93 protein-coding genes, 1 tRNA gene and 1 other RNA gene (2 of these 95 only partly in view) are annotated in these 115,343 nt (G+C 66.2%); 10 read left to right on the forward strand and 85 right to left on the reverse strand.

Annotation, left to right across the window (positions count from 1 at the left end; translation table 11 throughout):
- From AC6I0Y_RS09530 to AC6I0Y_RS09550, 5 genes are all read right to left on the reverse strand, one after another.
- Positions 1-769: the 5' portion of an SLC13 family permease gene (locus tag AC6I0Y_RS09530; RefSeq protein WP_160707801.1), read on the reverse strand. 626 nt of this gene lie to the left of the window's left edge; the window shows 769 of its 1,395 coding nt (coding positions 1-769); the start codon lies at positions 767-769; the stop codon falls past the left edge of the window.
- A gap of 81 nt (positions 770-850) precedes the next feature.
- A complete protein-coding gene (locus AC6I0Y_RS09535; protein ID WP_497731334.1) occupies positions 851-1,189 on the reverse strand; it encodes a 4Fe-4S dicluster domain-containing protein in 339 nt (112 codons plus the stop codon).
- A 2-nt stretch (positions 1,190-1,191) separates the two neighbouring features.
- The gene (locus AC6I0Y_RS09540; RefSeq protein ID WP_497731336.1) at positions 1,192-3,597 is read right to left on the reverse strand and encodes a molybdopterin-dependent oxidoreductase; all 2,406 of its coding nucleotides are present in this window, start codon (positions 3,595-3,597) and stop codon (positions 1,192-1,194) included.
- Positions 3,598-3,795: 198 nt separating this feature from the next.
- On the reverse strand, positions 3,796-5,265 hold the full coding sequence (locus AC6I0Y_RS09545; protein WP_160707804.1) for an MFS transporter: 1,470 nt from the start codon (positions 5,263-5,265) through the stop codon (positions 3,796-3,798).
- A gap of 205 nt (positions 5,266-5,470) precedes the next feature.
- The gene (locus AC6I0Y_RS09550) at positions 5,471-6,424 is read right to left on the reverse strand and encodes a LysR family transcriptional regulator (protein ID WP_160707806.1); all 954 of its coding nucleotides are present in this window, start codon (positions 6,422-6,424) and stop codon (positions 5,471-5,473) included.
- A 179-nt stretch (positions 6,425-6,603) separates the two neighbouring features.
- Here AC6I0Y_RS09550 and AC6I0Y_RS09555 point away from each other — a divergent pair, with 179 nt between their 5' ends.
- The 3 genes from AC6I0Y_RS09555 to AC6I0Y_RS09565 all read left to right on the forward strand — a co-directional run bounded on the left by AC6I0Y_RS09555 (position 6,604) and on the right by AC6I0Y_RS09565 (position 9,681).
- The gene (locus tag AC6I0Y_RS09555) at positions 6,604-8,931 is read left to right on the forward strand and encodes a molybdopterin-dependent oxidoreductase (protein ID WP_160707808.1); all 2,328 of its coding nucleotides are present in this window, start codon (positions 6,604-6,606) and stop codon (positions 8,929-8,931) included.
- Positions 8,932-8,959: 28 nt separating this feature from the next.
- Positions 8,960-9,301 carry a 4Fe-4S binding protein gene (locus AC6I0Y_RS09560; RefSeq protein WP_160707810.1) on the forward strand — a complete coding sequence of 114 codons (342 nt, stop codon included), beginning with the start codon at positions 8,960-8,962 and terminating at the stop codon, positions 9,299-9,301.
- 131 nt (positions 9,302-9,432) lie between these two features.
- A complete protein-coding gene (locus tag AC6I0Y_RS09565) occupies positions 9,433-9,681 on the forward strand; it encodes a zinc ribbon domain-containing protein (RefSeq protein WP_160707812.1) in 249 nt (82 codons plus the stop codon).
- Here AC6I0Y_RS09565 and AC6I0Y_RS09570 read toward each other — a convergent pair.
- The gene (locus tag AC6I0Y_RS09570; protein ID WP_160707814.1) at positions 9,672-10,565 is read right to left on the reverse strand and encodes a LysR family transcriptional regulator; all 894 of its coding nucleotides are present in this window, start codon (positions 10,563-10,565) and stop codon (positions 9,672-9,674) included. The genes AC6I0Y_RS09565 and AC6I0Y_RS09570 overlap by 10 nt on opposite strands.
- Positions 10,566-10,746: 181 nt before the next feature.
- Here AC6I0Y_RS09570 and AC6I0Y_RS09575 point away from each other — a divergent pair, with 181 nt between their 5' ends.
- Positions 10,747-12,090 (forward strand): ATP-binding protein, encoded by a 1,344-nt coding sequence (locus AC6I0Y_RS09575; RefSeq protein WP_497731341.1) that lies wholly within the window; start codon positions 10,747-10,749, stop codon positions 12,088-12,090.
- 87 nt (positions 12,091-12,177) lie between these two features.
- Here the strand turns inward: AC6I0Y_RS09575 and lysS are convergent, their stop codons facing one another.
- The 3 genes from lysS to tatA form a co-directional block, all read right to left on the reverse strand.
- Positions 12,178-14,127 carry a lysine--tRNA ligase gene (gene lysS, locus AC6I0Y_RS09580; RefSeq protein WP_497731343.1) on the reverse strand — a complete coding sequence of 650 codons (1,950 nt, stop codon included), beginning with the start codon at positions 14,125-14,127 and terminating at the stop codon, positions 12,178-12,180.
- A gap of 8 nt (positions 14,128-14,135) precedes the next feature.
- The gene (greA, locus tag AC6I0Y_RS09585) at positions 14,136-14,606 is read right to left on the reverse strand and encodes a transcription elongation factor GreA (protein WP_160707820.1); all 471 of its coding nucleotides are present in this window, start codon (positions 14,604-14,606) and stop codon (positions 14,136-14,138) included.
- Between the two features lie 168 nt (positions 14,607-14,774).
- Positions 14,775-15,032 (reverse strand): twin-arginine translocase TatA/TatE family subunit, encoded by a 258-nt coding sequence (gene tatA / locus AC6I0Y_RS09590; RefSeq protein ID WP_497731346.1) that lies wholly within the window; start codon positions 15,030-15,032, stop codon positions 14,775-14,777.
- Between the two features lie 188 nt (positions 15,033-15,220).
- Between tatA and AC6I0Y_RS09595 the strand changes: the two genes are divergently transcribed.
- Positions 15,221-16,372 carry an aldo/keto reductase gene (locus AC6I0Y_RS09595; protein WP_497731349.1) on the forward strand — a complete coding sequence of 384 codons (1,152 nt, stop codon included), beginning with the start codon at positions 15,221-15,223 and terminating at the stop codon, positions 16,370-16,372.
- Positions 16,373-16,816: 444 nt separating this feature from the next.
- On the opposite strand, the gene AC6I0Y_RS09600 is transcribed toward AC6I0Y_RS09595, so the two are convergent.
- The 9 genes from AC6I0Y_RS09600 to AC6I0Y_RS09640 form a co-directional block, all read right to left on the reverse strand.
- Complete coding sequence (locus AC6I0Y_RS09600) at positions 16,817-17,335, reverse strand: response regulator transcription factor (protein ID WP_497733669.1); 519 nt, start codon at positions 17,333-17,335, stop codon at positions 16,817-16,819.
- Between the two features lie 1,123 nt (positions 17,336-18,458).
- Complete coding sequence (locus tag AC6I0Y_RS09605) at positions 18,459-19,499, reverse strand: 4Fe-4S binding protein (RefSeq protein WP_497733671.1); 1,041 nt, start codon at positions 19,497-19,499, stop codon at positions 18,459-18,461.
- Between the two features lie 2 nt (positions 19,500-19,501).
- Complete coding sequence (locus AC6I0Y_RS09610; RefSeq protein WP_497731352.1) at positions 19,502-20,125, reverse strand: 4Fe-4S dicluster domain-containing protein; 624 nt, start codon at positions 20,123-20,125, stop codon at positions 19,502-19,504.
- 2 nt (positions 20,126-20,127) lie between these two features.
- Positions 20,128-20,886 (reverse strand): TorD/DmsD family molecular chaperone, encoded by a 759-nt coding sequence (locus tag AC6I0Y_RS09615; RefSeq protein ID WP_497731355.1) that lies wholly within the window; start codon positions 20,884-20,886, stop codon positions 20,128-20,130.
- A gap of 19 nt (positions 20,887-20,905) precedes the next feature.
- Positions 20,906-21,718, reverse strand: a complete 813-nt coding sequence (locus AC6I0Y_RS09620; RefSeq protein WP_497731357.1) for a DmsC/YnfH family molybdoenzyme membrane anchor subunit — start codon at positions 21,716-21,718, stop codon at positions 20,906-20,908.
- Positions 21,719-21,734: 16 nt separating this feature from the next.
- Positions 21,735-22,361: a 4Fe-4S dicluster domain-containing protein gene (locus AC6I0Y_RS09625; protein WP_160707832.1), complete on the reverse strand. Its 627-nt coding sequence runs from the start codon at positions 22,359-22,361 to the stop codon at positions 21,735-21,737.
- On the reverse strand, positions 22,351-25,059 hold the full coding sequence (locus AC6I0Y_RS09630; RefSeq protein WP_160707834.1) for a molybdopterin-containing oxidoreductase family protein: 2,709 nt from the start codon (positions 25,057-25,059) through the stop codon (positions 22,351-22,353). Before AC6I0Y_RS09630 ends, AC6I0Y_RS09625 begins: the two co-directional genes overlap by 11 nt.
- A gap of 52 nt (positions 25,060-25,111) precedes the next feature.
- Positions 25,112-25,882: a hypothetical protein gene (locus AC6I0Y_RS09635; RefSeq protein ID WP_497731361.1), complete on the reverse strand. Its 771-nt coding sequence runs from the start codon at positions 25,880-25,882 to the stop codon at positions 25,112-25,114.
- Between the two features lie 734 nt (positions 25,883-26,616).
- On the reverse strand, positions 26,617-27,549 hold the full coding sequence (locus AC6I0Y_RS09640) for a radical SAM protein (protein ID WP_160707838.1): 933 nt from the start codon (positions 27,547-27,549) through the stop codon (positions 26,617-26,619).
- 122 nt (positions 27,550-27,671) lie between these two features.
- On the opposite strand from AC6I0Y_RS09640, the gene AC6I0Y_RS09645 reads away from it, so the two are divergent.
- Complete coding sequence (locus AC6I0Y_RS09645) at positions 27,672-28,019, forward strand: winged helix-turn-helix transcriptional regulator (RefSeq protein WP_160707840.1); 348 nt, start codon at positions 27,672-27,674, stop codon at positions 28,017-28,019.
- Positions 28,020-28,144: 125 nt separating this feature from the next.
- Here AC6I0Y_RS09645 and AC6I0Y_RS09650 read toward each other — a convergent pair.
- A tRNA-Pro gene (locus tag AC6I0Y_RS09650) sits at positions 28,145-28,221 on the reverse strand.
- A 176-nt stretch (positions 28,222-28,397) separates the two neighbouring features.
- Between AC6I0Y_RS09650 and AC6I0Y_RS09655 the strand changes: the two genes are divergently transcribed.
- Positions 28,398-29,282, forward strand: coding sequence for a methyltransferase domain-containing protein (locus AC6I0Y_RS09655; RefSeq protein WP_497731367.1), 885 nt, complete (start codon positions 28,398-28,400; stop codon positions 29,280-29,282).
- Here the strand turns inward: AC6I0Y_RS09655 and AC6I0Y_RS09660 are convergent.
- The 11 genes from AC6I0Y_RS09660 to AC6I0Y_RS09710 form a co-directional block, all read right to left on the reverse strand.
- Complete coding sequence (locus AC6I0Y_RS09660) at positions 29,279-30,349, reverse strand: lysylphosphatidylglycerol synthase transmembrane domain-containing protein (protein ID WP_236643286.1); 1,071 nt, start codon at positions 30,347-30,349, stop codon at positions 29,279-29,281. The two genes, AC6I0Y_RS09655 and AC6I0Y_RS09660, sit on opposite strands and share 4 nt — an antisense overlap.
- Positions 30,339-31,514, reverse strand: coding sequence for an ATP-grasp domain-containing protein (locus tag AC6I0Y_RS09665; RefSeq protein ID WP_497731371.1), 1,176 nt, complete (start codon positions 31,512-31,514; stop codon positions 30,339-30,341). The genes AC6I0Y_RS09660 and AC6I0Y_RS09665 overlap by 11 nt, the downstream gene beginning before the upstream one ends.
- 477 nt (positions 31,515-31,991) lie before the next feature.
- Positions 31,992-33,557, reverse strand: coding sequence for a bifunctional phosphoribosylaminoimidazolecarboxamide formyltransferase/IMP cyclohydrolase (gene purH / locus AC6I0Y_RS09670; RefSeq protein ID WP_497731374.1), 1,566 nt, complete (start codon positions 33,555-33,557; stop codon positions 31,992-31,994).
- Between the two features lie 511 nt (positions 33,558-34,068).
- Positions 34,069-35,058, reverse strand: coding sequence for an XdhC family protein (locus AC6I0Y_RS09675; protein WP_497731376.1), 990 nt, complete (start codon positions 35,056-35,058; stop codon positions 34,069-34,071).
- Positions 35,059-35,466: 408 nt separating this feature from the next.
- A complete protein-coding gene (gene purN / locus AC6I0Y_RS09680; RefSeq protein ID WP_497731379.1) occupies positions 35,467-36,081 on the reverse strand; it encodes a phosphoribosylglycinamide formyltransferase in 615 nt (204 codons plus the stop codon).
- Positions 36,071-37,147: a phosphoribosylformylglycinamidine cyclo-ligase gene (gene purM, locus AC6I0Y_RS09685; RefSeq protein ID WP_497731382.1), complete on the reverse strand. Its 1,077-nt coding sequence runs from the start codon at positions 37,145-37,147 to the stop codon at positions 36,071-36,073. Before purM ends, purN begins: the two co-directional genes overlap by 11 nt.
- Positions 37,148-37,280: 133 nt before the next feature.
- Entirely contained in the window at positions 37,281-38,216 is a 936-nt protein-coding gene (locus AC6I0Y_RS09690) for a class B sortase (RefSeq protein ID WP_497731385.1), read from the reverse strand.
- A gap of 587 nt (positions 38,217-38,803) precedes the next feature.
- Positions 38,804-39,553, reverse strand: a complete 750-nt coding sequence (locus tag AC6I0Y_RS09695; RefSeq protein WP_497731387.1) for an ABC transporter permease — start codon at positions 39,551-39,553, stop codon at positions 38,804-38,806.
- 1 nt (position 39,554) lies between these two features.
- Positions 39,555-40,400, reverse strand: a complete 846-nt coding sequence (locus AC6I0Y_RS09700; protein ID WP_160707855.1) for an ABC transporter ATP-binding protein — start codon at positions 40,398-40,400, stop codon at positions 39,555-39,557.
- A 10-nt stretch (positions 40,401-40,410) separates the two neighbouring features.
- Positions 40,411-40,578 carry a hypothetical protein gene (locus AC6I0Y_RS09705; RefSeq protein WP_160707856.1) on the reverse strand — a complete coding sequence of 56 codons (168 nt, stop codon included), beginning with the start codon at positions 40,576-40,578 and terminating at the stop codon, positions 40,411-40,413.
- A 197-nt stretch (positions 40,579-40,775) separates the two neighbouring features.
- On the reverse strand, positions 40,776-41,807 hold the full coding sequence (locus AC6I0Y_RS09710) for a LytTR family DNA-binding domain-containing protein (protein WP_497731391.1): 1,032 nt from the start codon (positions 41,805-41,807) through the stop codon (positions 40,776-40,778).
- A 128-nt stretch (positions 41,808-41,935) separates the two neighbouring features.
- Here AC6I0Y_RS09710 and AC6I0Y_RS09715 point away from each other — a divergent pair, with 128 nt between their 5' ends.
- On the forward strand, positions 41,936-42,691 hold the full coding sequence (locus AC6I0Y_RS09715) for a hypothetical protein (RefSeq protein ID WP_160707858.1): 756 nt from the start codon (positions 41,936-41,938) through the stop codon (positions 42,689-42,691).
- Positions 42,692-42,833: 142 nt separating this feature from the next.
- Here AC6I0Y_RS09715 and AC6I0Y_RS09720 read toward each other — a convergent pair whose 3' ends face one another.
- The 16 genes from AC6I0Y_RS09720 to AC6I0Y_RS09795 form a co-directional block, all read right to left on the reverse strand.
- Positions 42,834-44,393, reverse strand: coding sequence for a molecular chaperone TorD family protein (locus AC6I0Y_RS09720; RefSeq protein ID WP_160707859.1), 1,560 nt, complete (start codon positions 44,391-44,393; stop codon positions 42,834-42,836).
- On the reverse strand, positions 44,380-46,857 hold the full coding sequence (locus tag AC6I0Y_RS09725; RefSeq protein ID WP_497731395.1) for a molybdopterin-containing oxidoreductase family protein: 2,478 nt from the start codon (positions 46,855-46,857) through the stop codon (positions 44,380-44,382). Before AC6I0Y_RS09725 ends, AC6I0Y_RS09720 begins: the two co-directional genes overlap by 14 nt.
- Positions 46,858-47,124: 267 nt before the next feature.
- A complete protein-coding gene (gene glmM, locus AC6I0Y_RS09730; protein WP_497731398.1) occupies positions 47,125-48,492 on the reverse strand; it encodes a phosphoglucosamine mutase in 1,368 nt (455 codons plus the stop codon).
- Position 48,493: 1 nt separating this feature from the next.
- A complete protein-coding gene (gene hisE / locus AC6I0Y_RS09735) occupies positions 48,494-48,970 on the reverse strand; it encodes a phosphoribosyl-ATP diphosphatase (protein ID WP_160710090.1) in 477 nt (158 codons plus the stop codon).
- A 269-nt stretch (positions 48,971-49,239) separates the two neighbouring features.
- Positions 49,240-53,646 (reverse strand): DNA-directed RNA polymerase subunit beta', encoded by a 4,407-nt coding sequence (locus tag AC6I0Y_RS09740; protein ID WP_497731401.1) that lies wholly within the window; start codon positions 53,644-53,646, stop codon positions 49,240-49,242.
- A gap of 1 nt (position 53,647) precedes the next feature.
- On the reverse strand, positions 53,648-57,178 hold the full coding sequence (gene rpoB, locus AC6I0Y_RS09745; RefSeq protein WP_160710088.1) for a DNA-directed RNA polymerase subunit beta: 3,531 nt from the start codon (positions 57,176-57,178) through the stop codon (positions 53,648-53,650).
- A gap of 174 nt (positions 57,179-57,352) precedes the next feature.
- A complete protein-coding gene (locus AC6I0Y_RS09750; protein WP_497731404.1) occupies positions 57,353-58,234 on the reverse strand; it encodes a DUF4097 family beta strand repeat-containing protein in 882 nt (293 codons plus the stop codon).
- Between the two features lie 11 nt (positions 58,235-58,245).
- Positions 58,246-59,133 carry a helix-turn-helix transcriptional regulator gene (locus tag AC6I0Y_RS09755; RefSeq protein WP_497731407.1) on the reverse strand — a complete coding sequence of 296 codons (888 nt, stop codon included), beginning with the start codon at positions 59,131-59,133 and terminating at the stop codon, positions 58,246-58,248.
- A 241-nt stretch (positions 59,134-59,374) separates the two neighbouring features.
- Positions 59,375-59,911: an NYN domain-containing protein gene (locus tag AC6I0Y_RS09760; protein ID WP_497731410.1), complete on the reverse strand. Its 537-nt coding sequence runs from the start codon at positions 59,909-59,911 to the stop codon at positions 59,375-59,377.
- Positions 59,912-59,917: 6 nt separating this feature from the next.
- Complete coding sequence (rlmB, locus tag AC6I0Y_RS09765; RefSeq protein ID WP_497731413.1) at positions 59,918-60,688, reverse strand: 23S rRNA (guanosine(2251)-2'-O)-methyltransferase RlmB; 771 nt, start codon at positions 60,686-60,688, stop codon at positions 59,918-59,920.
- Positions 60,689-60,890: 202 nt separating this feature from the next.
- On the reverse strand, positions 60,891-61,940 hold the full coding sequence (locus AC6I0Y_RS09770; RefSeq protein WP_497731416.1) for a helix-turn-helix domain-containing protein: 1,050 nt from the start codon (positions 61,938-61,940) through the stop codon (positions 60,891-60,893).
- Between the two features lie 197 nt (positions 61,941-62,137).
- Positions 62,138-62,536 carry a phasin family protein gene (locus AC6I0Y_RS09775; RefSeq protein ID WP_497731419.1) on the reverse strand — a complete coding sequence of 133 codons (399 nt, stop codon included), beginning with the start codon at positions 62,534-62,536 and terminating at the stop codon, positions 62,138-62,140.
- A gap of 185 nt (positions 62,537-62,721) precedes the next feature.
- Positions 62,722-63,414, reverse strand: a complete 693-nt coding sequence (locus AC6I0Y_RS09780) for an HAD family hydrolase (RefSeq protein ID WP_497731421.1) — start codon at positions 63,412-63,414, stop codon at positions 62,722-62,724.
- Between the two features lie 137 nt (positions 63,415-63,551).
- On the reverse strand, positions 63,552-65,306 hold the full coding sequence (locus AC6I0Y_RS09785; protein WP_497731424.1) for a proline--tRNA ligase: 1,755 nt from the start codon (positions 65,304-65,306) through the stop codon (positions 63,552-63,554).
- A complete protein-coding gene (gene ispG / locus AC6I0Y_RS09790; protein ID WP_497731427.1) occupies positions 65,303-66,370 on the reverse strand; it encodes a flavodoxin-dependent (E)-4-hydroxy-3-methylbut-2-enyl-diphosphate synthase in 1,068 nt (355 codons plus the stop codon). The genes AC6I0Y_RS09785 and ispG overlap by 4 nt, the downstream gene beginning before the upstream one ends.
- Positions 66,371-66,478: 108 nt before the next feature.
- Positions 66,479-67,612 (reverse strand): site-2 protease family protein, encoded by a 1,134-nt coding sequence (locus AC6I0Y_RS09795; RefSeq protein ID WP_497731430.1) that lies wholly within the window; start codon positions 67,610-67,612, stop codon positions 66,479-66,481.
- 367 nt (positions 67,613-67,979) lie between these two features.
- Between AC6I0Y_RS09795 and AC6I0Y_RS09800 the strand changes: the two genes are divergently transcribed.
- Complete coding sequence (locus AC6I0Y_RS09800; protein WP_497731433.1) at positions 67,980-71,903, forward strand: VaFE repeat-containing surface-anchored protein; 3,924 nt, start codon at positions 67,980-67,982, stop codon at positions 71,901-71,903.
- A 103-nt stretch (positions 71,904-72,006) separates the two neighbouring features.
- Here AC6I0Y_RS09800 and dxr read toward each other — a convergent pair whose 3' ends face one another.
- The 19 genes from dxr to AC6I0Y_RS09895 form a co-directional block, all read right to left on the reverse strand.
- Positions 72,007-73,299 carry a 1-deoxy-D-xylulose-5-phosphate reductoisomerase gene (dxr, locus tag AC6I0Y_RS09805; RefSeq protein ID WP_497731435.1) on the reverse strand — a complete coding sequence of 431 codons (1,293 nt, stop codon included), beginning with the start codon at positions 73,297-73,299 and terminating at the stop codon, positions 72,007-72,009.
- Positions 73,286-74,152: a phosphatidate cytidylyltransferase gene (locus AC6I0Y_RS09810; protein WP_160709253.1), complete on the reverse strand. Its 867-nt coding sequence runs from the start codon at positions 74,150-74,152 to the stop codon at positions 73,286-73,288. Before AC6I0Y_RS09810 ends, dxr begins: the two co-directional genes overlap by 14 nt.
- Positions 74,153-74,314: 162 nt before the next feature.
- Positions 74,315-75,094 carry an undecaprenyl pyrophosphate synthase gene (gene uppS / locus AC6I0Y_RS09815; RefSeq protein WP_497731438.1) on the reverse strand — a complete coding sequence of 260 codons (780 nt, stop codon included), beginning with the start codon at positions 75,092-75,094 and terminating at the stop codon, positions 74,315-74,317.
- Between the two features lie 45 nt (positions 75,095-75,139).
- On the reverse strand, positions 75,140-75,697 hold the full coding sequence (gene frr, locus AC6I0Y_RS09820) for a ribosome recycling factor (RefSeq protein ID WP_160709233.1): 558 nt from the start codon (positions 75,695-75,697) through the stop codon (positions 75,140-75,142).
- Positions 75,698-75,817: 120 nt separating this feature from the next.
- Positions 75,818-76,534 carry a UMP kinase gene (pyrH, locus tag AC6I0Y_RS09825; protein ID WP_497731440.1) on the reverse strand — a complete coding sequence of 239 codons (717 nt, stop codon included), beginning with the start codon at positions 76,532-76,534 and terminating at the stop codon, positions 75,818-75,820.
- Between the two features lie 1,166 nt (positions 76,535-77,700).
- Positions 77,701-79,191, reverse strand: coding sequence for a lipopolysaccharide biosynthesis protein (locus AC6I0Y_RS09830; protein ID WP_497731443.1), 1,491 nt, complete (start codon positions 79,189-79,191; stop codon positions 77,701-77,703).
- The gene (locus AC6I0Y_RS09835; protein ID WP_497731445.1) at positions 79,178-80,335 is read right to left on the reverse strand and encodes a CapA family protein; all 1,158 of its coding nucleotides are present in this window, start codon (positions 80,333-80,335) and stop codon (positions 79,178-79,180) included. Before AC6I0Y_RS09835 ends, AC6I0Y_RS09830 begins: the two co-directional genes overlap by 14 nt.
- 1 nt (position 80,336) lies before the next feature.
- On the reverse strand, positions 80,337-81,323 hold the full coding sequence (locus tag AC6I0Y_RS09840; protein ID WP_497731448.1) for an ATP-grasp fold amidoligase family protein: 987 nt from the start codon (positions 81,321-81,323) through the stop codon (positions 80,337-80,339).
- Between the two features lie 5 nt (positions 81,324-81,328).
- Positions 81,329-82,597: a UDP binding domain-containing protein gene (locus tag AC6I0Y_RS09845; RefSeq protein ID WP_497731450.1), complete on the reverse strand. Its 1,269-nt coding sequence runs from the start codon at positions 82,595-82,597 to the stop codon at positions 81,329-81,331.
- Positions 82,598-83,004: 407 nt separating this feature from the next.
- Entirely contained in the window at positions 83,005-83,658 is a 654-nt protein-coding gene (locus tag AC6I0Y_RS09850) for a serine acetyltransferase (protein ID WP_497731452.1), read from the reverse strand.
- The gene (locus AC6I0Y_RS09855; RefSeq protein WP_497731455.1) at positions 83,658-84,719 is read right to left on the reverse strand and encodes a glycosyltransferase family 2 protein; all 1,062 of its coding nucleotides are present in this window, start codon (positions 84,717-84,719) and stop codon (positions 83,658-83,660) included. Before AC6I0Y_RS09855 ends, AC6I0Y_RS09850 begins: the two co-directional genes overlap by 1 nt.
- 8 nt (positions 84,720-84,727) lie before the next feature.
- Complete coding sequence (locus AC6I0Y_RS09860; RefSeq protein ID WP_497731458.1) at positions 84,728-85,723, reverse strand: glycosyltransferase family A protein; 996 nt, start codon at positions 85,721-85,723, stop codon at positions 84,728-84,730.
- A gap of 5 nt (positions 85,724-85,728) precedes the next feature.
- Positions 85,729-86,856 (reverse strand): EpsG family protein, encoded by a 1,128-nt coding sequence (locus AC6I0Y_RS09865; RefSeq protein WP_497731461.1) that lies wholly within the window; start codon positions 86,854-86,856, stop codon positions 85,729-85,731.
- Between the two features lie 8 nt (positions 86,857-86,864).
- Positions 86,865-87,953 carry a glycosyltransferase family 2 protein gene (locus tag AC6I0Y_RS09870; protein ID WP_497731464.1) on the reverse strand — a complete coding sequence of 363 codons (1,089 nt, stop codon included), beginning with the start codon at positions 87,951-87,953 and terminating at the stop codon, positions 86,865-86,867.
- A gap of 34 nt (positions 87,954-87,987) precedes the next feature.
- Positions 87,988-89,046: a glycosyltransferase family 1 protein gene (locus AC6I0Y_RS09875; RefSeq protein WP_497733673.1), complete on the reverse strand. Its 1,059-nt coding sequence runs from the start codon at positions 89,044-89,046 to the stop codon at positions 87,988-87,990.
- Between the two features lie 120 nt (positions 89,047-89,166).
- Positions 89,167-90,180: a sugar transferase gene (locus AC6I0Y_RS09880; protein WP_497731466.1), complete on the reverse strand. Its 1,014-nt coding sequence runs from the start codon at positions 90,178-90,180 to the stop codon at positions 89,167-89,169.
- Positions 90,181-90,242: 62 nt separating this feature from the next.
- Positions 90,243-90,755 carry an antiterminator LoaP gene (loaP, locus tag AC6I0Y_RS09885; protein WP_497731469.1) on the reverse strand — a complete coding sequence of 171 codons (513 nt, stop codon included), beginning with the start codon at positions 90,753-90,755 and terminating at the stop codon, positions 90,243-90,245.
- A gap of 308 nt (positions 90,756-91,063) precedes the next feature.
- Positions 91,064-91,624, reverse strand: coding sequence for a transcription termination/antitermination NusG family protein (locus AC6I0Y_RS09890; protein ID WP_160710234.1), 561 nt, complete (start codon positions 91,622-91,624; stop codon positions 91,064-91,066).
- Between the two features lie 943 nt (positions 91,625-92,567).
- A complete protein-coding gene (locus AC6I0Y_RS09895) occupies positions 92,568-94,031 on the reverse strand; it encodes a S1C family serine protease (RefSeq protein ID WP_497731472.1) in 1,464 nt (487 codons plus the stop codon).
- 312 nt (positions 94,032-94,343) lie between these two features.
- On the opposite strand from AC6I0Y_RS09895, the gene AC6I0Y_RS09900 reads away from it, so the two are divergent.
- Positions 94,344-95,012 (forward strand): GNAT family N-acetyltransferase, encoded by a 669-nt coding sequence (locus AC6I0Y_RS09900; protein ID WP_497731475.1) that lies wholly within the window; start codon positions 94,344-94,346, stop codon positions 95,010-95,012.
- Between the two features lie 35 nt (positions 95,013-95,047).
- On the opposite strand, the gene AC6I0Y_RS09905 is transcribed toward AC6I0Y_RS09900, so the two are convergent.
- From AC6I0Y_RS09905 to AC6I0Y_RS10000, 20 genes are all read right to left on the reverse strand, one after another.
- Positions 95,048-95,743: a histidine phosphatase family protein gene (locus AC6I0Y_RS09905; protein ID WP_497731477.1), complete on the reverse strand. Its 696-nt coding sequence runs from the start codon at positions 95,741-95,743 to the stop codon at positions 95,048-95,050.
- Between the two features lie 5 nt (positions 95,744-95,748).
- On the reverse strand, positions 95,749-96,750 hold the full coding sequence (rhaD, locus tag AC6I0Y_RS09910; protein WP_497731481.1) for a rhamnulose-1-phosphate aldolase: 1,002 nt from the start codon (positions 96,748-96,750) through the stop codon (positions 95,749-95,751).
- Between the two features lie 3 nt (positions 96,751-96,753).
- Positions 96,754-97,533 carry an amino acid ABC transporter ATP-binding protein gene (locus AC6I0Y_RS09915; RefSeq protein ID WP_497731484.1) on the reverse strand — a complete coding sequence of 260 codons (780 nt, stop codon included), beginning with the start codon at positions 97,531-97,533 and terminating at the stop codon, positions 96,754-96,756.
- The gene (locus AC6I0Y_RS09920) at positions 97,526-98,179 is read right to left on the reverse strand and encodes an amino acid ABC transporter permease (protein WP_160710240.1); all 654 of its coding nucleotides are present in this window, start codon (positions 98,177-98,179) and stop codon (positions 97,526-97,528) included. Before AC6I0Y_RS09920 ends, AC6I0Y_RS09915 begins: the two co-directional genes overlap by 8 nt.
- Positions 98,180-98,342: 163 nt before the next feature.
- Positions 98,343-99,197 (reverse strand): amino acid ABC transporter substrate-binding protein, encoded by an 855-nt coding sequence (locus AC6I0Y_RS09925; RefSeq protein WP_160710241.1) that lies wholly within the window; start codon positions 99,195-99,197, stop codon positions 98,343-98,345.
- Positions 99,198-99,651: 454 nt separating this feature from the next.
- Positions 99,652-100,866, reverse strand: coding sequence for a 4Fe-4S dicluster domain-containing protein (locus AC6I0Y_RS09930; RefSeq protein ID WP_497731488.1), 1,215 nt, complete (start codon positions 100,864-100,866; stop codon positions 99,652-99,654).
- Between the two features lie 84 nt (positions 100,867-100,950).
- Positions 100,951-102,306 carry a molybdopterin-guanine dinucleotide biosynthesis protein B gene (gene mobB, locus AC6I0Y_RS09935; RefSeq protein ID WP_497731492.1) on the reverse strand — a complete coding sequence of 452 codons (1,356 nt, stop codon included), beginning with the start codon at positions 102,304-102,306 and terminating at the stop codon, positions 100,951-100,953.
- A 606-nt stretch (positions 102,307-102,912) separates the two neighbouring features.
- Entirely contained in the window at positions 102,913-103,509 is a 597-nt protein-coding gene (recR, locus tag AC6I0Y_RS09940; RefSeq protein WP_160710396.1) for a recombination mediator RecR, read from the reverse strand.
- Positions 103,510-103,639: 130 nt separating this feature from the next.
- Positions 103,640-103,948 (reverse strand): YbaB/EbfC family nucleoid-associated protein, encoded by a 309-nt coding sequence (locus tag AC6I0Y_RS09945; RefSeq protein ID WP_160710395.1) that lies wholly within the window; start codon positions 103,946-103,948, stop codon positions 103,640-103,642.
- Positions 103,949-104,114: 166 nt separating this feature from the next.
- Complete coding sequence (gene dnaX / locus AC6I0Y_RS09950) at positions 104,115-107,000, reverse strand: DNA polymerase III subunit gamma/tau (RefSeq protein ID WP_497731498.1); 2,886 nt, start codon at positions 106,998-107,000, stop codon at positions 104,115-104,117.
- Between the two features lie 3 nt (positions 107,001-107,003).
- Positions 107,004-107,984 (reverse strand): DedA family protein, encoded by a 981-nt coding sequence (locus tag AC6I0Y_RS09955; protein WP_497731502.1) that lies wholly within the window; start codon positions 107,982-107,984, stop codon positions 107,004-107,006.
- A gap of 25 nt (positions 107,985-108,009) precedes the next feature.
- Positions 108,010-108,103, reverse strand: an RNA gene (gene ffs, locus AC6I0Y_RS09960) — signal recognition particle sRNA small type.
- 412 nt (positions 108,104-108,515) lie between these two features.
- Positions 108,516-109,328: a formate dehydrogenase accessory sulfurtransferase FdhD gene (gene fdhD / locus AC6I0Y_RS09965; protein ID WP_497731505.1), complete on the reverse strand. Its 813-nt coding sequence runs from the start codon at positions 109,326-109,328 to the stop codon at positions 108,516-108,518.
- Between the two features lie 191 nt (positions 109,329-109,519).
- Entirely contained in the window at positions 109,520-110,347 is an 828-nt protein-coding gene (locus tag AC6I0Y_RS09970) for a formate/nitrite transporter family protein (protein ID WP_497731507.1), read from the reverse strand.
- 24 nt (positions 110,348-110,371) lie between these two features.
- Positions 110,372-110,914 (reverse strand): hydrogenase maturation peptidase HycI, encoded by a 543-nt coding sequence (hycI, locus tag AC6I0Y_RS09975; protein WP_370520237.1) that lies wholly within the window; start codon positions 110,912-110,914, stop codon positions 110,372-110,374.
- Positions 110,911-111,465: a formate hydrogenlyase maturation HycH family protein gene (locus AC6I0Y_RS09980; RefSeq protein WP_160707689.1), complete on the reverse strand. Its 555-nt coding sequence runs from the start codon at positions 111,463-111,465 to the stop codon at positions 110,911-110,913. Before AC6I0Y_RS09980 ends, hycI begins: the two co-directional genes overlap by 4 nt.
- Complete coding sequence (locus AC6I0Y_RS09985; protein ID WP_160707690.1) at positions 111,462-112,244, reverse strand: NADH-quinone oxidoreductase subunit B family protein; 783 nt, start codon at positions 112,242-112,244, stop codon at positions 111,462-111,464. The genes AC6I0Y_RS09980 and AC6I0Y_RS09985 overlap by 4 nt, the downstream gene beginning before the upstream one ends.
- Positions 112,241-112,783: a formate hydrogenlyase complex iron-sulfur subunit gene (locus tag AC6I0Y_RS09990; protein ID WP_160707692.1), complete on the reverse strand. Its 543-nt coding sequence runs from the start codon at positions 112,781-112,783 to the stop codon at positions 112,241-112,243. Before AC6I0Y_RS09990 ends, AC6I0Y_RS09985 begins: the two co-directional genes overlap by 4 nt.
- Before the next feature lie 3 nt (positions 112,784-112,786).
- Positions 112,787-114,523, reverse strand: coding sequence for a hydrogenase large subunit (locus AC6I0Y_RS09995; RefSeq protein ID WP_497731513.1), 1,737 nt, complete (start codon positions 114,521-114,523; stop codon positions 112,787-112,789).
- Positions 114,523-115,343 carry the 3' portion of a hydrogenase 4 subunit F gene (locus AC6I0Y_RS10000; protein WP_497731516.1) on the reverse strand. Its footprint extends 757 nt past the window's final position, so the window shows 821 of its 1,578 coding nt (coding positions 758-1,578); its start codon lies off the right edge, out of view — the gene reads right to left on this strand; its stop codon occupies positions 114,523-114,525. The genes AC6I0Y_RS09995 and AC6I0Y_RS10000 overlap by 1 nt, the downstream gene beginning before the upstream one ends.

Consider the following 115,343-nt stretch of genomic DNA (forward strand, 5'->3'; position numbering starts at 1 on the left):
GCCCCAGACTCGTCGCCTCGAGAATCTTCCGATAGGTCGTCGGATCCAGCGGCTCGGGCCGCAGGGTCAGGCAGAGGAATCCCCACAGCACGCATACGATGAACCAGGAGAGGGGGATCATGATGAGCACCCACTGCAGAAACGTGATGTCCACGCCTGCCGTGGCGCGGAGCAGCTCGATGGCCACCACGTTGCTCGGAGCGCCCACCGGCGTTATGCAGCCGCCGGCATAGGCCGCGAGCGGAATGCCGATCATCATGGCCGCGCGCAAATTCCGGTTCTCCCCCGTCACCACCCGTCGCTCGATGCCAAACAGCGAAACCACGAACGTGTACACGATGGTCGCTGCCGTCATGTCATCGCAAAACGAGGAGATGAGCGCGCAGGTGGCAAGGATAACCAGGAGAAAGGCCCGGCCGCTGTCCTTGGTGAACCGCACGAGGAACCCCACCAGACGCAGCGGGATGCTCGTCTGCGAGAGCATGCCCGCCAGGAAGAACGAGCCGAGCACCATGATGCTTGCGCTCGTCATGAACGACTTGAGCGCCTCGGACATGGAGTCGTAGCAGCCAACCGCCACGCAGGCCGCGCACACGTAGAGCGTGACGATCATCTTGGGGAAGATGTCGAACAGCCACATGATCACCGATGAGAACAGCACGCCGAACACATGCCACGCCGCGACAGCCAGGCCCTCCGGCGGCGGCGTGAGCGCGAAAAAGAGCAGGAACGCCAGTGCGATTGCGATGCCGACGATACGCTTTGCCATCTCTCCCCCCTTCGCTTCATCCCCTGCATGGCCCGGCGCCGCAGCACGCCGCCGCAACGCCGGACCCGTTGGGCCATCAGACTACCGCGGGCACCAGAGCACCTGGTTCGGTTTCCGCTCAAGCTCCAGGGCCAGCTCGGACACCGGGCCGAACTTCATCACCTGCGCCAGGCAATGGTGCACGCAGGTGGGCTCGCGCCCGGCAGCCACGCGGTCGGCGCACAGGTCGCAGAGCTTGGTGGGAACGGGAATCTTGTGCCAGTTCCAATCATGGGGCTCTTCGACCAGCCAGGGGCCGTCGTCGAACACACGGATGCCCCATGTGCCTACTGGATAGCCGTGCTCCTCCTTGCAGGCCACCTCACACGATTGGCATCCGGAGCAGAACTCGTAGTCGATAAGCAGGCCGTAGCGTCCCATGCCTACTCCTCCTTTCCCGCCGCGGGCGAGTCGCTTCGGTAGCTTTCATCCTCATCCAAGCGGTAGAAGTTGTCATCATACTTGTGCTTGGGCATTCCCGGCTGATCGATGCCCTCGACGTCGACGCGCTCGAAGTCCTCTGGCACCGCCTTGCGGAAGTCGCAGAGCAGGCACTTGTAGGGAGCGCCGAAGCCCAGCTTTCCGTTGCGGGAGTGGGGCACGAGGCTGTTGATGTTCGCCTTCCACACGCCGTAGAAGTGCGGCGCCTCGCCATCCTCCTCAGGGAACCACCAGCCGTGCTGAGCATGCACGAGACCCGGCTTGACGGCGTTGGTGACCTTAGCGACGAACAGGCAGAAGCCGAACTGGTTCTCCACGCGCACCCAATCGCCGTCCTTAACGCCCTTGGCCGCAGCGTCCACGGCACTAACCTCGAAGACCGGGTCGGGCACCAGCTCGCGCAGGTAGGGGATCTGGCGCCCCTCCGAGTGGAAGTAGGCGTACTCGCGAGCGCCCGTGGTGAGAATGAAGGGATACTTCTCAGCCACCTCCGGAGTGGACACCGGGCTGAACGGGGGCTCCACATAGTAGGGCAGCGGGTCCTCTCCAAACGACTGGAACGCGTAGGAGTAGAGCTCGAGGCGCCCCGTCATCGTGTTGAAGCCCGGGTTGCCATCAGGGCGCAGGTGCCCGGTCTCGTACTTGCGGTAGCCCACGACGCGCTGGTGCGTGACCTCCTCGCGTAGCTTGGCGTGGTTCATGCCCGTGCCGCCGACGAAGTAGTCGTCGATGAACTCCATGGGGGTGCAGGCGTTCTCGCCCGTCCAGGCAGAGGGGTTCACGATGAGGCCCATGTCATGATAGTTGTAGAACTCTCCCTTGCACTCCCCCACCTCGATGCACTTGTTCAGCGCGCTGTAGTAGTTCGGGGTGCCACCATAGTGGGTGGGGACGATGGAGTCCTGCTCGATGCAGGAGGAGACAGGCAGGAACACGTCGCACAGGGCCATGGCCGTCGGGGTCATGAAGATGTCGTTAACCCAGTTGAAGTCAAGGTCCTTGGCGGCGTTGTACCAGCGCTTCGGCTGCGCGGAGCAGGTGGGCGCGAGCAGGTTGGTGGAGCCGAACCAGATGCCGTGGATCTGGTAGGGCACGGCGGTCTCCAGGGCGTCGAGCGCGCGATCCGCGTGGGCGCGCAGCATCATGTTGACGTAGGCGGGATACTCCTCCAGGCCGATGACCTTCTCCTTCAGCTCGTCGGGGAGGAGCCTCCAGCCCAAGCCCGCGACCACCTTGTCGCCGGAGCCGTCGAAGATGTCTTGGAGGATGTTGCCGCCGGGAACGTCGAAGTTGCCCGTGATGGCGATGAGGCTCAGGATGCACTGGCCCGCCTGGGCGCCGTTGACCGTCTGGTCGATGGCCAGGCCCCATGCGATGGACGCCGGCTTGGCGCCCGCATAGGCGCGGGCGGCCTCCCTGATCTCCTCCGCCGGGATCTCGCAGATCTCCGCCGCGCGCTCGGCCGGCATGGTGGCCACGCGCTCGGCCAGCTGCTCGAAGCCGTAGCACCACTTGTCGACGAAGTCGTGGTCGTAGAGGTCCTCGCTGATGATGGTGTCGAGCATGGCCATGCCAAGCGCCGCATCGGTACCGGGGCGCAGCTGCAGGTGGTAGTCGGCCAAGGCGCATGTCCATGTCAGGCGCGGATCGACGCACATGAGCTTGGCACCGCGCTTCACCAGGTCGAGGACGGCGTGGCCGAACAGGCCGTCGCCGTTGGAGACGAGGGGCTCCTTGCCCCACTGGACGATCATCTCCGGTACCTGGTACTGCGGGTCATCGTAGCCGCCCGGCAAGCCGCCGGCAAAGTCGATCTCCGGATAGGGCGCGCCCAGCAGGTACTGGGTGATGGAGACGCGCGGCCCGTAGCAGGCGAAGCCTGATTGAGCGTAGCAGCCGTTCGGCGTGCCGAGCGCGCGGTGGGCACCTACCCCAGCCATCTGGGTCATGCGGCCGGTGCCGGTCATGGCCAGCATGGTCTCAGCGCCATACTCCTCCTTGATGCGGCCGACGTTCTCCGCAATGATCTCGTAGGCCTCCTCCCAAGTGCAGCGTTCCCACTTGTCCTTGCCGCGATCCTCCCGGGCGCGCTTCATCGGGTAGATGACGCGGTCGGGATGGTAGGTGAAGTCCTTCAGCGTGAGACAGCGGACGCACAGGCGTCCCTTCGTGACGGGGTGGTTCTCGTCGCCCTCGATGCGGACGAGCTTGCCGTCCTTCACGTAGGTCTTGATACCGCAGCCCGTCGGATGGCAGCCCGGTGCCGACCAGGCCGCTCCGCGCGTGACCACCGTGCCGTCCTCCTCAACCCAGCGCCACGGCTTGCCGATGTCATTGTCGAATTCCATTGGTTCTCCTCTCGTGGTATCTCATCGCAACACCGGGCGTGAGGTCCTCCAAAGCTGCTCCGCAGCTCTCGCAGGCCCCTCGCCCCGGATCGTTCAAGGTGCCGCAGACTGCGCAGGGAGCCTTGGGCTCAATACCCGCTCGAACCCCCTTGCAGGCCCCGCATTGCATACAGGCGTAGCCGCACATCCGCGTCGTCGCTACGCGGCCTTGGTGGCCTCGGACTCGGCGAGCTCGCGGGCAACCTGGTCGGACAGCTTCTTGTTCATGGGGTTGAACAGGGTGAGCACGACACACGCGATGCCGAAGGCAGCCGGCAGGCCGCTGAACAGGAACTTGAGCCCGCTGGCAGCCTCGGCCGTCACCGCCGTGGCATCGAAGCCGATGGCCACCAGGCCAAAGCCAAGCACCGTGGAGCCGATGGTGATGGCCAGCTTGGGAATGAGCGAGAACAGCATCATCATGAAGGGCTTGAGGTCGCGTCCAGCGCGCAGGGACGAGTAGTCGACGACGGAGCTGTAGTAGGCGATCTCGCAGGAATGCGCAAAGGCCCAGCCGACGTAGCCGACGCACATGAGCGCGGTCAGCACCACCGGGTTGGAGCCCAGCAGGAAGGCACACAGCAGGCAGGAGGTGAAGATGCCGACGCCAAGGGCGTAGAGGTTTCTCGAGCCCTTGATGTACTTGGCGACGAACGGGGCGATAAAGGAGCCGAGGATCATGAGGCCCGTCGAGCTGGACAAGTACACCGTCAGCATGGAAGCATCGCCCGCCACGTAAGTGTAGTAGAAGGCCGACAGCCCGTTCACGATCATGTACATGGCGGTGCGGCACATGCCGGCGCAGATGAACAGCACGAACGGCTTGCACAGGGTGTAGCGGATCATCTGCCACAGCGACGCATCGTACTGGTCGGTCTTCTTCTCCTGGCCCTGCTTGTCGGCTTCCTCCGCCTCGTTGATCGCATCAGCCTTCTTGCATGCGGCAGCCAGCTGCGTGTAGGCGATGACGTAGAGCGCCGCGATGGAAACGGCGAACAGCGAGTAGCCCATCACGTCGTTGCCTTGGCCGAACAGGGCCACGGCGCTCACCGCGACGAGCGAGAAGACGAACTGGCCGGCCGAGTTCAGCAGGTTGCGCGTCGCGGAGTAGGCGATGCGGTTGTCCGGGTTAGGCGCCAGCAGGGGCAGCACGCCGTTGTAGGCGGTGTAGGCCAGGTTGAAGCAGAGGTTGTAGCCGAAGCACGCCACGCCAAACCAGACCGCCTGCCCCAGGCCCGTCATCCCCAGGTCAGTGAAGCGCATCCAGAAGAACAGGCCGCAGAGAACGGCGCCCATGACAAGCCACGGGCGAAACATGCCGTACTTGCCGTGAAACAGGCGGATCTTCTGCATGATCGCGCCCAAGAAGGGCAGCGACACGGTGTCCACGAGGGCGGTTATGGACAGCACGCTTGCCATAAGCACGGTGTCAAGGCCTGCCGTGCCCGTCAGGTACACCGCCCAGAAGGTACTGATCATAGCCGTCATCATGGTGGAGAACATGATGCCCAGGCCATAGCGGAATGCCATGACGCTGTAGCCCACGCCCTTTCCCTGACCCGTCTGAGGCTCAGGGGCCTCCCCCTCAACGCCCGGGGCGCTTAGCGTCTTTTCCTCAAAGTTTCCCATCTTCCTCCCTTTCGCTCCATGAGCTTTCGCCTTTCCCGAAACCCCGACGTCCCTCCTTCCGTCCGCGTGGCCGATGACGGAAATGTACCGTGCGGCCAGGAGCTTTTCCAGGCTCAGGGGGTGGTCGCGGAAGTTGTCAACCGCGTATCGAAATTGTCCAAGCGGCGCAGGGGAGGCAGGGATGGCGAAGAGAGCCGCGAGGGCCCTAGCGCGAGCGTTCGCGCAGCGCGGCTACGAGGGGATCGACCTTGGAGAGACCGAGGACATCCAGGCGCCCGCCCATCACGTAGCCCTTGAGGAAGCTTCGCACGCTGCGCGCCTGAGCCTGGTCATCACGATAGACGAGGCAGTCATAGAGGCAACGCTGCCGGCCGTCTTCTTCGAGGGGAATCACCCGGTAGGCGCCATAGGCGGCCGCCGCCCCGTCCTCCCCCATCGCCACGAGCGCGGCAGCGCCTCGGCGGGATACCATGCCGAGGACAAGCGAGGGGTCGTCGACGCAGGAGAGCTCACGCAGCTCTACGCCTCGGGCGCGGCACTCAGAGAGAAGGGCTGCATGGCGATAGCGATGGCCGCGAGCCGTCACCAGACGACAGGCTGCCAGGTCAGGCACCGCAAGACGCTCCCGCGCGCTAAGGGGGTGGGCAGCGCCCACCAGCACCCCCAAGGGCTGGCGCCCGAAGCAGATAGCCGCCAGCCCCTCGAAGCTCAGACGGTCATAGCGGCCGAACGCCAGGTCGAACCGCATGTCATAGAGGCCCCGGAGACATCCCTCCGGGTCGGACTCCTCGACGAACGATCGGAAGATGACATCCATGCCGTCGTCCCCGGCACCCAGCAAGCTGCTGCTGGGCAGGATGCGCGCGTCCACGATGACTCGCATCTGGCTGTCACAGCCATCAGCCGATACGGAGAAGTCGCGCGTCAGCCGGTCAAACTCGCTTACCACGCGCTTCGCCTTCTTGGCGAACAGCTCTCCTTCGGCCGTAAGCTGCGGCCGGTTGCCATTGAGCACGAACAGCTTGCGGTGGAATTCCTCCTCAAGGCTCCGAATGGCATAGGTGATAGCGTGTCTCGTCGTGTAGTGGACAGCAGCCGTGTGCGCGTAGTTGAGGCACTCGCTGGCAGTCACGAAATATCGCAGTTGCTTGATGTCCATGGCAAGAATTCTAGCATCCGGCCCGCGACGACGGCTTTCGCGGGGGCGTCAGTTTTTGATTGACACGGTGGCAGGAAGAACCTGATTTCGCGCCAGGCTCTCCGCCCCTACACTGAGCCGCAGAAAGCATGGGCCGCAAGGCTACCGTGCGAGGAGAAGAGCCGGCGAAAGGAGAGGCAATGCCACGATGCCCGCGACCTATCAACGAGGAGCTCTACCGCGACGAGTGGACCTGGCAGGAGGGCGAGTACACGGTCTACCGCAACTGCCAGTACACAGCCCCCGGCTGCCACAACGGCTGCGGTGTGCTCCACTACGTCAAGGACAACAAGCTGGTCAAGATAGAGGGCGACCCCAAAGGGGCGCTTTCCAACGGTCGTCTCTGCATGCGCTGCCTTGCCATGGAGGAGATGGTCAACCACCCGTTCCGCATCTACCACCCCATGAAGCGCGATCCCTCCCAACGCGGCAACGATGACGCATGGGAGGTCATCACGTGGGATGAGGCCTACGATCTTTACGTCGAGAAAGCCGAGGAGATTCTCGGAAAGTACGGCAAGAAGTCGTTCTGCATCCTCGGCGGGACGGGGCGCAACACCACCTGGCAGTTCGCCGCGCTCGCAACCACCGTCATGGGGTCGCCCAACTACACCTTCGGGTTCTTGAGCGGCAACTCCTGCTATGTCCCGCGCATGAACGTGTGCTTCTGGATGGGTGGCGACGTGATGGTGGCCGACTGCGCTCAGTGCGTCGAGGAGGGCTACGATCACCCCGACTATGTGAATCCCGAGGTGTGCGTGATCTGGTGCTGCAACCCCATCGTCTCCAACGCCGACGGCTTCTTCGGCCACTGGATCGTCGACCTCATGCGCATGGGCACCAAGCTGATCGTCATCGACCCACGCCTGACCTGGATGGGCGCGCAGGCGGAGCACTACCTGCAGATCAAGCCTGGCACCGACGGCGCGCTCGCGCTCGGCTGGATCAACATCATCATCCAGGAGGATCTCTACGACCATGACTTCGTCGAGCGATGGACCTACGGCTTCGACCAGCTGGCCGCACGTGCCGCGGAGTACCCGCCCGAGCGCGTGGCGGAGATCACCGGCATCCCCGAGGACCTCATCGTCGCCTCGGCGCGCCGCTACGCCACCGCCAAGCCGGCATCCGTTCAGTGGGGCCTCAAGTTCGACCAGTTCAAAAACGGCTTCGGCGCCGCGATGGGCTGCGCGGCCCTCTGGGCGCTCACCGGCAACATCGACGTTCCCGGCGGCAACATCGTAGTTAACACCGGATTCATCTCCGGCGATGCCCGGCGCATGTTCTCGGGTATGAAGAATACCGCCGGCGAGGAGTTCGACATGACCGAGCGCCTCGGCCAGGACGAGTTCGTCGTCGAGCAGATGGGGCTCGAGCCCCAGGCCCACCCCGACAGCCTGCTCAAGGCCCTCGAGACCGGCGAGCCCTATCCCATCAAGTTCCTCTTCGAGCAGTCGTCCAACTTCCTGGCCAACATGGGCGCCGACCCCCAGCGCCTGCTCGCCGCCGTGCGCACCGTGGACTTCTTCGTCGTCACCGACTACTACATGACGCCCACGGCCGCCGCCTGCGCCGACCTCTTCCTGCCTATCGCCATGAGCGTCGAGCGCACCGGCTGCCGCAGCATGTTCAACCCCACCCGCGCCATCAGCCCGGTGGTCACCACCAACGCCCACACCGACGAGGACATCGTCCTCGACATCGGGCACCGGCTCAACCCCGAGGGCACGCCCTGGGCCAACGCGACCGAGTTCTGGGAGGACGTGCTGCACAACATCCGTGACCAGGCAGGCAAGCCCTACTACCCGCCCGACTTCACCTTCGACGACTTGCGCGAGAAGATGTACGTCTGGGAGCCGTTCGAGTACCGAAAGTACGAGAAGGGCCTCCTGCGCTCCGACGGCCAGCCCGGGTTCTCCACGCCTACTGGGCGCTTCGAGTTCTACAGCCTGACGGCAGAGGCCGCTGGCGGCGACCCGCTGCCCCACTACGTACCCGAGCCCAACAAGAACGCCGACCCCGAGGCCTTCGAGGACTACCCCCTCTACCTGACGACAGGCCGCCGCTCCTGGGAGTTCTTCCACAGCGAGCATAGGCACCTCAAGTCGATGCGCGAGTTTCACCCCTGGCCGCAGGTGGAGATGACCCAGGAGACCGCCGACAAGTACGGCATCGAGGAGGGCGACTGGGTGCTCATCGAGAACCCTCGGGGCTCCGTTCGCGAGAAGTGCGTCATCAACCCGTCCATGCACCCAGACACCATCATGGCCGAGCACGGCTGGTGGTACCCCGAGCGCCGGGGCGAGATATCCGGCGACAACCCGTTCGGCGTCTTCGATTCCAACATCAACCAGCTCGTTCCCATGGAGGACTACGGCCCGCTTGGCTACTGCGCGCCCTACGACACGCAGATGTGCCGCATCTCCAAATGCACCGACTACCACCCCGCCTACGACCCGGGCTATTAATCAGACGCTGAGCGAGAAGGGACAGAAGATGGAAAACACCCGATACGGCCTGCTGATCGACTACGAGTTCTGCACGGGCTGCCACACCTGCGAGACCGCGTGCAAGGTAGAGCACGGATTCGAGACAGGGCGCTGGGGCATCAAGCTCGCGGAGATCGGCCCGCAGGAGATCGCCCCGCGTAAGTGGGACTGGCACTACCTGCCTACGCCCACCGCGCTCTGCGACCTGTGCGCCGACCGCGTGGCGGAGGGACGCTGGCCCACCTGCGTCCACCATTGTCAGGCGCAGGTCATCGAGTACGGGCCGGTGGAGGAGCTGGCGGCACGCATGGACAAGCAGTTCATGGTGCTCTACACCCCCACCGCCTAGCGCAGCAGCGCCGACGAGCTCTGCCGCGGCGCGGCACCCGGCCGCCCCGGATCAGGCCGCCGCGCCGCGGCACCACACGGCCGCCTTTCCGCATGTGGAAGAGGCGGCGCAACCGAAGAAAGGAGTCCTCCATGTGCTTTAGGCCGGCATCCGTCGACTTGGACAAGACCTGCCCCGCATGCGGCGCCAAGGTGGCGCTGCTCGACAAGACGTGCCCCGAATGCGGGAAGGAGCTTCCCGTCGGGCTGGCGTCATCTGGAGCTGCGGGCGCCCCCGGCGCGCCATCCGCCCCGGGCGCTCCCGCAGCTCCTGGGGCGCCGTCTGCCCCCGGAGCCCCCGCAGCCCCCGGAGCGCCCACGATTCCGCGCGATCAGGCGTAGGGGCCTGCCTCCCGCGTGAGCACCTCGCCGAGCCTGCGAGCCAAGGCGCCCACCTCCCGCGATGACCCCGCCAGGCGCACGACCGATTGGTGCAGCACCTTGGGAAAGTCGACCACCGGAACGGCCTTGATGCGACTCGAGGAGAACTGGCTCGCCGAGGTGCTCGGCAGCAGAAAGGCCCCTGCGTCGTCCTCGATCATTCCGACGATGTAGGAGTGGCTGCGCGGCACGATGGTCAGGCGGGCGCCGGCGCTGCGACAGTACTCCACCTCGCGGGCGCCCGCCAGCGTGTCCGCCTCGAGCGCAAGGAGGTTCTGCCCGGCGAAGTCCGCCGCCGTGAGCCTGTGCTTCCGGGCAAGCGGCGAGCTCGCCGACACGCAGGCGAGCGCCCGCGGCTCCGCGCTCCCAACGGGCTCGGCAACGAACTTCCGGCTGCGCGAGTCGAGCCAGGTCACCGCCACCTCCAGCTCGCTACGGCCCAGACGGCTCAGCGCCGTCTCCGACGAGCAGTCCACGATGCTGATGGCGAACTGGGGATACTCCGCCGAAAGCCCAACGATAGTCGCCAGCGTCTTCGCGCTGAAGAGGAACAGCGGCAGCCCGATGCGCACGACCTTGGGCTCCGGCGCCTTACCCTTAAGCCCCTCCAGCGTGCTGCGCCACAGCGGCTTCAGGACGAAGAGCCGCTCGGCGAGGAAGCGCCCCTCAGGCGTCAGGGTCACGCCCTGGTGGCTGCGCACGAACAGCTGCACGTCGAGCTCGTCCTCAAGCCGATTCATGGCCTCGGTCAGGGCCTGCCGCGACACGTAGTTTTCCTGCGCGGCCTTCGAGATGCTCTGCTTCTCGGACACCGCCAAAAACAGCTCCAGGCTCCGCACATCCACGGCCACCACCCCCTCGGCCCCGATTCTCGCCCAGGGCCGCCCTCGGCAACAGCCCCGCTCCCGTTGTCATCTCTCCTCGCGAGATGACAACGGGAGCGATATGATTGAAAAGTGGACAGGATACCTGTCCATTAATAGAAAAAGTGGTATATTTTCTTGACCACTTATTCTAGGAGCTGTCATGGCCAATCCTGTCATTCTCGAAATCCTACGCGACTTCGACCTGTCCCTCTACGCTCCCCTGCATCAGCGCGCGCTCAGCCTCGGAGAGCCGCTCCCGCCTCGCGCCGGCAATCTCGTGAAAGTGGTGAGCGGCATGCGGCGCAGCGGCAAAAGCTATCGCCTCTTCCAGGAGATGCGCGCCCTTGCAGACGCCGGCATTCCGCAGGATCGCATCTGCTACTTCAACTTCGAAGACGATCGATTGGCGCCCGTAACCCCTCAAACGGGCGATGAGGCGCTCGAGGCTTTCCAAGCCATCCATCCGCACGCCTTCGAGGAAGGCACCTTCCTCTTCTTCGACGAGCTTCAGGAGATGGAAAACTGGGGGCCTTGGCTTCGCCGGATCGTGGATACGCATCGTGCCACCATATACGCGACCGGCTCCTCCTCGAAGATGCTCTCCCGCGAGATTGCCACCGAGTTTAGAGGACGCGCCCTCGAGTTCGAGCTCTTACCCCTATCGTTTGCCGAGTACCTCTCCTTCAACGGCATCTCCGCCCCCGCCGGCGTCGGCTACTCGACTGCTGAGCGTATCGCGCTCGAAGGGGCCCTCGCTGACTACTTGAGACGCGGAGGATTCCCTGCTGCGCAGGAGCTCTCCAACCAAGAAGCCGTGCCTCTCCTCCAATCCTACGTGCAGCGCGTTGTGGCCCGCGACGTGATCGAGCGCCACAACATCGCCAAGCCGCGTGTCGCGACGGCATTCGCCCAGCGGCTGATGGGCCTGAACGGTCGCCAGCTCTCCGTTCGAAAGATTGCCAACGACCTGAAGTCAGCCGGAATATCCACGAGTCGTGAGCTTCTCAGCGACCTGCTCGGATACCTCGAGGACGCCTATCTGCTCTTCGTGGTGAGGGAACGCACCTACAGCCTGGCCGAGTCTACGAACTCCATCCCCAAGGTATACGCGATCGACCCGGGCCTCGCACTCGCCAGCGGACGCGCCAATAGCAACGACGCGGGCCAGCGGCTCGAAGACGCGGTGTACCTGGAGCTGAGGCGCCGGGCGCCGGGCATGCGCAAGGAGGCCATCACCTCGCTGCGAACCTCCGCCCACGGCTATGAGGTCGATTTCGCCTTGGGCGACGCTCTCGACGAGAAGCCGCTGGGCCTCTTCCAGGTCTGCGCGGACGCTCACGATGAGGCCACGCTCAACCGCGAGCTTCGCGCCCTTTGGGAGGCGCTCGACGAGCAGGGGCTGCAAGAAGGCATCCTCATAGCGGGAGATGGCGCCGAGGCCACGCATACGCGCGACGGACGCATCGTTCGTCAAATCCCCGCCTGGCGGTGGTTCCTCGGATAGCGGTTCGCCTGTCGAAGAAAAGAGCGAGGGCCCGTCTGGACAGTCAGTCCAGACGGGCCCTCGCCGTCATGCGTCAGATAGCAGCGCCTAGTACAGCTTGGCGCCAGCGGGGATGCGGTCGTCCACCATGAGAAGGTTGAGGCGCTCCTCGGGCTCGCCGTCAGGCCCGGGCACCTCGTGGACGGCGCTGATGATCATGCCGCAGGAGTCAACGCCCATCATCTTGCGCGGCGGCAGGTTGGTGATGGCGATGAGCGTCTTGCCCACCAGCTCCTCGGGCTCGTAGTAGGCGTGGATGCCCGAGAGGATGGTGCGCTCCTCCCCCGTGCCGTCGTCGAGCGTGAACTGCAGCAGCTTCTTGCTCTTCGGCACCGCCTCGCAGGCGAGCACCTTCACGGCGCGGAAGTCGGACTTGCTGAACGTGTCGAAGTCCACCTCGTCGGCGAACAGGGGCTCGATGACCACGTTGGAGAAGTCGACGGGCTCGGGAGCCGGATCCGTCGCGACCGACGCCGCAGGGGCCGCAGAGCGCGCACCGCCAGCGGGCGTCTCGTCCTTCATGTGCGGGAACAGCAGCACGTCTCGAATGGAGGGCGCGTCGGTCAGCAGCATGACCAGGCGGTCGATGCCCACGCCCACGCCGCCCGCCGGCGGCATGCCGTACTCGAGCGCGCGGATGTAGTCGGCGTCGTAGCCCATGGCCTCGTCGTCGCCGAGATCCTTCGCCTCCACCTGGGCGCGGAAGCGCTCGGCCTGATCCACCGGGTCGTTGAGCTCGGTGAAGGCGTTGGCGTACTCGTGCCCCATGATGAACAGCTCGAAGCGCTGGGTGAGCTCCGGGTTATCCGGGTGCTTCTTCGCCAGCGGCGACACCTCAAGCGGATGGTCGATGACGAACGTGGGCTGGGTCAGCTTCTCCTCAGCCACGGCCTCGAAGATCTCGGCGATGAGCTTGCCCTTGCCCCAGGCGGCCTCGGCGTGCCCGCCGTTGCGCTCCAAGATGCCCACGAGCTCATCGCGGGTGCGCTCGAAGGACACGTCCTCCCCCGCGCCCTCGCTGGCCAGCTCGACCATCGAGGCGCGGCGCCAGGTGCCGTCCAGGTTGACCTCCGTGCCCTGGTAGGTGATGGAAAGGGTGCCGCAGGCCGCCATCGCCGCCGCCTTGATGTAGCCCTCGGTGAGGTCCATCATGCCGTCCAGGTCGGTGAAGGCCTGGTAGGCCTCCATGGTGGTGAACTCGGGGTTGTGGAACGGGTCCATGCCCTCGTTGCGGAACTGGCGGCCGATCTCGAACACCTTCTCGAAGCCGCCCACGAGCAGGCGCTTGAGCGGCAGCTCCGTGGCGATGCGCAGGTAGTAGTCGCGGTCGAGCGCGTTGAAGTGCGTGATGAAGGGCTTGGCGTTGGCGCCGCCGATGATGGCGTGGAGGAACGGCGTCTCCACCTCGTAGAAGCCCTGATCCTCCATGTAGCGGCGAATGGCCGAGACGATCTTGAAGCGCTTCTCGAAAACGGAGCGCACCTCCGGGTTCATCACCAGGTCGACGTAGCGCTGGCGATAGCGCGTCTCCTTGTCCGTCAGGCCGTGGAACTTCTCCGGCAGCGGGCGCAGCGACTTGCTCAGCAGCTCGAAGGAGTCCACGCCTACCGAGAGCTGGCCGCGCTTGGTGCGCATCATGGTGCCGTGGACGCCGATCCAGTCGCCCACGTCCAGGTCGCAGAGGGCCGCGAAGGCGTCCTCGCCCAGCGCGTTGATACGGCAGAACAGCTGGATGTCCTCGCCCGCCTCGCGCAGCTCCAAGAAGGCAATCTTGCCCTGGACGCGCTTGGCCATGACCCGGCCGGCGATGGTAACCTCATCCTCGGTGGAGTCACCGTCGGCCAGGTGGGCCCAGCCCTCGTTGAGCTCGGCCACCGTGTGGCTGCGGTCGAAGGCGCGGCCGTAGGGATCCTGCCCCGCGGCCATGAGGGCCGCGCGCTTGGCGCGACGCACCTCGATGGGGTCGTCTTCGATGATTTCCGTGATCTCTTCAGCCATCGCTTCTCCTAGTGCTCGATCTTGAGGATCTCCATGGTGATGTCCTTGCCGGTGGGGCCGGTGGCCTCGATGGTGTCGCCCTTCTTGTGGCCGAGCAGCGCAGAGCCCACGGGGGACTCGTTGGAGATCTTGCCAGCCGCCACGTCGCTTTCGGCACCGCCGACGATGGTGAAGACGCGCTCGCGGCCGCCCATGTTCACGGTGACGGTGGAGCCGATGTTCACCTTGTTGGAGCGCTTCGGCGTGTTCACGACGGTGGCCTCCGACAGGATGCGGCTGATCTCGGCGATGCGCGCCTCCATCATGCCCTGCTCGTTCTTCGCGTCGTCGTACTCGGAGTTCTCGGAGATGTCGCCGAACTCGCGGGCCACCTTGATGCGCTCGCCGATCTCGGCGCGCTTCTCGGTCTCCAGGTAGTGGAGCTCCTCCTCGAGCTTCTCCTTGCCTTCCTGGGTGAGAATGTAGTTGTTGTCTGCCATGTTCTCCGTCCTTAGGGGTTGGGCACGTCTCCCCGACGTGCACTCGATCGCGCTGCGCCGCGCTGGCGGTTCCGCGCGCTGACACAAGAGGAGCGCACCGCCGTACCTGGCGATGCGCTCGTGAAGCCGGGTGTTGGCGCAGCCGGGATGGCGCGCCGTCCGATGGAGCTACTCGTCGGCCTTCTTGACGACGACCTTCTTCTTGACGGTCTTCTTGGGGGCCTCCTCGGCCACCTCCTCGATGATCTCGTCCTGGTCGACGGCCTCCTCGATCTCCTTCTCGCCGGAGCCGATGCCGTCGCGCAGGTTCTTGACGGTCTTGCCCAGGGCGCTGCCGAGCTTCGGCAGGTTCTTGGGGCCGAAGATGAGCAGGATCACCGCGAGGATGATAAGCAGCTCGGGAACGCCCATTCCCAGAATTTTCATAGGTTCCTCCAAGGGCTTGCGCCCGCCTCGGTGCTGAGGGCGAGACTTCGCCCCTTTTTGCTGGGGGGAAGGGTACCACAACCGCCCGTAAATGGAACGCCCCCGACGAAAACAACACCCCTTGCCCTGGAGTTCACTCGAAGTGGTTCAATGGAGACTTAAGCCGCGCTTCTGAGAGGAGAACCGCCATGGAGTACCGCCCGCTGGGAGCAACCGGCCTCAAGACCAGCGTCATCGGATTCGGCGCCGAGTGGATCGAGGGAATGGACGGCGACGGGGTGCGCGCCCTGGTCGACCGCTGCGTAGGGGCCGGCGTGAACATCGTCGACTGCTGGATGAGCGACCCGGCCGTGCGCTCGGCGCTCGGCGCGGCGCTCGAGCCCACGCGCGAGCGGTGGATCATCCAGGGACACATCGGCTCCACCTGGCAGGACGGCCAGTACGTGCGCACACGCGACCTCGCCCAGGTGCGACCCGCCTTCGAGGACCTGCTCACGCGCCTGCGCACCGACCACGTGGAGCTGGGAATGATCCACTTCGTGGACGACCCGGCGGAGTTCCGCGCCATCATGGCCGGCGAGCACGGCTTCATAGACTACGTGCGCGAGCTCAAGGCCGCGGGAAAGGTCGGGCACGTGGGGCTTTCCACCCATAACCCCGAGGTGGCGCAGCTGGCAGCCGAATGCGGCGAGGTGGAGGTCATCCTGTTCTCGGTGAACCCCGCCTTCGACCTGATGCCGGCCTCCGATGACCTCGACACGCTGTTCGGCGACTACTCCGACGTGACCGGCGACGGCATCGAGCCCGTGCGCGCCCGGCTCTACGCCACCTGCGAGCAACGAGGCGTGGCGATCACCGTGATGAAGGGCTATGCGGGCGGACGGCTGCTCTCGGCCGAGACGTCGCCCTTCGGCGTGGCGCTCACGCCGGCGCAGTGCCTCCACTATGCGCTCACGCGGCCGGCCGTGGCCAGCGTGCTGGCCGGCTACAAGAGCGTCGCGCAGCTGGAGGAGGCGCTCGCCTACTGCGAGGCCAGCGCCGAGGAGCGTGACTACGCGAGCGTGCTGGCCGGCGCACCGCAGCACGCTTGGTACGGCCAGTGCACCTACTGCGGCCACTGCGCGCCCTGTGCCGCGGGCATCAACATCGCGCTGGTCAACAAGTACGCCGACCTGGCCACGCTCCACGACGAGGTGCCGTCCTCCGTCCAGGCCCACTACGAGGCCCTGAGCGCCACGGCCGACTGCTGCACCGGCTGCGGGGCCTGCGAGGCACGCTGCCCCTTCGGCGTGGCCATCGCCGCGCGCATGGAGCAAACCGCCTCGCTGTTCGGCTGCTAGCGACCGCGAACCGCGAGGCAGATGCGGGGGGGGGCGGAACGCGGGGCGGCCCAGGGGGGGGGCGGAACGCGGGCAGATGCGGGGCGGCCGGACTCATGGCGCCCGCGACGAGGGCCCGCGCTCAAGTGGCGCGAAGGAGCCAGAAGAGGGGCGAATCCGCGATTTCTGGCCAATTTCGCCACGGTTTACGCGCCCGGGAGGCCGCTTTCGCCCGAGGGCGCCCCGACGGCAGCGCGCGACCTGGGGAAACGCGGACAGCCGGCACGCCGCGGCCCCGCGCGCGGCGTAAACCGCGGCGTTTTTGGCCAGAAACCCGGATCCGCCCGCCGGGCGGGGTCGCGAACGGGGGGCGCCCCGGACGCAAGAACGCGGGGCGCCCCGGCGCGAATTGCCCACAGGGGAGCGGAAAGGGTGTACACCCGCGCCCGCCGGAGGCAAAGCGGACTAGGCCAGGTCGATCTCGGAATCCATCAGATCGAGCAGCTCCTGGCGAGAGTGGATGTCCGCCTTCACGTAGATGTGGCGAATGTGCGACTTGGCCGTGTTGAACGAGATGGACAGATCCTGCGCGATGTAGTCGATGGACCGCCCCCGCGCCAGCAGGTACAGCACGTCCCGCTCCCGCGGGGAGAGCCCGTAGCGCGCAGCCAAACTGTCGCAGCGCGCGGCATGGAGGCGCCAGACGGCCTCGGCCGCGTCCAGCGCTTCCGACGCGCCCTCCCCGAAAGCGCCCCCTCCCCGCCCATCGGCAGCCACGCTCCCGTCGGCGGCCGGGCCGTCGCCGAGCGCGGCGCTCCCAGGCGCATCTCCCCCGGAAACGTCCTCCCGCACGTCCGGCTCATCCCGGGCGCCCGCAGGCGCCCCCTCGATCCCGTCCGCGCCCGAGCCGACGCGCCGCGCCCCAGCCCGAACACCCGCAAGGCGGGCAGGCTCGACTGGTAGGCGACATAGGCAAGCAGACACCAGATGACCAGGACGAAGCAGTTGTAGGCAATACCCACGAAATAGTTATTGAAGGCACCGTCCTGGTCGAGCAGCGGCGTCACCAGGATGCCGGCAGCCAGGAGAAGAATGGCCGGGTAGTACAGGCAGCTGATGTCGAAGGAGCGACCTAGCAGCCCCACGATGAGGAACACGGCGCCAGCGAACACGGCACTGCCGAACACGATGAGCGACCCCTGCTCATCCAAGGTGGATGCCGGATCGCTCATGATGGAGAAGCCCCGGGCCACGCCCACCACCACGGAAAAGACGACCACCGCCGCCACGAGGCGCACGAAGAACCGCCCGACGCGAGGAGCGGACGCCCCCGGATCCTCCGGCCGCGACCCGCCCTCCGAGAGCTCGGCGCCAGTCATGGTGGTGAGCGCCGCGACCACCGGCAGGCACGCCGTGAACCCCAGGCCCAACGGCTCGGGCAGCCCCACGGCCACGAAGTAGATGAGGCAGGCGAACACGAACGAGGCGGTGCTGTACATGACCACCTCACGCGGCGGCATCTTAGCGTACACGAGGCCGAAGCGCAGCACGATAAGCGAGGTGCCCACGCCCGTGAGGGCGCTCATCGCATAGAGCGGCGCGTTGTCCGCCGCACCCCCTGCGGAGGTGAGGTAGGTCCCCGCCGTGGCCACCGAGGCCAAAAGCGAGAAGGCGAGCACGATCCCCTTGCTCTCCACCAGCCGTCTGACGCGGCTCACAGCGCACGAGAGCACGAGGAGCATCGTCGCCAGGGCCAAGGTCGACGCCAGGTAGGTGGCGAACACCGTGTCGGCCGCCTGCGCCTTGGGAGCGTCGCCGACCATGAGCACGCTCGAGTTGTAGGACACCCAGATCCACGCGTAGTAGATGCCGAAACCCACCAGCTTGAGCGAGGGCCACTGCTTGTCGATGTCGATGCCGAGCCGCGTGGGAGACAGCACGCCGCCCGCCGTCACATCATCGTGGGAGCGGGCAGGAGGATCCTTCGGCGCACCGGTGACGGCGCTGTAGATACGCTGTACTATCTGGGGCATGGCAGCGGTCCTCACCTGATCGGTCGTCGCCTCGTTCAGCTCCCATTGTACTTCCTCCATACGTCCCTTCCCCCCTACAAGCGCCCTCTTCCCCCCGCGCCCTCCAAGACGTCCTCGTCATCGGAGCAGGAGCCCGACTGCCGCCCGGCGCGCTCGGCGACGGCAACGCGCTCCCCGCCATGCTGGCGCACGCCGCGGGGCAGCAGCGGGAACGTGATGGCGTGCACCGGGCACGCCTGCCCGCATTCCCCGCACTTCGTACACTCGTTGAGCGGCGCGGAGTCTTCGGGATGATGCAGGTCGATGCCCTCCGGGCAGGCCGCGGCGCACCGGCCGCAGCCGCTCGCGCCGTTGCAGGCCACGCATGCGCCCGCGTCCACGGATGGCCGGAACGTGCGGTTCAGGCGCGATGCGAGCGATAGGAGCGCCCCCAGGGGGCAGAAGCGATGGCACCACTTGCGCAGCACCAGCACCTCCACCACCAGGATGAGGGGAAACACCACCAGGGAAAGCGTCGTCTCGTTGAACTGGAGCAGGCGCCACAGCCCGATGAACGTGGCGATGGAAAGCCCCACAGGGCAGATCAGGCAGAACACGGGGAACCCGAAGGCCGCCGTGGTGAGCACGGTGGCGCCGAGCACCCAGTTGCGCGAGTCGCCCACGCCACCCCGGTCGGCGGGCGCCACGTCGAGCGCAGCCGCCGGATCGGCGCCACGCGCCACGGCGGGCGCGCCGGACGCGCTGGCCGCGGGAGCGGACTCGCCAGCCGCAGACGCGAGGGCGTCGGACGCGGAATCGCCAGCCGCAGACGCATCGTCCGTCGGGCGCCGGCGGCCGAAGACGCGCTGGATCAGCGGCACCGGGCAGGCCCAGGCGCAGAACGCCCGGCCGACGAGCACCGTGATCAGGAGCGCGATGCCGAGCCCCAGGAGCAGCGGCGGCACCACCGTCTTAGAGGCGATGGCGGCCTCGACCGCTCCCAGCGGGCAGAGCGCCGCCACGTCGGGCAGGCCCCAGGCGGACGGCGTGCCCGTTCCGGTGTGCAGGGCCAGGCCAACGCCCACCAGCCCCAAGACCCCGCATGCCGCGAGCGTCCGGGCCGTCGACATCCTCATCTTCACCGAACTCCCTCCCCTACGCCTGATGCGGCCTCAGGCGCCGCCGCGTCCAGCGGCTCCACCCTGATGCCACGGCGCGTGCCGCCGGCAAAGGCGCCGTAGACCAGGGCCGTGCACTCCAGCTCGCAACGCCCACAGCCGTTGCAGGCCGTCGCGTCCACCACCGGATGCCCGCCCGCGTTGAAGGAGAGCGCGCCGAAGCCGCAGGAGTCCTGGCAGCTCGTGCACGTCTGAAGGTACGACAGGCAGCGATCGGGCTGGACCACGGCCACGCCCAGCTTGTCCACGGCGGGGTCGAAGGCCCCGAGCGCGCCAGTGGGACACGCCGCCTGGCACTTCCCGCAGAAGTCGCACCAGCCGCGATGGAAGTCCATCACCGGCGTCCGCGCGCGGAGAAGGCCGTCCTCGACCTGCGCCAGGCCCACGGCCCCGGTAGGACACGCGCTGCGGCACCGGTCGCACTTGAGGCACGCGCCGAGGAGCGCGGCCTCGTCCTGCCCGCCGGGAGGGCGCAGCAGGTCTCCCTGGCCGGCGAAGGCCGCCCCGACGCCGCCCACGCCCGCGCAGGCGGCCGTGGCGGCGCACAGGCCGAGAAACGCCCGGCGGGTAAGCGCGGCGCCCATGGCTAGGCGTCCGCCTCGGCCGTATCCGCCTCGGCGGCGCGCCAAGGCGGCAGCACCTCGTCCACCGCCTCGCCCAGCCCCAGCGCCTGGGCCTGCTCGGCGACGAAGGCTTCCTCGGCAGCCAGGTATCCCCTGGTCACGAGCGCCACGCCGCGGTAGAACGCCGTCTGGGCGTGCTCCTCTACCGCATCGCACAGCGCCGGCAGCCAGTTGGCCTGGTGGTACGTGAAGAAGCTGCGCTGGAGGTCGGCCAGCTCGGCGGCGCGAGCCGCCTCCCCCGCCTCCAGCGCCTCGGCCATGCGCTCGGCCAGCAGGGCGGCAAACTGAAGCTCGAAGCCCAGGTGATCCTCGGGCGTCGTGTTGTCAGCCGGCAGCTCAAGCCCCTCGGCCCGGTAGTAGGCCAGGGCGCCGTCGCGCGCGTCCTGCATGAGGATGCGCTCCTCGCTCGTGAACACCGACTCGTAGGGCGGCGCCATGATCTTGTCATAGGTGCCGGCGCCAAGAAACACGTGGGCGTAGTCCACGGCCAGGGCCTGCGGCGTCGCGCGATCGCGGTGCCGCAGGTACTCGCGGATGATGCCAAGGCCGCGGGCCACATCCGACCCGTCGTCCTCGACGGTCACCCCGGCCAGGGCCTCCACCTGATCGGCGGTGAGCTCGTAGAGGTAGAGGCTGGCCAGGAAGCGGTCGAACTCGGCGCGGGAGGCGTTGGCCTGCCGCAGGTCGGCGGCCAGCTCGGAGTCGATGATGGCATCTCGCATGGTTGCTCCTTCGGGATTGCTAGATAGTCGCGCCAAACAGGCTCATGAGGGTAACGCTCGCCAGCCACATGAGCACGCGGAAGGCGACCGAGCCGATGAGGGCGCCCGCCGCGGCCACCACAGCCAGCTGCAGGGCGCTCTCCGGCTTCTTCATGCCCACGAATCCGCAGGCGGCCGGCACGACCCCGCCGCACAGGACGACCCCGACCCAGAAGGTGAGGGCCTCAGCGCCCAGGGCAGCGCCGGAGACGAGCCCGAAGGCGAGGGACAGCACCAGGGCGGCCGCGCCGCCGGCGACGGTCTCCTGCGCCGCGAAGGCGAGGGCCGGGGACTCCTCCTTCAGCGCCGCGCACAGGACGTACCACAGCGCCGTGCCGGTGGCGGCGGCGGTGCCCAGGTAGCCCAGGGGCAGCGTGACGGTGTTCCACGCCAGCTGGGAGGCCATCATGTAGGACGAGCCGCAGGAGTAGCTGAACACGACGGCCATGACCACCGCAGCCACGCCAAGCGCCTTGCGGGCCGCCTCCGACCCCTCGCGCTTGACGAGGGCGAGAAGCACCACGGCGACGATCACGTCGATGCCGAGGAGCAGGGCCTCCAGGAAGATGCCCGGGGCCGGATGCGCCAGCACCGCCATGATGCGGTCGACGTGGGTCAGGTGCGTGGCCGAGGCCAGGCCGCCCGCCACGATGAGCACGATGGCCACCACGATGGCGGGGACGGACGCCTTCTTGGTCAGCCCGCGGAAGGCGTCAATCCCCGCGCAGGCGAGCAGCCACGCGCCCGCGCCTGACAGGCAGGTGAAAAGAACCAGGGACCATTGGATCTCCACGTTGGTCTCCTCTCTTCTAGTCCTCGACCGGGTAGGCCGCCGTCTGGTGGCCGCCACGCGGCTCGACGCGGTCGTACCACGTGCCGATCTTCTCGGTCATGATGTAGCGGGTGGCAGGCTTGTTGCCCGCGTCGCGCAGGACGTGGATGTCCTTCTCGTCGTACTTCGCCAGCTCCTTGGACACCTCCGAGTTCGGATCGTCCAGGTCGCCGTAGAAGCGGGCGCCAGCCGCGCAGCTCTTCACGCAGGCGGGCTGCTTGCCCTGGGAGGTGAGATGGCCGCACAGGGTGCACTTCTCCACGCAGCCCTCGGCCTCGTTCCAGGAGCGCACGCCGTAGGGGCAGGCCATCATGCAGTACTTGCAGCCGATGCACTGCTCCTTGTTCACCAGCACCACGTTGTCCTTGTCGCGGTAGCTCGCGCCGGTGGGGCACACCGACACGCAGGGGGCGTCCTCGCACTGCTGGCACATGGTCGGCAGCGCGTAGCGGGTCATGTCGGGGTACTCCCCCACCGGCCCCACGGTGAACACCTTGGACCAGCGCTGGCCCAGGGCCACGTCGTTCTCCATCTTGCAGGCGACCTCGCAGCCGAAGCAGCCGGTGCAGCGGTCGAGGTTCACCACAATGCAGTTATGCGCCATATTCATACACATCCTCGGTCGGGTCGCTGGGAGCGGGCATCCAAGCGTTGAACTGCTCGGGCTCGGTCCACACGCTCTTGAGAATCTCATCGTCGCTGGGGCTTACCTTCACCTGGAAGCCGCGCAGCGTGTAGGTGCCGTACTCCGGGTTATAGGGCGGGTCGTTCTTGGTGAGGACGTTGACGTTCATCACCTTGTAGGCCTGGGCCGGGTCGTCGGAGTCCAGCAGCTCAGGCGCCCAGAAGCGCTCCTGGTAGACGACGCCCTTGGCGATGCCCGTCGTCACGCGGGCCACGCCGTGGGTCTTGCCGCGGCGGCTCTCGATGTTCACCCACTGGCCGTCGGCGATGCCGTACTTCTCGGCGTCCTCGGGATGGATCCACATCTCGGGCACCGGGTAGATCTCGCGCAGGTAGGGGATGTTGCGCAGCGTGCCGTGGTGGTACATGGGCAGGCGGCCCTCCGTGAGCACGAGCGGGTACTCGGTGTCGGTCAGGGGCGACTCGGCCGGCTCCTCGTAGTAGGCCAAAGGCTCGTAGTCCGCAGAGGCCGGCTCCAGCACGAGCGGCTTCTCCTCGGCGCACTGAGCCCAGGGGGCGCCGGTGCGGCCCAGGATGATGTTGGACTCGCAGTACACCTCGAGCTTCTTGGAGGGGGTGCCGAAGCCCTTGGGCAGGCCGGTGGCGGGATCGGGCTTCAGGTAGACGCCGTAGGTGCGGTACTCGTCCTCCTCGGCCCACGTGATGACGCCCTCCTCGCAGGCCTCCTCCCAGGTCATGTCCAGCTTGTTGAGGTGCTGGAGCTGCTTTTCGTACTCGTTCTTGTAGAACGGAGTGGTCATGCACGCCTCGGCGTCGAAGGCCTTGGCCGCATGCTCGTTGCCCAGCTCAGCGCACTTCTGCACGATGTTCGTCCAGATGATGCCCTCTTCCACCGTCTCGAACAGGTGGGTGACCGCCTGGCGCATGACGATGGTGTTGAGCTGCGGGATGGGAAGGTTGGTCTCCAGCCACTCGGTCGTGGGCAGGATGAGGTCGGCGCAGAGCACCGAGAAGGCGGTGGGGTACATGAAGGCGTGCACGATGTAGTCCACGTTCGGGGTGACCTCGTCGAGGCACGACGAGTTGCCCAGCACCACGTGCTTGTTGCCCGAGCGCTCGATCCACATATGGATCTGGTAGGGATCGCCGTCGCGCATCATGTCGAACACGCCGGGGATGAACGCCATGTCCCAGCAGATGAGGCCCTTGTGCTCCAAGTAGCCGGCGCGCTTCATCACCTTTTCCTTCGACAGCAGGCGCGGGGTGTTGCCCAGCTGGTCCTTGCACGGGGCGGGCGCGAAGCTCTGGAGCATGGTGCCGGGCTTCTCGACGTTGCCCCTGAGGAACTCGAGGTTAAGGGCGCCCAGGGCGCTCTGCTGCGACTGGGCGTACTGGTCGATGGCCACGCCCTGCATGATGCCGGACTGGCCCTCGGGGTCGGTGTAGATCTCCAGCGCGCGCTCGATCTGGTCGGCGTCGAGCCAGCAGACCTCGGCACCCTTCTCGAGCGTCCACTCCTCGACGGACTGCTTGAGCAGCTCGCCGCCAGTGGGACACTGCATGCCGTTGACCTCGTAGGTGCCGAACAGCGGGGCGGCGACGCCCTCGTTCATCGGGTACTGGACGACCACCGGCGCGTTCGCGGTCGGATCCCAGATGACGTAGTCCGCGTCGGTGCCGGGCAGACCCGCCTCGGTGGCCTTGAGGGTCAGACGCGTCTCGGGGTTGATGAGGTAGGGCATGTTCGTCCAGGCGCGGCAGAACTCCTCGTCGTACTTCTCGTTGTCGAGGATCCACTTCGTCCAGGTGAGCAGCAGCGCCACGTCGGTGCCGGGACGGATGGGCAGCCACACGTCGGCCTTGGCGGCGTCGAGGGTGTAGCGCGGATCGATGACCACCGTCTTGAGGCCCTGGGGACGGGCGCGCAGCTCCGCCAACGCACGGCCGCCCGTGGCGACCGAGGAGTTAGACGGGTCGGTGCCCCACAGCACGAGCGAGGTCACCGGGCTGTCGACGTAGTAGTAGTCCCAGCCGTTGGAGTCCGAGAAGGACAGGTTGTTGGGCTTGCCGCGGCCGTAAGCCAGCAGCGCCGCGCCCATGCGGGGCAGGTAGCACTGGGCACAGCCAGGCTCCCACACGTTGGGGGTGTTGATGGCCTCACCGAAGCGCTTGATGTTGGAGAAGTGCGGGTTTCCGCCGCCGCCCGTGGACACGGAGATGGACTCGGAGCCGTACTTGTCGGACATCTCGTTGATCTTGGTGGCCACCTCGGTGATGGCGTCCTCCCAGCTGATGCGCTCCCACTGGTTGCCGCCGCGCTCGCCCACGCGGCGCATGGGGTACTTGTTGCGGTTGGGGTGGTAGAGCGCCTGGATGCCCGCCAGGCCCTTGGCGCACACGCCGCCGCGGGACATGGGGCTTTCCGGGTTGCCCTCGATCTTGATGACGCGGCCGTCGCGCACGTGGGCGAGCACCGCGCAGTTGGCGATGCAGGCGCGGCACGAGGTCTTGTAGACCTTCTCCTCCCCTGCCGTCGCCGCGTGAGCGGGATCGGCCTCGACGAGGCTGCCAGCCGCGCTGATGCCGAGCGCAGCCACGGCCCCCATGGCTGCCGTGGACTTCAGGAACCCACGACGTGTCATGCTGGAATGGCTCATTAAGCTCCCTCCTTCTTGACTCTCTTCTGCACTGTATTCATTGGGATGGCCGTTAGCCGGCCAGGGCACGCAGGCGCAGGCCAGACTCGGTGGCATGCCAGCGACCGTCCCAAGAGATACCGTCAACGGTCTCAAGCTTCGATATGAAGTAGTTGGGGTAGATCTGCTTCGGCGAGCGAAGGGCCGGATGACCCGCCAGGGCCTCCTCCACCTCGGCGCGGGAGGCGCCCTCAGGCGCGGAGCAGAGGTCGAGCACGCGCCCGTAGGCGTCGGCGTAGCCGGCCGGCTCCTCCTCAAGGAGGGCGGCCAGGCGACGAGACGGCTCGAACTCGTCAAGCACCGCGCGACCTGCCTCGGTGATGACCAGCAGGTGGTCGACCGGCTGGTCAGGGAGGGAGGCCGGGGCAGGCGCGGGCGCGGGGTCGGCAGGGGCCGGGATCGAGGCAGGCTCGACGCCGGCTGAGGAGACAGGTTCGTCGGAAGCGGGGCCCGGCACGACGGCGGGCTCGGCGACGGGGATGGCCCGCACGCCGCCGGACTTCTCCAGGAGGTCGAACAGCACGTAGGCGTTCTGGGTGGAGAGCCCCCTGACGGGCAGGGCGTCCACGGCGTCGGCGGCCTCGCGATAGGGCGTCGGCTCGGGTACCGCCCGCAGACAGGCGAGCAGCGGCAGCGTGTTGGCGTGGTTGGCGGTGACGCAGGCCCTCACGCGCTGGACGGCCTCCTCGAAGGAAGCAGGCTCGTCGGCGAGGTCGGCGGCCAGCGCTTCGGCGACGCGTACGTCAGCCGCGGCCAGCGCGGCGTCCGGATTGGAATTCCCCATGATTCCCCTCCTCGGTCTCATTCGTGCGAAAACGACTCTACCGAAGAGGCGGGGCGTCCCGAAACGTCCGTAATGGGCGAAACCTCGGCCAAGGCGCGCCTCGCCAACCATGGGTGATAACACTATCGTTTCCCCAGGTGAACGCCCTCATCGTGCATTGCGGGAGACGCCGTCGCGCAGGACGGGCCATCACCCGTCCTCGCGGGAGCGAGACGGAGAGCCGGCGGAAGCCGAGGATCAGGCGCAGGACGCGAGGGGCCCGCGCTCAGGCGACGCGAGAGAGCCGGGCGGGGGGCGAATCCGCGATTTCTGGCCAATTTCACCGCGGTTTACGCGCCCGGGAGGCCGCTTTCGCCCGAGGGCGCCCCGGCGGCAGCGCGCGACCTGGGGAAACGCCGGCGGCCGGCGCGCCTCGGCCCCGCGCGCGGCGTAAACCACGGCGTTTTTGGCCAGAAACCCGGATCCGCCCGCCGGGCGGGCGCACCCGGGTGCGGGCGGGGCCGCGAACGGGGGGGGCGCCTGGACGCGGGACGCCCGCCCCGCACCCCGCTGGCACCCGCCCGCGCGGCAAACGCCAGCCTGCTGCCCGCCCCTCCGCCGGCCGTCTCCCACACCCCCTCCGCCACCCGCCTCCCATCGTCCGCCAGGCAGGCCCACCCGCACCCTGCCGACACCCGGCCTGGCACCTCCCGCCAGGCCGTTTCCACCCCGATGCCCCGCCTCGGCGCGCCGACCTACAGGTGCCGCAGGTTGGTGCGGTAGGCGCGAAGGCGCTCCTCGCCGATGTCGGCGACGATGGCGGTCAGGGCGTCGATGAGCTGCTCACGCTGGCGGGGCAGCTGCCCCTGGAGCATCACGGGGTTAGAGGCACCCAGCATGGCGAAGGTGACGGGAATGCGCAGGCCGGCGACGAGCTCGCGAATTTCCTCGTACTTCTCCACCTCCGCCTCCTCCGTCCAGCGGCCGGCTTGCATCTCGCGGTACAGGGCTGACGTGGGGTAGACGGTGAGCATGTTCGCGCCGATGAGCCAGGGATTCGCCTGGTTGCACACCGCCGCCGTGGCGCGGGCGCCCTCAAGGCCGCGCCCCCGCCCGGAGATGCCCGCAAGGTAGAAGAACGCGTAGCGGATGCCGGCCTCGTCGAGCCGCCGGCACTGGGTCACGATGTCTTGGGCGCCATAGCCCTTGTCCATGAAGGCCAGCGCCGCGTCGTCGCCCGTCTCAATGCCCAGCGTGAGTCCGTCGAACCCCGCCGCGCGCAGGGTCCGCAGCTCCTCGTCGGTCTTCGCCGTCACGTCAGTCACGCGCGCGAAGCAGCCGATGCTCTCGCAGCTGGGAAAGGAGCGCCGCACGAGCTCCGCTATCTTCCGCAGCCGCGCCGCCTTCAGCGCGAAGGGGTTCGCGCCGGCCAGGAACACACGGCTGACCTGCGCAGGCTCGCGCTCGAAGAGACGTTCTTCCGCCTTTCGCAGCGGATCATGATACCAGGTCTGCGCCTCGAGCAGGTCAGCCTCGATGTCATCGAGGGGCGAGGGACGGAACTTGAACGGCAGATCCTCGTACAAGGTGCAGAACTTGCAGCGCCGGTGGGTGCAGCCCGCCGTGGCCTCGATGATGAGCGAGCCGGCCTCGTAGGGCGGCCGCCAGATGGTTCCTGTGTAGTGCATGGGGCTCCTTTCGCCGTGATTTTCACCAGCTAGGATGCCGCTATGGTGCTTGCAGTACCAGTACCGATCTTTTATGTTGGTAGTCACCAAAATTGCACTATTACTACTCACCAGGGAGAACCATGGCTGATAACAAGTTCACCGACAAGCGCGCGCTCGCCCGCTGCGAATCCATGAGCCGCATGCAAGCCGTACTCGGCGGCAAATGGAAGATCCTCATCCTCTGGTACATCGCCACCTACGAGGTGCAGCGCTTCGGCGAGCTGATGCGGCGTATCGAGGGCATCTCGCAGTCCACGCTGACCAAGCAGCTGCGCGAGCTTGAGGCCGACGACCTGGTGCATCGCGAGATCTACCGCGAGATTCCACCTCGCGTGGAGTACTCGCTGACCGATCTGGGCGCGAGCTTCATTCCCATCCTGAACGCCATGGTACTCTGGAGCCAGCGCTGGCTCTGCGATGAGGCGTAGCCCCTCAAAGAAGTGACGGAGACGCGCTACCAAACAGGTCAGGGTGGCGGGCGCGTGCGAGACGCGCCCGCCCTCGAAGGGGCCAAGCAACAAGAGGGGCCGCCCGAAGGCGACCCCTGAGTTAGTGGTCGGGATGACAGGATTTGAACCTGCGGCCTCTGCGTCCCGAACGCAGCGCTCTACCAAACTGAGCCACATCCCGAAAGGCTGTCTCATCGACAGCGCTCGATATGATACCACACCCGCCTGAATTGGCAACGATGAACTTGCCAGCGGCCGCAGATAGGCGCGATGGAGTTATACTCAATTGAGAACATATAGCACGCGACGCCCCGAGCGGGCAGCGCAGGCAGCGCGCTCGCCGACGAAGGAGACCCCATGACGCAGAGCACCAGCCCCTCCTCCCCCTGGAACGACGCCTGGAAAGAGCGCCAGAGGCTGCGGCGCGCGCCCGATGACGCCGCGTTCTGGGACGAGCGCTCCAAGACCTTCGCCACCAAGGACGCCCCGAGCCCCTACGTGGATCGCTTCTTGGAGCTGGCCGCCGTCCGCCCCGGCGAGTCCGTCTTCGACATGGGCTGCGGCACGGGCGCGCTCGCGCTGCCCCTGGCGGCGGCCGGCCACCCGGTGACTGCGGCCGACTTCTCCGCCGGCATGCTGGGCGTCATGGACGACCTGGCGGCCGAGCGGGGCGTCACGGGCATCAAGGCCCTGCAGATGAGCTGGGAGGCCGATTGGGCGACCCACGGCGTGGGCCCGCGCAGCCACGACGTGTGCGTGGCGTCGCGCTCCATCGCCACGAGCGACTTGGAGGACTCGCTGCTCAAGCTCACTGCCGTGGCGCGTCGCCGCGTGGGCATCACCCTCACGGCCGACGCCTCGCCGCGGGTGGACAGCCGGGCGCTGCGAGCGGCCGAGCTGCCCCACCAGCCGGGCGAGGACTTCCAGTTCGCCTTCAACATCCTCGTCGACCACGGGCTGCGCCCCGAGGTGGCCTACATCTCCAGCGAGCGCGACGCGACCTACGCCACGCCCCAGGCAGCCCGCGACGACTACGAGGCCATGGTGCGCAGCGCCCTCAGCAGCGACAGCTCCCCCGCCGAGGAGAAGGCCGCCCTCGCGCACCTGCGCACCTGGCTCGATGATCAGCTGATTCCCAACGAGCACGCCGGCCAACCCGACCGCAAGGGCGTCCCCGAGGGCGCCTGGCGCCTCCGCGAGCCCCGCGTCACCACCTGGGCCTTCCTTGCCTGGAACGTCTAAGCCGCGCCCTTGCCCCGGAAGGCCTTCGTCCGCTGGATGAGAATGGCCCCCACCAGGAACGGCAGCCAGAATACGATGCCGCGGTATACCATGACAACCGCGATGCCCGTGGCCTGGCTGATGCCGAACAGCGTGAACGCCACGAGCACCGCCGCCTCCACCACGCCCACGCCCTGGGGCGTGAACGAGATCATGGCGAAGAGCGTGGCCACCACATAGCCGCAGACGAGCGGCTCGATGGCCTGCACGCCGAAGGCCACGCCGGTCAGCGCGAAGCAGCCCAGCTCAAAGGTGCTCGCCAGGATGGAGAAGCCGAAGGCCGCCGCGGTCTTGCGGGGGTTCTGCACGATGAGGCCCGACGCCTCGGAGAACGACCGCACCGTGCGATCAGCCCAGCCGTCGATGGGTCCCTTCTTGAACTTGCGCAGCACGCGGTCGGCCAGGCGCTCGATGGGCGTGAGCACGCGAATGACCAGCTCGGGGCGCTTACCGCCCACGATCATCACCGTGACGAGCACGCTCACCAGCAGCACGGCCAGAAGCCCCACCAAAAGCCATCCCGGCTGCAGACCCACCGTCACGCTGAGCAGGCCGAACCCGATGAGCATGATGACCACGAAGCCCGTGTCGATGGTGACCTGCATGAGCAGCGCCGCGCTCGTGGCACGCCCCGCGGGAATGCCGCGCTTGGCGGCGTCGTCCACCACGAGCGTCATGCCCGCCAAGTTGAGCGAAGGCGCCACCGTGTTCATGAAGAAGGTGCCGAAGACGAGCTTGATGGACTCGCGAAAGCGGAAGCCCTCGCTCACGGCATGGAAGCAGTAGATGTAGGCCCAGCCCTGAGCGAAGTACTTGCCCAGCTGGGAGACGACGGCCAGTGCCAGGAACACCGGCGCGCCCTTGCGCACCGTGTCGGCCAGCTCCACCAGCTGATCGCCGCGCAGGAAGATAACGGCCAGCACGATGACGAGCACGCCACCGGCTAGGATCTTGCTCAGGCTCGAGCGCGAACTCTTCTCGACGCTCTGCTCGGGCGGCTCAGGGGTCATGGCGGGATTATCGCTCATCGCCATCCCTCCCGTCTACGAAGGCCTCCAAGTCGGCATGGAGCAGCCAGTCGCGCTCGGCCGCGGTAGCCGCGTCGGTGCGCAGGAACAGGAACCCGTAGGCCCCCACAGCCTGCACGTCGAAGGGCACGAGCGCCAGCACGTCGGTGAAATGGGAGGCCAGGGCCTCGTAGTCGAAGGGACGCGTCAGATCCGCGTCGGGCGCCGGGGTCAGCAGCGACAGGGAGAACACGTCCCCCGGATGCGCGGCGTAGAGCGCCGGCAGATCAGGATCGTCCCCCTCCAGGAAGGCCTGGTAGGTGCGCAGGCCCACCGCGTAGTAGGCCACGTCCGTGCCGCCGAGCCCCGCGAAACGCAGCGGGTTGAACTCGATGGGGGCGATGACGTCGCCGTCGATGCGCAGCTCCACATGCACGGGGAACGACCGGGCGCCCACCAGGGCGTTCACCTGGTCCAACCATGCGGTCAGGCGCGGGGCCAGCCCCTCGACAAGAGCGGCGTCGGTGAGGTACAGCCGATCCGAGGTGTCTTCCGGCCCGGCGAAGTCATGGCGCAGCACGTTGAGCACATGGGCGTGCCCATCCTCGTCGAAGTAGGCGTCGAGCGCATACTCGGTGCCCGCGAGGTAGCCCTCCACGAGGTAGGTCTGGGAGCCGACGACGTCCTCAGGGTAGCGGGCGTGCCACTCGCCCTCATGGCGCGCGATGCCGGCCACGGCGGCGGCCCAGTCGTCACGCTCCTCGATGACGTAGACGCCCATGGAGCAGAAGCCCACCGCGGGCTTGAGCACCACCGGCAACGGCAGGTCGTCCACGTTGACGGCCTCCAGCTCGCAACGGTCGAGGGTGACGCAGAACAGCCCCGGGCACAGCGGCGCCAGCCTCTCGCGCATAGCCGCCTTGTCCTTGAACAGGCGGATGGCATCGGAAAGCGCCTTGTTCGACGTGTGGCCGAGAATCCAGGCCAGGGCATTCTCGGAGTTGGTATAGACCCGCTCGCCCGCGTCGATGCGCCGAGCGGCCTCCGCGTCATCCACCAGATTGAGGGGCGTCTCGGCCCCAGCGGAGAGCGCGCGGGAGAAGTCGTTGGCGAGCACCGGGTGCTGCGACTGCCCGAGCCACTGCGCCAAGGGTCGCGAGGCGTAGGGCGCGTCGAGGATGATCATGGGCGCTTCTCTTTCCAGCATAGACACCCGCCCGTGGGCGGCCAACGGGCCTAAGTATACCCCGGCCCTCCGCGTTTCACGAAACCACCGCCCTATTTTCCGCCCGGCGTTCCCCACTTGTTTTCCCGGCGGCCGGCAGGGCAAGAGGCGCTGACCGGCGAATCGATGGCCCAAAGGCGCGAACAGGCGGTTACGAGCGATTTTGCGCCGGAAAAGGGTCGCCCCCTCCCCGCAGGCACCCGTGCGACCAACAACGGGCTGGCCAAGCGCACCCCCCCCCCCCAAGCGCACCCGGCCCGACTGGGGGAGGAGCTCCCGCTGCTGAGGCGGGAACCCCCACGGCTGGGCCGCTCCCAACGCGCACGGCGCCCTCCCCTCCCACGGCTGGGCCGCTCCCAACGCGCACGGTGCCCTCCAACGCGAAGCGCCCCGTCGGGAGGACGGGGCGCTTCGGTTGCGAACTGTGCGCTGCGCGGCCTAGTGGCGGAAGTGGCGGTGGCCGGTGAACACCATGGCCACGCCCTGCTCGTCAGCCGCGGTGATGACCTCCTCGTCGCGGATGGAGCCGCCCGGCTGGATGACGGCGGTCACGCCGGCCTGGGCCAGCACGTCGAAGCCGTCGCGGAACGGGAAGAACGCATCAGAGGCGGCCACGGCGCCGCGAGCCTTCTCCCCCGCCTGCTCAACGGCGATGCGCGCGGAGTTCACGCGGTTAGGCTGGCCGCCGCCGGCCCCCACGGACGCGTGGTCCTTGGCGATGAGGATGGCGTTGGACTTCACCGACTTGCACGCCTTCCACGCGAAGACGAGCTCGGCCATCTCCTCGTCGGTGGGCTTGCGCTTGGTGGGACAGGTGAACGCGGCCACGTCCTCGGCCACGGAGTCGGAGTCCTGGCAGAGCAGGCCGCCCTCGACGGAGCGGAACTCCACCTCGCCGCCGGCCGGGTTGACCCCGCCCGTGGACAGCAGGCGCGCGTTCTTCTTGGCCTTGTACATCTCCAGCGCGTCGCCGGAGAACTCGGGCGCGATGATGGCCTCCACGAACTGCTTGTTCTCGAAGATGGCCACCACGGTGTCGGAGGTGACGGGGCGGTTGAACGCCATGACGCCGCCGTAGGCGCTCACCGGGTCGCACTCATGGGCGCGCTGGTAGGCGATGGTGACATCAGCGTCCTCGCACACGCCGCAGGGGGTCAGGTGCTTGACGATGACGCAGGCCGGCCCCTCGTACTCGCGCACGGCACTCCAGGCGGCATCGAGGTCGAGGTAGTTGTTGTAGGACAGCTCCTTGCCCTGATGCTGGGTGGCATGGGCCAGCGAATGCTCGGCGCCGCGGTAGTCGTCGCGGGCGTAGAAGGCGGCGGACTGGTGCGGGTTCTCGCCGTAGCGCAGGTCCTGGCGCTTGGTGAGGCGCACGGCCAGCTCGGCGGGGAACTGCGCGTCGTCCAGCTGCGCGCCCATCCAGGCGGCGATGGCGCCGTCGTAGGCCGCCGTGGTCTGGAACACCTTGAGCGCCAGCTTGGCGCGGGTATCGCGCGTGGTGGCGCCATCGTTGGCGCGCATCTCGCCGAGGATGGCGTCGTAGCTGGCCGGCTCGGTTACCACGGCCACGGACTCGAAGTTCTTGGCGGCGGAGCGCAGCATAGAGGGTCCGCCGATGTCGATGTTCTCGATGCAGGTGCCGAAGTCGGCACCCGAGGCCACCGTCTTCTCGAAGGCGTAGAGGTTCACGACCACCATGTCGATCATCTCGATGCCGTGCTCGGCCGCCTGGGCCATGTGGTCGGCATTGTCGCGCTTGGCGAGCAGGCCGCCGTGCACCTTGGGATGCAGCGTCTTCACGCGGCCGTCCATCATCTCGGGAAACTGCGTCACGTCGTCGATGGGGGTGACAGGCACGCCCGCCTCGGCGATGGCGCGCGCGGTGCCGCCGGTGGAGATGATCTCCGCGCCGAACTCGTCGACGAGGGCGCGCGCGAAGTCCACGATGCCGGTCTTGTCGGTCACCGACATCAGCACGCGCTTAACTTGAGGATTGCTCATATGGTCTTACATCCTTTCCTTCCGGGAATCCCTACCCGCTAAGCATACCAGCCGCAGCGGGCAGGCAGCGCCAGAAGCCGGCGCGCCCCGGCCGGAGGGCCGGGGCGCGATACGGGCGCGAAATGGCAGAGGGCGGGCGGGGGCGGCGGGCGACGGGGAGCGCGAGAAGCCGGCGACCGCACCCCAGCGAGAGAGCCATGCCGTCACCGCCAGAAAAAGGCGCATTTGTGGCACTAATCGTCAGTTTGGTACGGTGCGAGGGGCCTCTCGGGCGGCCGAAGCGTGACTCGACGGGCTCCTCGTGGACAAAACCCCAGGTCGGGAAGATTGTCAACCAGCCCTACGCCCATCCCAACCGTACCAAACTGACGATCTGTGCCATTTTCGGCGAGAAAAGCGGCAGCGGCGCCTGGCCCGACCGGCCCCGAGCGCGCAAGGGGCCGCGACCCAGCCGAGTCGCGACCCCTTGCGTCGTAAGCCCCTCGCCGCCCGGCGTCCGACGGTGCGCGCCCTAGCGCCCGAGACTCGCCTCGTGGCGGTCGCGTGCCTCCTGGGAGTAGCGGTCGCGATAGCGCACGTCCACCAGCTCGGCGACGATGGCGATAGCCAGCTCAGCCGGCGTCTTGGCGCCGAACTTCAGGCCGATGGGCCGCTTGATGCGCTCCCAATCCTCCTCGGTGACCCCCGCGCCGATAACCAGATCGTGTACCGTGGAGTTCTTGCCCGCGCAGCCCATCATGCCGATGTAGCGCGCACCGGCCTGCACGGCCCACACGCAGCCCTCGGGATCGAACATGTGCCCGCGCGTGAGCACGCACACATAATCGCCCGCATCGCCGGGCAGGTTGGCCAGCTCGTCGAAGTTGCCGCCGTGAAGCAAGACGCGCTCGGCCGCAGGGAAGCGCTCCTCGTTGAGGTAGGCCGGATCATAGTCCACCGCCACCACGTGAAAGCCCACGTGGTCGGCGAGCGCCGCCACCTCGGCCGCGGCATCGGACGCGCCCAGCAGCACCACGCGCACCTGGTCGAACAGCGGCACGCTCACCCAGGTGAGGCCGTCGAACTGCTCGTTGTGCATCGACGGCCCGCGCGTCACGTCTTTCATCTGGAACACGTCGCGAGCAGACGGCTCGCGCGAAGCGACGATCTCCTTGGCGTCGTTGCAGAAGAACACGAGCGGCTCGCCATCGGCCGACCCCTGCTCGCCGTACTTCTTGGTGACCTCGTTGTCGACGTTGCCCACCGCCGCAGCCGGGTCGTACACCACCTTGAAGCCGAGCCACGCCAGGTCACCCTCGTCGAGCGCGCGCAGCGCCCGTCGGAAGGTAGGCGCGTCGGCCGCCGTCAAGCTGGCGGCGATAGCGTCAAGCGCCTTCGGCCCTCCATGAGGATTGCCCGCCGACGCCTCGGCGGAAAAAACCGGGAAGTCGGCCGTCGCAAGCGTCGGCGCGCGCCCGGCCTCCAGATCGTCAGCGATACGCTCAAGCGTCCCTCTGTCCATCTCGCACCCCCATCCGGCGCCCCTTGCGCCCTCGGAAATCACTGACCGTATTATAGCGCAACGAGAATAAACGAGCACAACCTCCGATCGACCGCCGACCCGACGTCTCCCCCGCTTTCCCCAAACAAGGTGCTAGCATGCGCGCGCGGATAGGCGGTGCTGCATCCTGGCGTTTACCAAGGAGGCAGTATGGTTACATGGACGGAGCTCTTGGCCTTTTGTCTGGTGATCGTTGCGGTGATTGAATTGGTCTTGCGTTATCGCCAATGAAAAAGCCGCCCCTTAGCTAAAGAGCGGCTCTTCATCACATTAGTACCGGTAATGTGAAGCAGCCGCCCGAGGCAACGGGCAACCGCTTATCCGCATTATACGGCCTTCATCGCATGGTTTCAAGCGCCGGCGACGCGTCTAGCCCGCAATACGCACCCTGCGATCGTCCCCCAGGGTCATGCGCCCCTCGGCGATGATGCGCAGCACCTCGGGATACAGGCGATGCTCCACCTCGTGGATGGCGGCCTCCAGATCGTCGAGCGACCAGCCCTCCTCCACGCGCACCGGCTCCTGGGCCACGATGGGCCCCTTGTCGTAGTCCTCGTTGGCCAGGTGCACGGTAACGCCGGTCACCTTGACGCCCGCCGCGTAGGCGTCTGCGATGGCGTGCGCGCCCTTGAACGAGGGCAGCAGCGCCGGGTGCAGGTTAAGCACGCGATCGGGGAAGGCGTCGAGCATCACCGGGGTGAGCTTGCGCATGTAGCCGGCCATCACCACGTACTCAGCACCGGCGGCATGCAGCGTGCGCGCGATGAGCGCGTCGGCGGCCTCCGGATCGGCGTACACATCGCGGTTGAGCACCGTCACGGGAATGCCCGCCGCCTGCGCGCGCTCGATGCCGTAGGCGTCGGGCCGCGACGACACGGCCGCCACGATGTCCACCGGCAGCCCCGCAGCCGCGGCGTCGATGATGGCCTGGAGGTTGGTCCCGCTACCCGAGAGCAGCACGCCGATCTTTAGGTTAGGCGCCATAGAGGCTCCCCTCGTTCTCGTAGCGCACCACGCCGGAGCCAGCGGCCACAGAGCCCACGCGGTACGGCGTCTCGCCGGCGGCGACCAGCGCGTCGCATACCTCGTCGGCGCGAGCCGGATCCACGATGAGCACCAGGCCCAAGCCCATGTTGAACGTCTTGAGCGCCTCGGCCTCGCTCAGGTGCGCAGCGTCGCACACATGGAGCACCACGGGCGGCACAGGCCAGCTGCCCAGCTCCACCACGGCATCGCACGCCTCGGGCAACGCGCGGTTGAGGTTCTCGGTGATGCCGCCGCCGGTGATGTGGGCGAGCGCGCGCACGGCATCCGGGCAGGCGTCGAGCACGGCGCGCACCGGCTTCACGTAGATGCGTGTGGGCGCGAGCAGCGCCTCGGCCACCGACTGGCCGCCGAGCGCCTCCACCGGCACCGACAGCTCCTCGGCCGTGCGACCCTCGACGCACACCTTGCGCGCAAGCGAGTAGCCGTTGGAGTGCAGGCCGCTCGAGGCCAGGCCCACCAGCACATCGCCCTCGCGCACGGCCTGGGGATCGAGCATCTTCGGACGATCCACCAGGCCCACGCAGAAACCGGACAGGTCGTAGTCGTCAGGATCCATCACGCCGGGGTGCTCGGCCATCTCGCCGCCGATGAGCGCGCAGCCGGCCTGGCGGCAGCCCTCGCCGATGCCGCCCACGATCTTCGCCATGGCGTCGGCGTCCAGCTTGCCCACGGCAACGTAGTCCAGGAAGAACAGCGGCTCGGCGCCCGTGGCCAAGATGTCGTTGGCGCACATGGCCACCAAGTCGATGCCCACGGTGTCGTGCTTGCCCACCAGCTGCGCCAGCTTGAGCTTGGTGCCCACGCCGTCGGTGCCGCTCACCAGCAGCGGGTCGTCCATGGCCTTGGCCGCAGCCAGGGAGAACAGCCCCCCGAAGCCGCCGATATCACCCACGACCTCCGGGCGGTAGGTGGAGTGCACGACGCCCTTGATGGCGTCCACCGCGCGGGCGCCTTCCTCGATGTCCACGCCGGCCTGGGCGTAGGTTACCTGCTCCTCAGCCATCTTGTCCGTCCTTCCCCGTTCTCTCGATTGGTCCGCGCCGCGCGATGGCGGCGCCGAAATGCCTCGGCCCCGGCAGGGGCCCTTCACGCCGCCGCGGCTCGAAGGACCGCAGGGCACGCCGAGCCGCCTGCGCTTACGAGACGCGCTCCGCGGCGGCGTCGTTGGTGGCGGCCACGTCATCGCCGTCCACCTCGGGCGCCAGGGACGGAGCCGCCGAGGCCACGGACAGCGGCAGGAACTCGTCCACGTAGCAGAAGGTGATGTAGCGGTTCTTGTTGTTAGCTCCGTCGCAGGTGGAGAACGCGAACACCTTGGTGATGTCGGCCGCCGCCGGCGCCGCCGGGTCGGGCGTCACGATGGACTGCGCGATGCGGTCCTGCACGTAGGCGGTCAGCTCCTCAGGCGTCTCGAAGTTGGGGATGACGATGTCCGTGCTCGTCCCCGGCACGTGGTCGAGGGCGAAGGACTTGAGCAGGTAGTTGCCCTCCGGCGTCAGCAGGTACACGGTGCGGTGCTCGTTGAACACCGCGTTGTCCTTCATCTGGTTGAAGAAGGCGAACATCGAGCCGTTGCGCATGTTATGGCCGTAGATGATGTTCACCGAGTCGGTGAAGTCGGGGTTGTTTTCGCCCGAGAGCATGACGCAGCCGTACTCGGCGCCGAACTCGCCGGTGGAGGAGTTGGCGAAGTTGTGGTGCAGGTAGTACTCGCTGTCGCCGGCCTTGTGGGCCACGGGGTAGTTGATGGAGGTGCCGGGGATGTAGACCCAGGCCACGACCTCCGGGTTGATGGCGCGCAGGGCGTCCCAGTCCACGCGGAAGTCGGCCAGGGTGGCCGCCCGCGGGTCAGCCGGCTCCTCGAAGGCCACGTCCACGATGTCGTCGTAGGCCTTCTGCCCGTTCCAGTAGGTGTAGATGAGGTAGCCCAGCACGCTCAGGGAGCCGATGAGCACCACCAGCGCCAGCCAGAACACCACGCGCCAGGGGCCCCGGCGCTTCTTGCGGGCGCGCTCCTTGGTGGCCTCGCGAGATACGTCCATCGATGCGTCGTTGCGGTGACCTCGTGCCACGGCACCGTCCTTTCCCTCTGCGGCCCTTCCCCTTGGGCCGCGGCCGCCCCTGCGGCGGCCTCGTGCCTTCAACCCCACCATAATAGGGAACGCCCCCAATAATGGGGGCGTGAACTGCGTCGTCTACGCAATTTTCACCACCGGCGGCCGTCAGCGCCGCGCGCCGCGACGCAACCGAGCCCGGGGCGTCCGACGCCGGCCCCGGTTACTTCTTCATCTCGTCGATGAAGCCCTTGGCGATGAACGCCACGATAACGAGCACGACGATGGCGACGATGATCCAGATCGCCTGCATGGGAACGTGGAAGCCGAACAAGTCCATGGAGGGTACCCCTTGTCTACGGGACGCGCGCCTGGCGCGCCGCATGGGCCGAAATTACGATAACCCCGTCATCGTACCGCGAACCACCCCCGCCGCGCAAGGCACGCCGGCCCGAGGGAGGCGGGGCCGGGGGGAACGCCCCGCTCGTCGTCCCGCGCCTCCCCTCCGGTTCGCCTCGGCGGGAAGATCGGGCTGCGCGCGCGTCGCCTTCCCGCACGCAGAGGCGCCGCACGCCGGATACCCTCCGACGCGCGGCGCCCCTTCCCTAGTTGTCCTGGGCGAGCTTGCGGTAGAGCAGCTTGAAGGCCAGCGCGCCCGCCACCGTCCAGGCGAGGGTGACAGCCACGGGGATCAGGGCGTCGGTCGACATAAGGTTGCCCTCTATCATGAGCAGCAGCAGATCGCAGACGCCGCCGAGCGGGGTGAGGCCGGCCACGAACTCAGCCTCCGGGGCGAACGTCGTGAACAGCGGCACCAGGCTGATCACCAGAATGGGCATGCTGTACAGGCCGGCGGTCATCTGGTCGCGCGCAGCCAGCCCGAGCACCAGGCCCAGCAGGATGATGGGCACCGACCCCACGGCCGCAAACGCGATGAACCCGCCGAAGAACTGCCAGCTCACACCCGTGAGGGCGAAGCACGCCACCGCCACCACCAGGATGGCCGCCAGGCTGACGAGCCCCTTGGCCAGCGCCACCTGGCCCGCGCTCACGTTGGCCAGCATGAGGGTGCGCAGCGTATGCTTCTCCTTCTCCTCGGCGATGCCGTAGACGAGCACGGTGGCGCCCACCACGCCCACGCTCATGCAGAGCGCGATGACGAGGAAGATGCCGTCGACGATCAGGCGCATCGCCGGGTCGGACTCGCCGGCGGCCAAGGCGTCGCGAAACGAGAAGCGGTAGAACAGGGTGAGGGCCACCGGCATGATGACGGCCACCACCATGGTGGGGTTCTTGAGCAGGTCGCGCGCGTCCTTGTCAAGCAGCGCGCCAAGCTTGCGCATCGAGGCTTCCACGTTAGAACTCCCTTCCGGTCACCTCGAGGAACACTTCCTCGAGGTTAGGCTCGTCAGAATGAATGGACACCAGCTCGCCGGCGCGTATCAGCTCGTCGATGAGGGCGGCTCCGGCGGCATCCTTAGCCGCCTCGAAGGCGCCGCGGGTGCGCGTGCGGATGACGACGCGGTTGCGAGCATAGCGCAACTTCAGGTCATCAGGCGCATCGCAGGCCGCGATAGCCCCGTCGTTCAAGATGGCCACCCGGTCGCACACCGTCTCGGCCTCGGCCATATCGTGCGTGGTGATGAACACGGTAGTACCGCGCTCCTTCAGCTCGCCGAGCATCTTGTGAACCTCGGCGCGAGCCGCCGGGTCAAGACCGCTCGTGGGCTCATCCAGGAACAGCAGCTCCGGCTGATGCACGAGCGCCGCGGCCAAGGCCGCCCGCTGGCGCATGCCCTTCGAGCAGTTCTTGATGAGCGTCTTGCCCGATTCGGCCAGCCCCATGCGCTCGAGCAGGTACGGCACGCGACCGTGGCTCACGCCGCGCGTCCGGGCGTAGAACCGCAGGTTGTCGGCGATGCTCATGCGCTCGTACAGCGCGCTCGTGTCCGAGAGGATGCCGATGCGCTCATAGTCGGCGGGGCTCGCCTTCTCGATGGGACGACCCAGCAGGCTGATGCGCCCGGCGTCCTTCACGAGCTGGCGGGTGAGCAGCTTGATGGTGGTGGTCTTGCCCGCGCCCGACGGCCCGAGGAAGCCGAAGGTCTGCCCGCGCGGAATGGCGAAGGTGAGGTTATCGAGGACGCGCTTGTCCTTGAACGAGAGGCTCACCGCCTCCATGGAGAGAATGCTCGCAGCCATGGCGCCCCTCCTACTCGGCCGCCGCGACCGGGACAGCCGCGCAGGCGGCCTCCAGGGCGTCGATCCGCGCGTTGGCGCGGCGGAGGGCGAAGTCGTGGCTCACATGGGATGCGAGCAGAATGAGGAAGGCGATCGCAAGGGCGAGGACGAGGATGCTCAAGGCGTGGGTGGTGATCATGGTGATGCTCTTTCTCGTGCGGGGCGCTTTGGGCGGCGCCGGTTGACTCAACACGGCCCATGATGCCCAGCAGGCCCCTGACCTGCAATAACTCCCGAATGACAGGAGCACTCCCCGCACGAGAGGAGCGCAGCGGCGCACGAGTGGAGCACGAAGGGCACGAGGGGAGCACGCCCGACGCGGCCCTCCGAGAAACGCTACCTCCAGCGGAAGCGCTCGCGCATCTCCTCCGCCCGGCCCTTCGACAGCGGCAGCGACGAGTGGTGCGCGTCGGAGAGCACGAGGTTGTAGGTGTTGCGCGTGTAGCGCTCCACCTTCGCCACCTTCTGCACGTTCACGATGTAGGAGCGATGGCAGCGGAAGAACCCGAAGCGCTCGAGTTCAACCTCCAGCTCGTCCATGGTGAGCGCGGTGGGGTACAGCTCGCCGCGGACGCTCGCGTAGTTGACGCGATTGGTGCTCTCGATGAAGTCGATCTCGCGCGGGTCGAGCAGCAGCGTCACGTCGCCGGCCTTGGCGGCGATCTTGCAGACGCGCACCTCGTCGCCCTCGAAGGCGGGCTCGTCCTCATCGTCGGCGGCATCGTCGTCCACCTCGGCAGCGAGGAAGCGACCGTCCTCCTCCCAGAAGGCGCGCCCGGGCATGAGCAGAGCCTCGCGCAGGGGTTGGCCGCAGGTGACGAAGAGGGTGCCGGCCTCGCTCTGCGCGCCGATCCAGGCGAGCACCGTCTGGCGCGCGTCGGGGCCCAGTTCCAGCAGCGGGCGCTCGCAGAAGCACAGCTCCGGGTCGAGCAGGCTCACCCGCGCGAAGCCGAGCAGCGCGCGCTCCTCCGGCGTCAGCTTGGGCACGAGGACGCTGGCGCGCTCGCGCAGCCCGAAGTGGGCGATCGCATCGGACGCCGCGGAGGCGTCGCCAGCCAGGCGCGCGAAGAAGCGCAGGTAGGAGCGGACGGTATCGCGGTCGAAGCCGCCGTCGTCCTCCAGGTAGAAGGCAGTGCGTCGCGGGCCGGCCAGCTCTTGGACGGCCTCGCGAGCGGCGCGCATGGCGTCACGCGAGCACTCGAGGTGCACGCTGCGACCTGCGCCCACCTCGCCGCGCACGAGGTCGGCCGCCGAGGCGTACTCGACGGGCAGCGCGCTCGCCGCGGCGGACGTCGCGGACGCGGGGCCGACCGCGCTCGCATCCCTCGCGGCGGCGTCGCCTGCCCTGGAATCTTCCCGTACCTGCATGTCTCTGCCTTTCCGGCCGGGCTTGCCCTCTCGCGCCGCCGGACCGCGGAACCTCCGTCGCCGGCCGGCGTCTCCGGCCGCGCACTATTATAATAGGGGGACTTTCGAACGATGAGAGGAGCATGCGAATGCCAGAGATCAGCCCGATGCGCACCGTGGGCGCTCTGGTGCTGCGCGACCTCGGCTGCACGCTGCGCACGCCCACCGTCCTCTTCATGGCGGCCTTCGGCGTCCTGCTGTGCTGGGGCGTCGCTCAATGGTCCCTCGGGTTCTCCGACATCCCCCAGGCCCGCGGCGATCTCTCCCGCTTCGTCCTGGCCTCCAGCGCCGTCATGCCGGCGCTCACCGGCGGCAGCGTCATCCCCCTCTCGCTCATGGCGGAGGAGCGCGAGCACGGGACGACCGCCCTGCTCTCCCGGGCCGGCGCATCGATGAGCGCCATCGCCGCGTCAAAGGCGCTCGCCGCGCTCATCCTCATAGCGCTGCTCGCGCTGGCATGCCTCACGATTGCAGGCGTCCCCGTCGGCGCGCTGGCACCTGCGACGCTGGCCACAGTCCTCGCGAGCGTGCCGTTCATGCTGGCCTCGACCGCCATGGGGCTCATCACGCGCGCTCAGGGCCAGACGAGCGGCTGGTATCTCGCGCTCGTAGCCCTGGCCATGCCCACCTTGCTGGCCACCATCGACTCGGCCATCCTGCCCCTGGCGGCCCTTTCGCCCCTTCAGGCCGGTGCCTCTGCGGTTTCCTGGCTGGCCATCGGCGCGACGCCGCCCGAGGGCTGGCTCGCGACTGGCGTCGTCTTCGCCCTCTGGCTGGCCGCTTCGGCTGCCGCCTTCGCCGCCGCGCTCCGCCACCGCGCCCGCCAAGACGCCGAAAGGGCCTAGGCGGGCGCGGCAAAGCGTACCGAACTGACAATCTCTGCCATCTCAGAAAATGCTCGCTGACTTGGTATAACATGACGTTATACCAGGTCAGCGGCTTGGCAGAGATTGTCAGTTTGGTACGGTAGCGCCGAGGCACGGCGACCTAGGCGGGAGCGGTGAGGTCGACCAGAAGCCGAGCGAGGGCCTGGTAGAAGGGGGACGCGCTCGCGCGCGCCCAGTCGGCAGCGAAGCGCGGGACCCACGAGCCCAGGTGGTCGCGCTCGAAGGCGGCGCGGCGCGCGGCGGCCTGGGCGGCCGTCGCCTCGTCACCGGCTGCCCAGGCGTCAGCCTCGCACCGGGCGAGGTACGACACGAAGGCAAGCTCGAAGGCGAGGTGATCCTCCGGCAGGCAGAGCGCCGGGTCGACCGCGAAGCCCGCGGCCGCGTAGGCGCGCACCACGTCGTCACGCACCGGCCGCATGAGCAGGCGGTCGCCGTCGGCGTAGGCCGACTCATAGGGGAACACCGGATGCGGCGACATCCCCAGGAGCACCGTGGCGAAGTCAACCGCCAGCTCCTCGGCCTCCCGGTCGAGATCAGCCCCCTGAAGCGAGCGCGCGTACGCTGCGAGCGGCTCCGGCGCGGCCGGGAGATTGTCGCGCAGCGCCGCCAGGAAGGCTGCCGGCACCTCGCGCATGACGAGCGCCGCCAGGAGCCCGTAGGCGTCCGCCAGCTCATCGGCGGAAACCCCGGGGGCCGTGCGCTCCGCAGGGCGCGCGGCCCCGTCCGCGCGCCCGCCACCCCACGCAGACCGAGCCGCCGCCCGAAGGCCCCCGGCTGCGTTGCAAAGCGGAGAGGAGGACGCGCTCCCCTCCCCCTCACCTGGCAGCAGGCCTTCCGCCCGGCGCGCGCCCTCGCGTCCCGCAGGTGCGTCCGCCGCTCCGCGTGGCGCGCACTCGCTTTCGCCGGGCGCAGCAGCAGACGCGCAGGACGGCCCGTCGGCCGCCGTGCCTTCAAGCCCTCCCGACTCGTCCGCGAGGCCGAAAAACGCGAGCGCCCCCGTCGGGCAGGTGGTCACGCAGTGCGGCGCGGCGCCGTCGGGCACGCCCGCCGCGAAACAGCCGTCGCACTTGTCCATGACGCCCGACGCCGTGAAGCGCGGCACAGCGTGGGGGCACGCCGCCGCGCAGCGCCCGCAGCCCGCGCAACGGGCCGCGTCCACCGTCACGCGCCCGTCGGCCCGCTGCCCCAGGGCGCCGAACGCGCAGGCTGCCACGCAGGGCGCGTCGGCGCAGTGCCGGCAGCCTTCCGACACGAACACGCGCTCCACCCGTGGAAACGTGCCGCGCACCTCCTCGCGCACCCAGCGTCGAGCCGGAGCGTCGGCGGCAAGGCCGCTCCACTGGCGACAGGCCACCTCGCACGCCCAGCACTTCACGCACCGCGTGCTGTCAAAGCCGATGGCGAAGCGCCGTGCGCCCGCGTCCTGCGCAGGGGCCGCGATTCCCGCCCCGCGCGCGCCTTCGGCAGCCCCTGCATCCCGCGCGCCTGCAGCCCCCGAATCCGCCGCATCCGGCGCGCCCGCGTCCCGCGCACCCGCCGCGCCAGGCGCGCCCTGCGCGGCCTCCGCCTCTGCGCTCCGCGCGCTTGCGCTCTTCGAGGCCTCCGCCCTCGGCTCCATCACGCCCCCCGCGCCCCTCTTCGCATCCCTACTCATCTCCATCCCCTTCCTCCCACGGGGCTATGCGCACGAGGGTCTGCTTGGCCATGGCGGAGTGGAACGGGTCGAAGCGGACCTCATCGGTGTCGTAGAGCACCGAGGAGTCGCTCTGCCAGGCGAAGCGGACGCGCTCAGCCGGGGCATCGGGCGTGGTGGCGCGCCACCAGCCGCGACGCGTCATGAGCACGCCCGGCGCGACGCCCTCGAAGTACTCCGCCACCAAGCGCACCCGCCCGTGAGGCGACTCGACGCGCACCCACGACCCGTCGGCGATGCCGTAGCGCGCCGCCGTAGCCGGGTTGATCTTCACCCACGGCGTCGGCTGCAGCTCGTGGAGCCAGGGCGTGTCGGTGTAGTAGCTGTGGACGCACAGGCGATAGGCGTGCACATCGGAGAGCACGAGCGGGTACTCGCGCGCCAGCTCCGGCGTCTCGGCCGGGCCCTCCGGCGGGCCGGTGAACTCCGGCAGCCATCCGAGCGTGCCCTCGTCGCGGTTGTCAGGACGACCACCCAGCCAGTCGTTAGCGCACTGCACCTTACCATGGGGAAGCTGGGCGAACAGGCGAGCGTAGTCGCGGCGCGGCGGCTCGGGCGGACGCGCGTCGGCCGGGCGCTCCACGAACACGCCGGCGGGCGCGGCACGCAGCTCCTCCAGCGTGAGGCCCGAATCAGCCAGCTGCTCACGCAGGCACGCATCCATGTCGCCGTCCCAGAAGTCGGCGCCCAGGCCGAGCGCGCCGGCCAGACCCAGGTACAAGTCCCAGTCCGACCGCGACTCGCCCATCGGGCGCGCAAGCGGCTGGGTCACCGCGACGAAAGTGCCCTCGCGGCCGTTCTTCACGCCGACCTGCTGCGAGCACTCGTAGTGGGTGCACGCCGGCAGCACGAAGTCGGCGAAGTCACAGGCGGGATGCCACCGCGTGTCGTGCACCACGTACAGGTCGAGCTTGCGCAGCGCCTCGGCCACGCGCGCCGGCTGGCGCGTGGCGCCGAAGGGGTTCGACGCCTGGCCGAGCACCGCCCGCAGGTGCCCCGGCTCGTCGCGGGCCACGCCCATGAGCGCGCGGAAGTACGCGGAGTTGGGGCCGGACTCCCAGGTGGCGGGCGTCTGGTACCACCGCGGCGTCTCGGGCGCCACCAGCTTGGACGCGCCGGCGCACCAGCCGTTGGCGCGATCCTCCTCCGAGAAGGGCAGCCGTTCGGCGAGCACGTCGATGGGCGCCACCTTCACCAGCGGCTTGCCCGGCGGCAGGGGCGCGCCTCCCCCGCCGGGAACGTCGAGGTTGCCGGTGATGGCCTCGATGAGGCAGATGGCCGCGCACGTCCAGTGGCCGTCGACCTGCTGGTCGCCGATGCCGTTGCCGTAGAGGATGCCCATGGGCCGCGTCGTGCCCATCATCCGCGCCACCCGGCGAATGTCGACGGCCGCGATGCCCGTGAGCGGCGCGGCCCACTCGGGCGGGAAGGCGCGCACATGGGCCGCCAGCTCGTCGAAGCCGTGGCACCACTCGTCCACGAAGGCGCGGTCGTAGAGCCCCTCCCCTATGATGACGTGCAGAAACGCCAGGGCGAGCGCGCCGTCGGAGCCCGGGCGCACCGGCAGCCACACGTCAGCCTTCGACGCGAGCGGGTCGAGGAGCGGTCGGATGTCGACCACCGTGGCGCCCGCCGCCAGCGCGTCGAGCCGCGCCGTCACCGCCCCCTGGTTGACCGCCGAGTTCTCAGGGTTGGCGCCCCACACCACCAGAAGCCGCGTCTTGTCCAGCTGCGCCGGTGGGCACACGGCAGCGCCGATGGTCACCGTCTTGCTCGCGCGGCGTTGGAGCGCGCAGATACCGCTGTGCAGGTAGTTGGGGCTGCCGAACACGTTGAGGAAGCGCCGCCCGACGGTACGCAGCACCGGGTAGGCCTGGGGCGAGAGCACGCCGTAGCACGCCGGCCCGTGCGCATCGCTCAGAGCCGTGAGCTGCGCGGCGATGGCGCTGAGCGCCTCGTCCCACGTACAGCGCACAAACCGGCCCTCCCCCTTCGCGCCCACGCGGCGCATCGGATAGAGGATGCGGTACGGGTCATAGAGGATCTGCGGCGCCGCGTTGCCCTTGGCGCAGAGCGTCCGCCCGCCGCGCCGCCCGTTGTTGAGCGCGTTCGGGTTGCCCTCAACATGCGTCCAGCGCCCGTTCTCCAACGTGCAGAGCGTCGAGCACGCCGTCTTGGCCGGCCCGCACATCTGGCACCAGGCGTGCCGCGTCTCGCGCACCGGGACGGCAGGGTCGACGGACACGGCAGGCGCATCCGCTCCCGTCGTCGGCGCGTCCGCAGGCACGAGCAGCCCCTCCGCCGACAGCCCGCAGGACGCGGCCAAGCGGCCCAGCGCCGCCAGCCGTGCCCGATCGCCCGCCAGGTCCCGCCATCCCGCCTGCGCCGAGTCCGCCTGTCCCGCCAGCGCGCTCCGCTCGTCCCTCGCCATAGGCCTCGCCCCTCTCGTCTCTCGGAGAGATTATACCCGCCGCCCGCAGAATACCCCTCATGCGGAAACCGGTGCCACGGCAAGGGCGGGCGGTCGCCGCAACCAGCGCGCCACGCCCCGCCGCCAGCGCCGCGCCCGCGCCGCATCCCGCCCGGCGCCCCATCGCAGACGCAAACGGGGCGCCCCCTCAGGGACGCCCCGTCAATCGCAGCGCGCAGGAAGCCCACGCCTGACAGCTTGCCGCTCCCCGCGAGCGCGCCAAAGGTGCTACCCCTCGCGCTCCACCACCTCGGCGAGCTTGCGAGCCTCGGCGGCGGCCTGCTCGGCGTCGAGCGCCTCCACCATCACGCGGATGACCGGCTCGGTGCCGCTCGGACGCAGAAGCACGCGGCCGTTGTCCCCCAGGGCCTCCTCGGCGGCGGCCACGGCGGCCACGATGGCCGGGTTCTGCGCAGCGGTGTGCTTGTCGCGCACGCGCACGTTGATGAGCTCCTGCGGGAAGCGCGTCATGACGGCCACGGCTTCGGCCACCGGCTTGCCGGTGCGCTTGACCGCCGCGAGGAACTGGCAGGCGGTCATGAGGCCGTCGCCCGTGGAGTTGTACTCCAGCAGGATCATGTGCCCCGACTGCTCGCCGCCAATGGCGTAGCCCTTCTCGCGCATCTCCTCCAGCACGTAGCGGTCGCCCACCTTCGTCTGCACCACGTCGATGCCGGCGTCGCGCATGGCGTGCACGAAGCCCAGGTTGCACATGACCGTGCTCACGGCGGTGTTGCCGGCCAGCACGCCGCGCTCCTTCATGTCGAGCGCGCACACGGCCTCCACCATGTCGCCGTCGATCTCCAGGCCGCCAGGCGCCATGAGCATCACGCGGTCGGCGTCGCCGTCGTGGGCGATGCCCACGTCCGCGCCGGTCTCCTCCATGAGTGCGGCCAGCGGGGCCAGGTGGGTGGATCCGCACGCCACGTTGATGTCGGTGCCGTCGTAGTCCTCGTTGATGGCGATGACCTCGGCGCCCAGGCGACGCAGGGCCTCGGCGCTCGTGAGCGCGCTGGCCCCATGGCCGGCGTCCAGCGCGATGGTCATGCCCGCGAAGTCGATGCCCTGGGCGCGGATGCTGTCCACGGCATGGTTGATGTAGATCTCGCAGGCCTCCTCCACGGGAATGGCCACGCCCAGCGCCGGGCCAGACGGCATGGCGGCCTCCTCGCCAGCAGCCACCGCGCGCTCCACCAGGCCCTCCAGGCCGCTGCCCGCGACGAACGCCTCGATCTCGTCCTCCACGGAGTCAGGCAGCTTGAAGCCCTCGGCGTCGAAGAACTTGATGCCGTTGTACTCCGGCGGGTTGTGCGAGGCCGAGATGACCACGCCGCCGCCGGCCCCCAGCTCGCGCACGAGCAGGGCCACGCCCGGCGTGGGGATGACCCCGGCCAGAAGGGCCGTGCCGCCGGCGCTCGTTATGCCGGCCACCAGGGCCGCCTCCAGCATGTCGCCGGACAGGCGGGTGTCCTTACCCACCACGATGGACTCCCCCAGGGTGGTCACGGCGGCCTGGCCCAGGTGATAGGCCATCTTGCAGGTCAGCTCCACGTTGGCGATGCCGCGCACGCCGTCGGTTCCGAACATTCTGGGCATCTTACTTCCCCCTTCGCACATACTCGTCGTATAGACGGACGGCGCCAGCAGGGCGCTCGTCCGCAGTCATGCGGTTGTTGAGCTCGGCGGCCAGCTCGTCCAGTCCGATGCCGAAGCGCTCAAGCACCACCAGAAGATGGTAGACCACGTCAGCCGCCTCGTAGCGCAGGTGGTCGACCGACTGGCTGGCCGCCTCGGCCAGGCGCTCGGCGGCGGTAGATCCGGGAGCCACCTCGGCGGACTCACCGGCGAAGTAGAGCGCAGAATCCGCGTCCTTGGCCGCCAGGGCCACCTCTCCGGCCTCCTCCATGACCTTCTTCAGCACCGCGTCCACGTCCCCGGTCAGCAGGCGGTGGGTGTAGCTCTCCTCACCCGCCTCGCGCCGGGCAGCGATGGTGGCCGCCAGGGCCTCGAGCGAGGCACCCGCCTGCGATGCCGGGGGCTGCTCGCCCTCGGGCACATAGGTCTTCTGGCCCATGCCCGTCTCCTTTCCTCCGTTTTTCGCCCCGAACTTGCAGATTCGGACGGTTTTGCACTCATGCGGGCACGGCTGCACGCCCTTGCGGCCAGGCGGCGCGACCAAACCCCCAGGTCACCGATGGCCATCCCAAAAGACAGTCCATCAGACGGCTCCACAAAGCCCGCAGCAGGGTGCAAAACCGTCCGAATCTGCATGATAGGGGGCTGATCGTGCACTGTCACGAAAAGGGGCGAGCCGAAGCCCGCCCCTTTGCCTTCGATCAGCGGCTACTCGTCGTCCTCGTCGTCAGCCGCGGCCTCGGTCTCCTCGCTGGTGATGCCGAAGCCGAAGGAGCCCACGGAGCCCAGCAGGGCGTCCAGCTCCTCGAGGTTACGCTGGTAGGAGCGGGGCGGCAGGGCCTCGCCCAGCATCTCCTCGTCGTCGGTGTTGAACGTCGGGGGCTCGTCACCGCCGATGAGGATGGTGTCGTCAGGCGAGAACACCATGTCGAGCAGCTGGCTCATGTCGTCGCTCGTAGCGGCCAGGTCGTCCTCGATGACGTGCATGAGGTCGCGGGCCTCCAGGCCCTCCTTGAGCTCCTCGATGGCCTTCACGCCGATGCCCTCGATGCGCAGCAGGTCCTCCTCGGTGTGTCCCACCAGGTCGGCCACCGTCTCGATGCCGGCCTCGGAGAACTTGTTCGCCCAGCGCTGAGACACGCCCAGATCATCGTAGATGTACAGGCGCGCATCCTCGTCGGACAGGTTATGACCGCGGTGGCCCAGCGAAAGGGCGCTGTAGTAGCCGCCGAAGCCGCCGCCCGCGTTGAAGTAGCCGTCGCCGTCCAGCGACCAGTCCTGAGGCTGGGGCAGCAGGTCCTCGATCTCGCGCAGGGCATCCGGCGCGAAGTCCGGCAGCGCGTCGCCCGCCACGCCGTCGATCGGGCGTCCCTTGTAGGTGAGCCGCACGTCGCGGTAGCGCTTGAGGCCCGTGCCCGCAGGGATGGGCTTGCCGATGATGACGTTCTCCTTCAGGCCGGCCAGGTGATCCGTCTTGCCCTCGATGGCGGCGTCGGTGAGCACCTTGGTGGTCTCCTGGAAGGAGGCGGCGGACAGCCACGAGTCCGTGGCCAGCGACGCCTTGGTGATGCCGAGCAGCAGCGGCTGGCCCACCGGCGGCTCCTTGCCCTCGGCGATGAGCTCGTTAGCCACCTTCTCGAACTCGAAGCGGTTGACCTGGCGACCCGGCAGGAAGTCGGAGTCGCCCGAGTCGAGCACGGCCACCTTGCGCAGCATCTGGCGCGCGATGACCTCGATGTGCTTGTCGTTGATGTCCACGCCCTGGGAGACGTACACGCCCTGGACCTGGCTCACAATGTAGCGCAGGGTGGAGTTGGGGTCGGTCAGGCGCAGCAGGTCGTGCGGGTTCACCGAGCCCTTGGTGAGCTGCTGGCCCACCTTCACCTGGCAGCCGTCCATCACGCCGGGGAGCAGCTGGGCGCGCGCCGACACGACGTACTCGCGGTAGTTGCCCTCCTGGTCGTGGATGGTGATGGTCTTGGAGGTCTTGTCGCCCGAGACCTGCATGGTGCCGGAGATCTCCGCGAGCACCGCCTGGCCCTTGGGCTTGCGGGCCTCGAAGAGCTCCTGGACGCGGGGCAGGCCGTGGGTGATGTCCTCGCCGGCCACGCCGCCGGTGTGGAAGGTACGCATCGTCAGCTGCGTGCCAGGCTCGCCGATGGACTGGGCCGCGATGATGCCGACGGCCGTGCCGATGTTGACCGGGCGGGCGGTGGCCAGATCCCAGCCGTAGCACTTCTGGCAGACGCCGTGCTCGGCATGGCAGGTCATGATGGTGCGAATGACGACCTCCTCGACGCCAGCCTGGCTCATGGCGCGCAGCTGATCCATGGAGGTGATGTACTCGTCGGCGGCCTGAACCAGCTCGCCGTCGGTGCCGCGCACGTCCTCGAGCAGGCAGCGGCCGATGAGGTTCTCATCCAGGTCGCCCTTCTCGTTGACGATGGGGTACGGGACGCCCTCGGTGGTGCCGCAGTCGATCTCGCGGATGATGACGTCCTGGGCCACGTCCACCAGACGGCGGGTCAGGTAGCCCGAGTCGGCGGTACGCAGCGCGGTGTCGGCCAGGCCCTTGCGGGCACCGTGGGTCGAGATGAAGTACTCGAGCACGGAGAGGCCCTCACGGAAGTTCGCCTTAATCGGGCGGTCGATGATCTCGCCCTTCGGGTCGGACATGAGGCCGCGCATGCCGGCCAGCTGGCGGATCTGCTTGATGTTACCGCGGGCGCCGGAGAACGCCATCATGTAGATGGGGTTGAACTTGTCGAAGTTGGCCGCCATGGCCTCGCCGACTTCCTCGTTCGCCTCGTTCCAGATGTCGACGACCTGCTTGTGGCGCTCGTCGTCGGACATGAGGCCGAACTCGTAGTCCTCGTCGATGGCCGCCACCTTGGCGTCGGCCGCCGCGAGGATCTCCGCCTTGTTCGGCGGCACCGTGGCGTCGTAGACCGACACCGTGACGCCGGCGCGCGTGGCGTAGTGGAAGCCCGCGTCCTTCAGGCCGTCCAGGATGGGCGGCACCTCGGAGAGCGCGTAGCGGTTGCACACGTCCTCCACCAGGCGGCTGATCTCCTTCTTGTTCATCTCGTAGTTGAGGAACGGGTAGTCAGCAGGCAGCACGTCGTTGAAGATGATGCGGCCCACGGTGGTCTCGATGCGCTCGCCGGCAGCGTGGTCCTCGAACTCGCCGAAGGCGGTGGCGATGCGGGTGTCCATGCGCAGGCGCACCCAGATCTTGGCCTGGAGGTCCAGGTCGGCGCGGGCGTCGTAGGCGTTCATGGCGTCGTCCATGTCGATGAACACGCGACCCTCGCCCGGGAACCCGTCGCGGGCGGCCGTCAGGTAGTACAGGCCGATGATCATGTCCTGGGTGGGCACGGTCAGCGGGCGGCCGTGAGCGGGCGACTTGATGTTGTTGGACGACAGCATGAGCACGCGGGCCTCGGCCTGGGCCTCAGCGCCCAGCGGCACATGCACGGCCATCTGGTCGCCGTCGAAGTCGGCGTTGAAGGCGGTGCAGACCAGCGGGTGCAGCTTGATGGCCTTGCCCTCGACGAGCACTGGCTCGAAGGCCTGGATGCCCAGACGATGCAGGGTTGGCGCGCGGTTCAGCAGCACGGGGTGCTCGGCGATGACCTCCTCCAGCACGTCCCAGACGTAGCTGGCGCCACGATCCACGGCGCGCTTGGCGGCCTTGATGTTGGCGGCGTACTCCAGCTCCACCAGGCGCTTCATGACGAAGGGGCGGAACAGCTCGAGCGCCATCTGGCTCGGCAGGCCGCACTGGTGCAGCTTGAGCTGCGGGCCCACGACGATAACCGAGCGGCCGGAGTAGTCGACGCGCTTGCCCAGCAGGTTCTGGCGGAAGCGGCCCTGCTTGCCCTTCAGCATGTCGCTGATCGACTTGAGCGGGCGGTTGCCCGGGCCCGTCACAGGGCGGCCGCGGCGGCCGTTGTCGAAGAGCGAGTCCACGGCCTCCTGCAGCATGCGCTTCTCGTTGTTGACGATGATCTCAGGCGCGCCCAGGTCGAGCAGGCGCTTGAGGCGGTTGTTGCGGTTGATGACGCGGCGGTACAGGTCGTTCAGGTCCGACGTGGCGAAGCGACCGCCGTCCAGCTGCACCATGGGGCGCAGGTCGGGCGGGATGACCGGGATCACGTCGAGGATCATGTCGGAGGGCTTGTTGTCGGACTTGAGGAACGCGTCCACCACCTTGAGGCGCTTGATGGCCTTGGCGCGCTTCTGGCCCTTGCCCGTGGCGATGGTCTCGCGCAGCTCCTCGCCCGTGGCCTCCAGGTCCATGGCATCCAGCAGGTCGCGCACGGACTCGGCGCCCATGCCGCCGGTGAAGTAGTCGCGGTAGTTGGCGCGCATCTCACGGTAGAGCGCCTCGTCGGGAACGAGCTGCTTCGGCTCGATCTTCATGAAGGCGTCGAAGGCGTCCTGGCGCAGGGCCTTGCGCTCGTTGAACTCCTCGTAGATGTCGGCGACCTCCTCGTCGACCTCCTCGGGGGTCATGCGCTCGTCCTCCTCGACCTCGTCCACGAAGTCGTCGTCCTCGGGGACGTAGTCGGTAGACAGGCGGCGGGTGGCCTCGATGAGGCGGTCGCGCTCGGCGTCCAGCTCGTCGAGGTCGGCGGCGAGCTCGTCACGCAGGTCGTCGGCGTCCTCCTCGCGAGCCTCCTTATCCACGCTCGTGATGATGGAGCTGGCGAAGTACAGGACCTTCTCGAGCTCCTTCGGCGGGATGTCAAGCAGGTAGCCCAGACGCGACGGGCTGCCCTTGAAGTACCAGATGTGGCTCACGGGCGCAGCCAGCTCGATGTGGCCCATGCGCTCGCGGCGCACCTTGGAGCGGGTCACCTCAACGCCGCAGCGCTCGCAGACGATGCCCTTGAAGCGCACGCGCTTGTACTTGCCGCAGGCGCACTCCCAGTCCTTGGTGGGACCGAAGATCTTCTCGCAGTACAGGCCGTCCTTCTCGGGCTTGAGGGTGCGGTAGTTGATGGTCTCGGGCTTCTTGACCTCACCGCGCGACCAGCTGCGCACGTCTTCGGCGCTGGCCAGGGAGATACGCAGGGCGTCAAAGTTGTTCACGTCGTATTCCGTGGGCATCCTAGGCCTCCTCTCCCTCGCCGATGAGTTCGTTGATATCAGTGTCAGTAGAGACGTCGCTCATCAGTTCTCCCAGTTCAGCAGCAATGTCATCGATGGCAGAGGCCGTCTCGTCCTCGGTCTTCTTCGCGTCAGCGGCCAGGGCCTCGTAGAGCGCCTGGTCCACGTCGAGCTCCTCCTCGCCGTTCTCGGAGGGCAGGTCGTGCCCCTCGAGCTCGATGTTGAGGCACAGCGACTTCATCTCCTTCACGAGCACCTTGAAGGACTCGGGCACCTCGGGCGCCGGGATGTTCTCGCCCTTGACGATGGCCTCATAGGACTTGACGCGGCCGGCCGTGTCGTCGGACTTGACGGTCAGGATCTCCTGCAGCACGTTGGAGGCGCCGTAGGCGTAGAGCGCCCACACCTCCATCTCGCCGAAGCGCTGGCCGCCGAACTGCGCCTTGCCGCCCAGCGGCTGCTGGGTGATGAGGCTGTAGGGGCCGGTCGAGCGCGCGTGGATCTTGTCGTCCACCATGTGGCCGAGCTTCAGGATGTAGGTCTGGCCCACGGTGATGGGCTCGCGGAACTTCTCGCCCGTGCGGCCGTCGTAGAGCCAGGTCTTGCCGGTACGGGACAGCTGCGGCACCAGCTCGTCGCGGGCCATGTCGCCGTACTTGGCGTGGTTGATGTTGATGAGGTTGCGGTTGGCGTGCTCGATGGCGTCCGAGATCTCCTTCTCGGTGGCGCCGTCGAAGACGGGCGTGGCCACGAACATCGGGCCCTCGACCACCTCGTCGGTCTCCTCGGCGTCCGACCAGCCCCACTTGGCGGCCCAGCCCAGGTGGTTCTCAAGCAGCTGGCCCACGTTCATACGGGAGGGAACGCCCAGCGGGTTCAGGATGACGTCGATGGGCGTGCCGTCAGCGAGGTAGGGCATGTCCTCCACGGGCAGCACGCGGGAGATGACGCCCTTGTTGCCGTGGCGGCCGGAGAGCTTGTCGCCCTGCTGCACCTTACGCTTCTGGGCCACGTAGATGCGCACGAGCTCGTTCACGCCGGGCGCCAGCTCGTCGCCGTTCTCGCGGGAGAAGCGGTGGATGCCGATGACGCGGCCGCCGGAGCCGTGGGGCACCTTGAGGGAGGTGTCGCGCACCTCGCGGGCCTTCTCGCCGAAGATGGCGCGCAGCAGGCGCTCCTCGGCGGTGAGCTCCGTCTCGCCCTTGGGGGTGACCTTGCCCACCAGCACGTCGCCCGGGAACACCTCGGCGCCCACGCGGATGATGCCGTCGGCGTCCAGGTCCGAGATCATGTCGTCGGAGATGTTGGGGATCTCGCGGGTGATCTCCTCGGGGCCGAGCTTAGTGTCGCGGGCGTCAACCTCGTACTCCGAGATGTGGATGGAGGTCAGCAGATCCTCGGACACCACGCGCTCGGACACGATGATGGCGTCCTCGTAGTTGTAGCCCTCCCAGGGCATGTAGGCCACCATGAGGTTCTGGCCCAGCGCCAGCTCGCCGCCGTCGCAAGACGGGCCGTCGGCCAGCACGTCGCCGGCCTGGACCTCGTCGCCCTTGCGGACGAGCGGGCGGTGGTTGATGCAGCCGGACTGGTTGGAGCGCTGGAACTTGGGGATGAGGTACTCGTCGTACTCGCCCTCGTCGTTCAGGATGATGATGGTCTGGCCGTCCACGTAGTCCACCACGCCGGGGCGCTGGGCCACGAGGATCTCGCCGGAGTCCACCGCGATGCGATGCTCGATGCCGGTGCCGACGAGCGGCGCCGTCGGGCGCAGCAGCGGCACGGCCTGGCGCTGCATGTTCGAGCCCATGAGGGCGCGGTTGGCGTCGTCGTGCTCGAGGAACGGGATGAGCGAGGTAGCCACCGAGGTCATCTGGCGCGGGGACACGTCCATGTAGTTGACGCGCTCCGGCTCCACCTCGTCGGGCTCGCCGAACTCGCCGGCGGCGTTCTTCGTGCGGCACAGGACGCGGGCGGCCTTGTGGAACACGCCGTCCTCGTCGGTGTAGCCGAACTCGCGGGTCTCAGGATCGAACAGGTCGTTGGCCTGCGCGATGATGTAGTTCTCCTCCTCGTCGGCGGTGAGGTAGTCCACCTCGTCGGTGACCTTGCCGTCCACCACGCGACGGTACGGCGTCTCGATGAAGCCGTAGGCGTTGATGCGACCGTAGGTGGCCAGCGAGCCGATGAGGCCGATGTTCGGGCCTTCAGGCGTCTCGATGGGGCACATGCGCCCGTAGTGGGAGGTGTGGACGTCGCGGACCTCGAAGCCGGCGCGCTCGCGGGACAGGCCGCCCGGGCCCAGGGCCGACAGGCGGCGCTTGTTGGTGATGCCGGCGGCGGGGTTGGTCTGGTCCATGAACTGCGAGAGCTGCGAGGAGCCGAAGAACTCCTTGGTGGCCGCCACGATGGGGCGGATGTTCACGAGCGACTGCGGCGTGATCTCGTCGGGCTCCTGCATGGACATGCGCTCGCGCATGACGCGCTCCATGCGGGACAGGCCGATGCGGAACTGGTTCTGGATCAGCTCGCCCACGGAGCGGATGCGGCGGTTGCCGAAGTGGTCGATGTCGTCGGTGGCGTAGCCCTCCTCGCCCTCGTGCAGGGCGATGATGTAGCGCATGGTAGCCACGATGTCGTCATCGGTGAGCGTGGAGGAGTCGTTCTCCTCCGGGTCGAAGCCGAGCTTCTTGTCGATCTTGTAGCGGCCGACCTTCGCCAGGTCATAGCGCTGCGGGTTGAAGAACAGGCCCTCGAGCAGGGTGCGGGCGCTGTCGATGGTCGGCGGCTCGCCGGGACGGAAGCGCTTGTACAGCTCGATGAGCGACTCCTCCTTGGTGGTGGCGGGGTCGCGGTCGAGGGTGCGCAGCACCATCTCGGAGTCGCCGAGGAGCTCGATGATCTCCTCGCGGGTCTCGGCCAGGCCGAGGGCGCGCACGAGCAGCGTGGCCGGCTGCTTGCGCTTGCGATCGATGCGCACGGAGAGCAGGTCGCGCTTGTCCGTCTCGAACTCGAGCCAGGCGCCGCGGGAGGGGATGACCTTCGCGGAGTAGATGGTCTTGTCGGAGGTCTTGTCACGCTCGGCGGCGAAGTAGACGCCGGGCGAGCGAACCAGCTGGGACACGACGACGCGCTCGGTGCCGTTGATGATGAAGGTGCCGCGCGGGGTCATGAGCGGGAAGTCGCCCATGAACACGTCCTGCTCCTTGATCTCGCCCGTCTCGCGGTTGATGAAGCGAATCTCCACGAAGAGGGGCGCCTGGTAGCTGACGTCCTTCTCCTTGCACTCGTCCACCGTGTACTTGGGCTCGCCGAACTCATGACGGCCGAACTCGACGGCCATGTCCTTCGTGTTGTTCTCGATAGGACAGATGTCGGCGAAAGCCTGCGCCAGGCCCTCTTCCTTGAACCAGTCGAAGCTTTCCGTCTGGATGGCGATAAGATTGGGGACGTCCATCACGTCCGGAATCTTCGCGAAGCTTCTGCGATCCCTATAAAGGCTGGTGGGAGCGGTGTTTTTTCCTTGAGCCACGAGGCTGTTCCTCCTTCACGCGCATCGCAAATCTGCAAAAAAGTTGCAATTTGCTAAGATATGACGCCCGCAAAACCAAGTCAAGGAAAATTTTAACCAGCTGTGGAAATTCTTTGGACTTTTACGCAAAAACCCCGCCCGAACTGGGCGGGGCTTCTCATTTGAAAACGGACGCTAGGCCTTGCCTATCACCATATGGCCGCTCGTCATGGTGACCCACACATGCATCGGGCCGCCGTCGCCACTTATAGAGAGGTTGCCGTCGGTGGTGCAGGGGAAGGCGCTCTCGAAGCTGCCGGAGACCTTGTCCACCTGGGCTGTGAAGCCGGTACCGTCGGGCACGAGCAGCCGCAGGTCCCCGCTGGCGAGGGACGCGGTCACGTCATGGGGCACCTCGCCGCCCAGGCGCGCCTCGACGTTGCCCGAGGCGATGTCGAACCCGGCGCGCTCGCTCACGGACACGCCCAGGACCATGGCGCCGCTGGCCAGCTCGACGTCCATCTCGCGGGCTGTCACGTCCGATGCCGTGGTGCGCCCGGACGCCTGCTCCAGCAGCAGCCGATCGCACCGGATGCCGGAGAGCGCGTAGTCGCCGGAGGCCGCGGACAGCGACACCAGGTCGAGCCGCTCGGCCAGGGACGCGGGCACCTGGATGACCAGTTCCTTGTGGCCGGCGGCGCAACCGAACATGAAGCCGCCCGTCACGCCGTAGTCCACCACGAGGGTACGGCCGTCCACGTAGGCGACGGTCTGGGGCTGGCGCCCCGGGCCCACGTAGGTCTCCGCGAGCGTCACGTCGGCGCCGTCGCCCACCACCTCGATGGTCACCGAGCCCGCCGCCCAGTCCACGTCCAGGCTGTCGATGTCCGCGGCCGTGAAGGTGCCGCCGCCAGGCGCCAGGGACTCGCCGGAGCCCCGCGCGCATGACCCGGCTCCCCCGAAGCCGCCCCAGAGGCGGCCTACCGACGCGCAGCCGCCCGTCAGCGCGCCCAGCACCGCCAGGCACAGCAGGATGATGAGGGCCACCTTGACCCACGTGGTCTTCGTCAGCCTCATGGCGACCCCCCCTATCGTCCCTGCGGCGGAACGGCGCCCGCCGGCGGCATCGACTGCTGGGTAGCGGCCTCCTGGGCCGCCCGGTAACGCTCCACGCGCCGGGCGTGGTAGAGCGGGTCGGCCTCGATCACGTTCACGATCCAGTACCAGAAGGGGATGGTGAGGTAGACCGCCCACGACAGGCCGAAGCCCACGGTGAACCCGCCCAGGAAGAACAGCACCACGCACAGGAGCGGATAGGGAAACGAACGCAGGGCGCTCTTGGGAAGCAGGGGCTCCAGGGACGGCGCGACAGGCGGCGCGGCGGGGGCCGGCGGGGCCTGGTAGCCGGCGAACCCGTAGGGCGGAGGCGGCGGGGGCGTCGCGCCGGCGGGCGGCACGGCGGGGGCGGGCTGCGCCGGGCCGGGGGCGGCTCCCGGCTGCGCGGACGATGCAGGATGGGGCGCGTCGACGATCGTCGCGGGCGGCACGGCGGCAGACGGCGCGGCCGGCTCCCCCGCTGATGCGTCCTCGGCCGGGACGGCAGCGATCCCAACGGTCGCGGTCGCCGCCGAGTTGGCCGCCTCCTGGGCGACGCTCGCCGCGCTCTCGGCGCGGAGCGCGGCATCCTGGGCCGCCTCCGCCGCCTGGGCGGCCTCGGCCTCGGCGGACTCGCGCCGATCCTGGCACTCGAAGCGCACGTCGTCGGCGATGTCCGCGTCCACGCGCAGGAGCTCGTCGATGGTCACGCCGTACAGGTCGGCCAGGGCCATCAGGTTGCCCATGTCCGGCGCCGACTCGGCGCGCTCCCACTTCGACACGGCCTGGCGCGAGAGCCCCAGCTCCGCCGCCAGGCCCTCTTGGCTGAACCCGCGCTCGCGGCGCAGCTCGGCCAGGCGCTGGGCGATCTCGACGTTCATGGCATGTCCCCTTCGCGTCTTTCGGTCGGTCATGATTCGCCTTTCAGCCTATGGTTCCGCCCGCGGTTGCACCAGCACCTAAGGTGGTCAATTCACCCATCTTTTCCCTGACAACCAACGGTTGCCCCGTCGATCACCTGGGGTTTTACCGATGACTCCCCATCGCGCACCGAAGGCGCGCCTAACGCCCCCCCTCGTCGGCGCCCTCCCCGGGCCGCGACCGGGCAGCCCATCTCGCGCCCTAGCGGCCGTCGCGCAGGGCCCGGAGCTTGGCCAGGGCCTCAGGCGATATGCGGTCGGCGAGCGTGCGCTTCTCGGCCACCTTCGGGGTCTCGTCCAGGCGGGCGCTCTGGTAGTACTCCCCCACCTCGTGGGAGAAGCCGTCAGCGCTCATGCGGTCCACGCCGCCGCCGAACACGGTGTCCTGGATAGTGGCGTCGGAGGTGACCACGAGCGTCTCGATCATGCGCTCGCGGGCGTCGTGGGCCAGCTTCTCGATCACCTTGTCGGCCGACTGCCCTGCCGGCGAGAACATGATCTGCACGCCGCCCACCGTCTCCACCGCGCCCTCGGAGAACGCGTTGCGGCCGCCGTCGAACACGATGATGGCACGCCAGTCGCGCCCGGCGTAGTTCACCACGTCGTTGATGAGCGTCTCGCGCGCCTTGTTGAAGGCGTCGTCGGTGTAGTCCGGGTCGTCGATGGGGCGGTAGCGACTGCCCGATCGCAGCACGTTGTAGCCGTCGACGATCAGCAGCTTCTTGCGGGGGCGCGCCATGGGAGCCTACCCGCGCAGTCCCTCGGCCGCCGTGCGGTTCTGACGCAGCCACTCGTACATGCAGGCGGTGGAGGCCTGGGCCACGTTGAGCGACGAGATGTCGCCTACCTGCGGCAACTTCACGCCGAAGTCGCAATGCTCGAGCACCAAGCGCGAGACGCCCTCGCCCTCATTGCCCATGACGAGCGCGATCTTGCCCTTGAGGTTGGCATCCCAGATGACGTCGGCGGCATGCTCGGTGGCAGCGGCCACCCAGAAGCCCTCCTCCTTCAGGCGGTCGAGCGTGCTGGCGATGTTGGCTACCTGGGCCACGGGGATGTGGGAGATGGCGCCGGCCGAGCTCTTGTAGGTGGCAGCCGTCACGCGGGCCGCGCGCTTGTTGGGGATGACGATGCCCGCAGCGCCCACGCTCTCGGCGGAGCGCGCGATGGCGCCCAGGTTGCCTGCGTCGGTCAGGTGGTCGAGCACCACCACGAGCGCGCGCCCGTCGTGCTTCGCGGCGCTGGCCGCAGCGGCCTCGATGATGGCCGAGCCGCTCACGTACTCGAAGGGCAGCGCCTCGGCGATGACGCCCTGATGGCTTCCGCGCTCGGATATCTCGTCGAGCTTCTTGCGCGAGATGGTCTTCACGGGGATGTCACGGTTCTTCGCCTTGCGCAGGATGTCGTTGATGAGGCTGTCGCGCTGCACGTTGTCGGCCATGAGGACGCACCTCATCGGAACCTGGGTGCGCAGCGCCTCAACCACGGGGCGCTTGCCTTCGATGTAATCGGCCATGGGGCTCGCTTTCGGTCGGTCGGTTGGTCGCCGGCTAGTGTAGCACGCGCCCGACGACGGCGCGCCATCTCCCCCGAAAGCCCGCGACCGCCAGGCAAGCGGCAGGGCCCGCGAACCGCGCGACACGCCCGGCGCGAGGCCGGCAAGCGCAGGCGCCCCTGCCGCCTTCCGGCGAGAGCGCGCGACGGCGTCGACGGGAGGCCTACTCCCCCGGCTGGCCCTCCACATCGATCACGGCATCGGACTGCTGCCGCGCGCGCCTCCGGCGGCGCCAGGCATGGGACAGGTAGACCGTCAGGCACTCCACGATGGGGATGGTCAGGAAGATGGCCCAAGCCGGATGCCACGCGCCCTCCACGAACGCCATCCAGAAGAACCAGGCCGTGACCCCCAGCGGGTAGAGCGCGCAGACTGCCGGGGCAAGGCGCCGCTCGGCGATGGCCACGCCCGTCACATAATAGACAGGCACGAGGAAGAACACGAACAGCGCCGGCCCCCAGGCGTCCCAGAAGACGCCCGCCAGCAGGTAGGCCAAGATGACCACGAGCCAGAAGGGGAAGCACATCCACTTCTGGCGGAAGCCCTGGGCCCGATGCCAGTCGAAGGGGTCGTCCCCGCGGACGAAGGCATGGCCGGCAGCGTCATGGCCGCCAAAGCGCACGCCGTCCCAGCCGACGTGGACTTCCTCGCCCGTGGCGCCCTCCACCACATGAACGCCCTCGCGCCACGACACGTGCACGTAGTCATCGCCGTCCTCCACGTGGATGCCGCCGGGGCCTACGCGCACCTTGTCGCCGCGACGATGCCCGCGCTGACGGGATCGGGACGCAGGGTCGTCGGCTTCCGCCGCGTCGTCATTCGCTGCCGCGCCCTCGGCATCGGCGGCCGCCGGATCGCAGCCCGACGCCGTCGCGGACGCGTCAGCGGCGACGCCCGCCGCAGGGCCGCCCGCGGACGCCGCGCCCGTCGCGCCGGCCGCAGCGCCTGCGCCGGCCGTGCCCGCGGCAGCGCGATCCTCCGCCTCGAATGCCACGTCGTCAGCGATGGAGTCATCCACATATAAAAGCTCGTCGAGCGATACGCCGTAGAGCCGCGCCAAGGCAATGAGATTGTCCGTGTCAGGGGACGACTCCGACCGCTCCCACTTCGATACGGCCTGGCGCGACACGCCCAGCTTCACGGCCAGGGCCTCCTGTGATAGCCCCGCCTGCTTCCGACGAGCCGCCAGGCGCTCGGCGATCTCCACGTTCATGATGGGCCTTTCTCCTCGATGCGTTCCATCTTAACGGAAGCCCACCCTACCCGTGGCGGCGGCAGGGCGCGACCAATTCCAGTTGGAATTTTGGGGAAACTATTGGTTGCGCTCATCTGACCTGGCACTTTGCATGAAAAGAGGGCGACCGCCCCGGCAGCCGCCCTCCGCTCATTCGTCTTGCGCGCGCTAAGCCCCTACTCAACCGCCGGGACGCCCGCCGCGGCGTCAGACTCGGAGACGACCTCGGCGGCCGCCGCCTCCACCTCCTGGGCCTGGGCATCCAAGGCCGCGTCCTTCTCGTCAGCCTGGGCGGCCATCTCGGCCACCTTGGCGGCGAAGGCGTCGCGCTCGTCCTTGCTCAGGGTGGCCAGGTGCGCGGCGATGAGGTCGTCGCGCACAGCGCTGGCCGTGGCCGTGGCCTTCTGAGTGGCCTGGTCGATCAAGTCGGCGTTGATCACCTTGCCCTGCTCCACGGTCAGCTCGCCCTTGGCGATGAGCTGGTCCACCAGCTCCTTGGACTTCTCCGCGCCCAGGGCCATAGCCCCGATGCCCGCCATGAACACGTCCTTGAATCCATCGGTGATGCTCGACATGATGAGCCTCCGTATCCTCGGGAACCGCGCCGCCCCGCGACGCCTCTGCAGCCCATCATGCGCGCACGCGCCGCCCGCCCCCAGCTCCAGATGACCGATGTTACGGCTTCGTTGAGTCCGCGGCTCCAGGATGCGACCGACGCAGCCACCCCACCCCAGGCGCGCCTGACGCAAGACGACAGGCCCTACCGCTCCCCAACCAGGCGAGTCACCAGCGCCGGCAGCTCGGCGATGGACCCCAAGGCGTAGTCCGGATGCTCGGCAGCCAGCACGTCTGCGGGGAACATCCCCCACGTAGCCGCCACCGTCGTCGTGCCAGCGCCGTTGCCAGCCTGCAGGTCGAAGGGGCTGTCGCCCACATACACGCAGCGGTCGGGCTTGAGGCCCAGCTCCGCGCAGCCCTGGAGCACCGGCGCGGGATCGGGCTTGTGGGCAGCGCACTCGTCGGGCCCCAGCACGAAGGCAAAACGCGACTCGATGCCCGTCAGCGCCAGCGCGCGCCGGGCCAGCCCGCTGCGCTTGGAGGTCACCACGCCCATCGGGCAGCCCATCGCCGCCAGCTGCGCCAGCGCGTTCGCCACGCCGGGGAACGCGGCCACGCGCTCGTCGTGAATGATGTCGTTATGCGCCCGGTAGGCGTCCACCAGCCGGTCGTGGATCTCCTGATCGTCCGTGAAATCCCACATCTGCGTGACCAGGGGCTGGCCCACCTTCTGCATGAGCACCTCATCCGGCAGTTCGCGCCCCAGCACTGTGCGCACCGTGTGCCGGAACGAGGCCAGGATGATGTCGTAGGTGTCGATGAGCGTGCCGTCCAGATCGAACAGCACGCTCAGGGAGCTACCCGTGGAGCGTACCGAACTGCCCATCTCTGCCATTTCAAAAACCGCCTTTTCATCTGCGGAAACGTCCTATAATGCCTGGTCAGAGCCGTGGCACTAATCGTCAGTTTGGTACGCCTCCTGCCAACAAAAAAGCGCGCCGCCCTAGGGAGCGGCGCGCGAGTGCGCCGGATTTACGCGAACAGCATGTCGAAGGTGCCCACGCCGGCCTTCGACTTCTTGGCGTTGCGCCGCGCGAAGGTCATCATCTCGGCGAAGGTGGCCAGCGGCACGCTCTTCTTCTCGCCCGTGCGGCGCAGCTTCACCTCGACGTTGCCCTCGGCCAGGCCGCGCTTGCCCAGCACCACCTGGAGCGGCCAGCCGATGAGATCCGCGTCGGCAAATTTCACGCCCGCGCGCTCGTCGCGATCGTCGATGACCACTTCCAGGCCCAGGCCAGCCAGCTCGCGCGCCACGCGCTCGGCGGCGGGCTGAACCTCGTCATCGCCCACGGTCAGCGGGATGACGCACACATGGGCCGGCGCCACCGAGAGCGGCCACATGATGCCGTGCTCGTCGTTGTGCTGCTCCACCACGGCGGCCAGGGTACGGCTCACGCCCACGCCATAGCAGCCCATGACGAACGGGCGCTCGGCGCCGTCCTCGTCGGCGAACGTGGCGCCCATGGCCACGGAGTACTTGTCGCCCAGCTGGAACACCTGCGACACCTCGATGCCGCGCGCGCCCTCCAGCGGCAGCCCGCAGTCCGGGCAGCTGTCGCCCGGCTTCACGATGCAGAGGTCAGCCCACGCGTCCACTGCGAAGTCCGCGCCGGGGCGAGCGCCCAGCAGGTGGAAGCCGTCCTCGTTGGCGCCGACCACCCACTGCGGGACGGCCTGCAGACTGACGTCGGCCACGACGCGCGTGCCCTCGGGCAGGCCCACCGGGCCCATCGAGCCCTTGTGCAGCCCGGCGGCCTCCATCTCCTCGTCGGTGAGCAGCTCGAAGCCCGGCACCGCACGGCTCGCCTTGATCTCGTTGAGCTCGTGATCGCCCGGCACGAACATGACGGTGAGCACGCCGTCCTCGCCCTTGCCGGAGAGCGCCTTCACCGTGGAGGACTCGGGGATGTCCAGGAACTGGGCCAGCTCCTCGATGGTATGCACGCCCGGGGTGCTGATCTTCTCAAGGGCCGCCACCTCATGGCAGGTGGGGCGCGCGAGGCAGGCGCCAGCCTCGGTGTTGGCCGCGTAGCCGCAACTGCAATACACGAGCTCGGCCTCGCCGGCCTCGGCAAGCGCCATGAACTCGGTGGTCACCTTTCCGCCGATCTGGCCGGAGTCGGCCTCTACTGGGCGATACTCCAGGCCGCAGCGCTCGCAGATGTTGCCGTAGGCCATGCTCATGTCGTCATAGGTCTTCTGCAGCGACGCCTGGTCGGCATGGAAGCTGTAGGCGTCCTTCATGATGAACTCGCGGCTGCGCAGCAACCCGAAGCGCGGGCGGATCTCGTCGCGGAACTTCACCTGGATCTGATAGAGCGAGCAGGGCAGCTGCTTGTAGGAGCGCAGCTCATTGCGGACGAGCGCGGTGATGAGCTCCTCATGGGTGGGCCCCAGGCAGAAGCCGTGGTCATGGCGATCCACCAGGCGCATGAGCTCGGGGCCGTAATCGTCCCAGCGGCCGCTCTCGTGCCACAGCTCAGCCGGCTGCAGCGCCGGCATCATGATCTCCTGCGAGCCGATGGCGTCCATCTCCTCGCGCACGATGCCCTCGATCTTGGAGAGCACGCGGTAGCCCAGCGGGAGGAAGGTGTACACGCCCGACGCCGTCTTGCGGATCATGCCCGCGCGCAGCAGCAGGCGATGGCTCGCGATCTCAGCATCCGCCGGGTCTTCCTTCAGCGTGGGAGCGTACAGCTGGCTCATGCGCAGCACGATATTCGTCATAGTTGCTCAATCTCCTCCATAAGTGCGTCGACTATCTCTGACTCGCTTACTTTCCGAACAATTTTACCATGGGAGAAAACCACGCCGGTCCCCGCCCCGCAAGCCACCCCGATATCAGCATCGGCGGCCTCGCCCGGGCCGTTCACCACACAACCCATGACGGCCACCTTCACGGGCGACTTCACGTTCGCCAGCCGCTGCTCCACCTCCGACGCCAGCCCGATGAGGTTCACCTGGCAGCGCCCGCACGTGGGGCAGCTGATGAGCTCGGGGCTGCGACGACGCAGGTCGAGCGCGCCGAGCAGCGTCCAGCAGGCACGCACCTCGGTCACCGGGTCGTCGGTGAGAGAGATGCGCAGCGTGTCGCCTATCCCCTGCTCAAGGAGGACGCCCAGGCCGCAGGCGCTCTTGATGATGCCCTGGAACGCCGTGCCCGCCTCGGTCACGCCGATGTGCAGGGGCACAGCGGGAATGCGCGCGGCGAGCAGCCGGTAGGTGTCGATGGTGGCCTGCACGTCGTGCGCCTTGGCCGACACCACGATGTCACAGAAGCCCCGCTCCTCGAAGTGGCGCACGTAGTCCGAGGCGCTGGCGGCGAGCTTCTCGGGCAGCGTCAGGTCGTCGCGCGCAGCCAGCGCGGCGTCGAGCGATCCGGCGTTCACGCCGATGCGGATGGGGATGCCGGCCTCGCGCGCGGCCTCGATGACCGCGTCGGTGGCCTCGAGCCCGCCGATGTTGCCGGGGTTGATGCGCAGCTTGGCAGCGCCACGACGCGCGGCCTCGATGGCTATCTGCGCATCGAAGTGGATGTCGGCCACCACCGGCAGCGCAGAGGCCGCGCACACGGCTGCGAACGCATCCAGGCAGTCGCGATGCGGGATGGCCATGCGCACCACCTCGCAGCCGGCCTCAGCCAGCGCGGCTATCTGCGCGAGGTTGGCCTCGACGTCCTTGGCCGGCGCGTTGAGCATCGACTGCACCACCACCGGCGCGCCGCCGCCCAGGGGCACGTCGCCCACCATCACCTGCCGCGTGCCCTGGTTGGGTCGCTCGCCCTGCTCCATATTCGCCCCTTTCTCGCCAAGCGCGTCGCGCTTGCTGATAGAGATGACGAAGCCGCGCCGCCCTCACAGGAGCAGCAGGCCCCGCCGGCTGCCGAACGTGCCGGCGGCCTACGCCCCCGCCGAGGGGCCGAACACGCCGGTGCCCGCGATGAGGTTCTGGATGTCCTGATTGAGCATGATGGCGAAAAATCCCAGGAACAGCGCCATGCCCGCCATGGACAGGTATCCCATGGCCTTAGGCGACACCACCTTGCGCGTGGCCTTCTGGAACACCTCCACCACAAACCGCCCGCCGTCGAGCGGTGGGATGGGGATGAGGTTCATGATGCCCAGCGAAACCGAGATCATCGCCATGAACTGCAGCGCCATGAACAGCCCCTGCTCGACAGCCTGCTTCGAGAGCACCGCGATGCCCACGATGGACGTGGAATCCGAGACCGTCTGCGCCGCGGTAGCCGGGTTGAACAGCCCCGCCACCGCCTGGATCACCATCCCGATGTAGCTGAAGCCCACCTCGATGGACTGCCACGGCGTCGCGTTGTAGTGGAACACCTCGCCGGTCTGAGTGTTCTGCACGTCAAACCCGATGACCGAGAACAGCACCACGAACGCCACGATGGCGAACAGCAGGTTCACCGCCACGCCCGCCACCAAGATGACCGAGCGCTTCCAGAAGGGGAGGCTGCGGTACTGCTGGCGGTACTCCGCGTCGAAGAGCGCCTGGGCGTCATCGACCGGGCGCGCCTCGCCCAACGCGTAGGCGGCCGGCGCCTCCTCTCCCGCCGCCAGCGCGGCACGCACCTGCCTCTTCGAGGGCGTCACCTCCCGCGCGCGGTACGTGTTGTAGGGATCGCGCTTCGTGGGACCGCTGCAGCTCCCCCACTCGGTCAGCTCCTCCAGGGCCTCGTAGGCCTCGTCATCAGTGATGCCGCAGTCGGCGGCGATGTCCTCCATCTCGGCCGTGCCGCGTCGGTACAGGGCCGCCAGCACCTCCTTCAGATGGGGCTGCATCTCGCCGGCCTCCATGCCGCACACGCGCGCATAGCCGCCCAGCGGAACGGCGGTCACGCCGAACTTGGTGTCGCCCTTGGTAAAGCCGATGTTAGGCCCGGGCAGGCCCAGCATGAACTCGGTGACGCGCACGCCAAAGGCACGTGCGGCCAGGTAGTGGCCGCCCTCGTGGATGAACACGAGGAATCCGATGACGATGACGGCACACAAGATGGTGAATAGAAGGTCCACTTCACGTCCTCTCGAGGCGCGGGGCAACCGCGCGGTAGGGAAACGATGCCGAAGGGCCGCCGTCCTCAGCAGGACGCGGCGGGGCGGGGCGACGACGCCCCGCTGCTTGCTCGTGGGCCATTATAGGAAAGTCCCCCGATACGGGCGGGTTTCCGACATAAAACCCATGAGGAGGGACGCACGGGGATGCGCCGGCGAAGGGACGGGGCGCCGAGGCGGGAAGCGGTCGCAGGCGCGGGGACGGGCGCGACGGCCCACGCGCGGCGCCCGCCCCGCTGCCCGCGCGCCGCTCTCGCGTCGGCGGGGGCGACTAGGGTGGGCCGAACGCAGCAGCTGCCTCGCGGCAGCCAGAGAGAAAGGAGCCCCCGTGCACGCCGCCCCCGCCCACACCCCTCGGATCGCGACCCGCGCCTTCAAGATAGCGATGACGCTTCTGCTGGTCATGGGCCTCATCCCCCTCAGCCTTTGCTCGCCGCCGACGAAGCACGCCTTCGCCGCTGACCAGGTCTATCTGGAGGTGAACGGGCAGATCCCCTATGCGGGATACTCAACCGGCCGTATGACCGTCAACGGCGCGCCGGCCATCTGCGCCCAGCCGGCGAAGCTGACGCCCGCGTCGGGAACCTACGCGAAGCAAGACCTGATGATCGGCTACGCCGGCAGTCCCGAGTGGTACGAGGCGGAGCGCAGCCACCTGCGCGCGCTCCTCTACTTCGGCCCCGGCAGCTACGGCTTCGATCCCGCCATCTGGCCTGCCACCTGGTACGACGGCAGTCCCATGACCTATGACCGCTACCTCGTCTGCCTTCACATCATGGTGAGCGACCGCTACTCCTACGACTTCAACAAGGCCACTCATGGCTGCAGCGCCGAGTTCAAGCGCTGGGCGCTCAGCAACCTGACCGGCCAACTCACCGAGACGGAGACCGTCCCCGACTTCGAGAACACCACCGCGGGCAAGATCTACGCCAACGACTGGCGCGTTCCCGCCACCTTCAACGCCTACGCCCTGGCCACCGGCGCGAGCAGCCAGGTCGTCCTCACCTTCGACAACGTCGGCTGGCTTGCGCTCGATAAGGGCAGCGCCAACCCCGCGCTTACCGACGGCAACGGCTGCTATCGCCTCGACGGCGCCTCCTACCTGGTGACCAACGGCGCGGGCGCCCCCGTGGCCACGCTCGTCACCGACGCGGCCGGACGCGCTGCCTCCGGCGAGCTCGCACCGGGCACCTACTACGTCCAGGAGACGACGGCCCCCGAGGGGTACGCGCTCGACCCCACCGTCCACACCGTCGAAGTCACCCCCGGGGAAACCGCGGCCGTCGGCACAGAAGGGCGCGTCATCGATGAGCCTCAGCACGACCTCGCCGCGGTCTGGCTGGCCAAGCTCGACGCGGACAGCGGCGCCCCGGCGCCCCAGGGCGCCGCCTCTCTCGCAGGAGCCGAGTTCACCTTCGACTTCTACCCCGGTTACTACGCCACCGCTCAAGAGGCTCGGGCATCGGGGGCTCCGCTTCGCACCTGGGTGTTTCGCACCGACGAGGAGGGGCGCGTCCTTCCCGATGAAGCCCACTGGGTAGGCGGCGACGAACTCTACCGCAATGCCGACAACGCCCCCGTGCTACCCCTGGGAACCGTGCTCATCGGCGAGACGAAGGCCCCCCGCGGCTACCTCCCCGATCCGACGATCCATGTGCGCCAGATCACCGGCGGAGGCGGCGCGCAAGAGGTCTCCTCCTACCGCCATCCCCTCGTCTCGGAGCCGATCATCCGCGGCGGCGTTCGCGTGGAGAAGCGCGACAAGGAGACCGGCCACCTAAGGCCGCTCGGCGGCGCCAGCCTCTCCACCACCTTCGAGATAGCCAACGCCAACAACCGCCCCGTGGTGGTGGAGGGCGTCAGATATGCGCCTGGCCAGGTGGTCAAGCGCCTCGTCACCGAGGACGGCGAGGCGCAGACCGCTGCCGACTGCCTCCCCTTCGGCACCTACTCTATTCGCGAGATCATGCCTGGTGACGGCTACTTTCTCACCGACGGCGAGCCACGCACGTTCTCCATCGAGCGCAACGGCGTCATCGCCGACCCCTTCGCCGCGAAGGAGAGCTTCAAGAACCTCGTGAAGCGCGGCGACCTGGATTTCGTCAAGGTGCGGGAAGGCACCATGGAGCGCCTCGCTGGCGTTCCGTTCCGCCTGGTCAGCCAAACCACCGGCGAGGCGCACGTGCAGGTGACCGACGCCAACGGCTACGCGAGCACAGCCGCGTCATGGAACCCGCATAGCCAGCGCCCGAACGCCAACGACTCCGCAGGGCCGAACAGCTACGACGCCACAGCAGGCATCTGGTTCGGCGCCGACGTGACACCGGACGACAAACGCGGCGCCCTCCCCTATGACACCTACACCCTTGAGGAGCTGCCCTGCAAGGCCAATGAGGGGCTCGTGCTCGTAACCATACCGGACATCGTCATCAGCCGCGACTCCTACACGGTCACGCTCGGCACCATCGACGACGGCGAGCCCGACGACGGAACGCCCTATCTGGCCACGACTGCGGCTGACGGATTCGACGGCGACAAGCTGGCCATCGCCGACGCCGAGACGGTCATCACGGATCGCGTCGAGTACGCCAACCTCACCATCGGGGCGGAGTATCGCCTGGTCGGCACCCTCATGAGCAGGGCCACCGGCGAGCCCGTCCTCGATAGCGAGCAACCGGTGACCGCCGAGCGAACGTTCACCCCCGTTGCACGGCGCGGCCACGTGTCCCTCGACTACCGTTTCAACGCCCTGACCTCAGGCGCAGGCGATCTGGTGGTGTTCGAACGCCTCTATGATCAAGCCGGGCGCCTGGTGGCCAGCCACGAGGACCTCGATGACTTCGGGCAGACGGTGCGCGTCGTGGAGCCGTCGGTGAGCAGCGTGGCCACCGCCACCTCTGATGGGCGGAAGTCCCTCGTGGCCGACCCGGTGGCCTCGGTAAGCGACACCATCGCGTTTGCCAACCTCGTCCCTGGCGAGGAGTACACGGTACGCGGCGTGCTGATGCACCGGGCGACTGGCAAGCCGCTGGCCAGCGCCGGAGCACCTGTAACCGCCGAGACCTCCTTCGCGCCAGACACCGGCCACGGCAGCGCCACCGTCGTGTTCGAGTTCGACGCCAGCGAGCTTGAGGCCGGGGACGAGCTGGTGGCCTTCGAGACCCTCTATCGGGGCGACGCAGCCGTGGCGACCGACACCGACATAGCCGACGAGAACCAGACGGTAACCGTCGAACGCCCCGCCCTCTCGACCGAGGCAAGCGATGGGCTCGATGGCGACAAGCGCGTCATCGCAAGCCGACGCAGCACCGTGACCGACGTCGCGACCTACGCGGGGCTCATTCCCGGACGGGACTACCTCATGCGCGGCGAGCTGCACCTCCGCGATGCCGAGGGAGCCGACGCCGGCCCCCTACGCGACGCTGACGGCATCCCGGTGACCGCCGAGCTGGCATTCACGCCCGAGGCGCCAGACGGATCCGTAGCGCTGGCGTTCGACTTCGACTCAGTCGCCTTGGCCGGGCGCGATCTGGTGATCTTCGAGTCCCTTTACCGCGAGGAAGCCCTCATCGCATCCCACGCGGACATCGCCGATGAGAACCAGACCGTCTCCGTCGTCCCCAGCACCCTGATGACGCGGGCTCGCGACAGCGCGGACGGCGACAAGTCCGTTGCGCCCGCGGAGGGAGTCGCGGTGGCCGACCGCATCGTCGCCCGCGACGTCGTGCCCGGCGAGAACTACTCCATCGTGGGCCTGCTCGTAGACCGGGAGGATGCGCGGCCCCTCCTCGCCGCCGACGTCTTCGCGAACCCTGAGGCCCAGGCGCCTGAGGGGCTGCAAGCCTATGCTGCCGCGCTCGACGCCTGCGTCGCCCACGGAACAGCCCGCGTAACAGCCGACGGGCCCGATTTGGAAGCGCAGCTCGTCTACGACGTGGACGCCGCAGAGCTCGCCGGCCGCGATCTGGCAGCCTTCGCCTTCCTCTTCTGCGGCGATGATCTGATAGCCGCCGAGTACGACCCCGACTGTCTCGATCAGGTCGTTACCGTATCCGACCGCGAGGAGCCGCCGAGTCCGCCCGACGAGGAAGAGCCCGAGCCCGACCAAGAGCCGTTCCCAGAGCCGCGCGACGGGAAGGAGACGCCCCTCGCCAAGACCGGGGACGGGCTGCTCGTGCCCCTCGTCGCATTCGTCGCAGCGCTCGCCTGCGCCGTGATGATTCCCGCTGCCGTGAAACTGCGACGACCCTGATTCAACAAGAGGGGCCCGCAAACACAGCTTCCGGGCCCCTCCCCTATCCGAGAGCTTTGACGGGCGGCAGCGCGAACCGACTGCGGCGCCGCTCAGACGGCACCTAGCGGCCGTTGGCGCGTACCCAGGAGCGAGCGGCGGCGCGGGCCCACGCGTCGACGGTCTCCAGCTGATCGAGGCTCTCGACGCGCTGCACGCCCTCACGCTCATGCGCGTCCATGACCGCCTCCACGCAGGCGGCTATGCCGAGATAGGAGCACTCCTCGGCCAAGAACGCCGCCACGGCCACCTCGTTGGCGGCGTTCATCGCGCAGGGCAGCGTGCCGCCTGTGCTTCCCGCATGGCGGGCAAGCGGCAGGCAGCGGAACGTGCTCTCATCCGGCGCGGCGAACTCAAGCGTGCCCAGCGTGCGGAAGTCAAGCGGCTGTACCGGAGCATTCCATCGCGCAGGATACGAGAGCGCGAACTGGATGGGGATGCGCATGTCCGTCGTGCCCAGGTGCGCCTTCACGCTTCCGTCGGCGAACTCCACCATCGAGTGGATCGCGCTCTGGGGCTGCACCACCACCGCTATCTTGTCATAGGGCATGGCGAAGAGGTGGTGCGCCTCGATGACCTCGAGGCCCTTGTTCATGAGGGTGGACGAGTCGATGGATATCTTCGCCCCCATGTTCCACGTGGGATGGGCGAGCGCCTGAGCAGGCGTGATGGCAGACAGCTCGTCGCGCGTGCGACCGCGGAACGGGCCTCCCGACGCGGTGACCCATAGCTTCGTCACCTCACGCGGCTCCTCGCCCAACAGGCACTGGTAGATAGCACCGTGTTCGGAGTCGATGGGCATGAGCGCCCCGGCGGGCCCGAAGGCCGGGGCCAGGCCCTCGGCGCGACGGTGCTCGTCGAGGACAGCGGCCAGCGGCATGATGAGGTCGCCCGCCACCACGAGCGACTCCTTGTTGGCCAGCGCGAGCACCTTGCCGGCAGCCAGCGTCTCGTAGCTCGCGCGCATGCCGGCCTCGCCCACCAGGGCGTTCACCACCACGTCCACCTCGGGCAGCCGCACCAGGTCGACCACGGCCTGCGGCCCCACGCCGAAGGAGCCCTCCGGCGACTCGGCGCACCAGGCGGCCAGCTCGTCGCAACGCGCGTCGCCCGCCAGACGCGCGTCGCCCACGGCCAGGTGGCGCACGCCAAGCTCGCGTGCCTGCCGACCCAGCACATCCAGGCTTCCGAACACCGCCAGGCCCACGGCCTCCAGCTTGTCGGCATGCTGCGCGATGACGTCCAACGTCTGGACGCCGATGGATCCCGAGGAACCCAGCACCACCACGCGCCGCCGCGCACCGCCCTGCGCGCAAGCGCCTTCTGCCACGCGCGCGCCCTCGTTACATGATGACATACGGAATGCACCCTCCCGCCACGAGCAAGATGGCCGACGTCACGGCGGCCAGGAACAGCGAGTCGCAGCGGTCAAGCAGGCCGCCATGACCCGGCATGATGGTGCCCGAATCCTTGAAGCCCGAGTTGCGCTTGATGCGGCTCTCGGCTAGATCGCCCAGCACCGACATAAGACCGCAGATCAGCCCAAACAGCAGCGCCATCGGAATGCCCATGGTCACGCCCGGCACGAGCGTCATAACGCACCAGAACACCATGGAACCCACCAAGCCGGCGAGGAACCCCTCCCAGCTCTTCTTGGGGCTCGTGCGCGGCGCCAGCTTGTGGCGACCGAACTTGCAGCCGATCAGGTAGGCAAACGAGTCGTTCGCCCATACGCTCACGAACACCAGCAGCACCAGCACGCCGCCCCACGGGTCGCCCAGCGACTGGCGAATGACCACCAGGCCGCACAGCAGAAGCCCTGTGTACGCCGCACCGAAAAAGCTAATGCCCACGTCAGGGATGCGAGCGCGCGTCCAGAACACGTACCAGACGAGCAGGGCCAGCAGCAGCATCAGGTTCACCACGAACGCCCCGGTGAGACCGTAGAAATAGACGCTTGGCGGGTAAAGCATCGCCGCGACGATCCCCAGCATCTCGTTGGGGAGCTTCGCGTCCGAGCGCAGCATGTAGTAGAACTCGCCTGCGCAAATGCCGGCCACCGCCATGAGCATGAGCAGCATGGGGATGTCGCCCGCCAGCACGCAGACCACGGTGAGCACGGTGTACACAAGCCCCGTGCGGAACCGCACTTGAATATCGGAGGGGTTCTTGAGCTTCTTCGGCGTCTTGTCGAGGGCTGCCTGCTTCATCTTCTGACGACGCGCAGCGCGATCAGCCTTCTTCTGCCGCTGGGCCTCAAGCTGCTCGACGGTGGTGGGGCGGCGCCACTCAGGCGTCGGGACATCCTCGGACGCGCGGCTCGGCGCCGCGTCCCGTTTGGCGGTCTCCGCTCTCTCGGCCTCGGGAGCCACTTACTTCACCGCCCCGAAGCGCCGGTCACGCCCCTGGTACTCGAGCAGGCAGCGCAGAAGCTCGTAGCGGTCGAAGTCGGGCCACAGCACGTCGGTGACCACGAACTCGGAGTATGCGATCTGCCACAGCAGGAAGTTGGAGATGCGCATCTCGCCGCTTGTGCGGATGAGCAGGTCAGGATCGGGAATGCCGCAGGTGTAGAGCCCGCGCTCGAACAGCTCCTCGGTGGGCACGAGCAGCTCGCCGGTTTCCTCGGCCCTCAGCACGGCCTCGCGCATGCAGCCCTCGCAGGCGCGCAGGATCTCCTGGCGCGAGCCGTAGTTCACCGCCACGACGAGCGTCATGCCGTCGTTCTCGCGCGTCTTGCGCCATGCCGCGTCGAAGGCCTCGCGCGTATCCGCCGGCAGCACGCTCAAATCGCCGATGGTCATCACGCGCACATGCTCCTCGTGCAGCCCGTCCACCTCGGCCAGCATGGTCTTGGCGAACAGGTCCATGAGGCCCACCACTTCATCCTGCGGGCGCTTCCAGTTCTCCGTGGAGAACGAGTAGATGGTGAGATAGCGAACCCCGAGGTCAGACGCGCACCGAATGGTCTCGCGCACTGCTTCGATGCCGGCCTTGTGGCCGCGCAGGCGGTTGAGCGCGCGTTTCTTCGCCCAGCGTCCGTTGCCGTCCATGATGACAGCGACGTGCTCGGGGATGCGATCAATGTCCAACGCCCCCAGATCCACATCAGACGGGGGCGCGGGGAAAATATAGTCGAGGGGCTTGTTCATGGGCGGTTCGCCTCGCAGGTAGAGGGGTTAGGGGAAGGCGCGAGCCTAGATTTCCATGACCTCCGCTTCCTTCTTCTTGAAGGAAGCGTCCACGTCGGCGATGTACTTGTCGGTGAGCTTCTGGATCTCGGCCTCGGCGCGCTTGGCCTCGTCCTCCGGCAGGTTGTCGTTCTTGATGGCCTTCTCCACCGCAGCGTTGGCGTCGCGGCGGGCGTTGCGCACGGCCACGCGGCTTTCCTCGGCGAAGGCCTTGCACTGCTTCACCAGCTCGCGGCGGCGCTCCTCGGTGAGGGCGGGGAACGGCAGGCGAATGACCGAGCCGTCGTTATTGGGGGTCACGCCCAGGTCGCTCTCCTGGATGGCGTGCTCGATGGCGCGCAGCATGCCCTTGTCCCACGGCTCGATGACCAGCAGGTGCGCCTCGGGCGTCTTCACGCCGGCCATCTGGTTGATGGGGGTGGGGACGCCGTAGTAGTCGACCTTGATGCGGTCGAGCACCATGGCGTTGGCGCGGCCGGTGCGGACAGAGGAGAAGTTGTCGTGCAGCGAGGACAGGGCCTTCTCCATGCGCTCCTCGGCCTGCATCAGAATCTCGTCAACCATAGCGGTTCCTTTCCCTGGGCGCCTCCGGCGCGTCTCACGTCGGCCTCGCGGCCGGCTGGTAGTCCTGCGTTGCCGCCGCCTGCATGGGACGGCTGGCGGCGCCTCCTCGGGCGCGCGGCTCTATTCTACCGTGGTTCCCACGGCTTCACCCTTGAGCGCCCGCGAAATGTTACCGGGCTTGGTCAGGTCAAACACGATCATGGGGACATCGTTGTCCATGCACAGCGAGGTGGCCGTGGCGTCCATGACGTTGAGGCCGCGGTTGAGCACCTCCAGGTAGGTGATGCGGTCGAAGCGCTTCGCGTCGGGGTTGGTCTTGGGGTCGGAATCGTAGACGCCGTCCACCTTGGTGGCCTTCATCAGGCAGTCCACGTCCAGCTCGCAGGCGCGCAGCGCGGCGGTGGTGTCGGTGGTGAAGTAGGGGTTGCCGGTGCCGGCGGCAAGGATGACTACGCGCCCCTTCTCCAGGTGGCGGATAGCGCGGCGGCGGATGTAGGGCTCCGAGACCTCCTGCATGTTGATGGCGCTCTGCACGCGGGAGATGACGCCGTGGCGCTCGAAGGAGTCCTGCAGCGCCAGCGCGTTCATGACCGTGGCGAGCATGCCGATGTAGTCGGCCTGGGCGCGATCCATGCCCTCGGCCGAGCCGGCCAGCCCGCGGAAGATGTTGCCGCCACCCACGACGACCGCCAGCTGCACGCCGTCACGCACGATCTCGGCAATCTGCTCCGCCAGGTCGTCGACGACCTTCGGGTCGATGCCGTAGCCCAAATCGCCCGCCAGCGCCTCGCCCGAGAGCTTCAGCAGCACCCGGTCGTACTTGTATCCGTCGGCCATGAATCCATCCCTTCGTCAAGAAGCGTAAACCCTAACCTGCAATTGTAACGGAAAGCGCCCCCGAGCCAACCACCAGCACGAGGAAACCGCGGAAAGGGATGGGGAGTGCGAAGGATGACTACCTCCTCGCAGGATAGTACCTCCGCACCCGGTTTCTAGGCTGCCCCGATCTCATTGCGATGTCTACTTGATCACTTTAAGCGCTGCTATTGATCAAGTAGTATCTGAACGGCGGCGGCCTCTATGGCGCCATAACCGTTGATCAGCTAGGGCAATGCGGCGCATTCGCTTCGCGCAACGAGCATCTGTCCCGGCTTCTTGAGAGTACACTTTTCTCGAATGGTATGCGGAGCACGGATACGTCGTGGAGAACAGAGGGGGGTGCTCCGTAATCAAATCTGCGCCGCCCCAAGCCCATATGCCAGAGCTAGAAGCCGTTGACGCCATATTGGCATTTGCAGCTTACGATGCGAAAAACGACTGGGCGATATGTCGCGATACCAATCCTGCGGAGATGGTGGTGCGCAATGTCAAGGACGGATCCATTCTCGAACTTCTTGAGAAGGAGGGCACGCTTAAGCCGAGTAAGCTAGCCAGCCGTCTAGCAATACACCGGTCGACGGCCACTCGCAGCATCGGGAACCCGCACCAGAAAGCCCTCGCGAGACGTCTAGGTGCCCTCAATAGCCCACACTGCATCAGGTTGGAAAGACGGCAGGGATCCTAACTGAAGGAGAATGGAAGCGGCAGTAAGCCCCCGCTGTACAAATTCGGACGTTCGATCCGAAATCACGATGGAGACTTCCTCAGGCACGCCCCCCCTTCACGCAAAAGATAACGAAGCGTATCAGGGAAATACCCGCTTCTGAGCCAGAGGCGGAAAAGAAGCATTCGCCCCAGTCCCGCCAAAACAGGTTGCGGGCGTAGACCTTGCCAACCACGCCGGCCAGCTCGTTAAAGAACGACACATGCGGGACATCCAGTCCCCAGCATACGACAATCACCACATTGCGCAAACAAATAGGTCGTGGCGTCTGCGAACGCCACGACCTAAAATTGCCTCAGGCACGCAATTCGACATTGCTTCATTTATCATGAGGGCTCAAGCTATCAGTATTCCTGTCGCTTTTACACGAAAGCATTCATGCAGCGAAAGGTTATCCTAACTAGCAGTTTATGCGAGTCAGTAAGCTTTTGGCAGACTTGAGCCCCAAGCGATCCAACAGCTCCAAAAGTGTCATCCTAGTCTCTCGCGCTAAAACTAAAAGAATCACGTATATCACAACTGATAGAAGGAATGCGCCGAGCGCACACCATATCGAGTCGGTCAAGCTCGTTACTATAATACCCGGCACCATCGCGATCAGGGATTGCACATAGATAACCCCCGTCGCTCTGATCATCTTGAGCGGCGATACGCCTATCGTGCATTTCATAACGACCAAATTGATGACGACCAGCAGTAAGCGTGTGGCCGGCATGACCAAAGAAACCCAACCATATCCATGCAGTGCACTAAAGTACAATGCTGGCAAGAAAGGCACCAGGTAGACAACCTGCACCACCACGCAAAACTGAGGCTTCCCTTTTGCGCGATAGGCTTCGGAGCACATATAGCCGAAAACAACAACAATACAGCTAGACAATACCCACAATCCAATAAACATCTCGGTTTCTGTCCACTGCGAGCCTAAAACAATCAAAACAAAAGCATGCCTGTAAACAAAAGCTCCGACCGCAATAGGTATGAGAAGGATGGATAGCCATCTTTGCATCTTCAAGAACGCCTTCTCGAATGCCGAATCGTCATTTTGTAACTTCGAGAGCGAGGAAAATATAACAGGGAGAAGCGCCGCAGTGAATATGCCGACCACTGAAGCAGACACGGACATCGACGTCTTGTATAATCCAACCGACCACGAATCCATTAGAGTGCCAATAACGAAAGTACCCGCCCAGGTATTCACCCAGGTCGCAACCGATTCGAACAAAACCCAGACCCCGTAGGAAAGCATGCCCTTGAGCTGAGAGAAGTCAAAAAGCAATCTGGGCTTCCATTTTGACTTTGCCGTTAGCCATAAGGCAAGGACACAACTTCCCGCAATGTTTCCCATTATCATCGACCAAAAAGAGAAGCCGGCAAGCGCGAGAGAAACCGATACGATAAGAACAGTTACGCTAGACCCCACACGAGATCCAAAGAGTGTTTTAAAGTCCAAATGCTTTTGATAAAGAGCCGTTTGAACACTTATCAACGAGGTCAGGGGGACGGCAAGAGCCGAAATGACTAAGACGAACCCCAAACCTGGATTTCCAACAAGAACCGACAACTCTTCATTAAAAGCAATAATGGCAGCAGCTAGCATAACCGCGATGAACAAATTTGCCCAAAACGCAACACATGCTGATAGCGACTCATCTGATTCACTATCAAACTTATGCTGAATAAGGTATTTCTGAAACCCGGCATCGGAAATCATTTCCGCAAGGGAAGTTACCATGGTAGCCGTAGCAACAATGCCGAAAGCGCTAGGAGTTAGAAGCCTCGCCAAGACCATCGTCGTGACAGGACTAACAAGCTTTGCAATGACCTGGGCGGCCACGGACCACTTCGCAGCGGAGACGACCCTCTTCCCCAAACTGCTATCTTGTCCCATCTGCCATCCTTCTTTCGAGCTCCGTTCTCAGAACCTCATTATGAGCCTCGCACTGAAGAATGTTCAGCAGCGCCGCCACGTCCTTGCCGCTTCTAAACCCAGCCCTTTTCGGCAACGCCCTCCTTATTATCCTGTACAAGATTGAGAGACTCCTGGGCGAAACACTCTCGATGACCTGTCCCGCATATGTTCCTGCCGCACGTTCGCAAAAAGCGGTCCAGTTTGTCTCCACAAAACCCGGTTCCTGCATCTTCAGGCTTCTCTCGTAAAACTCTTCAAGGATCTCATTTTTTTCTACACCTTGAGCGAGCCGAACGACTCCCTCCCTACTGACTAGAGGAAAATACTCGACCTCATTCGCGCAAGCGTCATACGCAACTGCCAGGCCCGTAGACCTAAATTCGTCAGGCTTCCCCATAGCAAAGTGGAAATCTCCCTGCCCGTACAGTATTATCCCACCCTGGTATCGCTCTTCACAGCCAACACAGTGAGAGTGTTGACAGGCGACGAAAGACGCGCCAGCCTCCACCATCGCCCGACAGCGTCTCATTACTTCAGGAGACGGATAGCGACTAAATTCTTTCATTCCATGATATAGAACGATTGTCCTATCCACTCTCTTCGCCAGATCAGCAATTCTCGACTGTATCGTTAAAGCGTCAAAAGGATTTGCTCCGGGCTTATTCTCGCCTGCAATAGTAAATTCATGCTCGGCGCATGCATACACTCCCACTGTTTTCCCCAATAGATTCAATATGAGCGGTCTAGCCGCTTCAACTTCATCTTGACCCGCCCCGAAGAAGGCTAAGCCTGCATCGCCGAGAACCCTCATCGTTTCCTTAAGACCCTCGGGACCCCAGTCAAGTATGTGATTGTTCGACAATCCAATGCCAACGCAGGATAGCTTCGCCAGCGTCTTTACAGCCCGAGGAGAGGCGACCAGACTTGGGCCCGACTTCGGAATAGGCGCCCCCACGTCTGTTAGGGGTGTCTCAAGATTGAAGATAAGACCCAGAGAACCTTCGAACAGTTTCAGCAATTCGTCGCCGAAGAGATCTTCTGCCGCGCCTTCGGAAAAAAGGGAAGCGTTAGCATCTGTAGGACAAATGTCCCCACCTATAAATATCGAATTGCCCAGCTTCATGCTACTTCTCATCCTCCCAAAACATGGGGGCTGGCAGATCAAACAGCCTTCCCATTTCAAGATCAGCTTCAGGGGGATCCCATTTGCAGTAACCGGACATCGAGGTGAATGTCATCTCGCCAAAAAGCACCCGCCCATCATCGAGCCTATAAAAGTCGACTCTGACATGTGGAAACCCTTCTGCAAGCGCTTCTGCAAGCATAATCATTTCCTGGAGATTATCAGGACGGGGGACGGGGCGCTCATTTCGCGGATAGCTGTAGACAAACGGCATGAGATTCCAATCCCTATCAAAAAAAACCATCTTCAGCCCATGTGCGCGATTCTCTAAGAACTGGATATACTCTACGCGCCCTCCAAAACACCAAAACTTATAATCGAATAGATCTTCATCTGAGCTGCTAGAACTCTCCCCCAAAGACATATTCGCAAGATACTCTTCAGCAATGATGCGAGGCGTGCAATATCGATAATGGAGCTCAAAGGCCCCGTACAAAAATGCATAGCTCTCCGACAGCCATTGCTCAAGTTGCCGAATCGCCTTCTTTTGGTTTAACTTCCGTTTGTCTTTAACAATAATATTCCATCCACAGCCATGTGTTGCCTTCAGCACAAACTTGTCAGGAAGAGTCGAGAAATCAATCTCGTGCGGGCTCTCCCACACCCCCAATAGTGGGACAAGGTGTTGACTTCCAATCCTATCGGCAACGTACTCCCTTACTTCATACTTGTCAGCAAGAACTCCATACAGAGGCGGCGATCCCCACACCTTCATCCATTGGATCTTCTCATTAAACGTCTTAGGGGAACCCAAATCGCACGTCTTCCCCATGACCCGCTCAAACTGCTTTGCGATTTCTTCCGGATACCGGCCAGGATCCAAATTCGCATCGCGTCTCGAACGCACAAATCCTCTTAATCGCCGAATGAAACGAGTAGCCTCGTCTCCAATCAAACCTGAAATTATTTTCTTCCCCTTCTTTTCCATATCAATTAGTCCCTCCGGAAGAGGTCGCGGGTGTAGACCTTGGCGGCTACGTCGGCCAGCTCGTCGTCCCAGCGGTTGGCGATGATGAGATCGCAGCGCGACTTGAACTCGCCCAGGTCGCGGATGACCTCGGCACCGAAGAAGTCGGGCGCGTCGAGCGTGGGCTCGTAGACCACCACAGGCACCCCGCGGGCGCGCACGCGGCGCATGATGCCCTGGATGGAGCTGGCGCGGAAGTTGTCCGAGCCGCTCTTCATGGTGAGGCGGTGCACGCCCACCACGGGCGCCTCGACGCCGGAGTAGACAAGCGACATTACGCGGTCGACCACCTGGTCGGCCACGAAGTCCTTGCGCGTGCGATTGGCTTCGACGATGGCACGGATAAGGCTCTGGGGCACGCGGTCGAAGTTGGCCAATAGTTGCTTGGTATCCTTGGGCAGGCAGTAACCGCCATAGCCGAAGGAGGGGTTGTTGTAGTGCGACCCGATGCGCGGCTCCAGGCACACCCCGCGGATGACCTCGGCGGCATCAAGCCCGCGCGTGGCCGCGTAGGTGTCCAGCTCGTTGAAGAACGACACCCGCAGCGCCAGGTAGGTGTTGGCGAAGAGCTTAACAGCCTCGGCCTCGGTGGAGCCCATGACGAGGACGGGTATCCCGCGAGTGCCGTCCTCGTTCTCGCGATCGCGCTCGGCGGCGTCGGCGCCCTCGACGAGTAGCGTTGCGAAGTCGCGCGCGGCCCCCTCGAGCTCGCCGGCGAAGGCCGAGGAGCGCGGCACGCCCACGATAACGCGCGAGGGATGCAGGTTATCGTAGAGGGCACGCCCCTCGCGCAGGAACTCGGGGCTGAACAGGAAGCGTCCCTGAGGATAGCGCGCCGAGAGCTCCTCGGCATAGCCCACGGGAACCGTCGACTTGACGACCATGACGGCGGAGGGGTTCACCTCGAGCACCAGCTCGATCACCTGCTCGACGTAGCGCGTGTCGAAGAAGTTGCGGTCGGGGTCGTAGTTGGTGGGCGTGGCGATGACGACCATCTCGGCGTCCCGATAGGCCGCCGTGCCGTCAAGCGTGGCTGCGAGCGAAAGCGGCCGCTCCCCCGCGGCTGCCTCGGCGAGCCAGGCCTCTATCTCCACGTCGGCGATGGGGCTCTCCCACCGCGCGAGCGCCTCCACCTTGGAAGGCACCACATCCACCGCCACGACCTCGTTGCGCTGCGCCAGAAGCACAGCCAACGAAAGCCCGACGTACCCAGTACCTGCTACTGCTATTCTCACTCTCTCTCCTCCATCAAGTGACGCTCCTGCCTGCGAATAAACTCACACAGGTGGAAAACTGATCTGTAAGACTAAACCCCTCGAGCAGCACGGCACCAAGCAGGAGGAGCTCACAGAAGAGCGCTGATGCCAGCTCTGCGGGGAGATGCAGCGAAACGATTCCGCGCGTGACGATCGCCAAGACCACCACCAGGGGCTCCGGCGGGCAACGAAGAGGCTTCACGGGCGTGACACCGAAGCTTCCCGTTCTGCCCGCGAGCATGGGCGTGCTGCCGCCAAGACCTGATGTCTTCGCACTCATATAATTCCTAACAAATTGCTTCTTGCCCCCAAGGCGTAAGAAAGATCATCTCTCGAATTTAGCTAGCTTCGAAGCGAGAGTTCTCTCTTCGGTGTTCAAAGCCGCCTTATCCCCGGGCCCCAGATGAACTGATCGACTTTTCGACCGCAAATTCTGGCGTGCATTTCGTCTGATCGCCACACTTCAGCATGCCTGCCGACCCCTTGCCCTCCATAACCCTCATAGAAGTTCCGACTACTGTACAATTCGAAGGAACAGACCTGTAAACCACAGCGCCAGCGCCGATTGCAACATTGTCTCCGATGCAGATCGGGCCAAATACCTTGGCACCTGGTCCTACGTAAACGTTATCTCCGAAACAAGGGGTTTTTGCGCGCTGCTCTTCGTCGATCTTGCCAAATGCACCTATATTTACCCCTGCGTGAACTCTCGCATTGGAGCCAAATCTCACATTCGAGTTAATCACCACACTCCCCCCATGGCATAAGCACAACCCTGGACCAAATACGAGAGGAGGTATTTCGAAGCCAAGTTTTCTTCCATACCGATCTCGAATCACATTCCTAATCGGACGGAGAACTTTGTCAAAGGGAGAGTTTCTTCTCAATGAAAGCTCTGATTTTCTTAGCAAAATCTGAAACCGCCACGTATTGGGCACAATCAGTCCTTTTGCACGAAGATATCGAGCCTCTTTAATTGTTAATCCGCAAGAGAGCGCATCAGCTTTCAGGTAATGCTTGTACTCTTGTTTCCTCATCATTAGTCCCTTTGCTCGGTATTTCTTAAAGTTATCAGAAAGAACACTGTTCTTCTTTTTCCCATTTGCAATAGCGCAAGCTTCAGTCTCGTCGTTCTCTTTTTTATTAAAGAGCGATCACAGGTGCGGAATAATTCCGATCGGCGCTCGCATTCATCTAGAAACAGTTTCATTCTTTTTGAATAAGCGTACGGGCAGCTCTTATGAGCAAGACTTATACCGACACCCTCGAAAAATAGCGTTAAGTCGAGGAGTTTGGCGCACTCCAACAAGTATTCACGCTCTTTCTCGGAATAAAAATGCCTAATACTTTCTTTTATAGCAAAAGCAGCCTCATCCAATACAAAAACTCCGTCTGGCCGATATGCTCTGCAAATAGAGTTTTCGTTATGGGTGTAAAAATAACCCACTCGATCACAAATGCCTAAGGAGGGATGACCCGAAAGTACCTCTAGCATAAAAGCGGCATCCTGCTTCTTTTTCACGCCAATTGGAAACGACGCCCTCGAGCTTCGAATGAAATCTCGATTAAACACCTTTCCCCATGGTGTTCCGTAGCTAATGCCCTCAGTCGCTACCCTTGCCCCTTCAGACTCTGCACTTGCAATAGCAGCCGCTATTGTCAACGAATCTGGACATTCCTCATTGCTGATTAGCGTTTCTTTCTTTAAAAGATCGCCTTGCTCATCGACATCCCTAAATTGAAAAAAGGTCACCTGGTTATTATGTTGACTTAAATACTCCTCTAAAAAGCTCAGCAAATCAGACGACACGTAATCATCAGCATCGACAAAAAGGAGCCAGGTGCCCGTCGATTTCTCTATCCCGAAGTTTCTTGCTGAGGACACGCCTCTGTTTTCGCAGTGGAATACGCGGAATCGCTTGTCTTTTTCAGCAAACTCATCGCATATGACACCGCAATTGTCAGGAGACCCATCATCAACAATAATAAACTCAGCGTTTTTGCAACTCTGCTTAGCAAGCGAGGTGAGACACCGATGCAAAAGCTGTTCGGGAATCCGGTACACAGGAACCACAATTGAGAATGTATATTTTGCTTCCACGGTGCCCGCTATCCAATTCTATAGCGATACTTTGCCATTTTAATAATTTTTAGCAGCGTTAGCCTTCTCCCGTCGAGCAGCGACACGTATCGAGCAGGAAAGGAATTAAAGTAGTCAGAAATTAACTGATTATCTTTAACAAGCTTTAGAAGTTGCTGAATTCGCAATTCTGATTCCTCGTGATTTCCGCAGAAAAGACAGTAGTCAATATGCGAGCAAGCCATTTCGCCAATCCGCTTTGCGATATACCGTATTTTCTCTTCCTCTAAGCCTCCCAGCTGCTCCTTGCTCCAACTCGCTAGTCGTGACATAACCTTCCAATGCGCTTCGAGATTGGAGCCGAATTTAGTCCAATCCATTGTTTGGTCATCTACCCCCAACTCGTAGCGATAAACCACAGTCGGACAATAACCTATGGCATTTACAAAGGGAGTCGGATACAGCATGTACTCGACATCTGTGTAAGGAACGCCTTCCAGCATTTCTCTGCGCATATTTGCCAATATGCTTGTCTTAAAAGTTAGCATATGCATAGAATAAGGAGACTTCATTAGGTCTGAGAAACTGTAGCTTGTCTTTTCCGGAAGACATGGCTCTACTTTGCTCGACCTGTTCTTTTTTATAAAGCAAATCTCATAGCAAGTAACTATCATGTCATAGCCTTGGGCATCCAAGAGGAACAGGATCAACCTATCAAGACCTTGGCTATCTACCGAATCTCCTCCATCTATGATTTTGAAATACGTTCCTGCGGCTTTTTTTATTGCATAATTCAAAACTGATCCATAATGGCCATTATCTTTTCGAAAGCATCTAACTATACTAGGATTTTCTTTCGCCATCTGTGTTGCGATATAAAATGTTTCATCCGTCGACCCGTCATCGACTATTAGCAACTCTATTTTTTCCTTATGAGCGGCCCTTAGAATGCTTTTGACAGTTTTTTCTAAACTATGAGCCAAGTTATAAGCTGGAACTAGAATAGTAAGTATCTTTTCATCCACTTAGATCAAACTCCCAAAAGTAGCGAAGAGTACGGATACGCCCCTGCTCCTCCGTTGATAACAAACTGTGAAACGAAAAAGTAGGAGAACAAACAGAGTTGAAGCATGCGATACCTTTTGCCAACCACTCCATATTCCTCTGCTGCTGCAAAGTAATTTGGAATGAAACTCATGCCATAGAATGAAAACCTCGCGAGACTTTCCGCAACAGCGTTTAGCATCAATCCCATTACGCCAAAAAGGGACAGCAAGCCTAGGGACAGAAAGATGCCCCTACCCTCATATCCCTGGCTTTTTTTTGCTTTTTCCTTTGACTTTCCAAAGCTAAGAACAAAAAATGGGATGAGGATATCCAACATGAGGACATACGCGATAGTACCCACAGTGGCACTAGAGGCATTTGCTTGATACGCATACGACTCTTTAAGAAAAGCGAGGGCAGCAACAATATCTCGACCAAAAGACAATATGAAAACGAAGGCAATACCGACGAATACCGCTAGAATCTTGATCTGCTCTCTGCAAAGAAAAGGGCGCCTATCTCCGGCATTCATCACGCATCTGACTACAACGTAAACCAATACATTCACTATTGCTGTTTGGTGAAAAGACATCGCAACAACTGTTAGCAAGAAAAAAGGCAGAGGGCGCTTGTCAAAAGCAAATCGGACTGAGTACAAGCAGATGCTCACTGCGATCATTTGCTTCATGAGGTTAAGTGAGTTTAGGTAAAACACGAGAAAGTAGATCAACATACCAAACCACAGTCGCTCTACTCTAAAAAACCTCAGGGAGAGAAAGAACGGGACGATCGTAAGGGCTTGAAGAGTGAATAAGTACACTTCGAATGAATGCGTTGAGTTTGAAACGATCCAAGAAAGTAGATTAAACCCAATTCCCGACACTCCCTCGTATTCATCAATGAAATCTTTGAGGCCAAGCATCTGCGCATCTCGAAAGGTCCACCAGCCATAGACCATGACGTCCGTACCAACAGTTCGGTCCCTAACTGCTGCAATAAAACACGGGAGAAACAATCCCGTGCCGACAAGCAGGGCACGTAGCGCCCCTTTCGTGCGCGAAGAAAGAAAAAACACTAAAGTACACAAGAGGAAGAGAATCGGGTAAATCATGCTCTATGCTATCTGAGGAGCTTTAGCTTTCGTGCAATATAGCAAGCAACAAAGAATATGCGCTCTCCCATTATGGACAGGAGCGCAGCGAATCGCTCTCGCTTTCTCGCCTCGAGATCTTTGAGAACGACTTGATTATACTTTGCAAGCTCGTTCCAAACAGCTAAGCGATCCGTCTTGTTTGCATAGGGAATTTGCGCGTATACCATCCTATTAACGCTAAAACACCTTGATGAGGCAGCGCAGGACAAACTTGGATAAGCCTCGATAATGTCTTTGTACAAACGTCGCGATATCTCTATCGCTGACTTAGATTTTCTCTGCGTATACTCAGAATTAATAGTGCTCTCTCTTCGATCTCTATAGGCATAGAGATCGAACGTATCGACGACCGCAACCGCTCCTGCTCCTTGGTACATCTTATACACTGCTCCCAAGTCTTCATAGACAAGCCCCTCGGGAAACGGGCATCTCTCTACGATTTCTCGCTTGCATATACGCCATACCGGCCCTGTGTCCATAGCCTGGTAAAGAAGACTTTTTTGAATCTCAAGCTCCGACATGACAGTAGCTTTCGGACACAGCTCCATGCACTCTATAAGATCCGGGCGCTTGGTCTCGAATCTTCTGCCAAAAGGAAGTGTGGCAATTTGAGTACCATTTTCTTTTATTGCCTCCATCAGCGCCTCAATGAAAATCGGCGCCACAACATCATCGCTATCCACAAATGCTATGTATTCACCTTTTGATTTCTTTACTCCCAAATTCCGAGCAAATGCCTGACCCCTATTCTTGCCATGAAACACTTTTATTCTTTGATCCCGTGCAACAAGCGACTCGCACAGCCCTGCAGTTCCATCTGTCGATCCATCATCGACCACAATAACTTCAATCCGAGGGTAAGTTTGACCTAGAATGCTCTCCACACACTCAAGCAAAACCGAAGCCGTATTGTATGCAGGCACAATGACACTCACTAAAGGATTACCCAGCACCATCATATTCCGCCCGTGCAAGATGTTAGCGTGCCCTGTCTGGTTTTCGAGATCGCGACGCAGTCGAACAATATCCTGCACGCATGCTTGTGCCAGATGCACGTACGGAGTTTTCTTAATCGCACGAGAGTCCTTTTCAGCATCTGAGCCCCTCGATAAGGCTGATGTATTTCTCCTCGAGTCCTTTAGCTGCGGTGATAATGTCGTACTCACTAAAAGCGCTAGGATCCACATCACGAGATGTGGTGTCAGAACTTAATGCCTCGGCCCACGTCTGAGCATCGCCGAGAGGGAGAAAGCATGCCTTGCTGGTCAAAGAAACCTCTTTGGTAATAGTGTTAGCGAAGACGCAAGGAAGGCCCGCTCGTTGCGCCTCGACGCCAACGATGCCAAGACCCTCGTAGAGACTTGGCAACGCGAATACGTCAAAAGCTTGATAGAGACTTGCAACATCATCTCTCTGCCCCAGGAATCGAACACGATTCCCAAGGCTCAGTCCTCTGGCTTTTTCCTCAATCTGCGCTCTAAGCTCCCCCTCTCCAGCGAGCAAAAGGATTGAATTTGGTCGTTTTTGACAGAGAGATTCGAAGGCCGCAAGAAGAAAATCGTGATTCTTTTGAGGCACGAAACGTCCCACATGGCCGACAACAAACGTATCGTCAGGGATGCAAAGCTGTCTCCGTGTGTTCCTTCGAATTGTGTCATCAAATACAAAATTATCGAGCTCTATAGCATTACGAACGACTTCGAATTTCGAACCAGTTCCGAATAGCCATTCACCTGCGATCTCGCTGCAGGCGAATCGATGAGTAGGGTATATATTAGAAAGTTTTTTAAGCAAAGTCTTTATTGCGTTCTTAGCATATTCGCCTTTACCCGACGTGCTATGACTGTGCGCAATGCGGACGGGGACGCCAGCTTCTTTGGCGGCATGCAACGGAAATACCGAGAGTGCATTTATGTGCGAATGGACGATTCGCCACTTCTGTTCACGAAACAGCTGTTCAAGCTTGCGATGGTATGCTGCAGCATGTTGATATGGGGGAACCATCAGCACGCGTCCGCCCAACGCCTCAATCTCATCCTTCGGAACAAACTTCGAGTCAGCATCCACGAGGAAGTCGAACTGGATCTTCGCGCGGTCAATATATCGATAATAGTTCATGACGGCGGCCTCAACACCACCGCCAACCATTTTGCCCACAATCTGAGCAACGCGGATAGGCCGACTCACTGCCCAAGCCCTTTCTTAGCGAAACAGCTAATACTCACTTTAGAGACCTGTGTGTCAGCAAATGCGTTCATGCGCATGCCGCTACCTCCCCTGCGCGGTCAGGACCACGCCCACGGTCTGGACTATCAGCTTGAAGTCGGCCCACATCCCGCACTTCTCGATGTAGAGCAGGTCGAGGTCGACCCACTCGTCGAAGGTGAGGTCGTCGCGGTTCATGCGGGTCTGCCAGTAGCAGGTGAGGCCCTGCTTCACGAGCAGCCGCTGGCGCTGGCGCGGGGTGTAGGCGGCCACCTCCGAGGGGATGGCCGGGCGCGGGCCCACCACCGACAGGTCGCCCTTGAGGACGTTCGCGAACTGGGGCAGCTCGTCGAGGGAGAGCTTCCTTATCACGCGGCCCACGCGCGTCACCCGCGGGTCCTCGCGCATCTTGAAGACCGGCCCCGTCTTCTCGTTCATGGCGCGCAGCGACTCCAGGCGCTCCTCGGCGTCGGGGCGCATGGAGCGGAACTTGTACATGGTGAACTCGCGGCCGTGCCGCCCCACCCGCCTCTGGCGGAAGAGCACCGGGCCGGAGGGGTCGTCGAGCTTGACGGCGACGGCGATGAGCAGGTAGAGCCAGCTGAACGCGACCAGCACCAGCGCGCTGAAGGCCGCGTCGAAGGCGCGCTTGGCCGCCCGGTAGGCCAACCGGCCATGCGCCAGCCGCTCGGCGGCGTCGGCCACCGCCGGGTCGGGGGCGTCGGGGGCCTCGTAGCCGGCGAGCTCGCGCACCGCGTAGCGGCGGGCGCGCGGCGGCACGGAGGGCGCGGCCCCGGCGGCGCGGGCGCGCAGGCGCGGGTTGTTGGCCCCGCCGGCGGCCTCGGCGCGCTCCTCCTCCACGAACTCGGTCAGGTCGTCGAAGGTGAGCAGCATCGCGCCGGACTGCGAGGGGCTCGACTGCATGCGCCGGCGGGGGCGGGCGGGGGCGGGGGCAGACGCCTCCGAGGAGTCCGCAGCCCGGCGGCCGCCGGCGCGCGACTCGTCCGCCAGCCGCTGCACGCGCCTGCGGACCGACGGCTCATCGTCCTCGCGGTAGTCTATCTCGTTGTCAGCCAATGCTTCTATGGTTCTTGTTCTTCGGGCGCCCCGGCGGGGGCGGTCGTGCTTCTCTTTGGGGATCAGCGTTGCTTGCGGACTATCTCCAGGCCCACGGGCACCTCGACGTCACGGCCGAGTATGCGCAGCGCCAGCACGGCGGTTCGCTTGCGGCGGTTAATGCGTTTGACCTGGGCCTCCTTGCCCACCAAAGGCCCGCTGGTGATGCGGACTACCCCACCTTCCACCACAGCCCGCGACATATCCACCACACGGTGGCCGCGCCGGGTGAAGGCGTCGATCCAAGCCACCTCCTCGTCGTCGAGCGGCAGGAACGCGCCGTCCACATCGAGGAGCCGCGCGAAGTCGGGCAGCCGATCGAGCGCCGCCCGCAGCCGCTTGGGCTGCTCGGAATCCACGATGACGTAGCCCGGGAACAGGGGCTCCTCCATCGTCTTCCACCCGTCGGCCTCCTTGAAGGCCACCGTGCGGCGCGGCACGAAGCACTCCTTCAGAAGGGCGCCGTCCACGCGCTCGCCGATGAGGTCACAGGCCGCCTGCTCGCGACCGGTCGCCACCTGCACCACGTACCACATGGCGCCTCCCTTCCGACATAGCCTCGCCGCCAGACCCCTCGGCCCGCGCTCGGCCGCCGCGGCACGGCTTCGCCACGCGCCGCCCCTCGGCGCCACACGGCTTCGCCATCAGGGGCCTCGGCCCCTTCCGCGACAATCGCTCTTCCCCTCCCGCGCTTGTACGACTGCCGAACGCGGCCTCGCTTTACACAACGGGATATCGGTGCAGTTTCCTGCGGAGAGATCGAGCGAAATGCGCGCTGGATCGGGGCCGGCGCGCCGCTCGCTCGGGCTCTCCGCAACAAGCTGCAGAGGGCTCCTACGGTTCGTCAACTCTTGGAGACCACCTCCAAGCCCACCTTGATGCCGTGGGAGGCGGCGGGAAGCACGGAGGCAGCGACACGAGACGGATCGACGCCCAGCAGCACCTCGGCCGCGCAAGACGGGTCGAGCCAAGCCGCGCGATGGTGGCGGTCGACGCGGCGCACGAGCCTCTCCAGCCCGACGAGCGGGCCGGACTCCACCACCAGGTCGCCCTCCACGATGCGCCCACGGGACGAGCGCACCACGCCTTCCGCATCCGCGAGAGCGCGCACGAGGGCAGCCTCCGCATCAGAGAGCGTAGCCAGACGGCCATCGGCGCCCAGCACCAGATCGGGCTGGGTGGAGCGACGCAGCGCCTGGTCGACGGCCTCCGGATCGTCGGACGCGAGGAAGAGATAGCCCGGGAACAGCGGCTCGAGCGCGTAGCTCCAAGCGCCGGCCTTCTTCCGCAGCATCTGGCGACGCAGCGGGAAGCACGCCTGCACGGCATCGCCGCCGAGGGCCGCGACGCGACGGGCCGCCGCGTCCTCACGGGACGGAACGACCTGCACCACGAAGCGCGCCACGGGCGCATGCACGGGAATATTCAGCTTTCGATCAGGGAAAACGGATGAAGCGGGACGAACGCACCGACGGGTGCGGGCCCGTGCGGCGCGAGCGTCGGCCGAACGTGCCGCAGCAGGGTCTACGCGGAGGCTGCCAGGGCTACCTTGAAGCGGCTGCCCCCCCCCCGCGAGTTTCTGCGATGTATGTCAGCGTCGGCTGGCTCACGTCAGGCCTATCCTCGTTTCATCGTCGGAACGCGTCCTCACCTGCTGCAACGACGCGTTGTAGTTCAGTCGAATATAGTAGCACACCCCCTCCCGTGCAATACCGGACGATCACCACTGACGGATTATCCGTACAACTCCACAGAAACCCCGGCGCGATTCCTCGGCAAGCGGGAAGGAAAGCCGACAACAGACGCATGATTCAGGAAATGGTTCAGGAAGTGACTCAGGAAGTGATTCAGGAAATGCCCCACCCCTTCTTCTTGGAAGTCGACTCGCACATAAGCCTGCGCGACGTCATCTGCCGATGAGCTCGGCAGCGGCACGCGCAACCTCTTCAAGTACTCCAAGCACTACTTAGGCGCAGACCCGGTTCTTCAAGAGGGAGACGTCTTTCGTGCGCACGTCCCCAAGCGGGCAAACGGCGAAACGGCGCAGGGGCCCCCGCAAAAGGCTGGATCGGCGAAGAGCGTCCCCGCACTCATCATGGAACTCGTCCAAGAGGGGCCCGTCACCGTCGCTCATGTTGCCGAGGTCGCCGGCGTTACCAAGCGAACGGCCAGCAGCCACCTGAACCGACTGGCTGCCGAAGGAGCCATTATCGCCCACGGCGAGACAAGGAACAGGCGCTACGAGCTTCCCCCACGCTAGCATCACAGCCCAACGAAAACGGGCCCCTCATTCGAGGAGCCCGTGGGACGCAGGGCGCTTGTCGCGCTGGGCGTCGGGGTGAATCGCGCTAGGCGGCGTTATCCAGCTGGCCGTAGCCGTAGCTGTAGCGTTGCTGGCGGCTCGGCATCTGCTGCTGTTGCTGCTGGCTGGCAGCGTCGTCGCCGAGAACCACCTGGACGTCCTGGCTCTGGCCGTCGCGGTCGATGGTGAGCGTCACCGTGTCGCCCGGCTGCTTGCCGCGCACGTCGAGCATGAGGTCGCTCGCGCCCTCCACGGCCTGGCCGTCGAAGGCGGTCACGATGTCGCCCTCCTGCAGGCCCGCGGCAGCGGCGCCGGAGTCGGGGCTCACCGCGGCGATGTAGGCGCCCTCGTCAACGGCCAGGCCGTAGCGCTGGGCCATCTGCGGGGTGACGTTGATCAGCGACACGCCAAGCTGCGCGTGGGTGGGCGTCTGGCCGTCGATGATCTGGTTCGCCAGGTTCACCGCGTAGTTCACGGGGATGGCGAAGCCGACGCCGGAGTAGTTGCCGGAGTAGGAGGTGATGAGCGTGTTGATGCCGATGAGCTTGCCCTCGGCATCCACCATGGCGCCGCCGGAGTTACCGGGGTTGATGGCCGCGTCGGTCTGGATCATGTTGGGGTAGATGGTGCTCTGGCCGCCGGCCATGCCCTGCTGATCGGAGGAGTCCATGATCTGGGAGCGGCTGGTAGCCGACACGATGCCCGTGGCCACGGACTGCTCCAGGCCGAAGGGGCTGCCGAGCGTCATGACCCACTCGCCGATGACCAGGTCGTCGGAGTCGCCGAGCTCCATCGGGGTGAGGCCGCTCGCATCCTTGCACTTGAGCACAGCCACGTCAGAGCTGGGGTCAGCGCCGACGAGCTCAGCCTCGTAGGTGGTGCCCTCGACGGTGACCTCGTAGGCCTCGCCGCCCTCGACCACGTGGTTGTTGGTGATGATGTAGCCGTCTTCGGTCAGCACGACGCCGCTGCCGAGCGACGTGGCAGCGAGCTCGCCGCCCTGCTGCCCCTGCTGGCCGCCGCCCCAGCCATAGCCGTACCTGTTGCCGTAGCCGCCGGCGGTCTGGCGCGCGTACACGTCGATGGCCGCCACGGAGGGCAGGCACTTGGCCGAGACGACCTCGGGAAGCGTGGCATCCTCGCCGTTCACGGTGATGCTCGTTCCCTGCTGGTTGTTCACGGTGGCGGAAGGCTCGACGGTACCGCCAGACGCGCCGTTGGTCACGGCATTCACCGCGCCCATCACGCCGAAGGCCAGCACGCACGCCACGAGCGCGCCAGCGAAGGCAACGAGGAAGGTCTTAGCGCCCGAGCTGCGCTTCTGCTCCGGCACTGGCGGCATGGGCGCATGCCCAGCCGTGGCGTAGGGCACGCCCGCGGCGGCATGCTGCGGCTCGTGGACGGGCGCGGTCTGGGCGGCAGGCATCGGCGTCGTCTGCGCCGGCTGGCCCTCGGCCCCGGGCTGCCCCATGGGGCCCGGCACCGGAGGCATGCTGTTGTTCTCAGTCATAGTTCGCTCCTTGATCGGGTCTGACTGCATGTTCCTTGTAAAGGGGCGGCGGGCGCGCCTGCGTCTGGCGAAGGGCCGTCAGGTTGGAGGGAGGCGGCCGCTTCCAGGTGAATCCCGCAGCAACGCGCTCACCTTATCACCCGTGCGAAAACGTCGCGACATTCGCAGGGGAAACGTCATCCCCACGTCACGGAGATACACCAACTGACGTACTCCCGTAAGATGACGATGATGACGAAGGGGTACAATTATCTGGCAGAACACCCGGCAGGCGCCCCTGTGCCCGCCAAGCCCAAGCTGAGAGGATACGCCATGGAGCTGCCCGGACTCGTCACCGTCGACCCCGCCAACGAGGAGCTGGCCGTCAGGCTGGCCGAGATGGGAGGCGATGCCTTCCTCGAGGAGCTGTGGACCGTCGAGCTGCTGAGCGCCCTGCCCGCCGGCTCGCGCGGCGCCGACCGGGAGCGCTTCCTCTCGCGCGCCATCATCATGAACGACATCGTCGTGGGCGCACCCTACCAGGCCGTCTACTGCCTGGAGGACGCCTCTGCGCTGGCCGTCGCCTACCTCAAGAGCGACCTGGAGGGCCTCACGTGGGCCCACCTGGAGGAGAAGGCCGACCGCATCCTGATGGAGGAGGTCCTCTCCGAGGAGGAGGCCGCCGCCCTCGCCGTGCAGCTGGAGCGCATGGCCCCCATCTCCGTCTTCGACTGGGAGGAGCGCGAGCAGAAGGAAGGCGACTTCATCCACTTCGTCATGCTGGCAGTTGATGCGACCAAGCGCGGCACGGGGCGCTTCCGCAAGCTCATGACGCCGTTCTTCGACTATGCGGACGAGCACGGGATCCCCTGCTACCTGGAGACCTACTCCGACTCGCTCCAGGCGCTCTACGAGCACGTGGGCTTTGAGGTGTGCCACATCTTCGAGAGCCCTGACTTCGCCATCACCGAGCGCGCCATGGTGAGGAAGCCGCGGAAGTAGCGCGAGGGGCGCGTAGGCAGGACGCGGCCCGGGCGCTACCCCAGATGTGCCGTGTCGCCTATCCTCCCCAGGCGAATGGCACCGTCTTCCCAGACCAGCTCGGTGAGGCTGGCATTCTCTATCTTGAGGGGGTCATTGACGCGGGGGCGGTCGTAGAGGTAGACCAGCGTGCGGATGACAAAGGCGTGGGTGACCACGAGGACGTCGCCGCCGCCTGCCTCCTCAGCATGGGCCGCCGCCTCGGCGATGAATGCGCGCAGGCGCCCCTCGATGGCGGCGAAGTCCTCGGCGCGGCCCGTCGGGTCGACGCGCGCGAAGTAGTCCGCTATCTCGGGCAGGCGCTCGTTCTGCTCGGCGCGCGAGAGGTCGCGGCCGAAGCAGTCGATGAGCGCGCGGCGCATCTTCTCGCCCAGCTCGCCCTCGAGCCAGCCGTAGCACCACTCGCGCAGCCGCGCGTCCGCCGACACGGGGATGGACCGGTCGCCCTCGTCAAGGCCGCGCAGGCGCCGCTCGTTGGCGCGCGCCTCGAGCGCGACGGCAAGCGTCTCGCGCGCGCGGCCGCTGTCGCTGGAATACGCCCAGATGAAGTCGGTGTCCGCAAGTCCCTGCCCCAGGCGGTAGGCCGCATACAGGCCGTTGCCCGTGAGCGGCGTGTCGCACCAGCCCTGCACCTTCCCCATGACGTTGAACAGCGTCTCGCCGTGGCGCGCGAAGTGGAAGGTGACCGCCACGGCGCTCACTCCCCCGCCGGATCGGGCGCAGCGCCCGGCGCGGCGGAAGCGCCCGCGGGCGCCTGGTCAGCGCTGGCGCTCGGCTGCGGCGCCGCCGGCGCGGCCGCCTCCTCCGCAGACGCCAGGTACGCCGGGTTGGGCGCGAGCCCCAGACCCGCCGCGATGGCCCGCAGATCGTCGTCAGTCAGCGGGTAGGCCAGCTCGGCGCCGCCGCAGAGCAGGCGGGCCTCGCGGTAGATGGCCGCCGCCTTCACCACCACGTCTGCCAGGCCGAAGGCCTCGTCGCACGTGGCGCCGGTGGCGAGCAGGCCGTGGTGCGCCCAGATGACGGCCGCGTGGTCGCGCGCCGCCGCAGCCGTGAGGTCGGCCAGCTCGCGCGAGCCGGGCACGGCCGTGGGCACGGCGCCCACGCCCTCGGGAAACACCATGAGGCACTCGGTCATCGTCTGCCACAGCGCGCGAGTGATGACGCGGGCGTCCGGTGGCAGCGCGAAGGTGAGCGCGATCACCGGCACGGGATGGCAGTGGTACACCACGCGGCACGCGCCGTCCGTGGCCTCCTTACGCACGCCGTGCAGGATGACATGCGCCGCCAGCTCGCTCGTCGGGCGGCCATCGCCCTCGAAGCCCCAGACGGGACGCCAGAACGCGCCGCCCAGATCCACCTCGATGATGCCGAGCGCGCGGGCCGGAGCGTCCTTCACGTTGCGGAAGTACGAGCCCGCCGCCGTCACCAGCAGGCACTCCCCCGCCATGCTCGGCACCGCGGCCTCGAGCGGCTCCCAGGGACGCGGGCTCTCGGCGAAGTAGGGACGACACGCCTGGATCTCCTCGGCCGTCAGGCGGTAGGAGGCGTTGCCGCCGTTGCGCTCATGCCAGCCGCGCGCCCAGCCGTCGTCGCACATCCGCGCGAGGGAGCGCACGAAGCCGCGCTGCTCCACGGCAATCGACGAGACGGCATCGCGCGCCTTGGAGACGCCCTGGTCGAAGAGGCCCTTCACGTCCATGGGCTAGCCCCGCTCGTAGCGCGAGAGGAACGCGCGGGTGCGCTCGTGCGCGGGGTTGTTGATGACGTCCGCCGCACGCCCCGCCTCCACCACGCGGCCGTCGTCCATGAAGATGAGGTGGTCGGCCACGTCACGCGCGAAGCTCATCTCGTGGGTGACGATGACCATGGTCATGCGCTCGGCCGCCAGATCGCGGATGACCTGAAGAACGTCGCGGGTGAGCTCGGGGTCGAGCGCGCTCGTGGGCTCGTCGAAGAACAGCACGTCGGGGTTGAGCGCAAGCGCCCGGGCGATGGCCACACGTTGCTGCTGCCCGCCGGACAGCTCGCAGGGCACCATGTCCTCCTTGCCGGCCAGCCCCATCTTCGCCAGCAGCTCGCGGGCCTGGGCCTCCGCCTCGTCCTTGGGCCGCTTCTGCACGCAGACGGGAGCGTCGGTGATGTTCTTGAGCACCGTGTAGTGCGGAAACAGGTTGAAGTTCTGGAACACCAGGCCAAAGCGCGTCTTGGCTTGGGCGAGCACGTTCTTGCCGCCGTAGACGGCGCGGCCGGCGTCATTGGTGCGCGTCACCGCCAGGTCGCCGTAGGACAGATCGCCCGCATCGAGCGTCTCCAACAGCGTGAGGCAGCGCAGAAGCGTCGACTTGCCGCCGCCTGACGGCCCGATGATGGCCAGCACGTCGCCGCGGTTGACGGTGAGCGAGATGTCCTTGAGCACCTCGTTGGCGCCGAACGCCTTCTTCGCGTGCTCGAGCGTGACGACGGGAGCGTTTGCGTTAGTCATGGTAGTAGTCCAGCTTCTTCTCGACACGGTTGAGGATGAACTCGATGAGCAGGCAGAACACCCAGTAGATGAGCGCGGCGATGGCGTAGGGCAGCATGGAGACCTCGCGCGCGGCCAACGCCTTGGCAGCCGAGAACATCTCGGCAATGCCGAGCACGAAGGCAAGCGAGGTATCCTTCACCAGGGTGATGACCTCGTTGCCCATGGCGGGCAGGATGCGCTTGATGACCTGGGGCAGCACGATCTTCATGAACGTCTGGGCCCGCGAGTAGCCCAGCACCGCCGCCGCCTCGTACTGGCCGCGCGGGATGGATTGGATACCCGAGCGGTAGATCTCGGCGAAGTAGGCAGCATAGTTGAGGATGAAGCCGATGGCGCAGGCGGAGAACTTCCAGTCCGACCCCATGTTCAGGCCCAGCAGGTAGTACGGGCCGAACATGATGGCCATAAGCTGCAGCATGAGCGGCGTGCCGCGCAGCACCGAGATGTAGAGCTGGGCCAGCCAGGCCAGCGGCTTGAAGCGACTCATGCGCGCGAGTGCCACCACCACGCCCAGCGGCAGGGAGCCGACGAGCGTCACGACGAAGATCTGCGCCGTGAGCAGAAAGCCCTCTCCCAGAATGCCCATCATCACCGAGAATTCCACCGTACCTCCTCTTCAAGCCCGGTATCGCTTGCCGCGAAGCCGCCGCGCGGCCCCTCGGCAAACCTACCGATACGACAGCGAATGCCGCGGGAGACCCACGGCATTCGCCCGGTTACCTCGTATGCCCCCAGTCTAGCGCACTAGAGCGCCAAAGGGGATGGCGTTAGTCGACCAGCACCCAGTTATCAATGGTGATGCCGTACTCGCCCCACTTCTCGCAGAGCTCGGCGATGGTGCCATCATCGTACATCTCCTTGAGAGTCTTGTTCACCGCGTCGACCATAGCCGCGTCGCCGTCCTTGGCGAAGCCCACGGCATAGTTCTCGGTGGACAGGGGCTCAAGCTTCACGAACACGCCGGGCTTGGCCGCCATCTGGTAGTCGGCGATGGACAGGTCGCAGGCCACAGCGTCCACGGCGCCGGACTCCAGCTGCATGAAGGCGTTGTTGTAGTCGCCGATGGTCTGGGCCGCGCCGCCGGCGAAGGTGTCGGCCAGGGCCTTCTGGCCTTCCTCGTCCTCGAGCACGTCAAGGGCGGCGGAGTCGACCTGGGTCATGACGTTCTTGCCGGCCAGGGCCTCGAGCGAGTCGATGCCGGAGTCAGCCTTCACCACGACCACCTGCTCGTTGTGCATGTAGGGCTTGGAGAAGGCGTACTTGCCCTCGCGGCCCTCCATGGTGAAGCCGTTCCAGATGCAGTTGATGGTGCCCTGGTTGAGCAGCGCGTCCTTGGCGTCCCAGTCGATGGCCTCCAGCTTCAGATCCCAGCCGTTGCGCTCGGCCACCTCGGTGGCCAGGTCGATGTCGAAGCCGGTCAGGTTGCCGTCGTCGCCGACGAAGCCGTAGGGCGGGTAGGCGTTGTCCAGGCCCACGATGAGCGTGGTCTTCTCCTCCTGGGCCGGGGCCTTGTCCTCGGCCTTCTTGTCGTCGGCGGCGGTGCCGCCGGAGCAGCCGGCCAGCAGCAGCGCGGACAGGCTCAGAGCCGCCGCAGCGACGACGAGCGCCTTCATCTTCTTCATAGCTAGTTCCTCCCGTATGATCTGGCGTGATGCCGGCCGTCCCTCTCGCGGCCATTCCATCACTCTACCGTAGTAAAGTGGAGTCAGTATAGCACAGCCCACGGCAACGACACGGGAATCGGGCGAGCGGCGGCGGTTGGCACGCGCGGCGGGCTGCGCGGGCGGGCGCGGCGGGTCACGCGGGCGGGCGGCCGCCGCCAGAAGGCGCCGGCTCACCCCCCTAGCCGCGGGCGACGGCGGGCGGGTGCCAGCGACCCCCCCCTGCAGCAAGCCGGGGTGTTTTTGGCCATTTGCTTCGAAATTCCGAGGGTAAACGAGGCGTCCCTTAAGCGCTGGCGAGCGTTTCCCCAGGTCGCAAAAATGCCTCACCGAGCAAAAGGCCCGAAATCGAGCCAAAGCGGCCCGACAGCCTCGGAATTTCGAAGCAAATGGCCACTTTTCGCGAAGGCCCGTGCTAGCGGCGGCGGTCGAAGAGGCGGGGGCGCTTGCCGGGGCGGCGTATCTGAAGCGGTCGCGGCTCGAAGTCGAACAGCTCGGCGGTCTCCACGGCGGACGACACGGAGACGCACCCCTGCAGGCACGAGTCGGCGCACAAGCGGCACTGCACGCAATCGGCGGCGGAGAACTCGACGGCACGGTAGCCCGGATCCTCGTCCTCGTCAGGCGCGAGGCTCGCCAGCACGGGCTTGGGCTTGTCAGCCGGCTTCTCCTCCTCTTGGTCGGCGTGGCGCAAGGCGCCGGTGGGGCAGAACATCACGCACATGCCGCAGCCGGTACACTCCTCAGGGTCGATGGAGACCGAGCCGAAGCGGCGCGTGTCGATGACCGGCTCTACGCTCTCGCCCAGCGCGTCCATGGCATCGAGCAGGCGGAAGTTGCGTTCGGGCTCGAACTGCGGCAGGCGCCCGGTCTTGCCCACGCCCAGCCGCTCGCGCAGGGTGGCCATCTTGTTCTTCTGGTTCTGGTGCAGCGCGTCGGCGATGGCCTTCTCCGCCGCGGTCATGGCCACGTCCTTGGCCATGGAGGTGGCGCTCGTGAAGAAGCCGCGGCGGGCCGCGCCGCGGGCCTTCATCGCGTCGCCCACGATGTCGGACGGGAACTCGGAGACGCGCGTCACGGGCGTCGCGCAGCCCTGGGCGTCTAGCAGCGTGCGCGCCGTGGCCACCGTGGCGTCGATGGCCGGGCCGGTGGCGCGGTACTTGCAGGTCTTGCAAGTACCGTCCACCAGAACGACCTCGGTCGCTCCGTTGGCGGCCAGGTCGAGGATGTCCTCCTCCACCATGCGACCGAGACACGGCACCGCGGCGTACTTGTCCGGGTCGCCGATGTTGCGGGCGGCCATGCGCGCGCAGGCGAAAACGGCGCGACCCTCGCCTGCGGCCCGCATCGACCTGGCGATGCCCACCGCCAGGTCCTCGGCCATGGGATCGAGCGAGATGAGCGCGCCAGTCGGGCACACGGCCACGCAGGCGCCGCAGGCCACGCAGGCGCCGTTGGACACCTTCAGCTCGTTGTTGCCCACCTCGATGGCGTCAGCGATGCACGCGTCGACGCAGAGGCGGCACTTCGAGTTGCGGTTGCGCACGGCCACGCAGCGGTCGGGCGCGGCCACCACCGACGCGCTCTCAAGCGCCTCGGCCATCTCCATCACGTCGTTGATCGTGGGCATGGGCTTCCCTCTTCTCCTGCGGAAGGCAGGCGGCGCGGAGCCGGGCCGGCGGGCGGCGCGGAACGCGAGGCGCGGGCCTTCCGGCTACTCTTCCAGGTACGAGTCCTCGATGCGCTTGAGCTCGTCGGGGGTGTTGGCGTTGATGAAGCAGCCGCCGTGGGGCTCGGCCTCCAGCGCGCGCTTCTGGGAGAACTCCTCCACATGCACCTCCGGATCCTCCAGCAGCGACTGGGCACGACGGTCGCCTCGGTCGAGCGCGCGGCGCACGGCCGGCAGGCAGCCAGAGCGACGGTAGAGGGCGTGGAAGGGCTCGAAGCCGTGCTTGTTGACGGGCACCACCACGTCCGCCCCCGTGCCGGCCATGACGAGCGACTCGGCCACCACGAGCGCGGCGCTCGCGAACACCATGTCGCAGGCCACCACGGCCACGTACGGGTTGCGCGCCGCGGTAAGCGCCGTGTAGAGGCCGGGCAGCGCGCCGCGGAAGTCGAAGGCGTCGCCCACCAGCTTGATGTCCAGGTCGGGATACGCCTCGGCGAGAAAGCCCAGGCGATCATGCTCGTTAGTGGTGATGACCAGCTCGTCGGCCACGGGCGCCAGGCGCTCGATGAGGCGGCAGATGAGGGGGCGCCCAGCGAAGGGAACCGTGGCCTTCGACTGGCCCATGCGCCGGCTCTCGCCACCGGCCTGGATGACCACGGTCAGGCGCGGGCGAACGTAGTGCTCCTCGAGGAAGTCGGCCAGGCCGTCCACGTCGTCCAGGCCGAAGGCGGGGACGTTGAACAGCACGGCGGCCTGGCGCGCCTCGGGGATGTCGGTGACGACGGCCACCGTGTTGGCGTCGGGCATCTTGTGCGCCAGGTCGTCAGCGACGGTGTGGGCGTGAGGGTCGCGCTCGGCGGACGCGGCGGGCGTGGCGCCGGGCTCCGCGGCGGGCGCGGCGGACGCGTCAGCGGCGGCTGCGGCCTCCCTCTCGCGCTGGGCCTGCTCGCGGTAGCGCTGCACGAAGTCGGTACCCAACGGCTCGCCGGCGCGGGCCGCCTTCAGCATGGCCTCGGCCACATGCACGTCGGCGGGGTTCCCGGAGCGCATGATCTCGATGGTGGGCAGGCCGCTCTTGCGGTACCCCTCCACCACCACGATGTCGTGGCCCGGCATGGAGCGCACGATCTCGCTGCACTCGAGCTCCTCCTCGACCGTCTTGATGCGCGCCATCTGGCCTGGGCACGCGATGACCGTCTCGGAGGCCCCGGCCGCCCGATGGCGGTAGGAGTCCTTGCCGGGGTAGTCGATCTCGAAGCCGGCATGGCTGTGGTGCTTGACGCTGCCCACGTCATGGCCACGTCCCACCAGGCACGCGATGAGCTGCTCGATGAGCGTGGTCTTGCCAGAGTTATGGCGGCCGACAACGGCCACCGCAGGGCTGGGTACGTTAACCATGATCCCTCCTTGTTTTCCGGCGCCCAGTATAGCAGAGCAGCCTTCGCCGGCCCCAAGGGTCACGTCGTCTCACCCGGGCGCCCGGGCGGCGCGATGCCGCCTTCGCCGATGCCTTCGAAGGCGAGAACGCACCAGCGAGGTCGGCGTTCGTTCGCCGAAAAAAATTGTTGGTGTTCTGTGAACAGCCTGATATACTATTGTTTTGAATTAAGCGAGGAGCGTGAATTCGCTTCGACCCTTACGCTTCGTCAGGGTGCAGTTCTGTTTTTGGAGGGGACAGGATCTGCGCGCAGAACGAAGCCATGAACGGCCCGCATGAATCTGTGCGGGTCGTTTTGCATTCTCGGGAACGGCGCCACCTGGCACTACCTCACGCGGCGGTGCCCCCGATTTCGCCCGCAACCCTCTCGCGCCCCCTCCGAACGACATCACGCCGTCTGCAGTCCCGCGCGCCTGCGATTTCCGCCCTAGCGCCCACACACGGCCTGTCCATGCCGCAGGAGAGCCGGAGCCGACGTTGCCCCCGTCTCCCATGCCCCCGCTCTCGCGCTCACCCTCGCGCTCTTCGACCCCTCCGCAAGGCGCAGGCGTCAACGCCTTCGTGCCCTACAGCGGACGGCGGGTCTCGAGGGCTCGACCGAGGGTTACCTCGTCGGCGAACTCCAGGTCACCACCGACGGGCAGGCCGCTGGCTGGGCGCGTCACCGTGATGCCGAGCGGCTTGATGAGACGCGCGAGGTAGGCGGCCGTCGTCTCACCCTCGATGTTGGGGTTGGTGGCCAGAACCACCTCGGTCACCGGCTCGGAGGCCAGGCGCGCCAGCAGCTCGGCGATACGCAGCTCATCAGGGCCGACGCCCTCCATGGGCGAGAGCGCCCCGCCCAGCACGTGGTACACGCCCGAGAACACAGCGGTGCGCTCAATGGGCGGAATGTCGCGCGGCTCACTCACCACGCATAAGACGCCCTGGTCACGCTTGCCGCTCGCGCAGATCTCGCAGAGATCGGCCTCCGCGTAGTTGAAGCACCGTGAGCAAAAGTGCACGGTGTCCTTCACCTCCGCGATGGCCTCAGCCAGGCGCAATGCCGTGGCGCGATCGGAGTTGAGGATCCAGTAGGCCATGCGCTGGGCAGACTTCGGCCCCACGCCGGGCAGACGCTCAAGCTCGTCGAGCAGCTTCTGGATGGCGGGGGCAGACTGCATGGGCACTCCTCGGAACAAAAGAACGGAGCCGCGCTTTCGCCGCGCGTCACGGCGTGTCAGCTGGCATTTTTCCGTACGAATGTTTCACGTGAAACATTCTGCGGCGAAGTTGGGAAGAAACTAAGGCGACTTACATCAGGCCGGGAATCTTCATGCCGCCCATGACGGCGTTCATGCGCTGGTTAGTAGCCTCGGTAGCGCTGCGCAGTGCCTCGTTCACGGCGGCCATCACCATATCCTCGAGCATCTCCACGTCCTCCGGGTCGACAGCCTCGGGATCGATGCTCACGGACTTGATGCTCATATCGCCCATCGCCACCACCTTGACCATGCCGCCGCCGGTCGTGGCCTCGAACTCCATCTGGGTGATCTCCTCCTGGGCGCGGGCCGCCTCAAGCTGCATCTTCTGGGCCTGCTTCATCATCTTCTTCATATCCATGGCGAATGCTCCTTCGTTGGTAGCGCCATCTCATCAGGGCCGCCAAAGCGGCCGGAAACACTATAGCGCGTCCCACCTCAACGCACGAGACGCGATCAGCTGGAAGCAACGCGAGCGCACGATGGCCGGGCGGGAGGGGGGACGCAGCGCGAGCCGGCAACGCGAGCTACACCTCGGTGAAGCCGACGCCTTCGCCGAAGCCAAAGGCGAGCATGGCGTTGAGGTCGTCCTGCGAGGGCTCCTCTCCCGATGCCGCCGGCGCGGGGCCGTCCTCCCACGGCGCGGCGTCTGCCGCAGGAGCGGCGCCGGCTGCGGGCGCTCCACCAGCTGCAGAAACAGCGCCAGCTGCGGAAACGGAGCCGGACGCCGGCCCGCCAGCCGCTGCCGACGCGCTACCAGCCGGGCCGGACGCGACCGCCGAGCCCTGAGGCACCACCGCTTGGGCAGGATTAGATGTTTCACGTGAAACATTCGTTTGGGGATTAGGGGACGGCGCGTCGAAGGCGCCGTAGCCGGAGTCGTCGTAAGGCACTGCATCATCGTAGAGATCCACTGGCACCTCGTCGTAAGCCGACGCGCCGTAGCCGTGCTCGGCAGCGCCAGGCTGCATCGACGCACCGGTCATCGCATCGATGCCGTGATGGCCTCGCACCGCACTGGGATCCGCCGGGCCCGCGCTCGCCCCGTTCGGGGAGCCAGACGAACCGGCACCCGCAGCGGCCGCACCGGCGACGCCGACGGCGCCGGCTGCCGCGCCGGCCAGCACACCGCCCGCCCCGTTCGCAGCGATCGCGCCGTTCGCGCCGGCAGCGGCTGCGGCAGGCTGCGCGGCGGGCTGGGCGGCCGCCACCTGCCCCACCTGCCCCGAGGCCTGCGCCGGCGGGAAGCCCGCCGCAGGCTGAGCCGATTGAGCCGAAACGGCCGACTGAGCGGCTTGAGTCGAAGCGGCCGGCTGAGCGACAGCCACCACGCCAGCAGAACGAGCGCCCGCCTTCGTCAGCATGAAGGGCATCGTCACGCCGCACGCTTGGGCGATGGCGCGGCCGAGCTCCTCCTGGACGCCAGCGCCCTGCGCGGTCTTGAAGGCAAAGTCGTTCTCAGCGGGGAATTCGATGGCCAAGGTACCAGAGGCCTCGTCAAAGACGGCCTTTGTGTTGAGGAAGAGCACACCGTAGGCCGCCTTGCCCTTCTTCAGGGCAGCGAGCACCGACTGCCACATGCGCTGAAGCGCCGCCGGATTGCGCAGGCTCTGCAGCAACGCGCCGCCCGCAACGGACACGCCCGCGCCACGCATCGCACCCGCCGCCAAGCCCGCCGCAGCGGCATCTGCAGCGCCAGCCGCCGCGCCGCCCGCGCCTTGCGCGCCAGCCTGGCCCGCGACCTGCGTGCCAGCCGCAGCGCCCGCGCCTTGCGCACCCGCAGCGCCAGTTGCTACGCCGCCCGCTCCCATCGCAGCGCCCGCTCCGGCCGCAACACCGACCGGAGCGCCGCCCGCGCCGCCCGCGCCAGCCACCCCGGCGACGCCAGCCTGACCCGCGACCTGCGTGCCGGCCGCAGCACCCGCACCTGCGACCGGCACGCCATTGGCAGCGCCCGCCACGCCAGCCGCCGCGCCTTGCGGCGCGTCCGCCACCGCGGCCTGCGCGCCCGCTCCGGCCGCCTCCGCACCCGACGCGCCCTGGGCGGCCGGAGCGCCATCCGCGTGCGCTTCACGTGAAACACACGCAGCGACCCCTTCCCCGGCCCCGCCCTGCACGCCCGGGCCCGTGACACCAGCCACCGCGGCCCCCGCGACCTGGGCGGCTCCCGCACCCGTGGCGCCACCCGCCGCCGGGGCCCCCGCAACCTGCACGCCAGCCGCACTCGACGCGCCCGCCGCAGCCGGCACGCTCACCACATGGGCCACCGCCGAGTACCCCGACTCGAGCGCTTCCACGCGCTCGGCCAGCGCGGCCAGCGTCAGGTCGGAATCCGGGCGCACCATGCGCGTGAGCGCGATCTCGAAGGACAGCCGCGGGTTCGTCGACGTCTTCAGATCCGCCGACAGGTCGCCCAGCACCGAGAGCAGGCGCGCCAGGCGGTCAGGCCCGAACAGCGGCAGCTCCTCAGTCAGCTCGCGACGCGTGCTCTCGCTCACATCGAGCGCCACGTCCGCGCCGGCCAGGCTCATCACGTACATGTTGCGGATGTGCTCGGCAAAGTCGCGCGTGAACTGCGCCAGGTCGGCACCCGTCTCCACGTACTCGGCCGTCCAGCGGAAGCACGCGGCCACATCGCGCGTGCCCACGAAGCGCACGATCTCGGCCAGGTCGCTCACGTCGAGTGACCCCAGCATGCGCTCAGCCACCTCCATGGTGACCTTCCCCTCGCCGAACGCGATGAGCTGCTCAAGCGAGGTAAGCGCGTTACGCATCCCGCCTTCCGCCCGATGCGCGATGAGGTCAAGCGCCTCGCCCTCGAATTCCACGCCTTCGGCCACGCAGATGGCGCCAAGACGCGACACGATGGACTCACTCGAGATGCGGCGGAAGTCGAAGCGCTGGCAACGCGAGTGAATGGTCTCGGGGACCTTCTGCGGATCGGTGGTCGCCAGGATGAACACCACATGGCTCGGCGGCTCCTCGAGCGTCTTCAGCAGCGCGTTGAACGCCGCCGTCGAGAGCATGTGGACCTCGTCGATGATATAGATCTTATAGCGCCCGCGAGTGGGAGCGAACGACACGCGCCCGATGATCTCCTCGCGCACGTTCTCGACGCCGGTGCGCGACGCGGCGTCGAGCTCGTAGACATCGGGATGCTCGCCAGCGGCGATCATCTCGCAGTCGGCGCAGGTGCCGTCCGGCTCCGCCGTGGGGCCGCACTCGCAGAGAAGCGCCTTGGCCAGCAGGCGCGCAGTGGTGGTCTTGCCCGTGCCACGCGGCCCCGTGAACAGGTACGCGTGACTCACCTTGTCCTGGTCGATGGCGTTCTTGATGGTGCGCTCGATGTGCTCCTGCCCGACGACGTCCTCGAAGATCTGCGGGCGGTACTTGCGATACAGCGCCTCGGCCATGGCCTACGCCTCCTTGTCCTCGCGGCGCGCCGGCTCGGCGGCCGTGTCATCGACCGGCACATCGGCGGGGCGCGCGGCCTCCGCCGCAGCGCTCGCCTCGCCAAGGGCGCCCTCCCCTGCCGCCAGCTCAGAAGCGTCGTCACGCGCGCCACCGGCCTCGGCGCGAGCCGCTCGCTCCGCCTCCTCGGCAGCCCGGCGCTCGGCCGCCACCGCCTCGCGCGCCTGCTCCTTGGCCTCGGCCTCGGCCCGGCGCACCTTCTCACGCACCAGCTCGCGCTCGTACTCCGCGTCGCTCACGCGCTCCTCGGCTGCGGCCACCGGATCGCCCGCCTTCGCCCGACGCGCGCTCAGAGCAGCCTTCACGGCGCCGATCACCGCCGGCGCCACGGACACGGCCACGATGCCCAACACGATCACCTCGAAGTGCTCCTGCACGAGCGGCACGCCACCGAAGAAGTACCCCACCAGCACGAACAGGCTCACCCACGAGATGCCGCCCAAACAGTTAAACAGCGTGAACTTCCCGAAGTTCATGTGCCCGGTACCGGCGATGAAGGGAGCGAACGTGCGAAAGAACGGCATGAAGCGCGTGATGACGATGGTCAGCCCGCCGTAGCGGTCGAAGAAGTGGTCGAGCTTGGCCATGCGCTCGGGCGTGAGCGCCTTCACCTTGCCCGAGTCGATGATGCGCGTGCCGAAGAACCGCGCGATCCAGTAGTTGGAGGTGTTGCCCAAAATGGCCGCCACCCAGAACACGACGAGCGTCGCCCACAGGTTGAGTCCGCCGCCGTCGGCCGAGAACACACCCGCCGCGAACAGCAGCGAGTCGCCCGGCAGAAACGGGAAGAACACGAGCCCCGTCTCAATGAACACGATGAGGAACAGCGGCGTGTACACCCACACCGGCCCCAGCGCGATGATCCAGGCGGCGATGAACCCGCGTGGGTCTTTCAGCAGGTTGACGAAGAACTCGATGATTCCCATGGAGGCGCCTTTCATAGAAAAGTGCCCCGAATAGGCATGGGCGCTCGTCAGCGGTCCCTTATGGCTGCTTCCTTCCGGACCTGACCAGGTTCGGAACATGGCGCCGCCCATACCCATTCGAGGCACTCGAACTTGTAACGCCCAAGTATAGGGGAAGCCGCCGCGCCGCGCACCCGCGCCGCCGGGCACGAACCAAAAGTCCACAGCCTGCGTCGTCACGAGGCCGCCCACGCGGCGTCCGGCAAGGGGCGGACGCTGAGTCGTCCGCACCGCAACTACACGCGCCAAGAACACTCGTGCAGTCTTTTCACGCAAAGTGGCCAAAAAAGACGACTTGACGACAGCACGCCTGGCGCGCCTGCCCGGCGAGCGAGCAAAACCCCAGGTCGTGGTTGGCCGGGAGCGCTTCGCGCGGCGCCCGGGGCCTCCCGGGCGCGGGGATCCCCCGATTTCTGTCGTCAAGTCGTCTTTTTTGGCCACTTTGCGGCTGCGGAGAGCACGCGCCGCCCTCGGAAGCAACGCGACCCAGAATCAAACGGCGGCGCAGCCGAGGGGGTCGTGGTAGACCACGGCCGAGTCCGGACGCGCCTGACACACGAGAGTAAGGCCGAACTCGCGAGCCAACCGGACGGTCTCGTCGGTGGGAACCGCCTTGGTGGCCAGCAGCGGAATGCCAGCGCGAATGGCCTTCATCACCATGTCCACCGGCAAACGACCGCTCGAGAACACGAGAGCCTGCCGCAGGTCGATCTCCTGGCGCAGGGCCGCGCCCACCACTTTGTCAAAGGCGTTGTGACGTCCGAGATCCTCCCGGCAGACCAGAAGATCGCCGCCCACCATGAGATAGCAGCTGTGGGTGCCGGTGGTGGCCCGGTGCAGGGGGGAATCATCCGCGAACACCCGAGCCGCGCCGAACACCCAGGACGGATTCCACTCGATGGGCTCCACCGGCCGCGGCGGGGCGTCGGTGGTGAAGTAGCGGTTGTAGACCCGGTTGCCCGTGCAGCATGAGGGCACCGTCTCCACGCCGCGTCGCGAGAAGTCGCCGTGACAGCAGCCGAGGGTCACCCGTGCGCGAGTGCCCTGCTCGCACAGGTACACCTCATCCACCTCGTCGATGCCGGCGATGATGCCCTCGGTATAGAGCCGCCCGATGACGAGGTCGGTTAGGTGCGCGGGGGTGCAGACGAGTCGCAGGGTGGGCACCGTGTTGACCGCCACGTCCAGGGCGTGCTCCACCAGCACGACCCTCTCCGCCGCCGTTGCCCGACCGTCAGGGCGCAGCAGCGCAGCCGAGCTCTCTGCTACCACCTCGCCCCCTCGGTAGCGATCGATCACCCTCATGGCCTTGCTCCTCCCCTGCCGCCCACGAGGGGCGGCGCCTCAATTCCCGCAGCAGCCGATCCTGCCCGCCGGGCCCGCAAGAAAAGCACCGCGACGCCTGCAGGGCTCGTACGTCACTCGCCGAGCGCGCTCGCCCAGACAGGCGCCGCACCGCCCGCAGCACCCGCCGGCGCCGCGTCCCATCCGTCGCGCTAGTCGCGCTTGCGGTAGGCGAACCAGTAGGCCATGCCCACCACCAGGCCGCCGACGATATTGCCGAGCGTCGCCAGCACCAGGTTGTAGGCGATGCCGCCCAAGGTGATGGCCCCAGCGGCCCCCACGCCACCCAGGGTGTTGAGCACCAGCCCCATGGGCAGGAAGAACATATTCGCCACGCAGTGCTCGAAACCGCAGGCCACGAAGGCGGAAATGGGCAGCAGCAGCCCGATGACCTTGTCGGCCACCGACTTGCCGCCAAAGCCAATCCACACAGCCAGGCACACGAGCACGTTGCACAGGATGGCCTTGAAGAACAGCGCGACCGGATCGAGCGCCACCTTCCCCGCCGCCACCGACACGAAGGTCTCGCCCACGGCACCGCCGTTCATCCCCTGGAGATTGCTCAGGTAGATGACGACCATAGCCAGCAGCGAGCCGACCAGATTGCCCACCCACACAACACCCCAGTTGCGAAAGACGCCCGACCACGGGATGCGGCCAGAGGCCTTGGCGCACAGCATGAGCACGTTGCCCGTGAACAGCTCGGCGCCACAGCAGAGCACCAGGGTGAGGCCGAGGCAAAAGCAGACGCCTCCCACCAGGCGCTGGACGGCAAAGGGAATGGTGGGATCGCCCAGGAAGGTGCAGAAGAGCATGCCGCCGAAGCCGATGAAGGCGCCGGCCAGCATAGCTGCCACGAAGCAACGCGCCGGAGGCATCGATGCCTTGGTGACGCCGACAGCCTCGGCCTTGGCCTCAATGGCTGCCGGGGCCAGGGCCTCCGGGCTCACGGTGATCAGATCCTCTTTCTCGATTGGCATTGGTTACCTCTCCTCTCCAGTTGATTACAGGCTCATCAGGGGATAGCAGCCGAAGTCTGCTCCGGCGGCTATGACGGCATGGAGCTCATCGACAGCGGCCAGCACCGGCTCGCTCACCGGGTCGAAGAACGCGGTGCCCGCCGGCTGAATGCCGAGGAACGTCACCTCGTCGCTCATCTCCTCCAACTGCCCCAGAAGGTAGGTGATAGGCAGCGTGTGGGTGGTGATGAGCGACTGGACGGCAACGTCCTGGGCGCTGAGGCGACGGACGGCACCGGGCTCGAGGCCCATGGCCGCCGCATCTACCAGAAGCAGGCGCCGAGGCGCCAGGCGACGCAGATAGCCCAGGTCGTTCTCGGGGGTCTGGCCCCCGTCCACCGCTATCCAGCCATCCACCGGCTCCTCCTCAAGCCGGCGGGCCAGCAGCGGGCCGGCAGCGTCATCGCCCCGCAAAACGCTGCCCACGCAGAACGCGACGCAACGGCCACGACCCCCCTCCTCGGCAGCCGCCAGGATGGCCGCGGCGCTCGAGCTCGGTGGCGAGGGCTCCCACCCCGGGGCGCTCACGAGACCCTCCGACCCATGGCGTAGACTTGGGGCTCGCACTGCACCTCGTCGAGCAGGCGCAGGAACTCATCGAGCCACGCTGGCGCATCGAGCGCCGTCACCGCGCGCGTCGACCCCTCGGCGCCCCCAGCGCCCACCGCGGCCTCGACCCCCGCGCCGCCCGCAGTCGCGAGCGCCGCGAGCACGGCCGGCTTCAACAAGCCCACGTGCTCCTTCTTCAGCTCAATCTCGCCGAATCGCTTGATGCCTGCCAACTTATCGCGGGCCTCTCCGGGCTCTAAAGCCTCGAGAACGGCGTCGAACACCTCACACGAGGAGGCCAGCCGCGGCTCCAAGCAGTCGATGACGCCCGTGTGGTGCCCGATGGCCAGGGTGTAGTACAGCACCGAGCGCGCCTCCTCGGGAATAGAGCGCTCATCATCGACGAACTTACGCCCCAGCCGGTAGAACACCACGTCTCGGGCCGTTCGCCTGTCAGTGGCGTGGGCCGCCGTCGGACGGACGGCCGCCGAGGCGCTCATGGCAGCGTCCCCGCTCTCCCCCGCCGTCATTCCTGCACGACCTTACTGAGAAGCAGGGCCTTCAGATCCATGTAAACCGCCTTCTTGCGCAGGTCGGCCTCGCCCTCGATCAGCCGGTCGGCCGCCGCCAGGGCGTCGGAGCGATCCTTCATGAGGGCCATCATGAACTCGTCCACGATCTGCTTGCCGTAGTAGTAGCCGCTCATGAGCCGCGCCTCGCGCTCGAAGGCGGTGCGCACCTTGTAGGGTATGAGCGGGAAGGCTACCGGCGCCTGCTCGCCTGCGGGCGCTACGTGATGGCTCGCGTGAAGCTTCTGGTCGAGCAGACCCAGGGTCACGGCGAAGCCGTAGATGGTAGCCGGCGGCGACGGCGGGCAGCCGGGCACGTACACGTCCACCGGCAGAATGGGGTCGGTACCGCCCCACACGCAGTAGTTGTCATGGAAGATGCCGCCGGTGCACCCACAGGCCCCGTACGACATGACGATCTTCGGATCAGGAGCGGCATGGTAGGCCCGCAGCGCCGGCTCGCGCATCGCGCGGGTCATGGCCCCGGTGTAGAGCAGCACATCAGCGTGGCGAGGCGACGGCACTACCTTGATGCCGAAGCGCTCAGCGTCGAACACTGCGGTGATAGTGGAGAAAATCTCGATCTCGCAGCCGTTGCAGCCGCCGCAGTCCACGCGGTAGACGTAGACCGAGCGCTTGATGGACTCGAGGAGCCTCTTCTTGGCCTCGGCCACCGAGGCGTCCAGCTGGACGGGGTCGGGCTGCCACTGCAGCCGAGCCGGGAAGTCGTTCTCGATCATCGGGCTCCTCCTTCCTCCGAGGCCACGCGGGCCTGGCGCTGAAACGCGAGGGCGTCGTCGCGTCGGCGGCAGGCCAGGCACAGCGACACCGCATCGGCGTCGGCTGCGGCCGGGCCGCCCACCGACTCGAGCACCCGCCGCGCATAGTCGACCTCCTTGGCCGCGGCGTAGGGCTTCCCGCAGCAGCTGCAGCGGGCTACCGGGTAGGCGCAGGACTCGCGCAGATCGGCCTTGTCACGCACGGCCAGCTCGAACTCGGTGGTCAGCACGATGGCGTAGAGGGGGCACACCTCCTGGCAGCGGCCGCAGAAGATGCAGCGGCCGTAGCTGATGTCCCAGGTGATGTACTCCTGCTCGTCATCGAGGTCCATGGTGATGGCGTTGGCCGGACACGCGATGGCGCAGGCGCCGCAGGCGATGCACAGCCGCTCCTTGTGCTCGGGCTTGCCGCGGAACCCCGCCGGCATCTCAAGCGGCTGGAAGGGGTAGCCGATGGTGGCGTCCCCTGCCTTCCGTATCTCCTTGAACAGCTCGAACATGGCCTAGGCCCCCTTTCCCGCCAGCGGGGAGTGGGTGCGGCGCCAGCAGTACGACTCAAGCTGCTGCTTGGTGAGCACCGTCTCCGTCTTCTTCTTCACGTCCACCACGGTCACGCGGTCGGTGCACGAGTAGCACGGGTCCATCGACCCCACGATGATGGCGGCATCGGCCACGGTGTTCCCGCGGAACATGTAGCGCAGGATGGGCCAGTTGGAGTAGGTGGCCGCCTTGGCCCGCCAGCGGTAGCACTTCTGGTTGTCGCCCACCTGGGCCCAGTGCATGTCCTCGCCGCGCGGGGCCTCCGTGTAGCCGAGGGCGTACTTGTGCGGCGTGTAGCGCCAGCCCGTGGCCTGGATGGGACCGCCGGGGGCACCGTCGAGCAGCTGCTCGATCATGGTGAGCGAGTCCATGAACTCCTCCACGCGCACGAGGGTGCGGCTCTGCACGTCACAGCCGTCGTGGCTGCGGGCCTTGAGGCCCGTGAGGTACCGGTAGCCGTCGAAGGGGTGGTCGAAGCGCACGTCACGGGCAAAGCCGCTACCGCGCACGCACGGCCCCACGGGGCTGTAGTCGCGGGCGATAGCCGGATCAAGCCGTCCAACGCCGGCCGTGCGCGACTCGAAGTTCGCCGTGGACATGAGCATGTCCACGAGCGCCTCCACATCCGAGCGGAGCTCCCGCACAAAAGCGATGGTGGCGAGCTTCTGCTCATCGAGGATGTCACGACGCACGCCGCCGATGAGGTTGAGCCCGTAGGTCTTGCGGGCGCCGGTCAGCAGCACCGCTAGGTCCATGGCCTTCTCGCGCACGCGGAAGAAGTGCTGGAAGCCGGTGTCGAAGCCGCAGTAGTGGCACACGAGCCCGAGGTTGAGCAGGTGGGAGTGAAGGCGCTCCACCTCCAGCAGGATGGTGCGGATGTACTGGGCGCGCACGGGCACCTCGATGCCCTGGGCGTTCTCCACCGCCTCGGCATAGGCCACCGAGTGAGCGTTGCCGCAGATGCCGCAGATGCGATCGGCCAGGAAGGTGACCGCATCGTAGTTCAGGCGGCTCTCGGCCACCTTCTCCATGCCCCGGTGCACGTAGAACAGCCGGTAGTCGGCATCGACGATCTCCTCGCCCTCAACGAATAGGCGGAAATGCCCTGGCTCGTCGGAGGTAATGTGGAGCGGACCCATGGGGACCCCCGTGACCTCCTCGGCCTGCCCCTCATAGAGAAACTCGTAGTTCTCCACGTCAGTGACGGGCTCCGGGCGTCGCCGGTAGTCCATGGAATCCTTGCGCAGGGGGAACAACCCGCTCGGCCAGTCGTCAGGCAGAACGAGGCGCCGCTCGTCAGGCAGGCCCTGGGCCCGCAGGCCGAACAAGTCGTAGGCCTCACGCTCGCTCCACACGCAGGCGGGCACGCGCGGGGTAACCGAGGGGTATTCCATGGAGTGGGGGTCTATCTCGGTGCGGACGGTGACGAAGCCCGGATCGGCCTCTTCCATCGACAGCAGGTAGTACAGGGCATAGCGGCCGTTGAGGGGGCGCTCGTCATTGGCAACCATATTGGGCAGCCAGCCGCCGCGACCATAGTAGAGAAACTCCACCACATCGGGCAGCATGTCCTTGGGAACCGTGATGGTCACCTGGTCGGACGCCTGCCACGCGGCATCCAGCACGGCACCGGGGAAGGCGTCCCTCACCGCCTGCACGTGGGTCTCGCCCGGGCGCAGGGCCGCGTTCTTCTTAGTCATCACAGAAGTACCTCCTCGGGCTTCGCGGGATCATCGGCCAGCGCTGCGAGGGCGTCGTCAAACAGGCTGGCGCCTTCGTAGGCAGACTCGCAGTTCATCACGATGGCAGTAGCGTCCTCGATGCTGCTCGCCAGCGGGCCAGGCAGCGCCACGCCGAGCATGACCACGAGCGCCAGCAGCACCGCTTCGGGCACGAGCGCAAGCGCGCCCACATCTCCGCGGGAGACGCCCTCGGGAACCCGGCCCAGGCACGAGCCGGCTATCATGCGCACGAGCGCCATGATGACCACGACGAGCGCCGCCAGCACGAGCACCACGGCCCACCAGCAGTCCGCCGCCACGCCGGCCAGGATCATGGCCATCTCGCTCACGAACAGGGCGAAGGGCGGAAACCCCGCCAACGCCAGGCAGCCAGCCACGAACAGCACGCCCGTGACCGGAGCCGCCTTGAGCAGGCCGCCGATGCGTCCCAGGTCACGCGTGTGGTACTTCATCATGACATTGCCGGCCAGGCAGAACATAAGCGCCTTGGTGAGGCCGTGGGCCACGCAATGCACAAGCGCGGCGATGATGCCGAGCGGGCCGCCAAGGCCCAGGCACACCGCGATGAGCCCGACGTTCTCGCACGAGCTGTAGGCCAGCTTGCGCTTGAGGTCGCCCTGACGGTACACCTCGAAGGCGGCGTAGGCCACCGACAGCACGCCGAGGATCATCATCACCATCTGGGGAAAGTCCGGCCCCACATTGGCTGCCGTCAGGATATAGAAGCGCAGCACAATGAGGATGGCGCACTTGAGCAGCACGCCCGAAAGCAGCGCCG

Source organism: Adlercreutzia sp. St.1H8 (assembly GCF_059728655.1).

Excerpts from the sequence above, each read along its gene's own strand:
- AC6I0Y_RS09615 (WP_497731355.1), bottom strand. The coding sequence starts at position 20,886 with ATGCGAGATGCCATCATCGACTCCGAGCTGGCCGCCGACCTGCGGCAG.
- AC6I0Y_RS09575 (WP_497731341.1), top strand. The coding sequence starts at position 10,747 with ATGGCCAATCCTGTCATTCTCGAAATCCTACGCGACTTCGACCTGTCC.
- AC6I0Y_RS09970 (WP_497731507.1), bottom strand. The coding sequence starts at position 110,347 with ATGCCAATCGAGAAAGAGGATCTGATCACCGTGAGCCCGGAGGCCCTG.
- AC6I0Y_RS09740 (WP_497731401.1), bottom strand. The coding sequence starts at position 53,646 with ATGCCCACGGAATACGACGTGAACAACTTTGACGCCCTGCGTATCTCC.
- AC6I0Y_RS09810 (WP_160709253.1), bottom strand. The coding sequence starts at position 74,152 with ATGAAGCAGGCAGCCCTCGACAAGACGCCGAAGAAGCTCAAGAACCCC.
- dnaX (WP_497731498.1), bottom strand. The coding sequence starts at position 107,000 with ATGGCCGAGGCGCTGTATCGCAAGTACCGCCCGCAGATCTTCGAGGAC.
- AC6I0Y_RS09925 (WP_160710241.1), bottom strand. The coding sequence starts at position 99,197 with ATGAAGAAGATGAAGGCGCTCGTCGTCGCTGCGGCGGCTCTGAGCCTG.
- rlmB (WP_497731413.1), bottom strand. The coding sequence starts at position 60,688 with ATGGCCGATTACATCGAAGGCAAGCGCCCCGTGGTTGAGGCGCTGCGC.
- dxr (WP_497731435.1), bottom strand. The coding sequence starts at position 73,299 with ATGTCATCATGTAACGAGGGCGCGCGCGTGGCAGAAGGCGCTTGCGCG.
- greA (WP_160707820.1), bottom strand. The coding sequence starts at position 14,606 with ATGGCAGACAACAACTACATTCTCACCCAGGAAGGCAAGGAGAAGCTC.
- AC6I0Y_RS09770 (WP_497731416.1), bottom strand. The coding sequence starts at position 61,940 with ATGAACGTGGAGATCGCCGAGCGCCTGGCGGCTCGTCGGAAGCAGGCG.
- rhaD (WP_497731481.1), bottom strand. The coding sequence starts at position 96,750 with ATGGACGTGAAGGGCCTCTTCGACCAGGGCGTCTCCAAGGCGCGCGAT.
- AC6I0Y_RS09990 (WP_160707692.1), bottom strand. The coding sequence starts at position 112,783 with ATGTTCGAGCTGTTCAAGGAGATACGGAAGGCAGGGGACGCCACCATC.
- loaP (WP_497731469.1), bottom strand. The coding sequence starts at position 90,755 with ATGTGGTACGTGGTGCAGGTGGCGACCGGTCGCGAGCAGGCGGCCTGT.
- AC6I0Y_RS09775 (WP_497731419.1), bottom strand. The coding sequence starts at position 62,536 with ATGTCGAGCATCACCGATGGATTCAAGGACGTGTTCATGGCGGGCATC.
- AC6I0Y_RS09725 (WP_497731395.1), bottom strand. The coding sequence starts at position 46,857 with ATGGCGAGGGACGAGCGGAGCGCGCTGGCGGGACAGGCGGACTCGGCG.
- AC6I0Y_RS09755 (WP_497731407.1), bottom strand. The coding sequence starts at position 59,133 with ATGAACGTCGAGATCGCCCAGCGCCTGGCCGAGCTGCGCCGCGAGCGC.
- AC6I0Y_RS09700 (WP_160707855.1), bottom strand. The coding sequence starts at position 40,400 with ATGGCTGCGAGCATTCTCTCCATGGAGGCGGTGAGCCTCTCGTTCAAG.
- AC6I0Y_RS09995 (WP_497731513.1), bottom strand. The coding sequence starts at position 114,523 with ATGACTAAGAAGAACGCGGCCCTGCGCCCGGGCGAGACCCACGTGCAG.
- AC6I0Y_RS09780 (WP_497731421.1), bottom strand. The coding sequence starts at position 63,414 with ATGGCAGAGATGGGCAGTTCGGTACGCTCCACGGGTAGCTCCCTGAGC.
- pyrH (WP_497731440.1), bottom strand. The coding sequence starts at position 76,534 with ATGGCCGACGGATACAAGTACGACCGGGTGCTGCTGAAGCTCTCGGGC.
- AC6I0Y_RS09720 (WP_160707859.1), bottom strand. The coding sequence starts at position 44,393 with ATGGAGATGAGTAGGGATGCGAAGAGGGGCGCGGGGGGCGTGATGGAG.
- AC6I0Y_RS09750 (WP_497731404.1), bottom strand. The coding sequence starts at position 58,234 with ATGAGGCTGACGAAGACCACGTGGGTCAAGGTGGCCCTCATCATCCTG.
- fdhD (WP_497731505.1), bottom strand. The coding sequence starts at position 109,328 with ATGAGGGTGATCGATCGCTACCGAGGGGGCGAGGTGGTAGCAGAGAGC.
- lysS (WP_497731343.1), bottom strand. The coding sequence starts at position 14,127 with ATGGCTGAAGAGATCACGGAAATCATCGAAGACGACCCCATCGAGGTG.
- AC6I0Y_RS09875 (WP_497733673.1), bottom strand. The coding sequence starts at position 89,046 with ATGGTTGGCGGTGGTGTTGAGGCCGCCGTCATGAACTATTATCGATAT.
- AC6I0Y_RS09660 (WP_236643286.1), bottom strand. The coding sequence starts at position 30,349 with ATGAGCGATAATCCCGCCATGACCCCTGAGCCGCCCGAGCAGAGCGTC.
- AC6I0Y_RS09625 (WP_160707832.1), bottom strand. The coding sequence starts at position 22,361 with ATGGCGCATAACTGCATTGTGGTGAACCTCGACCGCTGCACCGGCTGC.
- AC6I0Y_RS09895 (WP_497731472.1), bottom strand. The coding sequence starts at position 94,031 with ATGACTGAGAACAACAGCATGCCTCCGGTGCCGGGCCCCATGGGGCAG.
- AC6I0Y_RS09715 (WP_160707858.1), top strand. The coding sequence starts at position 41,936 with ATGCCAGAGATCAGCCCGATGCGCACCGTGGGCGCTCTGGTGCTGCGC.
- AC6I0Y_RS09945 (WP_160710395.1), bottom strand. The coding sequence starts at position 103,948 with ATGGATATGAAGAAGATGATGAAGCAGGCCCAGAAGATGCAGCTTGAG.
- AC6I0Y_RS09830 (WP_497731443.1), bottom strand. The coding sequence starts at position 79,191 with ATGGGACAAGATAGCAGTTTGGGGAAGAGGGTCGTCTCCGCTGCGAAG.
- AC6I0Y_RS09980 (WP_160707689.1), bottom strand. The coding sequence starts at position 111,465 with ATGACGGCGGGGGAGAGCGGGGACGCTGCCATGAGCGCCTCGGCGGCC.
- AC6I0Y_RS09630 (WP_160707834.1), bottom strand. The coding sequence starts at position 25,059 with ATGAGCCATTCCAGCATGACACGTCGTGGGTTCCTGAAGTCCACGGCA.
- AC6I0Y_RS09900 (WP_497731475.1), top strand. The coding sequence starts at position 94,344 with ATGGAGCTGCCCGGACTCGTCACCGTCGACCCCGCCAACGAGGAGCTG.
- recR (WP_160710396.1), bottom strand. The coding sequence starts at position 103,509 with ATGCAGTCTGCCCCCGCCATCCAGAAGCTGCTCGACGAGCTTGAGCGT.
- AC6I0Y_RS09850 (WP_497731452.1), bottom strand. The coding sequence starts at position 83,658 with ATGATGAGGAAACAAGAGTACAAGCATTACCTGAAAGCTGATGCGCTC.
- AC6I0Y_RS09555 (WP_160707808.1), top strand. The coding sequence starts at position 6,604 with ATGCCACGATGCCCGCGACCTATCAACGAGGAGCTCTACCGCGACGAG.
- AC6I0Y_RS09705 (WP_160707856.1), bottom strand. The coding sequence starts at position 40,578 with ATGATCACCACCCACGCCTTGAGCATCCTCGTCCTCGCCCTTGCGATC.
- AC6I0Y_RS09645 (WP_160707840.1), top strand. The coding sequence starts at position 27,672 with ATGGCTGATAACAAGTTCACCGACAAGCGCGCGCTCGCCCGCTGCGAA.
- AC6I0Y_RS09565 (WP_160707812.1), top strand. The coding sequence starts at position 9,433 with ATGTGCTTTAGGCCGGCATCCGTCGACTTGGACAAGACCTGCCCCGCA.
- AC6I0Y_RS09915 (WP_497731484.1), bottom strand. The coding sequence starts at position 97,533 with ATGACTAACGCAAACGCTCCCGTCGTCACGCTCGAGCACGCGAAGAAG.
- frr (WP_160709233.1), bottom strand. The coding sequence starts at position 75,697 with ATGGTTGACGAGATTCTGATGCAGGCCGAGGAGCGCATGGAGAAGGCC.
- purM (WP_497731382.1), bottom strand. The coding sequence starts at position 37,147 with ATGGCTGAGGAGCAGGTAACCTACGCCCAGGCCGGCGTGGACATCGAG.
- AC6I0Y_RS09560 (WP_160707810.1), top strand. The coding sequence starts at position 8,960 with ATGGAAAACACCCGATACGGCCTGCTGATCGACTACGAGTTCTGCACG.
- AC6I0Y_RS09710 (WP_497731391.1), bottom strand. The coding sequence starts at position 41,807 with ATGCAGGTACGGGAAGATTCCAGGGCAGGCGACGCCGCCGCGAGGGAT.
- AC6I0Y_RS09785 (WP_497731424.1), bottom strand. The coding sequence starts at position 65,306 with ATGACGAATATCGTGCTGCGCATGAGCCAGCTGTACGCTCCCACGCTG.
- purN (WP_497731379.1), bottom strand. The coding sequence starts at position 36,081 with ATGGCGCCTAACCTAAAGATCGGCGTGCTGCTCTCGGGTAGCGGGACC.
- glmM (WP_497731398.1), bottom strand. The coding sequence starts at position 48,492 with ATGCCCAGAATGTTCGGAACCGACGGCGTGCGCGGCATCGCCAACGTG.
- AC6I0Y_RS09550 (WP_160707806.1), bottom strand. The coding sequence starts at position 6,424 with ATGGACATCAAGCAACTGCGATATTTCGTGACTGCCAGCGAGTGCCTC.
- AC6I0Y_RS09640 (WP_160707838.1), bottom strand. The coding sequence starts at position 27,549 with ATGCACTACACAGGAACCATCTGGCGGCCGCCCTACGAGGCCGGCTCG.
- AC6I0Y_RS09835 (WP_497731445.1), bottom strand. The coding sequence starts at position 80,335 with ATGAAGCTGGGCAATTCGATATTTATAGGTGGGGACATTTGTCCTACA.
- AC6I0Y_RS09595 (WP_497731349.1), top strand. The coding sequence starts at position 15,221 with ATGGAGTACCGCCCGCTGGGAGCAACCGGCCTCAAGACCAGCGTCATC.
- AC6I0Y_RS09865 (WP_497731461.1), bottom strand. The coding sequence starts at position 86,856 with ATGATTTACCCGATTCTCTTCCTCTTGTGTACTTTAGTGTTTTTTCTT.
- AC6I0Y_RS09610 (WP_497731352.1), bottom strand. The coding sequence starts at position 20,125 with ATGGGCGCCGCGCTTACCCGCCGGGCGTTTCTCGGCCTGTGCGCCGCC.
- purH (WP_497731374.1), bottom strand. The coding sequence starts at position 33,557 with ATGAGCAATCCTCAAGTTAAGCGCGTGCTGATGTCGGTGACCGACAAG.
- uppS (WP_497731438.1), bottom strand. The coding sequence starts at position 75,094 with ATGAACAAGCCCCTCGACTATATTTTCCCCGCGCCCCCGTCTGATGTG.
- AC6I0Y_RS09675 (WP_497731376.1), bottom strand. The coding sequence starts at position 35,058 with ATGGACAGAGGGACGCTTGAGCGTATCGCTGACGATCTGGAGGCCGGG.
- mobB (WP_497731492.1), bottom strand. The coding sequence starts at position 102,306 with ATGGTTAACGTACCCAGCCCTGCGGTGGCCGTTGTCGGCCGCCATAAC.
- AC6I0Y_RS09655 (WP_497731367.1), top strand. The coding sequence starts at position 28,398 with ATGACGCAGAGCACCAGCCCCTCCTCCCCCTGGAACGACGCCTGGAAA.
- hisE (WP_160710090.1), bottom strand. The coding sequence starts at position 48,970 with ATGGGCCAGAAGACCTATGTGCCCGAGGGCGAGCAGCCCCCGGCATCG.
- AC6I0Y_RS09635 (WP_497731361.1), bottom strand. The coding sequence starts at position 25,882 with ATGGGGAATTCCAATCCGGACGCCGCGCTGGCCGCGGCTGACGTACGC.
- AC6I0Y_RS09955 (WP_497731502.1), bottom strand. The coding sequence starts at position 107,984 with ATGGGAATCATCGAGTTCTTCGTCAACCTGCTGAAAGACCCACGCGGG.
- AC6I0Y_RS09605 (WP_497733671.1), bottom strand. The coding sequence starts at position 19,499 with ATGAGGATGTCGACGGCCCGGACGCTCGCGGCATGCGGGGTCTTGGGG.
- AC6I0Y_RS09535 (WP_497731334.1), bottom strand. The coding sequence starts at position 1,189 with ATGGGACGCTACGGCCTGCTTATCGACTACGAGTTCTGCTCCGGATGC.
- AC6I0Y_RS09545 (WP_160707804.1), bottom strand. The coding sequence starts at position 5,265 with ATGGGAAACTTTGAGGAAAAGACGCTAAGCGCCCCGGGCGTTGAGGGG.
- AC6I0Y_RS09985 (WP_160707690.1), bottom strand. The coding sequence starts at position 112,244 with ATGATCGAGAACGACTTCCCGGCTCGGCTGCAGTGGCAGCCCGACCCC.
- ispG (WP_497731427.1), bottom strand. The coding sequence starts at position 66,370 with ATGGAGCAGGGCGAGCGACCCAACCAGGGCACGCGGCAGGTGATGGTG.
- AC6I0Y_RS09840 (WP_497731448.1), bottom strand. The coding sequence starts at position 81,323 with ATGGAAAAGAAGGGGAAGAAAATAATTTCAGGTTTGATTGGAGACGAG.
- AC6I0Y_RS09930 (WP_497731488.1), bottom strand. The coding sequence starts at position 100,866 with ATGCCCACGATCAACGACGTGATGGAGATGGCCGAGGCGCTTGAGAGC.
- AC6I0Y_RS09665 (WP_497731371.1), bottom strand. The coding sequence starts at position 31,514 with ATGATCATCCTCGACGCGCCCTACGCCTCGCGACCCTTGGCGCAGTGG.
- AC6I0Y_RS09540 (WP_497731336.1), bottom strand. The coding sequence starts at position 3,597 with ATGGAATTCGACAATGACATCGGCAAGCCGTGGCGCTGGGTTGAGGAG.
- AC6I0Y_RS09760 (WP_497731410.1), bottom strand. The coding sequence starts at position 59,911 with ATGGCGCGCCCCCGCAAGAAGCTGCTGATCGTCGACGGCTACAACGTG.
- tatA (WP_497731346.1), bottom strand. The coding sequence starts at position 15,032 with ATGAAAATTCTGGGAATGGGCGTTCCCGAGCTGCTTATCATCCTCGCG.